Raw genomic sequence first — 113,748 nt, 5'->3', positions numbered from 1 at the left:
CAACCGGTCGGCTTCGTCGACCACTTGTTGTTCGCCGACCGCGCGCAGCGGCGGCTCAGGTGAATCACCCTCGGCCAGCGCCGCATTCTTCACCGCGGCCAGGGTGTGCGCCGTGTGCACGAGCGGCACCGCCCATCGATCCCGCGCCAGCCAGCCCACCTGACCCGACAGCCAGTAATGCGAGTGCACGATGTCGTAGTACCCGGGCTCGTGCGTGGCCTCGGCCCGCAGGACGCCCGCAGTGAATGCGCACAGCTGCGTGGGCAGGTCGTACTTGTCCAGACCCTCGAACGGACCGGCCACGACATTGCGGACGAGCACCCCCGGTGCGACGTGCACGACGGGCGCATCCGCCGACGAGGTGGCCCTGGTGAAGATCTCCACCTCGACGCCACGACGAGCCATCTGCAGCGCACTCTGCAGGACGTAGACGTTCATCCCGCCCGCATCGCCGGTGCCGGGCTGCGCCAGCGGCGACGTGTGAACCGATAGCACGGCCACTCGTCGCGGAACCGAAAGACCTGTCAGATCCGTGGCTTGACGCACACAGACATGTCTACACCGCTGCTGAAGGGGACCTCTCTGCGCGGTCGTCTCCCCGGCGCCGCACTCGCGTGGAGCGATCGCCTACTAGTAGCCCCGGTAGTCAGCGGGGTCGACCTCGACTCCGGCTAGATACCCGACGATCCCCACCACCCAGAACGCAAGGAACGCGATTAGCACGGCCAGCAGTAGATATCGCTGGACTCGTTGGCCCCCGGTGATCTCGTGCTGGGTCCAGTCCGCGGCACCATCCTCGTCGATCGACAACGTCCACACGCCGGGCCGCTTGAATGTCTTATAGAACCACCAGGGGATATAGAGGCCGCAGGTCAAGACTGAGAACAAGATTTGCAGCATGATGTACGCGGGGTGGGTGAGGGGAGTGTCGTAAGTTACCTCTGCCCACGTCCGGCCACGTTTGGTGACCACGGGACCGCTGTTTCTGATCGAGATATTTCCCGAGACGTGATCGACGGTGCCGTACAAACCACCCGGCAGCGATGCGATCTCGCTGGCAAGGATATGACTGCGCTCGGCTTCGCTGAGGCTCATAACCGACCGTGCCTTTCGCCGGCGGTTGGACCCTTGTGCCAACCTCGCGGCCCATGATGGCACCGCTGCTAGACGGTCGCGTCAACTTCGCAAAATGTCTAGTCGGCTTAGCTGAAGGTTCAGTCCAATCGTCCTCTTTTGGGTTGCAGTGGCTACCCGGAGTTCGCCAGAAATTGGCCGGACGACCGCCCGTTACGCACTCACTTCGGGTCGGCGGTTCAATGCCCGTTTCATCGCGCCGATGGGGTCCGCGTAGAGCCCGACGAGGGACACCACGCCGGCGCCGGCCTCCTGCACGCGGTTGCCGAACGCCGTCACCCTGATCTGGCGCGGCGCCATCACCGACCGCTGGGTGTACGCCGATTCGACCAGCTCCATGCCCTCCGGATACTCGGTAAAGGCTTGGCCGCCCACGACGAGGTCGTCGGGGTTGAGCATGTCGCGCAGCAGGGCGACGGCCTGGCCCAGCACCCGGGCCCGCTCGGCGAGGAGGGCCTGCGCCGGCTCGCTGCCCTGCCGGGCCGCCCGAAGCACCGCCGGCATCGTCGACGCCGGTCCGTCGCCGCTGATGATGCGCGCCTTGCGGGCGGCGATCAGTACGGCCTCGTCACTCACAGTGGACTCCAGCTGACCGGTGCCGCCCAGCAGCTCGGAGTCGGCGGGCAGCGCGGCGATGGTGCCGGGCCCGCTGGTGGGTGAATGCACGCGGCCACCGATGGACAGTGCGTAGCCGACCGTCTCGCGGGCGTAGACGTAGAGGCTGGTCGACGCGGACGCCGGAGCTGCGCCGGCGATCTCGGACACCGGCAGTCGCCGGCCGCCGAGCAGGAGTTCGGCACCGGCCATCGCATCGACGTGAGAGGCGACCGACACCGGCAGGCCGAGCGCCTCGGCGAGCACGGGGCCAACGGGTGCGTCCGACCAGCCCAGTCGCGGATGGTCGAGGTAGCCGGTGGTGCTGTCGACGACCCCACCGGCGGCCACGCCCACCCACAGGGCGCGACGACGATGCCAGCGGCTCAGGTAGCGGCGGGCGCTCGCGGCCAGCGACGCCAGCGCGGCGGTCTGCGGTCCGCGCGGTGTCGGCGTCTCGACGACGTCGAGCGTTCGGCCGAACAGATCGGCGGCCACGATGCTGGTTGTTCGGGCCCCGAGGTGGATGCCCAACGTCAGGTAGGGCTCGTGATTGACCTCGACGGGGACTCGCGGCCTGCCGATGGCGCCGGAGACGGCCAAGTCGGCACGCTCCCGCAGCACACCCGCGTCGAGCAGCGCCGTGACCTGACGGTTGACCGTGGCGATGCTGAGCTGGGTGACCTGCGCGATGACGTCACGCGCGATCGGGCCGCGCAGGCGGGCGGCGCTGAAGACGGAGCCCGCGGCGGCCTCGGCCACTCGCAACGACGGAGCTACGACGTGGTGGCGGGCGAGCAGCGCGCGCTTCGCGTGAGCTGGGGCGGCGGGCTTACGGAGAGTGGAGGTTGCAGAGCGCACGGGAGTGTCCTTTTGTGAAGTCGGCTGGGGGGTCGATGCCACACCCGGCGACTGTCATCAGGACAGCAGAATCAGGAGCGGCGACGTGCGCAACAACAACAGTGCCGCGTGATGCGGGCAGCCTGGCTCCTGGACATGCGAGTGAACTTAGCACGCCAACTAAAGTCGGGCACATGACGACACCAGAGACCGAAAGGCGGGTCGCAGTGGTCACCGGCGCCAGCGCCGGCATCGGCGCCGCAACCGCGAAAACCCTTGCAGCCCTTGGCTTTCACGTGGTTTGCGCTGCGCGCCGCGGGGAGCTGGTCGAGGCCCTGGCGGACGAGATCGGGGGTACCGCCATTGTGACCGACGTCACTGACCCCGAGAGCGTAAACGCCCTGGCAGACAGCCTGGAGAGGGTCGACGTACTGGTGAACAACGCCGGCGGCGCGCGCGGCCTCGAACCTGTCGTCGAGGCGGACATCGAGCAGTGGCGGTGGATGTGGGAGGCCAATGTGCTCGGCACGCTGCTGGTCACCCGTGCATTACTGCCGAAGCTGATCGACTCGGGTGACGGGCTGATCATCACGGTCACCTCGATCGCGGCCGTGGAGATCTACGACAACGGCGGCGGCTACACGTCGGCCAAGCACGCCCAAGGTGTGCTGCATCGCACGTTGCGCAGCGAGCTGTTCGGAAAACCGGTGCGGCTCACCGAAGTTGCGCCGGGCATGGTGAAGACGGACTTCTCACTACGCCGATTCGAGGGTGACGAGGAGCGGGCCGCCAAGGTCTACGAAGGCGTCACACCGCTGGTCGCCGAGGACATCGCCGAGGTGATTGGGTTCGTCGCGAGCCGTCCGTCGCACGTCGACCTGGATCTCATCGTGGTTCGCCCACGCGACCAGGTCAGCGGTGCGATCGGATCACGCTTCAACCGCAAGTAACTCGTCAAGACTGGACGCCTAGCCGCCGGGGCGGCCCGCGCCCGCGGGCTCCGGCGCACCCGACGGCGTGGCAGGCGCGGTGCTGGGGATCCCCGCCGGTGAGGCCTCGTCACTCAGCGCCGACATCGACTTCCACTCGTCCCAGGGAATCGCCCAGTCCCAGATGTCGCCGTCGGCGTAGGACAGCTGAATCCGTGTCCCGGTGACCTCGACCGGGTCGCCGTAGATCGCACTGTTGAAGTACTGCTGGGCATCGGATTCGGACAGATTGATACAGCCGTTGGTGACGTTGGAATTGCCCTGCGAACCGAGACTGGCCGGGTTGGCGTGGATGAACTCGCCATTGTTGGAGATCCGGACAGCGAACCGCTCGCGGATGTTGGCGTAGCCGGCCGCGGGGTTGGTCATGTAGAAGTCTTCGTACTTCTCGGTGACGACGTGGACACCGCTGCGCGTCACGTTGCGGTCCAGATCGCCTTCGCCGTAGCTGCACGGGAAGTCCATGATCACCGCACCGCCCGCGTCCAGCACCTGGATGCGGTGCGACGAGGCCTCGGCCTTGACCACCTGGCGGCGGCCGATCTCGAATGTCAGCGTCGAATCCGCCGCACCGAACGCGCCGTCGCCGAAGGGAACGCCGTAGAGCCTCGCGTCGACGTGCACCTTCGTGCCGGCCGGGTAGTAGTCGCGGGTACGCCAATGCATGCGCGATCCCCCGACCTCGTCGGGCAGCCATGCCCAGCTGCCCTCGACCGCCGGTTCGGTGGTGACCTTGACCGCCTTCTCGACGGATGCCTTGTCGCTGATCGACGCGTCGAACTGGATGATGATGGGCGCCGCGACGCCGACGACCTGACCGTCGGCGAGCTGGAAGACGCCGCTGACCTGAGTGCTGGGGTTGACGGTGGTGAAGTTGCCCGCGACCGGAACCGCGTTGCCGTCGCGGCCGACGACCGAGCCTTTCCACGTGTACTCGACGCCGTAGCCGAGCGGCTCGGTGACGTTGAATGCGGTGCGATCGCGGTTCAGCGCGCCCGCGACGACCTTGCCGTCGGGATTGGTCAGCGAGACGCGCTGGAACCACCCGTCGTTGACCTCGACGCCGATGGGCGCGGTCGGCGCCACATCGGCGGTGGTGTCGGCCGGTTCGAATTTCAGCGACGGCGCGGGTGGCGCGATGGCCTCACCCGCGGAGGGTGCAGACCGATTGGAACAGGCGGCCAAGGCCCCGGGCGCGATGACGCCGACCGCAAACGCGGTCAAGGCGCGCCGACGACTTATCGACGACAGTGGATCGGCTGGGCTCACGTGGACCCAGGGTACCTAGAGGGCGACGCCAATCAGAATTGGTTCGGGGGTGAGTTCGATCCCAAATGCTGTTTTCACACCGTCTCGTACCGCCCTGGCCAGCGCAATCACATCGGACGTCGACGCTTTTCCCCGATTGGTCACAGCCAACGCGTGCTTGGTCGACAGCCGCGCTGGAGCGTCGTCGCCGGGGTAACCCTTGGCGAAACCCGCACGCTCCACGAGCCAGCCTGCGGCCAACTTGACGCCGCCCGGCGCCGGGTAGTTGGGCACGGTTCCCTCGATGCTGTCCCGCAGCCGCTCGAACACCTCATGGTCGACGACTGGGTTGGTGAAGAAGGAGCCGACGCTCCAGGTGTCGTGGTCGGCCTCGTCGAGCACCATGCCCTTGCCGGCCCGCAGCGCCAGCACCGCTTCCCGCACCCGGGCCGCGTCAACCCGTGAATCCGGTTCTGCGCCAAGAGTATTGGCCAGCTCACCGTAGCGCATTGGTGCGCTGAGCCCGTCGGGGTTCAAGGCAAACTCAACCTCGAGCACGATCGCCGCCGACGAGTGCTTGAGGACGCTCGTGCGGTAGCCGAACTGCAGCGTTGACGGTGCGACCCAGGAGTCCTCTCCCGTGCGGCGGTCCAGCAGTCGCACGCGGCTGATCGTGTCGGCCACCTCGGCGCCGTAGGCACCGACGTTCTGTACCGGCGTCGCACCGGCGGAACCCGGGATACCGGACAGGCATTCCAGTCCGCCCAGTCCGTGCGCAAGTGACGTCACGACAACGTCGTCCCAAGCCGCCCCGGCCTCCGCCCGCACAACGTTTCCCTCGACCGTGATCTCGGTGTTGGCGAGCAGAACGACGGTGAGGTCAGTCAGGTCATCGGCCAGCACGACGTTGGATCCGCCCGCGAGGATCAGGGCGTCGCTGTCAGGGCCTAGTGCGCGCATCACGTCGACAACCTTGCCGGTGGTGTCGCAGGTGATCAGTCGTTGCGCAACGGGTCCGACGCGCAGCGTGGTCAGCGGCGCCAACGGCACCGCCTCGGAGACGGACGCGCCGCCGATGAGCGAGGGGACCACGGGCGGTAACGGTAGCGTGGCCAGCTATGCCGCGCTCATTCGACATGGCTACCGAATACGAGGGCACAGTCGAACAGGTCCACCGCGCATTCCGCGACGAACGGTACTGGCTGGCCCGCTTGACGGAGTCCGGCGCCGACGTCTACTCGCTGGATTCGATCGATTGCACCGACGGCGGTATCGACATCATCACGACGCAGACATTGCGGGCCAGTCGGTTGCCGGCTGTAGTCACCCAGTTCCACCGCGGTGACCTGAGTTTCGTACGCGAAGAAACGTGGACACCGGTCGCCGATGGAAAGACCACCGCATCGGTCAAGGGGTCGATCACCGGTGCGCCCGCAACGCTGCGCGGCACCGCGGTCCTCGCCCCTTCGATATCCGGGTCGGGTTCACGGCTGGACTTCAATGCCACCGTCGAAGTGAACATCCCGCTCGTCGGCGGCAAGGTCGAGAACTTCATCGGCAGCCAACTCGTCGACCTGTTGATCCAGGAGCAGCGCTTCACCACGGAGTGGATCGCCGAGAACACCTAGTCCGTCAAGCAGGTTCGGTCTCGGATTCCGTAGATCCCGTGATCGCTTTTGAACTCGAGTTGTTCGCGCGGCACCGCGAGACGTAAGTCCGGCATACGACGCGCCAGTGAAAAAAGCGCGATCTGAAGTTCGGCGCGAGCGAGCTTCAGCCCTATGCGATGTTCGGTGAACCTCGGATCCCAGTTTCCCGCAGGGATATTCATCAAGAGAATGTCACCGGCCTGTACCTGCTGACCACCAATCGTCATGTCCTCGAGGACCACGCGGTCGACGAGACTTTGCACGACACTGAGATAGCGCACCGTTTCGTCGACAAGCTTGGCAATGACCACCTGGCCCTCGGTGTGGCTCAGGCGTTCAAACGCCTCGGGATGGTCCAGCAGCGTACCGGCTAATGACAGTCAGCTGCCACTTACCGGAAACGCGGCGAAGAATCTGTCCCTCGCCCGTCCAGCGGCGTGGTGCGAGGCGCAACGCCACCACCGGCCTAAAATTGAATTTATGGCTGCCCCCATTGGACAGCTCACCCGAGGCACCACCGGTTACAACCGGCTACGACGCAGCGACCGCTGGCTGGTGCATTCGCGACGGGTGCGTGCCGCACTGCTGTCCGCCACCGACCCATTGGTGGTCGACCTCGGCTATGGCGCGCTGCCGGTGACGACCCTGGAACTGGCCGAACGGCTCCGGATGGTGCGCAACGACGTTCGGGTCATCGGCCTCGAAATCCATCCGGAACGGGTCGCGTCGGCGCGAGCCGCAGTAGGCGACACCGTCGAATTCGCCCTCGGCGGCTTCGAGCTGGCCGGCCGGCGCCCGGTCCTGGTGCGCGCGTTCAACGTGCTGCGCCAGTACCCCGTCGACGCGGTGGCCGAAGCGTGGTCGACCATGCAACACCAGCTGGCACCCGGCGGCCTGATCGTCGACGGCACCTGCGATGAGCTGGGTCGCCTGTGCTGTTGGGTGCTGCTCGACGCCGACGGTCCGCTGAGCCTCACACTGGCCTGCGATCCGTTCGCGATCGAGCGCCCGTCCGACCTCGCCGTGCGACTACCCAAGGTGCTGATCCACCACAACGTCGACGGCCAGCCGATCCACTCCCTGCTGGCGGCGGCTGATCGCGCGTGGGCCAGCGTCGCGGGGCACGGCGTCTTCGGCCCGCGGGTCCGCTGGCGGGCGATGTTGGATCTTTTGCGCGACAGTGGTTTTCAGGTCGATCCGCCGCGACGACGGATGCGCGACGGCGTTCTCACGGTGCCGTGGGAGACCGTGGCGCCGCACTGACCAGCTCTGGCTCGGGATGAGCTGTGCGACTACCTATTCAGTGGTTCTAAATACCAAGTGCGCCAAATTATTTCGGTGAGCGCCTCGGCAATCGCGTCGTCGGCCTCGGGTGGTGAGTTGCGAACCAACTGGTGACATGTGCGCTCGATCATCCACGTCAGAGCGCGCGACGTCGCCAAGCTGTGCGCGGGCCCGGCCGCTCCCGCTGCAATGGCCCGGTCCAACGCAGCTTCAGCCTGCCCGGCGACGCCGTGCACGATCGCCGTATGAGCTTCGGCGACAACAGGGTCATAGCTCGCAAGTTCGACGAAGGCAGCGAGCACGGCCTGATGCTCTCTATACACAGCGACGATCTGCCGGACCGATCGGCGCGCGCTTTCCGGGTCGCGCTTGTCCGATGCGTCGAACCACAGCGCCGCGGCCTTGCCGAGTTCGGCCGTGACTCGTCGGCTCAGCTCCAACAACAGCTGTCGCTTGTCCTCGAAGTAGATGTAGAACGTAGCTCGGGAAATGCCCGCCTCCGCGGCTAAACGGTCGACGCTCAGCTCGGTGAATGACAGGCCGTCAGACATCAGTCCTTCGGTCGCCTCGAGCAGCCGTTGCGCCAGTTCGCCGCGCCGCTGTTGGCGATTCGATTTCGACTTACGGGTGACGCCCACCGATTCACGGTAACGCATCCATAGACACTTCAGTTAGACACTATGTCTTGACTGTGTGTCCGCCGAGCTCTACCGTTCAGCCATGACGCCGGCGATTTCAGTGCCGCTGTGGGCAGCCCGCCGCATGCTCAGCGCACGCGACCGGATGTTGAACGTCGTCGAGGCCACCCTGCCGGGCGAGGTGGCGCTACTCGTCGACGTGGTTTTCGGAATGCAGAAAACCATGATCGCGGGTGTTCTTGTGTCATCGGGGATCGCCGATGTGCTTGGCACGGGTGCGCGAACACCGGGCGACCTCGCGCGCGACCTGGGATTGAATCCCGACATGACATGCAGATTCGTCGATGCCGCCGTCGCGTCGCGGCTGTTACGCCTTGACCGCCGTGGCCGCGCATGCCTGACGAGAACGGGCGGGCCGCTACGCCGCGACCACCCGAAGTCGGTGGCGTCGTGGGTCACCTATTACGCACACCCCGACACCGCAGCGGCGCACGCACACCTCGATGCGCAGCTCCGCGAGGGCGGCGAAAACTCTGGATACAGAAGAGCTTTCGGCAAGTCGATGTGGAATTATTTCGGCGACCATCCAGAGGTGGGCGCCACATTCGCCGACGCGATGCGACAGATGACCGAGATCGACCTTGCCGGTCTCGTGCGCGCCTACCCCTGGCCCCGAGGCGGGGTCATCTGCGATGTGGCAGGCGGTATCGGGCACATGCTTGCGGCCATCCTCGAGCATCGGCCGGACGCTCGCGGCATTCTTCTCGACTCCCCCGACGTCATCGAACAGGCGGAGGGATATCTCCGCGAGCGGGGGTTAGCCGACCGGATCGAACGGCGAACCGGCGACCTGTTCGGCGAACTGGACGCACATGCAGACGTCTACACGATGAAGTGGATCCTGCACGACTGGGGTGACGACACGTGCCGCGACATCCTCAAGCGGGTGCGCGCCACCATGCCCTCAGGCTCGAGACTGGTCACAATCGACTGGCACCACGAGCGCGGCCGGCCGAATCTTTCGACACCGGTGTGCGACATCCTGATGGTCGTCTGTTGCGAAGGCGGTCGGGAACGATCACCACAGCAGGTGCAGGACTTGATGCGCGACGCTGGGCTGACACCTGGGCGCGTTCGCCACCACGGACTGACGATGCTGGTCGAGGGCATCGCGCCCTGACACTGCGCTCTAGGCTGGTCTCCATGCGTGTGGCCCTGGCACAGATTCGCAGCGGCACCGACCCTGCGGCCAACCTCGACCTGGTCGATGAATACACGCGACGGGCGGCCGACGCCGGCGCCAGGCTGGTGCTGTTTCCCGAAGCGACCATGTGCCGGCTCGGAGTCCCGTTGGCGACGATCGCCGAACCGCTGGACGGACCGTGGGCAACGGAAGTGCGACAGATCGCCGAACGCGCAGGCATCGTCGTCGTCGCGGGCATGTTCGTCCCCGCCGAACCGCGGGAGGGTCGTGCGCGGGTGACCAACACCCTGATCGCGACGGGGCCTGGAGTTGACGCGCACTACGACAAGATCCACCTCTACGACGCGTTCGGGTTCACCGAGTCGAACACCGTGGCGCCGGGCCGCGAGCCGGTCGTCATCACCGTCGACGGCGTCACCGTCGGCCTCACCCTCTGCTACGACGTCCGATTTCCCGAGCTGTACGTCGAATTGGCCCGCCGCGGGGCGCAACTCATCACCGTCCACGCGTCATGGGGCACCGGCCCCGGCAAGCTCGATCAGTGGACGCTGCTGGCGCGGGCCCGCGCAATCGACACCACCGGCTTCATCGCCGCGGTTGACCAGGCCTATCCGGGCGACGAAATCGCGGCGCTGGGACCCACCGGGGTGGGCGGCAGCGTCGTCGCATCGCCGGTTGGCGAAGTCGTCGCATCCGCGGGTGACGATCCGGCACTGATCGTCACCGATATCGACCTCGACGCCGCCCGGAAGGTGCGCGAAACCATCGCGGTCCTCCACAACCGCACAGATCACCTGTGAGGTAGGGCAGAATCGCGGAGATGACAGACCCTTGGGACCGCAGGAACCAGCCGCAACCACCGCAGTACCCGCAGGGCCAGCCGCAGTACCCGCAGGGCCAGCCGCAGTACGGGCAACCTCCTCCGCAGGGGCCGTCGGGCTCCGCGGCGCCACCTCCCCCGCCCGGGCCGACACAGCCGTCCGCTGGGGCATCGCCGCCGGTGGAGCCTTCGCCGCCGAAGAAGTCGAAGAGGTCCCTTCGGGACCCGCTGTCGATCGTTCTCGTGCTGGTGATCGTGGTGGCGGTGCTCGCCGCCGCGCTCATAGGCATCGAGTTGTACGCGCGCAACGAGGGCGAGACCAGGGTCGCCAAGGCCGTCGAGTGTTTGGTCGAAGACAAGGCCGAGGTGTCCTTCGCGTTCATGCCGCCGTTCCTGATCCAGCACATCAACCGGCACTACAGCAGCCTCCATGTCGAGACTGCGGGTAATCAGATCGGCGACCTGTCGGGCATGAAGGCTGACGTCACCATCAACGACGTGAAGCTGAACGACAACGCCGGCACCGGCGGCAAGGGCACGATCGGATCGCTCGTCGCGGACATCGACTGGACATCGGCCGGAATGTCGGAGTCCATCCAGAACGCGATCCCGCTCGTCGGCTCGTTGATCTCCGGCGTGACGACCAACCCGTCCCAGGGCACGGTCGAGTTGGAGGCAGCGCTCGGCAGCATCGTGACCAAACCGGAGATCAAGAACGGCGCCCTCACACTGCAGGTGACGGAGTTGACCGGGCTGGGCTTCACGTTGCCCCGTGAGACGATCCAGCCGGCACTCGACTCCCTCACCACCCAGCTCGAGCAGGAGTTGCCGATGAACATCAAGGCCGACTCGGTGAAGGTCACCGATTCCGGCGTCCAGACTCGGTTCTCGACCAGGAACGCAATGATCCCGGATAGCGACCAGAATTCCTGCTTCTCGAATATCTGACGGTCACTCCGCCGGTTCGGCCCACCGAAAGCTGTTGACGTACTTGCCCATATCCATGGCGAGTTGCAGATTGGCGCCTGACGGGTGGCCCGGACCATCGTCGCGAGTGAACTCGCGGAATGGTCCGATCGCGCCCGCCACCAACGCATAGTCGTTTCTGACCGCGACCAATACGACCAGCCGAAGGCGGGAAAAAGCGCCGCGAGCATCCTGCGGATACTCGTTCATGACCACTCCGTAACCGAGCTCGTATCCGACCATGGCGTTGGGGATCTCGTAGTCGATCTTCGCGAACGGATACTTTCCCTGGATCAGAGATTCCGTGATCTCTTTCGGTGTGCGACCTTCGGCAGGTAGTCCGAACAGCGACATGGTCCCGGTATCCCCACCAACGTATTCCAGGTCCACGCCATCGGGGTTCAAGGTCGCCTTGTAGGCCGTTCCCGGCCCCGGGTACTGCACTGAGAACGCGCCGTCCGGTGAGACGAAACGCGGGTTGGATTCGATGGGCTCCGCGATAGGTGGACGCCCACAATCCGGTGGACACACATACTCGGGAGGTTCGGGTGTGACCACCACCGCCGCCGCGACTCCCGCCGCGGCGACGACGGTCGTCAAGGCGGCCACTGCCAAAAGGATTCGGGTATTGGATGTTCGGCGTACCTCCACCGTCTCATCCGCCGCGGTGCGTCGGATGGTGCGCAAGGTGTGCGACGACGCATGAGCAGCGACGCCGCAGTTCGGGCAGAACGGCATATCGGGTACGACGGTTTCGCACTGCGGACAGAGCACCCGTACACCCTCGTCGACCGGTGCCTGCCGCTCGTTGAGCAGCGCGGCCTGTATACCGAACCGCACCGCGATCAGCGCGACCAACGTGATGACGACATGGATGCCAAGATGGACATACGGAGAGATCGTGGTGAGGACCTCCACCACTCCGGTCACACCGAAAAGGCCAAGTGCGACAAGAACACTGGCCGCGATCAGCACGCGGCGACCTGACCATAGCGTCACACCGACCAAGCCGCCCAACGCCGCTGAGGTCACCGGTATCGCGATGCCCCTGATACCCCCTTCGACGAGTAGGACGCTGACCGGCAGGGTCCAGTCGGCAGTCACCCCAGTTTCGAGCTGGGGCGCCAGCAGCGTGAACGTGACAGCGGCGGTGAAGCTGATCGCCGCAAGCGCTCCGAACACGAACCCGTCCAACAACTCTCGGGCACCGGTTGGGACCAGCCATATCATCGCCGCCGGAATCAGCATGACGGCGGCCGCACCGATCGGGATTGCCATCACCGCGAGGGAATCCACCACCGGCTGCGCCCCGGAGTAGTCCGGACCGAGCGAAACGACATACGAGGCGGCTACGACCGCGCCCGTCACAAGCGCGGAGCCGACACCCAGCGTGGCCCCGAAAACGGCCGTGAGCACCAGCGAGAATCTCGGCACGTCACGGTCGATCTGTGCCTCACGCAGGTAGATCAGGAACAGTATCGGAAGGCCCAGCGCACACACGGTGATCAGCGGCGCCTGCCAGCGCATCAACGCACACACCACCATCGTGACGACCAGCAGCACGAGTCCGACCCGGAACGGCAGCAGCGCTCGCCGCGGCAGGTGGGGGAACAGTGACGTCGCTACGGACGGCACCAGGGTGTGCTCGCTCGGTGCCGCCGCGTATGCCCGGATCCGGCGACGTCCGAGCCTGCCGGTCTGCGCCGCACCGCAGAGTCCGCAGAACGTCGACTCGGGCACTTCGTTCTCGCACGCCTGACACACCATGGTGGACGCGCCGCTCGGACCGCTCATCGAGGCGACGCCCTCTCCTGCAGTTCGAGGATGTTCTGCGCAAGGTTGTAGACGTTCGGGGTGCCGAGGCCGGTCACGAGGTCGTAGCCGGGATGGGCGATGTCAACGGCGTTGCCGCCGCGGACGATGTCACGAAATCCAGGCAGATTCGCACCTGCGGCCACGCGGTACAGCACCGCGTTGGCATTCCCGACGGGACGACCTCCGTTGGCGTTGAGGTACTCGTTGATCAGCGCCGTCATCGCGGCCCACATCGGCGCTGCCTGCGACGTGCCGCCGCCAAGCACCTCCGTCTGCTTGTAGATGACCCTGACCCCGGTGAAGGGATCTGATACGGCGGCGACATCGGGCGACAGGCGGCGACGCTTGGTATCCCGTTCGGCCCTCAGCTGGCTCTGCCACGGCGGACGGTCGAACAAGATCGACACCCCGCCGCTGGTCCCTTGCGTCAGCGGCGAATCCACCCACGCGTACTCCCCCACCCACTGCCCGCGGGGGCTCGTCGAGAGGGTGGTGCCGCCGACCGAGGTGACGTTCGGTATCGACGAAACCGCGTCCAGGCCAATGTCATCCGGGCCGGGCGGAGCCGACCAATTCTCACCGCCCTTGCACTCCAGGCCCGCAGTGTCTCCGCTCGCGTCGAACACCGAGGTACCACGCCGCTGCGCGGCGGTCACCGCGGCCACCACCGGCGCCAGGTCGGCGGCGGTGAAAAGCTTGTCGCAACCCCAGCCGATCGACAGGCTCCACACCGCCCCAGGGAACTGGCGGTCGGCATCTTCGAACATCTTCGCGATCTTCTCGAAGGCTCCGTCGCCCTGCACCGTGGGACGGGCATTGACGACCACGAGACGCGCGAGCGGCGCAATCGCGTGTGCCACTTGAAGATCCATCGCGGTTTCGCCGCTCTGCTCCTCCGGCTTCCCGCCCACGATGACCGGGGTGAAGCGCGGCAGGCCGGAGGTGTCGGCAAAAAGGTCCAGATCCGCCTGATCCGCGCTGTCGAAGGCGAAGAACACGATTGTCTGCCCCTCGCCGGTGAAGCCCTGATCGGCGAGGGGGGTGCCGTTGTACGCCTGCAACAATCCCTCAGGAGTCAAGCCGCCCCATCGCACGTCCAGGGGTAAGAATCCAGGGCTCGCCATGCGGTGCGGTGTATAGCTGTTGATTCGGCCGATTCCGGACACGACGTCACGCAGCACCGACGGTATCGACGGCTGCTGTGGGGATGCGTAAAAGACCTGGCCTTTCAGGCCGCGGTAGTCGTGCACGGGTACGTCGAAAGCCCGCGCCAGATCGGCGGCGGCGCCCTCGACGATCGCCCACCCATCACCGGCGCGTGCACGCACCCACAGCCCGGCATCGGTTGCCCATTTGGTCAGCGGCTGCGTGCGCGACGGGTCCGTGAGCGTGACCGTCAGTTGCGCGTCGCCCGTACGCGACGGGCCCAGATCTTGAGAACTCGCCAGCAGGGAGGCGTACGGACCCGTGATCCTGCCGGGGGTTTGCCGCGCGCAAGCGGCGCTGATGCCTGAGACAGTCAGCGCCGCTGCCGCGACGAGTGCTACGAGCCGGCGCCGCCTATCAGCGATGGCGGCCAGGTGTCGCCTCCGGAGCCGGCGGCGCAATCACGCTCGGCGAGAACGGGTTCGGTCCGCCCGGCTCGAGGCGGGGCGCCTTCTCCGTCGGCTCAACCGGTGCGGCGGACGACGGTGTCGTCGTCGTGGTGGTCGTGGTCGAGGTTTCGGGCGCCTTTTCCTCTTCCTTGGCGCATGATGCGGTGAAGAAGCCCATGGCGGCGATAGCCCCGATGCCCGCAACTGTGGAAACTCGACGAAGCAAACGATTGTGGGTGGTCATTTAAATCATCCTATCGATAGTCACCTGGGGAATAGGTGAGGTTGATCTAGATCTTCGCACACTTTTGGCACACTCGTGAACCACTCTCAGCAAATACTAAATGTTTGCGTCAATAACCCGATTCGCCCCTTCCAATCCGTCGAGCACTGACCTAGTCCCAGACAATCCCAGCCGGGTCGCGCCGGCGTCGAGCATCGATACCGCATCGGCCGTTGTGCGGATGCCGCCACTGGCCTTGACCTCGACACCAGGGCCGACAGCCGCGCGCATCAGCTCCACCGCGCGAACCGATGCACCCCCTGCCGGATGGAACCCGGTAGAGGTCTTCACAAAGTCCGCTCCCGCATCCGCGGCGACCCGGCACGCTGATACGAGTGCGTCCTCCCCCACGATGCTGAGCAACGCAGCCGACTCCACGATCACCTTCAGGACCACGCCCTCGACGGCCGCCCGCACCGCGGCAACCTCCGCCGCCACGGCGGTGAATTCACCGGACACCGCCGCGCCGACGTCGATCACCATGTCGATCTCGGCGGCCCCCGCCGACACCGCAAGCCGCGCCTCCTCGGCCTTGATGGCCGAAAAATGTTTACCTGAAGGGAATCCCACGACCGCGGCGATGGGTTTGGTATCCGTTCCCGCTCGCTTCGCGACGGCGACCATGGACGGTGACACGCAGATCGCGTACACCCCGAGCTCGGTGCCTTCCTCGACGAGACGCGCGACGTCGCGTTCAGTGGCTTCAGGTTTGAGCAGAGTGTGATCGATGAGCGCAGCCACGTCATCGCGGCAATAGGTGCGCACTAAAACGGTTCCTCGGTGCCGCCAGGATTGCAGTTCGTCGCGATCAACGTGTTGTCGTCGACCTCGGGCCGCCACGGCTCCAAATTCCAACTGGCCTTTCCGGGGCGGCCGAGTTCGGCCAGTTGCCAGTGGCAGATGAACTGTTCGTACATTCCCGGCATCGCTGCGTCTGGCGAGAGTGCCAGCACTTCTTGCCACGCGGCGGCCTCGGTCTCGACGGTGGCGACGAGCGATGCCTGCCGGCCGGCGGTCGTCGGGTACACCCGCAGGCTCGACAGGTCACCGAACTTCGCCCATTCGACGTGGTCGACGTAGGGCGGTGCGGGTGCTGGACTAGCGGCGGCGGCGGGCGCCAAGGTGAGGGGTAACAGGACCGTCGCGGCCGCGACAAAACGCCGGTTAACGGGACTTCCCCTGGATTTCCAGGATCTTCGGCCGGACGTCGACGAGGTAGATGCCGGTCGCAACCGCGGCGATGGCAATCGCGAAAACGGAAACTCCGGTGAGACTGGTGAGCAGGGCGAACGCACCTGCACCGCCGATGATCAAAAGCCAGACCGGCTTCGTGAGCTTGCCCGCGGCGGTATACGCGTCGGGCCGCTGCATGGCGGCGTGGACGAAGGCATAGAGAGTGACGGCCAGTACTACGACGGCCAAAAGTAAGAGGACGTAACCCGCCAAGTTTTGGAGCTGCACGCTCCAAGCGTATGCGGGCTACGTCCCCTGGTCGACTCATAGTCGCCCAGCCGGGCGACTCGGAGCCGAAATGCTACTTCTGGGTGACCTTCTTGGCCGGAGCCTTCTTGGCCGGAGCCTTCTTGGCGGGGGCCTTCTTGGCGGGGGCCTTGGCCGGCACCTTCTTGGCGGCGCTCTTGGCGGGCGCCGCGGCCTTCTGAGCCTTCTTCGGCAGCTCGACACCGACCAGCTTGGCGGCACGCTCGCCCACCGCGCGGGTCTGGGTCGCGACGTTGCCCAGCGCTTCCTGGGTCAGCTCGACGGCCTGGTCCGAGTAGCGCTCGACGCGACCGGCGGCCTCTTCGAGGGCCGGCTGGCTACGCAGCCGCTCGAGGGCGGCCTCGCCGCGCTCGATCAGCTTGTTGTACGAGGTCTGAGCGGCCTCGGCGTAGGTCTCGGCGAACTTGCGCAGCTCGTCGGAGTTCAGCTTCTCGCGCAGGTCGCCGAACTGCGTCGGCAGTTCTTCCTGCAGCTTGGTCACGCGGGCGCGGGTCTCTTCGACGCGGGTCTCGGCGTCGGTACGCGCATCCTCGGCGCGCTCGCGCAGAGCCGCGACGATCTCGTTGACGCGCTCGAGGGCCAGATCGGCAGCACCTACTGCGGCGAGCAGCGGGGCCTTCAGGTCGTCAGCGGTCGGCTGGTTCTTGTTCTTGGCCGGGGTCTTCTTAGCCATGTCGGTGTTTCCTTTCATCCCAGTTTCTGGAGATTTGGTGTTCAGAACTTCAAACGGACGGTTCGGTTGGACTAAATCGAGTGCACGTTTCTATTCAGTCGTCTGCTCCTCGTCGGTCTGGACGCCTGCCGCTTCGATCTGCAGGCTCTCGTTCTTCTGGCCCTCGTTCTGCTGAACGAACGACGTGTAGATCTCGAGCAGCACCTGCTTCTGCCGCTCCGTGATAGCCGAGTCGGTGATGATGACGTCGCGGACTTCGTTGTTCTCGCTGGGTTCCAGAATTCCGGCCCTGATGTAGAGAACTTCCGCGGATACCCGCAGCGCCTTGGCGATCTGGTTGAGCACGTCGGCGGAGGGTTTCCGCAATCCCCGCTCGATCTGACTGAGGTAGGGATTGCTGACGCCGGCCTTCTCGGCCAACTGCCGCACCGATACCTGGGCTGCCTCGCGCTGCGTGCGAATGAAAGTGCCGATGTCCTGTGCAGCATTGGACATCACAGCGGCGATGTTTTCATCCTGCGGCACGCGTGACCCCCTTCGTACTTGGGTAACCGAATAGCGACAAGCCCTACCGTACGACGGGGTGCTAACTTTTGCAAGCACTCGTTAGCGCAGGTCAGAAGAGTAGCTGAGCTATCGAATAGATGATCAGACCCGCCAGCGAACCCACCACGGTGCCATTGATACGAATGAATTGCAGGTCACGCCCGACGTGCAGTTCGATGCGGCGACTGGCCTCGTCGCCATCCCATCGCTCGATCGTCTCGGTGATGATCGCTGTGATCTCCGCCCCATATTGGGCGACCAGGTGCTGAGCTGCCCGAATGATCCAGTTGTCGACCTTGTCGCGCAGATCGGCGTCATCGCACAGCGACTCCCCGACGTGTATCGCGGAGTCCGCGATGCGGGTCCGCAGGGCAGAGGACGGGTCGTCGACAGACTCGAGGAAGATCCGCTTGGCGGCGGTCCAGGCGGTCTCCGCGGCACGCGCGATCTCATCGCGCGCCATCAGCTGTTCCTTGACGTTCTCGGCGCGCTGAATTGTGGCCTCGTCGTGCTGCAGGTCGTCGGCGAACTCGAACAGGAAGCGAGTGGCCGACCGCCGCAGTTCGTGGTCGGGGTTGCGTCGCACCTTGTCGGTGAAGTCCATGAGCTCACGGTGGATGCGATCGCCGACAAGGTGGTCGACCCAGCGCGGCGACCACGTCGGTGAATCACGTTCGATGACGCGCTCGATGATCTCGCCGGCGTTGAGCGACCACTGGAAGGCCCGGTCGGCCAGCAGCTGAATGAGGGCTTCCTGCCGACCCTCGGCGAGCAGAGTGGCCAGCACGCGGCCGATCGGCGGGCCCCATTGCGGTTCGGCGATGCGCTTGACGATCATCCGGTCCAGTACGTGCTGGACATCCTCGTCACGCAACATCTCGACCAGAACTCTTAGCGCCGTTGCCATTTCGCCAGCGACCCGTTCGGCGTGCGCCTGGTCGGAAAGCCACTTGCCCAACCGGCCCGCGACCTCTGCATCACGCAGCTTGGTCTCGACGACCTCCGGTGACATGAAGTTCTCGCGGACGAAGGTGCCCAAGCCCTCGCCGAGTTGATCCTTCTTACGCTTGATGATCGCGGTGTGCGGGATCGGGATACCCAGCGGATGTTTGAACAGCGCGGTGACAGCGAACCAGTCAGCCAGTGCGCCGACCATGCCGGCTTCAGCGGCGGCGCGGACGTACCCGACCCACGGTGCCGCCCCCTGGGACTGGGCCCAGGTGCAGACGAGGAAGATCACCGTCGCACCGAGCAGGAACGACAGCGCGACGATCTTCATCCGTCGCAGGCCGCGTCTGCGCTCCGCGTCGGCGGCGCTGTCGGCACCCGCCAGGGACTCGGCAAAACTACGGCGCGGGGCGCCAGGCGCCTCCGTCATGGCGCGTGCGCCGACGTTCGGTCTGTGTGCCACACCTACATCATCCGCTACCGACAGAGTGCGGGTCTTGGCCGTTGCCGCTGGAATTCAAGATCGGCCGTATTATTGAGGGCAACTAGGGAACGGAATACGGCGATCGTGGCACAACAAACCTCGTCCGTCGCGCTCAAGACTGATGGACGCAAGAGGCGCTGGCACCAGCATAAGGTGGAGCGGCGCAATGAGCTGGTCGACGGCACCCTGGAGGCGATCCGGCGCCGCGGGAGCAACGTCAGCATGGACGAGATCGCGGCAGAGATCGGCGTGTCCAAGACGGTGCTCTACCGCTACTTCGTCGACAAGAACGATCTGACTACCGCGGTCATGATGCGGTTCGCGCAGACGACCTTGATCCCGAACATGGCCGCGGCGCTGTCGTCCAATCTTGACGGCTACGAGCTGACCCGCGAGATCATCCGGGTCTACGTGGAGACGGTGGCCTCCGAACCGGAGCCGTACATGTTCGTCATGGCGAACAACTCGGCGTCCAAGAGCAAGGCCGTCGCGGATTCCGAGCAGATCATCGCCCGCATGCTCGGCGTTATGCTGCGTCGCCGCATGGCCGAGGCCGGCATGGAGACGGGCGGCGCGGCCGCGTGGGCGTTCCACACCGTCGGCGGCGTGCAGTTGGCCACGCACTCGTGGATGTCGAACCCTCGCATGAGCTCAGACGAGCTGATCGACTATCTGACCATGCTGTCGTGGAGCGCGCTGTGCGGCATCGTCGAGGTGGGCGGATCGCTGGAGAAGTTCCGGCAAGGTCCGCATCCTTCGCCGGTTTTGCCCCGGCGACTGATTGACTGAGCGGATGGCCGAGTCAGACCTCCCGTCCCTGTGGACCCACGAGCCGCATATCCATCTCGAGTTCCGTCATGGCGACAAGGTCGCCGATATCGACACCGGTGCGACACCGGGCTTCCAGGGGAAGAAGGCCGACGCCCCGGCGCTGCAGGCCGAGCGCAATGAACGATTCGCCGAGCTGCAGGAGATGCTCTACGCCAACAGCCGCTCCGGTGACACTCGTTCGATCCTGCTCGTGCTGCAGGGCATGGATACCGCGGGTAAGGGCGGGATCGTCAAACATGTTGTGGGAGCTGGTAATCCGCAGGGCATCCGGTACACGAGCTTCGGAAAGCCGACCCCCGAAGAGCTGGCGCACCACTATCTGTGGCGCATCCGCAACGCCCTGCCGACGGCAGGCCATATCGGGGTGTTCGACCGCAGCCACTACGAGGACGTGTTGATCGTGCGGGTGCACAATCTCGTCGCGCCCGACGTGTGGGGTGCGCGCTACGACGAGATCAATGCCTTCGAGAAGGCGCTCGTCGACGGCGGTATGACGCTCATCAAGGTGGCGATGTTCGTCTCGCTCGAGGAGCAGAAGGCGCGACTGGCCGAGCGCCTGGAGCGTCCCGACAAGTACTGGAAGTACAACCCGGCAGACGTCGACGAACGGTTGAAGTGGCCGCTGTACCAAGAGGCGTATCAGGCGCTGCTGGACAAGACGTCGACCGATTACGCTCCGTGGCATGTGATTCCGTGCGACCGCAAGTGGTACAGCAGGCTGGCGGTCATCGAGCTGCTGATCGAGGCTCTGGAGTCGATGAACTTGTCTTGGCCCGCAGCCGATTTCGATGTCGAAGCGGAAAAGAAGCGCCTAGCCCAGGCCTGACGGCGATCAGTACGTGTAGAAGCCCTGCCCTGACTTCTTACCCAGCTGACCCGCTTCGACCATTCGCAGCAGCAGTGGCGGCGGTGCGTAATTCGCGTCCTTGTACTCGTCGTACATCGAGTCGGCGATGAGCTTCATCGTGTCCAGCCCGATCAGGTCCGACAGCCGCAGCGGCCCCATCGGATGCGACAGCCCGGCGACCACGGCCGTGTCGATGTCCTCAACTGTCGCGACCCCCGCCTCCGCCATCCTGATGGCGGCCAACAGGTACGGCACCAACAGCGCGTTGACGATGAAGCCTGACCGATCGCCGCAGCGCACCACCTTCTTGCCCAGCACCTCGCTCGCGAACTGCTCGGTGCGCGCCGCGGCCTCGGGTGAGGTGACCAGCGTGCTGACGAGTTCGACCAGCGGCAGCACCGGCACCGGGTTGAAGAAGTGCAGACCCAGTACTCGGCTCGGGTTCTGCGTTGCCGCAGCAATTTTCATGATCGGGATGCTGGACGTGTTCGACGCCAGCACCGCATCAGGGTCAGTGATGACTTTGTCGAGCTCGGCGAAGATCTTGCCCTTGACCGTCTCATCCTCGACCACCGCCTCGATGACCAGCTGACGGTCAGCCAGGTCGGCCAGGTCAGTGGTGAACTTCAGCCGGGCTAGCGCGGCGTCGCGATCCTCTTCACTGAGCTTCCCTTTGGCCGCCGCACGCTCCAGCGACTGGGTGAGCCGCTGGTGGCCCGCCGTCACCAAGTCGTCGGTGGGCTCGTAGACGACCACATCCGCTCCGGCCTTGGCCGACACCTCGGCAATACCCGAACCCATCTGCCCGGCGCCGATCACGCCGACCCGTTCGATGCTCAAATCTTTTCTCCTCGTACATGCGTCAGGCCCCGCCCAAGGGTTCTGGGCGGGGCCTGCGCTGTCAAGCCATCGGCCTTTTGAGCCTAGGCCTGGCTCAGTGGAACTGACCCTCTTCGGTCGAGCCCGAGAGCGCGGTGGTCGACGACGTCGGGTCGACGGTGGTCGCGATCCGGTCGAAGTAACCGGCACCGACCTCGCGCTGGTGCTTCGTCGCGGTGTAACCGCGCTCCTCGGCGTCGAACTCGCGCTCCTGCAGCTCGACGTAGGCGCTCATCTGGTTGCGGGCGTAGCCGTAGGCCAGATCGAACATCGAGTAGTTCAGCGCGTGGAAGCCGGCCAGCGTGATGAACTGGAACTTGAAGCCCATCGCGCCAAGCTCCTTCTGGAACTTCGCGATGGTCGCGTCGTCGAGGTGCTTCTTCCAGTTGAACGACGGCGAGCAGTTGTACGCCAGCATCTGGTCGGGGAACTCGCTTTTGACGCCCTCGGCGAACTTCGCGGCCAGCTCGAGGTCCGGGGTGCCGGTCTCCATCCAGATCAGATCGGAGAACGGTGCGTAGGCCTTGGCGCGGGCGATACACGGCTCGAGACCGTTCTTCACCCGGTAGAAGCCTTCTTTGGTCCGCTCGCCGGTGATGAACGGCTGGTCACGCTCGTCGACATCGGAAGTGATGAGCGTGGCGGCCTCGGCATCGGTACGGGCGATGACGACCGTCGGCACGTCGGCGACGTCAGCAGCCAGGCGGGCCGAGGTCAGGGTGCGGATGTGCTGCTGGGTGGGGATCAGCACCTTGCCACCGAGGTGGCCACACTTCTTCTCCGACGCCAGCTGGTCTTCCCAGTGCGATCCCGCCACGCCTGCGGCGATCATCGCCTTCTGCAGCTCGTAGACGTTCAACGCACCGCCGAAGCCGGCCTCACCGTCGGCGACGATCGGCGCGAGCCAGTTCTCGACGGAGGTGTCGCCCTCGACCTTGGCGATCTCGTCGGCGCGCAGCAGCGCGTTGTTGATGCGACGGATCACCTGCGGCACCGAGTTGGCCGGGTAGAGGCTCTGGTCCGGGTAAGTGTGGCCGGACAGGTTCGCGTCACCGGCGACCTGCCAACCCGACAGGTAGATGGCCTTCAGGCCGGCACGCACCTGCTGGACCGCCATGTTGCCGGTCAACGCGCCGAGCGAGTTGACGAACTCCATGTCGTGCAGCTGGTTCCACAGCACCTCGGCGCCGCGGCGGGCCAGCGTGGCCTCCTCGACGACCGAGCCCTGCAGGGCGACGACGTCGGCCGGGGTGTAGGTGCGGGTGATGCCCTTCCACCGCGGGTTGGTGTCCCAGTCCTGCTGGATCTGTTCGGGTGACTTCGGCGTGCCGACGGTCGACATGACTGCTCCTTCAAATCGCTTTGCATAGCCGGCGGGTGCTCGGCTTGCTAATGCTCAACAAACTTGGCTGTTCCGCTAGTACGAGGATGCATCACGCCATACGTGCAGGTCCACTCGTTCTGATTGCCAATTTTCGCCAAGCAAGCGCCTCACGTTGCAAAGGTTGCAAAGGTGCGATTCCCTGAACCGGTTCAGAAGCTACTGGCCAGTAACCGATTTCCGCACGTCAGTACGGTCGTACTGTTTGGGAAAGGACGTCAGAGCGCGAAGATGCATGCGACGGCTTTGGTCTCGTCGCCGACGGCATATGTGAGCGTTGTAACAGTGCGATCGGCCAACTCGGGACCGAACTTGTCCGTCGTACCGGGCCGATGAACGTGGGTGAGGATCTCGAGCTTCTCACCGAGGCCGACCGGGGCGTCGTGCTCGATGGTCACGCGCAGGGGTGCGTTCAGCAGCTCGGGCACCTTGAAGAGGTAGTCCTCGACCACGGACCAGTACACCGAGTTGTTCATGTGATCGAAGATGTCGATATCGCTGACGCGGACCGGGTAGTCGCGGATCTCGTCCGCGTCCTCGCGGCTGCCGGCCTTCAGGTAGGCCTTCCACCGCAGGCGGTCGATATCGGTCGTGCGCTGCAGGCCTTCGAGGAAGTCGTCGGAGATGCGGGCCGGGCCCTGCGTCTCGGAGTTGATGTTGATCCAGAACGCCTCGGACTCCATCAGCCCGCCCTTGCGGCCGTCGACGCGGACTCGCATCTCACACCACCGGTTGGATGTGCCCGAGCACCAGCGGCGCAGCCGCAGCATGTCCTTGAACTCGATCGGCCTGATCAGGTCGACCATCGTGCGCCGGACGATCCACAGCGGATGGGTCTCCTCGTAGCCCATCTCGCGCAGCTGGTCCGAGCCGATGTCCTGGATGTGCCTGGTGGCGGCGTCGAACTTGAGCCGACCCGCCCGATCGACGTCAGCGACGCGCAGCGGCCACTCGATATTGAAGACGTCGGGGTGCGGATCGGGCACAGGCATCATCACCTTCGCCAGACCGGTGCTGCTGCCTCCCATGAGGCTCGATCCTGCCATAGCCCCGGAACTGCCAACAATGCGAAGATCTTCTTCACAATGTTGTTATTTCAGCCGGTAGCCTGGTCATCGTGGCAAAAACGTTCGTCGGCTCGCGCGTTCGACAGCTCCGCGGCGAACGGGGCTACAGCCAGGCGGCGCTGGCCCAGAAGCTGGAAATCTCGCCGAGTTACCTGAATCAGATCGAGCACGACGTACGCCCGCTGACGGTGTCGGTGCTGCTGCGCATCACCGAGTTGTTCGGCGTGGACGCGACGTTCTTCGCCTCCGAGGACGACACCCGGCTCGTCGCCGAGTTGCGCGAGGTGACCCTGGATCGCGACGTGGCGGTCGACGTCGACCTCGCCGAGATCTCCGACATGGTCAGCTCGCATCCGGCACTCGCGCACGCCATGGTCAACCTGCACCGTCGCTACCGCTTGACCACCGCGCAGTTGGCTGCCGTGACCGAGGACAGGCACTCCGACAGCAGCGGTAGCGGCGCGATCACGATGCCGCACGAGGAGGTCCGCGACTACTTCTATCAGCGGCAGAACTACCTGCACGAGCTCGACACCGCCGCGGAAGACCTCACGATCCGCATGCGCATGCACCGCGCGGAGCTCGCACGCGAGCTGGCCGACCGGCTGACCCGGGTGCACGGTGTACACATCAAGCAACGAATCGACCTGGGCGGCACGGTGTTACACCGTTACGACCCCGACTCAAAGACCTTGGAGATCAGCGGTCACCTGTCCTCGGGGCAGACGGTTTTCAAGATGGCCGCGGAGCTGGCGTACCTCGAGTTCGGCGGCCTGATCGACAAGCTCGTGAACGAGGGAAACTTCACCAGCGAGGAGTCCACCGTGCTCGCGCGGCTGGGCCTCGCCAACTACTTCGCGGCCGCAACGGTGCTGCCGTACCGGCAGTTTCACGAAGTCGCCGAGAAGTTCCGCTACGACGTCGAGCGTCTCTCGGCCTTCTACGCCGTGTCCTTCGAGACGATCGCACACCGGCTGTCGACTCTGCAGCGGCCGTCGATGCGGGGGGTGCCGCTGTCATTCGTTCGCGTTGACCGCGCGGGAAACATGTCAAAGCGGCAGTCCGCCACAGGCTTTCACTTCTCGTCCAGCGGCGGGACCTGTCCGCTGTGGAATGTTTACGAGACGTTCGCGAACCCTGGCAAGATCGGCGTGCAAATCGCACAGATGCCCGACGGGCGCAACTACATGTGGGTGGCCCGCACGGTCGAGCGCCGCGCCCACCGATACGGCCAGCCCGGCAAGACGTTCGCGATCGGCCTCGGATGCGAACTCCGGCACGCCCACCGCCTCGTGTACTCGGAAGGCTTGGATCTGTCGGGCGACAACTCGACGCCGATCGGCGCAGGGTGTCGCGTCTGCGAGCGTGACAACTGCCCGCAGCGGGCCTTCCCCGCACTCGGTCGCGCGCTGGACATCGATGAGCACCGCAGCACGGTGTCGCCCTACCTGGTCAAGCAGTCGTAGTTAGACTCGCTACGGTGAGCGCAATCGAACCCGCGCGCATTGCGCCCGGCGGATTCAAGGAACTCGGGCCGGTCAATTGGGCCATCGCAAAGATCGGTGCCAGGGGTATCCGGGCGCCGCGGTTCAGTCTCGTCAATGTGCTTGGCCAACATCGGCTTCTGTTCCTTGCGTGGATCCCGTACAGCCTCATGTTGCTGGGCGCGCTGAGCAAGCTTCCATTGAAGGACGCCGAGACCGTCATCCTGCGGGTCGGCCATCTTCGCAACTGCGAGTACGAACTGCAGCAGCACCGGCGATTGGCCCGTAGTCGCGGTATCGGTCCGGACCTCCAGGCCAAGATCTTCGAGGGTCCCGACGCCGACGGGCTGACCGATCGTCAGCGCGCGCTGATCACCGCAACCGACGAGTTCGTCGTCACCCGCGGCGTATCCGCGGAGACGTGGGCCGTGCTGGCCAGACACCTCACCAAGCCACAGCTCATCGAGTTCTGCATGCTGGCTGCTCAGTACGACGGGTTGGCGGCGACCATCACGACGCTGAACGTGCCGTTGGACTTTCCGGACTAGAGGTACGTCACCCCGAGAACGACGAGCGAGAACAGCACCGGTGACACCGGCAGTGCGATGAGGAACGCCGCCCTTACGTCGGACTTTCGCTTGTAGGCACGCCACCCGAGCGCGCCGACGATGCCGCCGACCACGAACGAGACCGCCGCCACCACCAGCACCCAGGAGCTGACCGTCGCGGTGGATGTCGCGGCCGAGATCCCGGCCAGCCACAGGATGTGACCGAGCACCAATCCGCCGACACCGGCGACCCAGATCGCGGCTCTCAAAAGTTGATCATGTGGCCGGCCAAGCCGTGGAAGCACTCCTGCAGGGCTTCCGACAGCGTCGGGTGGGTGTGCACGTTGCGGGCCAATTCGTTGACCGTCAGGTCCCACTTCTGCGCCAGAGTCAGCTCTGGTAGCAGTTCGGAGACGTCATGCCCGATCAGGTGCCCGCCGAGCAATTCGCCGTATTTCGCGTCGGCGATCAGCTTCACGAAACCACTCGGATCACCCAGCCCGTGTGCCTTCGCGTTCGCGGTGAGCGGGAACTTGGCGACCTTGACGTCGTAGCCCTCCTCGCGAGCCTGTTCCTCGGTCAGGCCAAAGCTGGCAACCTGCGGCTGACAGAACGTCGCGCGCGGCATCATCCGGTAGTCACCGAGCGCCAAAGTCTCTGCGCCTGCGATGGTTTCGGCCGCGACCACGCCCTGCGCCTCGGCGACGTGGGCCAGCTGCAGCAACCCGGTGACGTCGCCGATCGCGTAAATGTGCGGCACGTTGGTGCGCATGTAGTCGTCGATGCCGATCGCCTTGCGGTCGGTGAGCTGCACCCCGGCCGCGTCCAGGCCGTATCCCTCGACGTTGGGCGCAAAGCCGATGGCCTGCAACACCTTATCGGCCTTCAGCTCCTCTGACTTGCCGTCCTTGCTCACGGTGACATAAACGGAACCGTCGGCCCCCTCATCCCTGATGGACTCGACCTTGGTGCCCGTGAGGACCTTCACGCCCAACTTCTTGAACTGCTTCTCGATCTCCTTGGACACTTCGGCGTCCTCGTTGGGCAGCGCCCGCGGCAGGAACTCGACAATCGTGACGTCGACGCCGAAGTTGCGCAGGACGTAGCCGAATTCCATACCGATCGCACCCGCACCGGCGATGATGATCGACCCGGGCAGTTCACGCGAGAGAATCTGCTTCTCGTAGGTGACTACGTTCTCCGACAGCGATGTGCCGGGCACCAGTCGGGTGCTGCTGCCGGTCGCGATGATGCAGTTGTCGAACGTGACAGTCTCGGTGCCGCCTTCATTGAGGTCGACCTCGAGTGTGTTGGCGTCCTTGAACTTCCCGTAACCGTGGATTTCGGTGATCTTGTTCTTCTTCATCAGGAAGTGCACACCGGCGACGCGACCGTCCGCGACCTTACGGCTGCGGTCGAACGCCACCCCGTAGTCCATGGTCGCTTCACCGTTGATGCCGAAGAGCTTGGCTTCCTTGGTGATGATGTGGGAGAGCTCCGCATTGCGCAGCAGCGACTTGGAGGGGATACAGCCGACGTTCAGGCACACCCCGCCCCAGTATTTGGGCTCGACGACTGCGGTATTCAGTCCGAGTTGGGCGGCGCGAATAGCCGCGACGTATCCGCCAGGGCCGGCTCCGAGAACGACGACGTCAAAGTGGGTCACGCCCTCAACCTTAGTAAGGAATCAACCCCACGAAACAGCGAGTGGCCCATTCGCAGAAGTAAAGGCCGTGCAGCACCGCGGCACCAGCCGTCGCAGCCAGTGGTGCGGACGTGAATGCGATCGCCACAGCGGAGGCGATCGGCCTGTTGGGCACCATCGCGACGAGCAAGCCAACGACGGTGCACAGGATCAGGAAAACCAGCACCACGAACTCCGGCGCCGTCTTGTCGATCGAGTGGTACCACCAGTAATAGAGTCCCCAGCCCGCGGCAGCCGCCACGGTCCATACACACGCCACGACAAGCACGAAGTGCCACCGCTTGAGGTACTGGAAGTTGCCGGGCACCACGACCGGAGGGGCCGGTATCGGTAACGGCTCCGACAGCGCCGCGTCGACAGCCTCGAGCTCACCCGTATCCCAGGTCGGTGTGAACTCCTGGGTGTCGTCCATCAGCAGGTCGCGGTCCACGTCAGGCACCGTTCGCCGTCTGGATCGCCACCAACGCACCGAACCATCCCGGAGAGAGGGCGATCACGAAGGCGCCGACTGCCGTGAGCCAGCGTCTGCGCGACAACAGAATGGTCAACATGCCGATCGCACTGGGCACACCGACGACGAGAGCGATCACCACGTCAGGCCGAATCTTAGCCGTCACCAGCAGGCTCAACCCGATCCCGACGAGCAGCCCGACCGCCGTGCCGATCAGCAGAGCGCTGGTCAGCAACCGCGGACGCGGCAGCGGAATCACCCTTTCGACGATACTGCGCCACCCGTCGTTGACCGATTAGCCGCGCCCGGGGATCGAGCACGCATCGGTCGTGTTCAGGCTGGCTTCCGCGACGACGTGGGTCCCGGCGGCCGGCGGGCGTTTACCCAGCGCGAAGTCGGTACCGGTCACGGGTGCCAATTCGTTCAGCAAGCGGTTCTCGTCGTTGCTGAACGCACGGCCGCGGGACAGGAACCGCATCCCTTCCGGCGCTTCGACGCTGAACCCGCCGCCCCTGCCAGGGACGACGTCGATGACCAATTGTGTGTGCTTCCACGCCTCGAACTGCGGCCCCGAGATCCACACCGGCACGCCGTCGCCGACGTCGAACACTGCAAGCAGGATGTCGCGGTCGCCGACGAGGAACTCCCCGTCGGGGTAACACATCGGCGAGGACCCGTCGCAGCATCCACCCGACTGGTGGAACATCAGCGCACCGTGCCGCTGCTGCAATTTCTCCAAGAGGTCAGCCGCTGCCCGGGTGATGAGCGCCCTGTGGACTGTCAGAATCCTCGCCTCCTCGCGCAAGCGCTCGTTAGAAGAACCCCTGCGCCTTGTTCGAGTAGGAAACCAACAGGTTCTTCGTCTGCTGGTAATGGTCGAGCATCATCTTGTGCGTCTCGCGGCCGATGCCGGACTGCTTGTAACCGCCGAACGCCGCGTGCGCCGGGTACGCGTGATAGCAGTTGGTCCACACCCGGCCCGCCTTGATGTCACGTCCGGCGCGGTAGGCGACATTGCCGTCGCGCGACCACACACCCGCACCCAGTCCGTAAAGGGTGTCATTGGCGATACCGATCGCGTCGTCGTAGTCCTTGAACGACGTGACCGCGACGACGGGACCGAAGATCTCCTCCTGGAAGATGCGCATCTTGTTGTTGCCCTCGAAGATCGTCGGCTGCACGTAGTAGCCCCCGTTGAGGTCGCCGCCGAGCTGAGCGCGCTCGCCGCCGGTGACTACCCGGGCACCTTCGTCCTTGCCAACTTCGATGTAGGACAACACTTTTTCCAGTTGATCGTTGGATGCCTGCGAACCGATCATCGTCTCGGTGTCCAGCGGGTCACCCTGGCGTACGGCCTTGGTACGGATCGCCGCGAGCTCGAGGAACTCGTCGTAGATGTCGGCCTGGATCAGGCTGCGCGACGGGCAGGTGCACACCTCGCCCTGGTTCAGCGCGAACATCGTGAAGCCCTCGAGCGCCTTGTCCTGGAAGTCGTCGGCCCCAACTTTCGGGCTGGCCATCACATCGCTGAAGAAGATGTTGGGACTCTTGCCGCCGAGCTCCAGCGTCACCGGAATCAGGTTCTGCGAGGCGTACTGCATGATCAGCCGGCCGGTCGTGGTTTCGCCGGTGAACGCAATCTTCGCGATGCGATTCGACGACGCGAGCGGCTTGCCCGCCTCGAATCCGAATCCGTTGACGACGTTGAGCACACCGGCGGGCAGCAGGTCACCGATCAACGACATCAGGTACAGAATCGACGCGGGCGTCTGCTCGGCGGGTTTGAGGACGACGGCGTTGCCCGCCGCGAGTGCGGGCGCGAGCTTCCACGTCGCCATCAGGATCGGGAAGTTCCACGGGATGATCTGTCCGACGACGCCGAGCGGCTCGTGGAAGTGGTACGCGACGGTGTCGTCGTCGATCTGGCTCAGCGAGCCCTCCTGCGCGCGGATCGCACCCGCGAAGTACCGGAAGTGGTCGATGGCCAGCGGGATGTCCGCGGCCAGCGTTTCGCGGATCGGCTTGCCGTTGTCCCACGCCTCGGCCAGCGCGATCGAGTCCAGGTTCGCCTCGATGCGATCGGCGATCTTATTGAGGATGTTTGCCCGCTCCCCCGCCGCCGTCTTGCCCCACGCACCGGCCGCACCGTGCGCGGCGTCCAGCGCCTTTTCGATGTCGGTTTCGTTCGAGCGCGGGATCTCGCAGAACGGCTGGCCGGTCACGGGCGTGGGGTTTTCGAAGTACTCGCCCGAGGCGGGCGGCACCCATTCCCCGCCGATGAAGTTGCCGTACCGCGACTCGTAGGACATCAGGGCGTCGGTGGAACCAGGACGGGCATAGACAGTCATCGACGACTCCCTCTCTGACGGCGCGGATTACCGGGTGTAATGGGGCTCACACTACGCCGGGCAGCCAGAATGGTGTTGTGGCGCAAGACTCCTATCTCTGGCTCGAGGACATCACCGGCGACGACGCACTGGACTGGGTGCGCACGCACAACGAGCCGACCATCGCCGAGTTCGGCGGGCCCCGCTTCGAGCAAATGCGCACCGAGGCGCTCGAGGTCCTCGACACCGAGGCGCGGATACCGTACGTCCGGCGTCGCGGCGACTACCTCTACAACTTCTGGCGCGATGCGGCCAATAAGCGCGGGCTGTGGCGGCGCACCACGCTCGGCAGCTACCGCACCTCTGAACCCGACTGGGACGTGATCCTCGACCTCGACGCGCTCGCGGACACCGAGGACGAGAATTGGGTGTGGGCCGGCGCAGACGTCCTCGAACCCGACCACTCCCTTGCCCTGATCGAGCTGTCCCGTGGTGGCGCCGACGCCACCGTGGTACGCGAATTCGACATGGAAACAAGGAAATTCGTCACCGGTGGCTTCGAGCTACCGGAGGCGAAGTCGAGCATGACCTGGCAGGACCGCGACACGGTTTTGGTGGGCACCGAATTCGGGCCCGGTTCGATGACCGACTCCGGTTACCCGCGGATCGAGAAGCGCTGGCTACGCGGCCAGCCACTCGACGACGCCAAGACGCTGTTCGAGGGTGAGTCCTCGGACGTCAGCGTGGGCGGCGCCTACGATCCGACACCCGGCTTCGAGCGACTGCTCATCACAAGGTCTTTCGACTTCTTCAACCGCGACCGCTACGAGCTTCGCGGTGACGACCTGGTCCGCATCGAGGTTCCCACCGACGCCGGTATGTCGGTGCACCGCGAATGGCTGCTGATCCGGCCGCGGACGGAATGGACGGTCGGTGATCACACCTACCGGCCAGGTTCACTGCTGGCTGTAAACTACGACGAATTCCTCTCCGGCACCTACGAACTGGCCGTCGTTTTCGAACCCGACGAACATTCCAGCCTGGACAATTACGCGTGGACGCGCGACCATCTGGTACTCACCACGCTGTTCGACGTGTCCAGCCACGTCGAACTCGTGACCCCCGGGACGTGGGAGCGCTCGCCGATCCCCGGCATCCCGCCGAACACCAACACCGTGCTCGTGGACATCGACGAGTACGGCGACGAGATGTTCTTGGATTCAAGTGGTTTCGACACACCTTCGCAGCTGCTGTGGGGGCGGGCCGGGACGGAGGTGACGACGGTCAAGAGCGCTCCCGCGTTCTTCGATGCGTCCGATATCGAGGTGACCCAGCATTTCGTGGCATCGGCCGATGGCACGAAGATCCCGTATTTCGTTGTAGGGCATCGTAATTCGGATGGCAAGGGCAGCTCGACCGGTCCGGCTCCGACACTGCTCGGCGGATACGGCGGATTCGAGGTCGCCAACACACCGGGCTACGGCGGTGTGCTCGGCCGGCTGTGGCTGTCCCGCGGCGGCACCTACGTGCTGGCGAACATCCGCGGCGGCGGCGAGTACGGTCCGACATGGCACACCCAGGCGATGCGCGAGAACCGGCACCTGGTGTACGAGGATTTCGCGGCGGTGGCAAAAGATCTCGTCGACCGCGGCATCACGACTGTCGACCAGCTGGGCGCCCAAGGCGGAAGCAACGGCGGCCTCCTGATGGGTGTCATGCTGACGCAGTATCCCGAACTGTTCGGCGCCCTGGTGTGCAGTGTGCCGCTGCTGGACATGCGCCGTTTCCATCTGCTGCTCGCCGGCGCCTCGTGGATGGCCGAATACGGCGATCCGGACGATCCGGACGACTGGGCATTCATCTCCAAATACTCGCCGTACCAGAACATTTCCGCGGACCGACGCTACCCGCCGGTGCTGATCACCACGTCGACCCGCGACGACCGGGTTCACCCCGGACACGCCCGAAAGATGGCCGCGGCGCTGGAAGAGCAAGGGCATTCGGTGAATTACTACGAGAACATCGAGGGCGGACACGCCGGTGCGGCGGACAATGCCCAGACGGCGTTCAAATCCGCATTGGTCTACGAGTACCTGTGGTCGAAGCTCACTTGACCAGTTGATCGCCCAGGAACCGGTCCGGTCCTGTGACGCCGGGCAGCATGAAAAAGAAGCCACCGCCCACCGGCAAGATGTACTCCTCCAACGGCTCACCTTTGAGGCGGCGCTGCACGGTGAGGAAGCCCTTCTCCAGGCTGCGCTGATAGGCGACGAACGCCAGACCCTGATCAAGCCTGCCTGCGCCGTCGAAACCACGTGAGTAGTTGAATCCGCGTCGCAGGATGAGGTTTTCGTCCGTCTCGGGTGTGCGTGGGTTCGCCAGTCGGATATGCGCGTCGAGGGGAATCCGTTTGCCCTCGGAGTCCGAGGGATAGTCGGGATCGGTGAACTCACCCGTCAGGCCCAACGGCGCGCCGCTGACCTTGGAACGCCCGATGAGCTGCTCCTGTTCGACGAGTCGGGTGCGGTCCCAGAACTCGACAAGATTCCGGATGATGCGGACCGCCTGATACGAACCACCGACCGCCCACTCGGGTTCGCCGTCCTCCGCGCTCACCCACACGTGACGATCCATCAGCGCTTCGTCGTCGACGTCGAGGTTCGCCGTACCGTCTTTGAAGCCCAACAGGTTTCGAGGAGTCGCCGCTTCCGACGCCTGCCCCGCGCCGATGCCGCGGGCGTAACCGTCGATCATCCATCGAAGCACGAGATCGCTTCGCGTTCGCCTCATCACCTGGCGCAGCGCGAACTGAACCGTGTCGTTGTGACCGGCCTCGAAGATGATCGAGATGTCACCGTGCGAGAGTTTAGGGTCCAGCTTGTCGTTGGCCAGGAACGGCATCGTGACCAGGTCCTTGGGCTTGCGATCAGCAAGTCCGAACCGGTCGTCGAACAAAGAGGCCCCGACACCGACCACGATCGACAGGTTGTCGGCCGGCGGCTTCTCTCCGAGGAGGCCGGAGTCGACGGGCGGATAGGCCGCATCGCGCGTTTCCGGCGGCTTGCCGGCCATCAGCCCGCGGATCTCTTCCGTGAGCTCTTTGAGCGCCGTCGTCAAGACATCTCGGTCGTTCGATTGGACGTTGAACGACGCCACCAGTCCCTGTTCGGGTATCGGCAGCGCGGTGATACCCGTCTGGTGCGGCCCCTCGAAGGGGACAAAGATCTCGGGCCGATTGGGTGCGGGCGCCGGCTGCTGGCCGGAGTTGGTCAGCGCGTACGTGGCGCCGGCACCGACGGCGGCACCCGCGCCCGCGCTCAGGGCACCCGTGACGAAACCTCGACGCGAGATGCCCTGACGCGGCAGCTGCTCGGTCACGACAGCTTCAGGACCCCCGCGATCTGGGACACGTTCTCCGACAGTCCGGCGAGCTGTGCCTTGAGCTTGTCGACAGTCGCCGGGTCCACTGTCACACCGGTGCACCGTGGTGAGGGGTACGGATCGTTCTCGGTGCAGTAGAGCACCCAGCCGTCGCCTTGGCGTAGCGGCGCCATTGTGGCGTTGATGTCGGCGAAGCCGGTGGTGATCTTGGCCAGCAGATCTGGATCGGCCTTCTCCAGGGCCGGCTTGAGCGTGTCGACCGCGGCCTGGCTGCCTTGCAGGTTGGCGTCGAAGTCCCACAGGTCGGTCTTCGAGTAGCGGTCCTCCTCGCCGGTGATCTTGCCCTCGGAGACCTCTTCGATCAGTTCGGCCGCACCGGTTGCGACGTCGACAGGCTTGACCTCGACCGAGGGGAACTGCTCCTTCAACGTGGCGATGTCCTGGTCGAGCTGGTCAGCGAACGGGGCGCCGCCCTCGGTGGTGTTCTTCTCGAACAGCAGATACTCGAGGCGGTGCCAACCGGTGAACTCCGGGTCGTCGACATTCTCGAAGTCGTCGACGCGCGAGTCGACCTTGCCGTCGATCTCCTCAACCAGGCCGGCGAGCGGCTCGATGCGCTCCCAGGGCACGCGAGACGGTTCATACGCGGCCTGCGCGGCCGCCAGGTCGTTGGCGCGGACGGCGTCGGTCAGCACCTTGACTTTGACGACCAAATCGTCGATCTGGCCGGTGGCGTACTTCTTGTACTCCACAGCGGCCTGCTCGGCCAGTGGATCGGGAGCCGCAGCGGCTGCACTCGACGTGGTCGTCGTCGCGCTGGCGCTCGACGAGGTCTCCTCGGAACTTCCCTTGTCGCTGGCGCACCCCGCGAGGATGAGGCTCACGGCTGCAACCGGCACCGACAACGCGATAAAGCGATTCATTTGCACCCTCTAAGTTAGGAGAGGCAAAACATAGCATTCCCGCAGGCTGCAGGGTAGGCACACCTAAATCATTTCCGCTGCTGTGAGGTTGCTGCGAGCGCCTTTTCGCAGGGTCGCGACGGCAGGGATACAACGGCAGGGTCCTGCCACACTTGCGCTATGCCGACGACGCCGACATTCGAAACCCTGCTCTACAAGACCGAACCGCCCGTCGCGACCATCACCCTGAACCGGCCTGAACATCTCAACACCATCGTTCCGCCGATGCCCGACGAGATCGAGAAGGCCATCGGCTTGGCCGAACGCGATCCGCAGATCAAGGTGATCGTGCTGCGCGGCGCCGGGCGCGCGTTCTCCGGTGGCTACGACTTCGGCGGCGGCTTTCAGCACTGGGGCGAGGCGATGAACACCGACGGCCGCTGGGACCCGGGCAAGGACTTTGCCGCGATGACCACCCAGGTGACCAGTCCCCACCAGAAGTTCCTGTCGATCTGGCGCGCGTCGAAACCCGTCATCGCCCAGGTGCACGGCTGGTGCGTCGGCGGCGGCAGCGACTACGCCCTGTGCGCCGACATCGTCATCGCCAGCGACGACGCGGTCATCGGCACTCCCTACGCCCGCATGTGGGGCGCGTACCTCACCGGTATGTGGATCTACCGGATGAGCCTGGCAAAAGTGAAGTGGCACTCGCTCACTGGCGAACCGCTGACCGGAAAAGAAGCCGCCGCAGTCGAACTCATCAATGAGTCGGTGCCTTTCGAGAATCTTGAGGCCCGGGTCAAAGAGATCGCTCAGAAGTTGGCCAACATCCCACTGTCTCAACTGCAGGCCCAGAAGCTCATCGTGAACCAGGCCTACGAGAACATGGGACTGGCCTCCACCCAAACTCTCGGTGGCATCCTCGACGGGCTGATGCGCAACACTCCAGATGCCCTCTCGTTCATCGAAACTGCTGGATCACAGGGTGTTCGGGCTGCCATCGAGAACCGCGACGGACCGTGGGGCGACTACAGCCAGGCGCCGCCGCACCGCAGGCCCGACCCGTCGCACATCATCGAGCCTTGAGTAAATCCAGCAGCGCATCCAGATCGGCGACACAGCGCAGCGTGTCGTTGAGATGCGTGCACGTGCTGGTACCCACGAACTCACCACGGATGCGGTCACGCATGTCCGGCAACGTCATTCCGCGAATCCGTTCGGCGCTTCCGATGGCGCCCGGGCACTCCTGCCACGGCAGCACCCGCACATCCGCCGACACCGAGGTGATCGTTCGTGTCGACGTATCCACCGTCCCGACGACGGTGTACTCGTGCACGATCGTCTCGGCGCCTTCGCCGTCGACATGCGAATCCCGGAAGTGCGCATCGAATTTCGCGTAATCCCCCTCCGCGGGAACAAGATCGAGCCGCCGGAACCGTCGCATGCCGTGTGCACGCAGGTCGTCCACCGGGTGCAGTTCACCCAGCGGCGGCGCCAGTGGGCCGTGCACCGAGGGGATGATGTCGTGCCGCCGGGCGTAACCGATGAGCGAAGCATCCGGTGCGAAGCCCGCGCAGATGCCGGCCATGCGGTCGGCGGTGCCTGCGGGCAACTTCTCCTCGACACCGAGAACGATCGCCGCGTGCTGCACCGAATAGCCGGACACCAGCGCCGCACCAACCCAATCGTCAAGCAGAAGGTGCAGCCTGGTGGCGTGCTGCGCCTCCCCGGGCAGGAGCTTGCTCACCGCCGAGCGGAACCCGGGGCCGACCCTGCTGCCGAGCAGCCGTGCCAGCCGCCCGTCGTGCGGGGTGGACTCGATCGCATCGATCACACGCTGCGCGAGGTGCGCCCGGATCCGCGTCTCACCCAGGACCTCGATGGCATCCTGCCCTGCCACGACGTCGCGCGCACTCAGGGCGACGTCGGAATCGCCTGACCCGGCCGGATGCGTGTCGATGGTGCTGGTGCGGCGAAGCGCACCGGTGACCAGCAGCGCAGGTGTGTGGACGGGCTGCTGCGGGCCCTTGATGTCCGACACGAATGGCATGGGCAGAACGGTACCCCCGAGGGCGACGACGCCTAGTCCCGCCGGCGCAGACCGCCCAATAGCGACACCGCGACCCCAAACACCACGAGCACACCACCTGCGGCCAAGGTGAGGTTCAGCCAGTGGTGCGCACTCAATTCAGCCTGGCCGACCATGACGTCGGCGATCTGCCGGATGTCGCCTGCCGTCTGGTTCAGCGCGTCGTCGATGAAACGACGTGACGTCTCCAACGCCGCCCAGCCCCCGGCGCCCACCAGTAGAGCCGAAATACCGAGTGCAACAAGCGCTTTGCCACGCGATCGGGCCGCCGCCAGCGTGAGCACTGCCGATATACCCGCCAGGATCGTCGTCCCCACGCTCACCCACGGACCCCACGTCGACAACAGCCGCAGCTGGCCCGGCCGCAACGCCGATGATTCGGGCACCGTGATCGGCACCGTCAGCGTCTGCGGAACATCCAGGTCGAGATCGCCGAGCGTCTCCTTGATCGACGGGTCGTTGAGCATCGGTGCGATGTCGACGAGCCAGCGGTTGCCCGAGTCGCCCTCGGACCGAATCGAGTCGGTGAACATCCAGCGATGCGCGATTCGGTTGGCCTGCGCGAACTGGCCCGGAAATCCATCATTGCCGGTGTAGGCCGTGACGACGTTATGGACGAGCTCGGTGTTGAGCGTCCCGTACCCGTTGGTGGCGGCGAAGCTGCGGATCTGCGCCGTCAGCTCCGAGGCCATCGCGCGCTGCAGCTTCGGATCATGCGCCGCGGCCGCAGCAAGCGCCGCGTACCCATCCTCGCTGACCACATTCCGCTGCGCCCACATCGTCGGGACCGCTACGGCGAGCAGGACCGTCGTGACGAGCCACAGCAACATGGTCGTGACGAAACGCACGCGTCCTCCTTTAGCCGGACGCGCCGCAATCAGTCAGCCAGGGCACGTCCCACGATGAGGGGGTCCGGCCTACCGACCACCTCATGGTCCTTGTTGTCGTAATCGAACTTACTCAACACGTGGCGCATGGCATTCACGCGAGCGCGCTTCTTGTCGTTGCTCTTGACGACGGTCCAGGGCGCGGTCTCGGTGTCCGTCCACGCGAACATGTCCTCCTTGGCCGCTGTGTAGTCGTCCCACTTGTCCAGCGACGCAAGGTCGGTCGGCGACAACTTCCACTGCCGGACGGGGTCGACCTGACGGATCGTGAAGCGGGTCCGCTGCTCGGAGGAGGACACGGAGAACCACAGTTTCGTCAGGCTGATGCCGTCGTTGACCAACATCTGCTCGAACAGCGGCGCCTGGCGGATGAACTCGGCGTGCTGCTTGGGCGAGCAGAAGCCCATGACGCGTTCGACGCCGGCCCGGTTGTACCAAGACCGGTCGAACATGACGATCTCCCCCGCGTTCGGCAGGTGTGCGACGTAGCGCTGGAAGTACCACTGGGTGCGTTCCTTCTCCGTCGGCTTCTCCAGTGCGACCACGCGCGCTCCGCGCGGGTTGAGGTGCTCCATGAACCGCTTGATGGTGCCACCCTTGCCCGCTGCGTCGCGGCCCTCGAAGACGAGCACGTGCCGAAGCCCGTTGGCTTGGCTCCACTTCTGCAGCTTAAGAAGTTCGATCTGCAGTAGCCGCTTCTGTTCCTCGTACTCCTCGCGCGTCATACGCTCGTCGTACGGGTAGTTCTCCCGCCACGTGTCGACCGCCAGACCGTCGGCGTTGAGCAGAACGGGATCGTCATCGTCGTCGTCATGGACGCGGTATCCGTGTGAATCCAGAGTCACCGGCAGAAAGTAGCGGCTTACCCGTAAGTCAGCGTGACGACAGAGTGAACAGAAGGTGGCGCGCCGATGCGCTACTTGGCGGTGCGCTTGGGCCGGATCAGCGCGAACTTCGTCATCATCGTGTTCATCCGCTTCAGTGCCCGCAGCGAGTTGTTGTAGTAGTTGCCGCCCGCACCGACATTCGTGCGGGGTGCGACGACGACCTCCTGTCGGCAGAACTTGCGCACGCCGTCGGCACCGCCGAAGCGAGCGCCGATGCCCGATGTCTTCCAGCCGCCCATCGGCGCGGTGGTGCACATCAGGTTCGAGATCACGTCGTTGATGTTGACCGCGCCGCAGTCCAGTTCCACTGCAACGTCTTTCGCACGTTCGATGTCCTTCGAGAACACCGACGCGCTGAGGCCGTACGGGCTGTCATTCGCCAGACGCACTGCCTCAGCGACGGAGGCGACCTTCATGATGGGCAGCGTCGGCCCGAATGTCTCCTCCATCATGGCGTCCATCGAATGGTCGACGTCGACAAGAACCGTCGGCTCGTAGAAGCTGCCCGGCCCGGTCGCGCGCTTGCCGCCCGTGAGTGCCTTGGCCCCTTTGGCGACGGCGTCGGAGACGTGGCGTTCCGTCACGGCGACCTGGCTGTCGTCGATCAGCGCGCCGAAGGCGTGCCCCTCGCCCGCACCCATCTTGAGATCCTTGACGTCCCGGACCACGGCCTCGACAAACTGGTCGTAGACCGATTCGAGTACGTACACCCGCTCGACCGACACACACGTTTGGCCCGCGTTGAAGAACGCACCCCAGACGGCGGCGTGAGCGGCCAGCTCGACGTCGGCGTCCTCGAGAACGATCATCGGGTCCTTGCCGCCGAGTTCGAGGCTGACCGGCGTGAGCCGGCGCGCGGCGCGCTCGGCCACTTTCGCACCAGTGGCGGACGACCCGGTGAACTGGACGTAGTCGGCGTTGTCGACGACGGCCTCGACAGCCTCCCGTGCCCCCTGGACGATCGCCATCACCTCGGGGGCACCCGAGTCCGCCCAGCCGCGCAGCAGCAGTTCGGCGGTCAGCGGCGTGCGTTCCGAGGGCTTCAGCAGCACAGCGCAGCCTGCCGCAAGGGCGGCGATGCCATCCATCAACAGGTTGGCCACCGGATAGTTCCAGGGCGCGATGATGGCGACGACCGGCCGCGGCCGGTAATGCACCGTCACCTTCTTGATGCTCAGGAACGGCAGCGATGCCGGCCGGGTCTCCGGCGCCAGCGCTTTCTCCATCGTCTTGATGTAGTACGAGGCGATCATGATGAGGAGCGGCACCTCTTGGGCGGCGTCGGTCGCCGACTTGCCGGTCTCCTTGATCAGCAGCTGCTCGATCTCGTCGCGGTGCTCACCCATCCACACGGCGAAGCGGGCCAGCACCTTGGCGCGGCCTTTGGGTCCGCGGGCCTCCCATTCGCGTTGCGCCCGGCGCAGGCCAGCCGCGATGCGCGGCACGTCGGCGGGGTCCGTCCACCGCACTGTCCCGGCGACAGCGCCGGTCGCGGGATTGAGGACAGGGCTCGCTTGCGATTCCGGGGGCAGATCAACATCTGGCGTCGCGGTCATAGACCCATGTTAACCACCGCGTGTGACGTAGATCGCACCGGGGTTGACACGTGTCAAGTCGCGGCTGGCGATCAGCGCCGCAAGACACACAACAGCGGTGCCGAGCAGCACGCCACCGGCGGTGTCGGTGAAGTAGTGGAACGTCGAGCCCACACCGACCATGGCAAGCGATACGTAGATGACCGCGAAGACCACAGCCCACAGGGCGCCGCCCGCCACCAGGACGACGAGACCCAGCACGATCGTCGTCACCGTGATGTGCCCGCTCGGATACGCGAGGCCGTCGCCTATCGTTCGCCCGAACAGCGGCTTGATGAACTGCACGAGCAGATACGCCGCAGGCGGAAACACGACCGCGGCCAACGCCAGTCGCCAGCATCGTCGATACAGCGCCACGCCCACCACCGTGACTTCGAGAATCGCGAGCGCCAGCGGCTTCGCGAGGTACGACAGGCCGTCTAGCTGGTTGTGGTCGGCCGCCTGGAACCAGTCATCGAGCGGGGTGGAACCCTTACCGACAGCCAATCCGAGCAGGATCATGCCCGCTACGCCGACGGGCGGCCACCACCGAGTCGGACTCACACGATGCCGCGCACGTAGGCCGCCTGACCCAGGTGCTGCGCGCTGTCGTCGATGATGCTCACCAGCCGCACGCCGGCGGTCACCGGCGGATCCCAGTGGTCGTCGATGACGCGCTCCAGCTCCTCGGGCGTCACTGAGGCGACGTACTCGAGCGTGGCTTTGTGGACGCCGTGGTAGTAACCGGCCAGCAGATCCGCCGATGCGCGCACCTTGGCGACCTCGTCGGGGCCGTCGCCGTAACCCATGGCACCGCGCGGCAGGTCGAGCCCAAATCGGTCGACCCAGCCGTCGCGGAACCAGACCTGTTCGGTCCCTGCGAGATCCGCCAGCTGGATGTCGTGCTGACGGGCGCTGTGCCAGATGAGCCACGAGATGCTGTTGGCATTCGCGGTCGGCCGGAAGAACGCAGCCTCGTCGGTCAGGCCGTCGGTCAGCGCCTCGACGTGCTCGATCAACCGGGAGAAGGCATCGCGCAGCAGTGCGCGTACCACGTCCGCCTCAGGGCTAGCCATACCCCGACCGTACCCAGTTCAGCCCTGCGGCTGCGCCCCGTGGAAGACCGCCTCGATGTTGTTGCCGTCGGGGTCACGCACGAAGGCGCCGAAGTAACCCGGGTGATACTCCGGCCACAGCCGCGGCGCATGCAAAGCCTCGACGCCCGCCTCCAGCGCGGCGTCGTAGAACGCCTGAACCGCATCGGCGTCGGCAGCTTGGAACGCGAAGTGCACCTCGCGGTTGGGCCCCGCCGCCTCACCTGCGGACATGTCGGCGATCCAGAAATCCGGCTTGCCCTCGGTGCCGTACCCGATAGCCACCTGATAGTCCATTTGGCGGGTGTATCCGAGCACTCCGAGGACCTTGTCGTAGAAGGCCTTGGATTCTTCCCAGTTCGCACAGTTGATTCCGAAGTGGTCAATCACGGGCTCATCCTGGCATCCCGGGCCGACACAGTCGTACATTCAGCTCATGGAGCACGACACCGTCGTCCGGAGGACGACATTCGACTTGGTCATTCGCAACGGCACGATCGTCGACGGTCTGGGCGGCGAACCGTTCGTCGGCGACGTCGCGATCACCAACGGTCTCATCGCGGCTGTCGGCACCGTCGACGGCTCCGGCACGAAGGAGATCGACGCGACGGGTCTGCTAATCACCCCCGGCTTCGTCGATCTGCACACGCACTACGACGGGCAGGCCATCTGGAGCGACCGCATGATTCCGTCCTCGGCGCACGGGGTGACGACGGCCGTCATGGGCAACTGCGGCGTGGGCTTCGCTCCGTGCCGGGCCGAGGACCACGACGTGCTTGTCGACGTGATGGCCGGTGTCGAGGACATCCCCGGCGTCGTGATGGTCGACGGGTTGCCGTGGACCTGGGAGACCTTTCCCGAGTTCATGGACGCGCTCGACTCGCGCCGACGGGACATTGACGTGGCCGCTTTCCTGCCGCACTCCCCGTTGCGGGTGTACGTGATGGGGCAGCGCGGTGTCGACCGCGAACCCGCAACCGACGAAGACCTCTCCCTGATGCGCAAGCTCGCCGCCGAAGCGGTGCGCGCCGGCGCGCTCGGGTTCGCGTCGTCGCGCCTGACCCTGCACAAGACCATCAAGGGGCAACCGATTCCGAGCTACAACGTGGACTACGCGGAGATCGAGGCGATCGCGCGCGGCGTGGACGACGCCGGCGGTGGTCTCCTCCAGTTCGTGCCCGACCTGATGGCGGGTGACTACGAGGCGTCCCTGGGCGCGGTGTTCGATGTCGCGGGCGAGGTCGGGCTCCCCGTGACGTTCACACTGGCGATCGGCAACGCCGGCCCACCGATCCACCTCGATGCACTGACCATGGTGGAGAAGGCCAACGCCAACGGCGGCGATGTCACCGGCCAGATCTTCCCTCGTCCGATCGGACTGGTCCTCGGCCTCGACCTGTCGGGCAACCCGTTTGTGATGTACCCGTCGTATCAGGAGATCGCCGGGCTGCCACTGGCAGAACGGGTTGCCGAGATGCGTAAACCCGAAGTGCGCGAACGCATTCTGAACGACAACCCGAGCAGCGACGGGCACCCGCTGATGTTCGCCGCGCAGGCGTGGGACTACATGTACCCGCTCGGTGATCCGCCGAACTACGAACCGGCGCCGTCAGATTCGATCGGCGCGCGGGCCCGGGCACGCGATGTCAATCCATTGGAGGAGGCCTACGACCGTCTCCTCGATGACGACGGACACGCCATGCTGCTGGTCACCCTCGCCAACTTCCGCGACAACTCACTGGACACCGTCGCCGAACTGATCCAGCGCGACGATGTGGTCCTCGGCCTCGGCGATGGCGGCGCCCACTACGGAATGATCTGCGACGCAAGCTTTCCCACGTATCTGCTGACGCACTGGGTTCGCGACCGTGAGTCCGGGCGACTGCCGCTCACGCGGGTGATCAAAGAGCTCACGTCCGTACCCGCCGGAATCGGCGGCCTGAATGACCGCGGTCGTCTCGCCGTGGGCTATAAGGCAGACGTCAACATCATCGACGCCGACGCGATGCGTCTGCACCGGCCTACCGTCAAGTCCGACCTGCCCGCGGGCGGACGGCGCCTCGACCAGACGGCCGACGGCTACGTAATGACGATGGTGTCCGGCGAGATCATCGCCGAACATGGCGAACCCACCGAAGCCCGTCCCGGCAAGCTGATTCGCGGTCGCCAACCCGCGCCCGCCACCGCGTGACCAGAGTCGCGCCTGTCGCTCCGCCGTGGAGCGACGAGGATGCTGCGGGCATCAACAGCTGGGGTCATCCTGACCGCACCTATGAACCGCTGCTGTTGGTGCGCTGCCTGCAGCGCCACCCGAATCTCGCGTCACGGTTACGCAAGCTCGGAGAATCCCTCTACGTCGACGCGCTTTTGCCGCCGCGGGTACGCACGATCGCTATTCTGCGGATCTGCGCGTTGGTGCGCTGCGAGTATGAGTGGGGCGGGCAAGCCGCGTTCTGGGGTCCGATCGCAGGCGTCAGCGATGACGAATGCGACGCGCTGGTCACCGGCGTCGATCCTGGGTGGACCGACTCCGAACGGGTGCTGATCGGCGCGGTCGACGAACTGGAGCGGGTCGGATCGTGGTGCGACGAGACGTGGAATCTCTTGGGCGACAACTTCAGTGACGAGCAGCGACTGGAGTTGCTCATCGCCGTCGGCTGGTACCGCACGATCTGCACACTGTGCAACGGGATGGCGTTGCCGGCCGAGGGCTGGATGCGACGGTGGCCGTCAGCCGACTGAGCCGCGGTCGCGGCGCAGTGCCGGGTGCTGGCTCGCGAGCAGCTTGAGCCGCACCGGTGACGGAATCAGTTGCATGAGAACGGTACTCAGCTTGTTCTGCACGCCGGCGATCACGGTTCCGCGATCATGCTCGAGCGCATCGACCCCCGCCTTGGCGACGGCGCGCGATGGCATCCACAGGAACTTCGGAAACGCGGCGGCGAATTTCTTCTCGTCCATGCCTGCCGCCCCGAGGAATTCGGTGCGCACCGGACCTGGATGCAGCGCGGCCACGGTGACGCCGGTTCCGGCCAGTTCGCCACGCAGCCCTTCGGTGTAGCTCCTCACGAACGCTTTCGTCCCGGCATACCCCGACTGCCCGGGGAACGGGTGGTAGCCCGCGGTGGAGCCGACATTGAGGATCGCGCCGCGGCCGCGCGGAACCATCTGTTGGACGGCGCGCGTGGTCAAGTCGATGACGGCTTCGACGTTGACCCGCACCTGCGCGATTTCCTGGGCGACGGTCGACTGTTCGACCGCGCCGAGGGTGCCGATGCCGGCGTTGTTCACGAGGATGTCAACGGTCAGACCGCGGTCGGCGATCTCGTCGAACAGTCTCGCGCGCGCATCGGGGTTTGCGACGTCGCAGCCGATCACCTCGACGCGGACCGGGCCCGACAGTTCGGCGGCCAGGTCCCGCAACCGGTCTTCGCGGCGGGCGACGAGCGTGACGCCGTGTCCGCGGGCCGCGAGCTCGCGGGCGATGTCGGCGCCGATGCCCGACGATGCTCCGGTGACGACGGCGGTGGTGGCCGGTGACGGCGATGGAAGTGCCATAGCTCGAACCTAGCTCAGCGGGTGACGACCACTTTGCCGGTCATCCGTCCGGTCTCGACGTCGCGGTGCGCCTCGCGGATTGCGGCGACCGTGAATCCCTCGATGGTCTTGGTGACGGTGGTGCGCAGCGTGCCGTCGTCGACGAGAGCCGCAGTGGTGGCCAGCAGCCGCTGCTGCTCGATCATGTCGGGCGTCTCGAACATCGACCGCGTGAACATCAGCTCCCAATGCCACGCAATGCTTTTCTGTTTCAGCTCGAGAAGGTCCAAGCCCGGCGGTTCGTCGATCGCGGTGATGTGACCGAACGGCTTGACGATCGCGGCGTAGTCGGAGATGTTGCCTCGCGAATGGGGCGAGAACAGGTAGTCGACTCCGCCGGGTGCGACGGCCAGCGCCTCGTCGCGCAGATGGTGGTGGTTGATGACGGCGTCGGCGCCCATGCTTTCGGCCCATCGGCGTGATTCGTCGCGGCTGGCCGTCGCGATCACGCGGACTCCGGTCAGCGCCTTCGCCAACTGGATCATGATCGAGCCGACACCGCCCGCGGCCGCAAGCACCAGCAGGTCGCCCGTCGATTCCGTCGTCAGGCCGAAACGGTCGAACAGCGTCTCCCACGCCGTGATCGTTGTCAGCGGTAGCGCAGCCGCGTCGGCGAACGACAGCGACGCGGGTTTACGCGAGACGATGCGCTCGTCGACCGCTTGGAACTCAGCGTTGCTACCCGGCCGGTTGAGGTCGCCGGCGTACCAGACCTCGTCGCCGACCGACAGCGTTTCCACTTGCGGCCCAACAGCTTCCACGACCCCTGCGGCGTCATACCCGAGAATCGCGGGTTCCGACGACGGCTGCAGACCAGCGCGAACCTTGACGTCGGCCGGGTTCACCGACACCGCAAGGACACGGACCAGCACATCGCGCGGACGGAGCTCGGGAACGTCGATCGTGACGTCCTGCAGGGAGGCATCGTCGTCGATGGACTCCGCGGCAAATGCTCCGATGGCTGTCATCACCGACTTTGATGTCATGTTTTCGCTCAACGCTCCTATGCGCTGGAAATCTTCCCCACGGCTCGTATCCTCGGCTTATGAGCGTCAAGGTGGATCTCGACAAACTCGCCGACGCGTTGGCGGAGTTCTCGTTCGGCTACTTGATCACCGTCGGCGACGACTACCGCGCGCACACCGTGGCAGTCGAACCGGTACTCAAAGGCGGCGTCTTCGACGTCGGCCGGATGGGTTCGGGCACCCGCCGCAACGCGGGAGAGCATCCCGACGTGACCGTCGTCTGGCCGCCGACGGACCCCGGCGGCTACACGCTGATCGTCGACGGCCGCGCCGAGGTGACTGATGATCGACTCACCGTCAGCCCCACGAAGGCGATTCTGCACCGCCGAGCCACGTCCGACTCCGTGGCGACCAGCCCGGACGGTCTGCACGACTGCCTGCCTTTGAAGAAGTAGCGCCCAGTGTCGGGTTTTGTCACGCTTTGGCTCCGAGAACGTGCAACCACCCGACACTCGACCAAAAGAAAAAGCCCCGACTCGACAAGCGAGCCGGGGCTTTTCGTTGAGCAGACTTAGAAGTCCATACCGCCCATGCCACCGGTCGGGTCGCCCGCGGGTGCGGCCGCCTTCTCCGGCTTGTCGGCGACGACGGCCTCAGTGGTCAGGAACAGCGCCGCGATGGACGCCGCGTTCTGCAGCGCCGAACGCGTCACCTTGACCGGGTCGGCCACGCCAGCCTTGAGCAGGTCCTCGTACTCACCGGTCGCGGCATTCAAGCCGGTACCGGCGGGCGAGTTGGTGACCTTCTCGGCGACAACGCCGGGCTCGAGCCCACCGTTGAAGGCGATCTGCTTCAGCGGAGCCGACAGCGCCACGCGAACGATGTTCGCGCCAGTGGCCTCGTCACCGGTGAGCTTCAGCTCCTCCAGCGCCGGAGCCGACTGCAGCAGAGCCACGCCACCACCGGCGACGATGCCCTCCTCGACGGCAGCCTTCGCGTTGCGAACGGCGTCCTCGATGCGGTGCTTGCGCTCCTTGAGCTCCACCTCGGTGGCAGCGCCGGCCTTGATCACCGCAACACCGCCGGCCAGCTTGGCCAGGCGCTCCTGCAGCTTCTCGCGGTCGTAGTCGGAGTCGCTGTTCTCGATCTCGGCGCGGATCTGGGCCACCCGGCCCGCGATCGCGTCGGAATCGCCGGCACCCTCGATGACCGTGGTCTCGTCCTTGGTCACGACGACCTTGCGGGCCTGACCAAGCAGCGCGACGTCAGCGGTCTCGAGCGAGAGGCCGACCTCTTCGCTGATGACCTGGCCACCGGTCAGGATCGCGATGTCCTGCAGCATGGCCTTGCGACGGTCACCGAAGCCCGGAGCCTTGACGGCGACGGACTTGAAGGTGCCGCGGATCTTGTTGACGACCAGGGTGGAAAGGGCCTCACCCTCGACATCCTCGGCGATAATCAGCAGCGGCTTGCCCGACTGGATGACCTTCTCCAGCAGCGGCAGCAGATCCTTGACGGTCGACACCTTGGACGACACGAGCAGGATGTACGGATCCTCGAGGACCGCTTCCTGACGCTCGGCGTCGGTGACGAAGTAGCCCGAGATGTAGCCCTTGTCGAAGCGCATACCCTCGGTGAGCTCCAGCTGCAGGCCGAAGGTGTTGGACTCCTCGACGGTGATGACACCCTCGTTGCCGACCTTGTCCATGGCCTCGGCGATCAGCTCGCCGATCTGGGTGTCGCCCGCGGAGATCGCGGCGGTCGCAGCGATCTGCTCCTTGGTCTCGACCTCCTTGGCCGACTTCAGCAGCGTCTCGGTGACCTTCTCGACGGCCTTCTCGATGCCGCGCTTCAGGCCGAGCGGGTTGGCGCCGGCGGCCACGTTGCGCAGACCCTCGCGAACGAGCGCCTGAGCCAGGACGGTGGCGGTGGTGGTGCCGTCGCCCGCGACGTCATCGGTCTTCTTGGCGACCTCTTTGACCAGCTCAGCGCCGATCTTCTCGTACGGGTCCTCCAGCTCGATCTCCTTGGCGATGGAAACACCATCGTTGGTGATCGTGGGGGCGCCCCACTTCTTCTCCAGTACGACGTTGCGACCCTTGGGGCCCAACGTCACCTTTACGGCGTCGGCGAGGCTGTTCAGGCCCCGCTCAAGGCCACGACGGGCCTCTTCGTCATACGCAATTGTCTTGGCCATTGCGAAGTGATTCCTCCGGATTGGGGATGCACGTCTTCTGGTCGGGCGCAGTGCCCGCGACGGACGGCTGGGGATGTGCTCCGCGTATGCGGCCCCGGCCTCACCGTCCCGACCTAGCACTCACCGGTCGCGAGTGCCAACTGCATTTTTAGCACTCAACCATGGCGAGTGCAAGGTCGTTCACCGGGGGCGAAGCCCGTCCAGGACCACGTCGGTAAGCCGCTTCGCCGCGTCGTCGTTGTAGCTCTGCATGGCCTGCAGTCCCACCAAGATCGCTTTGACGTCCGGCACCGAGACGTCACCGCGCACGACACCTGCCTGCTTGGCGGCACGCAGCAGGTCACCGAGCATCGCGAAGAACTCGCCCTCCGCCTCGGGCATCGCCTTCTCGACGTCGATTCCGACTCCCGCCAGCGCCTCGCTGAGCCCTCGATCAGTCGCGCCCCACGTCAACGTCATCGACCGGAGAAACTCGAACAACGCATCCGCGGGGTCGCCGGCGGTCAGCAATCGGCGACCCTCGCCGATGATGCCGCGAATCCTGTCCTCCACGACCGCCCGGAACAAATCCTCCTTCGTCGGGAAGTGGCGGTAGACGGTGCCTGCGCCGACGCCGGCCCGACGGGCGATCTCGTCGATCGGAACCGACAGTCCGTCGGCGGCGAAGGTGTCGTAGGCAACCTCGAGCACGCGAGCGCGGTTGCGGGCCGCGTCCGCGCGTAGCGGTCGCTCGGTCTCGGTCAATTTCTCCTCTAGCGGAATGGATGAAACGGGGCGTGCGTTCCGTATAGTTGTCATCAAACGGGGCGTAGGCTCCGTTTAACACTCTACCGAGGAGACCTCATGTCCAGATGGACAACCGCGCAGATTCCCGATCAGACCGGGCGCACCGCGGTGATCACCGGCGCCAACACCGGACTGGGATACGAAACCGCGACAGCACTCGCCGCCAAGGGTGCGCACGTCGTTCTCGCCGTACGCAACCTCGACAAGGGCAAGGACGCGGCACGCCGCATCGAACAAGCCAGTCCCGGCGCTCGCATCGATCTACAGGAACTCGACCTGACGTCACTGGCCTCGATCCGCGATGCCGCCGAACAGCTGAAGGCCAACCACGAATCCATCGACCTGCTGATCAACAATGCGGGCGTGATGTTCACTCCGAAGACGACCACCAAGGACGGTTTCGAATTACAGTTCGGCACAAATCATCTGGGCCACTTCGCCTTCACCGGCCTGCTTCTCGACCGAGTGCTCGCAGCGCCGGGCTCACGTGTGGTGACAGTCAGCAGCACTGGTCATCGCCTGATCGACGCGATCCGCTTCGACGATCTGCAATGGGAACGCGGGTACAACCGTTTCCGTGCATATGGGCAATCGAAACTCGCCAACCTGCTTTTCACCTACGAATTGCAGCGGCGGCTGCAAGGCACCAACACGATCGCCGCAGCGGCACATCCCGGCGGATCGAACACAGAGCTGATGCGCAATCTGCCTCGGGCCGTCCAGGCGTTGACTCCACTGGTGCGGCCGTTGTTCCAGGGTGCCGACATGGGTGCGCTGCCGACACTGCGGGCGGCTGCCGATCCGGACGTGCTCGGCGGGCAATATTTCGGTCCCGACGGATTCGCCGAACAGCGGGGGTATGCCACGCTCGTATCATCCAACCGCGCCTCACACGACGCCGACGCACAGCGCCAGCTCTGGGCCGTCTCCGAAGAACTGGCGAAGGTTGTGTATCCGCTATGACCAACTGGACTACCGCCGCGATCCCCGACCAGACCGGTCGCACCGCAGTGATCACCGGCGCCAACACCGGCCTGGGATACGAGACCGCGGCCGCACTCGCGGCCAAAGGTGCGCGCGTCGTGCTCGCCGTGCGCAACACCGACAAGGGCAAGGAGGCCGTGCGCCGCATCGAGGCGGCCAGCCCCAGCGCTCAGGTGGACCTCCAGGCACTCGACCTGACGTCGCTGACATCCGTCCGGGCCGCCGCCGAACAGCTGAAGGCCAACCACGAATCCATCGACCTGCTGATCAACAATGCGGGCGTGATGGTGACCCCGAAGACGGTCACCGAGGACGGGTTCGAATTACAGTTCGGCACAAACCATTTGGGCCACTTTGCGTTGACCGGGCTGCTCCTGGACCGTCTGCTGGTGGCACCCGGCTCACGGGTCGTCACCGTCAGCAGTACCGGGCACCGCTTCGGCGGCGGTATCCACTTCGACGACCTGCAGTGGCAACGCTCGTACAGCCGGATGGGCGCCTACGGCCAGTCCAAGCTCGCCAACCTGATGTTCACCTACGAACTTCAGCGACGCCTCAAGGGCACCGAGACGATCGCCGCCGCCGCGCATCCGGGCGCGTCGCAGAGTGAACTCGGCCGCAACGCGTCACTGCCGATTCAGATCATGTTCCTGCCCTTCGTCGGCCTCCAGCAGAGCACCGCCATGGGTGCGCTGCCGACGCTGCGCGCGGCGACCGACCCCTCGGTGCTGGGCGGTCAGTATTACGGGCCGGGCGGGATCGGCGAGCTCCGTGGCTACCCGAAGGTGGTGTCGTCGACTGACGCATCGCACGACGTCGCCGCGCAGCAGCGACTGTGGACGGTGTCCGAAGAGCTGACCGGAGTCGCCTATCCCGTCTAGCCGAGTGTGGCACGCTGACAAGCGATGTCACTCTGGGATCCGCGCAACGTGCCACCGTATCCGCCAGCCCGCTACACCAAGGACAAACCGGAGGTCAGTGCCCGGTTGAGAGTGGCGCCCGAAAATGGCGGGGCGCCGCCGGACTACGACTCGTTCGGCCTCGTGAAGTACCACTATCTCGCCAACCAGCAGTCCACTGACGGCGACTACGGCCTGTACCGCGTCGACATCGCGCCCAACGGCGGAGGGCCGGGCCCGCACTTTCACCGCGCGATGTCCGAAGCGTTCTTCGTTCTCTCCGGGACCGTCAGGCTCTACGATGGCACCGACTGGATCGACGGGAATCCGAACGACTTCCTGTATGTACCCCCCGGCGGCATCCACGGCTTCCGCAACGAGGCCGATTCACCCGCCTCGATCCTGATGCTGTTTGCTCCCGGCGCACCGCGGGAAGCGTACTTCGAGGGCTTCGCCCAACTGGCCGACCTGACCGACGAGGAACGCGCCGAGTGGTTCATCGAGAACGACAACTTTATCGTCGAATGACACGCAATAGCCGACACGCCGAAACGTGCGTCGGCGTAATCCGTTGCGCTAGGCTCATTCCGATCGGCGTCCCGATCAGTAAAGGAGCTTTGGGTGCGGGCTTATGCAGCGCCCGACACCCAGGCTTTGCGGGGCTGGCAGCGTCGGGCATTGGTGCGGTATCTCGCTGCTGCGCCGCGCGACTTCCTGGCGGTCGCGACTCCGGGAGCGGGGAAGACGGCGTTTGCCCTGCGGATCGCCGGAGAGCTGCTTTCCGAACGCGTCGTCGACCAGATCACCGTCGTCGTGCCGACCGAACACCTCAAGATCCAGTGGGCTCTGTCAGCCGCCGGTGTGGGCATCGCGCTCGACCCGAAGTTCTCCAATTCGTCGGCGCAGACATCCTCGGAGTATCACGGCGTCGTCGTCACCTACGCGCAGGTTGCCAAGCATCCGTCACGACATCGGGTGCGCACCGAGAACCGCCGCACTCTCGTGGTGTTCGACGAGATCCACCACGGCGGCGACGCGAAAAGCTGGGGCGACGCCATGCTCGAGGCATTTGGTGACGCCACCCGCAGACTGTCCCTGACCGGCACACCGTTCCGCAGCGACGACAGCGCGATCCCGTTCGTCAACTACGAGCGCGGCGCCGATGGCCTGTTGCGGTCACAGGCGGACCACACCTACGGCTACAGCGACGCGTTGGCCGACGGCGTCGTCCGGCCGGTGGTGTTCATGGCCTACTCGAGTGAGTCACGGTGGCGCGACAGCGCCGGCGAAGAACACACCGCGCGGCTCGGCGAGCCGCTGAGCGTCGAGCAGACGGCACGGGCGTGGCGCACCGCCCTGAACCCTGCCGGTGAATGGATGCCCGCCGTGATCGCGGCCGCCGACAAGCGGCTGCAGCAGAAGCGTCAGCACGTGCCCGATGCGGGCGGCATGATCATCGCCTCCGATCAGACCGCGGCGCGTGCGTACGCCGAACTCCTCACCCGGCTGACCGGTGAGGCGCCCACCGTCGTGCTCTCCGACGACAAGGGCTCGTCCGACCGCATCTCCCAGTTTTCGGCGGGCACCAGCCGGTGGCTGGTGGCGGTGCGCATGGTGTCCGAAGGTGTCGACGTGCCGAGGCTGACCGTCGGCGTCTACGCGACGAGCGCGTCCACCCCGCTGTTCTTCGCTCAGGTGATCGGCCGGTTCGTCCGGTCGCGGCGGCCCGGTGAGACGGCCAGCGTGTTCCTTCCCTCGGTACCCAACTTGCTGCTGCTCGCCAGCGAGATGGAGGCGCAACGCAACCACGTGCTCGGTCAGCCGCACCGCGAATCGGACGGCCTCGACGACGATCTGCTCGCCGATGCCGCCAAGCAGAAGGACGAGTCCAGTGACATGGACAACGGCTTCGAGATGCTCGGTGCCGACGCGGAACTGGACCAGGTGATCTTCGACGGGTCCTCCTTCGGCACGGCGACGCCGGCGGGCAGCGACGAAGAGGCCGACTATCTCGGCATCCCAGGCTTGCTGGACACCGACCAGATGCGCGATCTGTTGCGACGCAGGCAAGAAGAGCAACTCACCAAGCGCACCGCTTCGGGTGAGGTCCCCCGGCCGTCCAAGCACGGGCAGTTGCGCGAGCTGCGACGCGAGCTCAACGCGCTGGTGTCGATCGCCCATCACCGCACCGGGAAGCCGCACGGGTGGATTCACAACGAGCTGCGCAGGATCTGTGGCGGCCCGCCAATCGCCGCGGCAACCAGCGATCATCTGCTGGCCCGCATCGAAGCGGTGCGCGGTCTGTAGAACTAACGAGGCGCCAGCTCGAAGCGGAAATCGCTTTCGCCGATGCGCACATGACACCCGTCGGTGAGTGGGGCGCTACCGCGAATTCGCTTGTGGTCCAGCTCGACTCCGTTGGCCGACCGCGCATCGATGAGCACGAAACTGGTCCCGGTGTCGATGATCACGGCGTGGTGGCGGCTGACCCTCGGATCGTTCAGCGCGATGTCGTTGTCGGATCGTCGCCCGATCCTGGTGGCCACACCCTTCACCGGATAGCACTCACCTGACACCGCCCGCAGTTGTGCGCGCTCTTTGCCGGTGTTGATCGCGGTGCGGTTCGCCAGGCTGATGAACGTGCCTGCCAGCGTGGTGTCCGCCGGAGGTTTGGCGTCCATCGGCTCCTGCCGCAGGATCTTCTCGTGCAGTTCCCGGAGCGCCCGGCTCGGGTCGATTCCGAGTTCGTCGGCCAGCACGGTTTTGAGTCGCTGATACGCGTCGAGAGCATCGGACTGCCGCGCCGAAACGTAGTACGCGATCATCAACTGCTCCCAGGCCGGCTCACGGAACGGATGCTCGGCGACAAGCCGTTCCAGCTCCCCGGTGATCAACTTCGCGCGCCCGCATGCGATCTCGGATTCGGCAAGGGCGATGTGCGTGGCGACCTTTTCGTCTGCCATCGCCGTGGCGAAGACCGAGACGAAGTCGAAAGCGCGGAGGTCCTCCAGTACGTCGCCACGCCACTGGGCCAGAGCGTTCGAGTAGTGAGTGCTCGCCTTGTCGAATCGGCCGGCCGTCGCGGCCTGGACGCCCGCATTGCGCTCGCGGGTGAACCGCCCGAGGTCGACGTCCAACTCCTCGATGTTCAGCCGGTACCCCGGCGAGACCTTCTCGAGCATCGCCCGGCCGTCGATACCGACAGACCCGAGTAGACGGCGCAGATTGGACACATAGGCGTGCAGGCTCGCACGCGCTTCCGACGGTGGATCCTCACCCCACACGGCCGTGATCAGAGAATCCGCTGCCACCGGCCGGTTGCGGTTCATCACCAGCGATGCGAACACCGCCCGCTGCTTCGGCGTGCCGATCGGCACCACGGTGCCGTCGACCGACAATTGCAACGGTCCGAGAAGACCAAAGTCTGGGCCTCTCTGCGGCATCGGCTGTCCTACCCATCAGCGAGAAGTGACGTCAGCTAACGATACGGCGCTCAGCCAGCCCGGCCAGGTTCTTCAGCGAGTTGGACAGGTGCTGGACTTCGAACGGCGGGAACTCGATGTCGCGCATCTGCGGCGGCACCCCCGACCAGTCGTAGGTCAGCGTCACCCGCGTCCGGCCGGGTCCCGCCGAGTCAAGGTCATAGCGCCAGATCCACCCGCCGAATGCGAGTTCGGTGCCGCCCATAAGGTATCCGCGCTGTTCCGGGCCCTGACCGGGCTGCCACGCGATGGCCCGCGGCGGATCGATCACCTCGACCCGGTTCGCCATCTCGTAATCCTTTTCGGGGTGGTTGTCGTGGTACATCGCGACCCGGAAGATCTGGCCCACCTCGGTCAGGCGCTGCGGGTCCAACGGCTCCCGAACCCATCCGGTGCCGTCGATCGCCTGGTGTGTCGCCGGGTCGGCCAAGACGTCGAAGACCACCTCAGCGGGCGCATTGACGGTCGTGACGGCATTTATGTGTTCGTCGGTCATGTCTATACAGACCGCCACCGGCGCCGGAACTCACCGTCGACCATCGCTACATCCCCAGCAGCCGCGGTAGGTCAGCGACCGAGTCGATGACGTGGTTCGGCTGCATCGCGAATTCATCGGCCGCCCATCGGTCCAGCGTGTCCTGACGAAACTTGCCGGTGCGCACCAACACTCCGGCCATTCCGACCACCTGCGCCGGCAGCACATCGTTGTTGAGGTCGTCACCAACCATGTACATCTCGTCCGGATCGACACCGAGTCGGCTTGCGGCCGCAAGGAACCCCTCGGGCGCGGGCTTACCGACCGCGGTGGCCTGACGGCCCGAGGTCTGCTCCATACCGATCAGGTACATGCCGGCGTCGATACGCAGACCGTCGGTCGTCGTCCAGGCCGTGCTGCGGTGCATCGCCACCACCGGAACCCCTTGAGCCATCCAGTCGTAGACCCACGACAACGTCAGGTGGCTGTACTCCGGTCCCGCCCCGCCGAGTAGTACCACGTCAGGACGTTCCGGCGCCGCGGGTCCGCTGAAGTCACTGGAGTACTCGATGTCGATGCCGGGCATGTCCTCGGCGATCTGGCCGCTGTTGACGAGAAAACATCGCGCGTCGGGGTAGTTGTGGCGGACGTATTCGGCAGTCAACACAGCGGCCGTGATGACCTCGTCGGCGCGTACAGCCATCCCCGCGTCAGTGAGCAATTCGGCGATCTGCGACCGGGTCCTGGTGGTGGTGTTCGTCAGATAGGAGCAGGCGACCTGATGGTCGGCCAGGGTCCGCAACGTCTCGGCAGCTCCCGCGATCGGTTTCCACGACGTCACCAGGACGCCGTCGATGTCGAACAACACCCCACCGATCGCCATTGCCCGACACTAAACGGCCCACCGCGTGTCGGCGACCCACGGCGTGGCCTCGGCGACGATCGTCCACGCCAGCTCGGCTGGTACGTCGATCAGCTGATAGTGCTTGACGCCTGCCGCGGTCGCAGCGATCAGCGTCGCCACACCGGCCCTGCGCTGCATGAAGGTCTGGCGCACCGTCCATCCGATGATGCCCGGCGCCGCGATGCAGTCGCGCCTGCGCTGCAAGCTCCCCGTCCGCGCAACCAACCAGCCGTCACTCACCAGGTGCCCGAGCGAGCGCGCCCGGTCGAAGGCAAGCAGCGCGCAACAGATGGCCAGAAGCGCGCAGGCTACCCACGCCCAGCCCGGCGCCTGCACGACCAGCAGGACAACCGCGATGGCCGCGGGAAACACCATCGCCCGCGTCCAGCGCCTGCGGGTCGCGGCCGGACCGTGACGGCGCAGAGCTGCGGTGACCGCTTCGGGTCGCGCGATCAGATCGGCCAGGACGGTTTGCGCAGTGGACTTGGGACACGGCGGCAACAGCATCGACGCTTCGCCCGCGCCGCCGACACCCGTCATCACCGCATCCAGCCGCGCGCCGCCAAACAGCCTGACCAGCAACGGTTCCCGCAGCGTTCCGCCGCGCAGCCTGCGCATGTCGAACGTATGCTCTCGAACCCGCAGCAGTCCGTGCTTGAGGTGCAGGACGTCAGCATCACGACGCAATTCGAGATTCGCGTAACTCAGCAGGGACTGCAACACCGACAGCACGACGGACGCGACCAGCACCACCCCCGCAGCGGCGGCGACAGTGGCCGCTACGCCGAACCGGTCAGCGATCGCCGCACCCGACTGCTCGATCCCCGAATCCCGCAGGACCGCACCGGCACCCACCTGATACGCGATACCGACGGCGGCGGCGATCATCGCCAGGCCGGTGAAGCTCAACGGGCTGTAGCCCAGCCAGGACGGCTGCCAACGAGCCAGCACCCGGCCGTGTGCCACCGTCTGGTCCTCGTCGGGCGCCAATGAGTCGGCCAGCAGAACAGCCCGCAGCCGCGGCGCCTCGGCGGCAGGCACCGCGTCGAGCGCGAAGGCACTGTCCCCCGTGGCCTCCTGCCCGGTGCTCACCCGCACCACCGTCAGGCCGAGCAGCCGGTGCAACAACCTGGCGTCCGTCGAGACCGAGCGAATCCTGTTGCGCGGCAACGAGAGAACTTTGCGCTGCACGATCCCCTTCCGCAGCTGCACATCGCTGGGACCAATGCGGTAGCTCGTGGTGAACCAGCGCGCGAGGCCGATGCCCACGGTGATCACCAGGACGGCGACCGCGTACATCGGATTGCCGGTGGCAGAACCCAGTACGACCGTTCCGACGAGCACCGGAATCTGGCGCAGCACCTCGTGTACCGGATGCACCAGCAGCATGCGGGCGCTCAGTCGGCTCCACTCGACACCGGAGCTCTGGAAACTCACGTCGCGTCCTCGCCCCCGATCGCGGCGATGTCGGTGAGCTGCGCGACGACGCGGTCCGCGACGTCGACATCCAGGGCGACGATGCGCACCGCCCCCGCCGACGACGCCGTCGTCACCGTGACGTTGGCGAGGCCGAACAGGCGGTCCAGTGGTCCGCGTTCGGTGTCGACGGTCTGCACCCGCGATATCGGGGCGATACGACGTTCCTGTACAAGCCATCCCGAGCGCGTGTACACCGCGTCGGAACTGACCTCCCAACGGTGGACTCGAAAGCGCCACAACGGAACCACCACGACGAACATGAGGACGCAGACCACCGTGACCGCCGCCGCGAGAGCATGCAACCACCAGCTGCGGTGGTCGATGACGAACCACACCAGCTGGGCGAGTGCCAGCAGGGACCACGGAATCAACGCGCCGAGCGCCCACACGAGTGGCGCCTTGCGGCTCGGCGGATTCGCGGGGTCCCGCACGTTCACCAGGCTCACCAGGTCACGACTTTTCAAGACTCAGACATTGACTCACCCCGAACAGTCGCAGCGTCCGCATCGTCCGAACCGGAATCAGCTCCTCGACATCGGCCGTCGCGACGACGGCGGGCCGTTCGACCGCAATCCGCTCGCCACCGGAAACCACGGTCGCGGTTCCAGCGGCCAGCACGTTACGCAACCAGTCGGTGCGCACCCCGTAGGGAAGCGCGATGAGCAGTCGGGTCGTGGTCTCGATGATGTCGACGGGTGTTTCGTAGGTCTGACCTGATCGACGACCCACGTGTTCGATGACCGACGTCTGCGTTCCCGCGTTCCCCGCGGTGCGCATCACCCGCGGATTGGTCACCGAGCGGTTCATTCGTCGCACTGTGTTCACCACCGGGGTGACCTGCCATCGCATACCTGCCACCAGGAGCCCCAACAACACCACGACCGCACCGATCAGCGTGCCGATGATCATCGCAACCACTCGCATAGAACGAAACTAACCGGCGGCGCAAGGCCGCAGGGCTTCAGTATGTTGATCGCATGAGCGCCAAATGGACCGCGGCAGACATCCCGGATCAATCCGGTCGCGTAGCGATCGTCACCGGTGCGAACAGCGGACTCGGATACGACACCGCAGCCCTCCTCGCCGGCAAGGGTGCCCACGTCGTGATGGCGGTGCGCAACCTCGACAAGGGCAACGAGGCCGTCGAACGCATCAAATTGGCGAACCCCAACGCCCAGGTCACCCTTCAGGAGCTCGACCTATCGTCGCTGGAGAACACACGCAGAGCCGCCGACGCACTGCGTTCGGCGTATCCGCGCGTCGACCTGCTGATCAACAACGCGGGCGTGATGTACGTGCCGAGCCGCGAGGCCACCAAAGACGGCTTCGAAATGCAGTTCGGCACCAACCACCTCGGCCATTTCGCGCTGACCGGCCTGCTACTCGACAACCTGCTCGGCGTCGACGGCTCCCGGGTGGTCACCGTCAGCAGCGTCGGTCATCGAATCATCGCCAAGATCCATTTCGACGACTTGAACTGGGAGCGCAGCTACAACCGCGTCAAGGCCTACGGCCAGTCCAAGCTCGCCAACCTGATGTTCACCTACGACTTGCAGCGGCGCCTCGCGGCTGCGGGCGCCCCGACCGTCGCGCTGGCCGCGCACCCGGGTTTCTCCGACACCGAACTCATGCGGTATCTGCCGGGATTCATTCCGGATTCCCTGTGGAAGGTCGTGACCCAACCCGCCGATAAGGGTGCGTTGCCGACCCTGCGCGCGGCCACCGATCCGAACGCACAGGGCGGCCAGTACTACGGGCCCGACGGCATGGGCGAGGTCAAGGGCAACCCGAAAGTCGTTGCGTCCAGCGCACAGTCACATGACGAAGCCATTCAGCGCCGGTTGTGGACGGTGTCCGAGGAACTGACCGGCGTGACCTTCGGAGTCTGATGCGGTCGGTCGAGGAGCATCAACACGTCGTCGCCGGACTGATCGCCCGCCGGGCGCCGGTCACCGTCGCGATCGCTGACACGCTGGGACTGGTACTGGCCGACGACGTCGTGGCTCCATTGTCGCTGCCCGGCTTCGACAACTCCGCGATGGATGGATATGCCGTTGTCGCCGAGGATATCTCGAGCGCGACCGCGGAGCAGCCCGTGCTGCTGCCCGTCGCCGAGGACATCCCGGCAGGCCGCACCGACCTCCTGACCCTCGAGCCCGGCACTGCGCACCGGATCATGACCGGCGCACCGCTACCACGGGGTGCCACCGCGGTGGTACCAGTCGAGAGGACCAACGCCGCGACCGACACTGTCGAGATCCGTGCGAATGCCAAACCCGGCCAACATATTCGGCGTGCGGGCGAGGACGTCACCGCCGGCAGCACGGTGCTGCGGGCGGGGCAGGTCGTCACTCCTGCGGCGCTCGGGTTGGCCGCCGCGCTTGGACTGGGCGAGCTGACGGTGATCCCGCGGCAGCGGGTGCTGGTGATGTCGACCGGATCGGAACTCGTACCGCCCGGCACGCCGCTGAAGCCCGGCCAGATCTACGAATCCAACGCAGTGATGCTGGCTGCGGCGCTGACCGATGCCGGAGCCGAGGTGGTGGCCTCACCGACCACCGGTGACGACGTCGACGTGTTTCGCGACGCGCTGGCCGACCACCGCTGCGACGCCGATCTGATCATCACCACGGGCGGTGTGAGCGCCGGTGCGTACGAAGTCGTCAAGGATGCTTTGGGCGGTGAGGTCGAATTCGTCAAGGTCGCGATGCAGCCGGGCATGCCACAGGGCTCGGGCGTGGTCGACGGCACACCGATCGTCACGCTGCCGGGCAACCCGGTCAGCGCACTGGTGTCCTTCGAGGTGTTTCTGCGCGCGCCGCTGCGAAGCGCGATGGGCCTGCAGAACGCCGACCGGCCGCGGCGCACCGCTGTGCTGACCGAGGATCTGACCTCACCACGCGGCAAGCGCCAGTTCCGCCGCGGAGTTTTTGATCCGGCCGCAGGCACGGTCACCAGTTACGGACCGCCGGCATCGCATCACCTGCGCTGGCTGGCGTCGGCAAACTGTCTATTGGAGATCGATGAGGAAACCGGCGAACTCGCCGGTGGATCCGCTGTTCACATCTGGGACTTGACTTAGCCCTATTGGCGGGACGTCTCGCCCGTAGAATCGGCCCACGATGGCCAGACGCCCTGATATCCAATCCGGCCCCGCGCGGTTCGCCGCGCTGGTGCGCTCCTCCGTACCCCCGATGCACCCGGCGGGCCTACCGTTCGTCGGTGCGAGCCTCGCTGTGGCGGCGCTCGGCTACCGCAGCCGCTGGCTGCGGCGTGCAGGGCTCGTCTCCGCGGCCGCCAATGCCGCGTTCTTCCGGCATCCCCCTCGAGTGCCACCGACCCGCCCGGGCCTTGTCGTGGCACCCGCGGACGGCCTGATCTGTCTCATCGAGGACGCGGTGCCGCCTGCCGAACTCGGCTTGCCCGCAACGCCATTGCCGCGGGTCAGCATCTTCCTGTCAATCCTCGACACCCACGTCCAACGCGTGCCGATCAGCGGTGAAGTCGTCGCGGTCTCCCACCAACCCGGGAAGTTTCACTCGGCCGAGCTCGAGGCCGCCAGCGAGGACAACGAACGCAACAGCGTGGTCATCAACACCCCGGAGGGCGCGCAGGTGATCGCCGTGCAGATCGCCGGCCTGGTGGCCCGCCGCATCATCTGTGACGCGAAGGTCGGCGACAAACTGACGATCGGCGAGACGTACGGCCTGATCCGATACGGTTCGCGGCTCGACACGTACCTGCCCGAAGGGTCGAACCTGCTGGTGACGGTCGGTCAGCGCGCCCTCGGCGGCGAAACGGTGCTGGCCGAGTTGCCCGCCTCCGGGACGTCTTCGTGATCAAACCCCGCGTCAAGGCACCCGTGGTCAGCCTGCGCATCCTGCCCAGCGCGATGACCGTGACGGCCATCTGCCTCGGGTTGAGTGCGGTGAAATTCGCCCTCGACGGCCGACCGACTGAGGCGATGGCGTTTCTGGCCGTCGCCGCAATCCTGGATGCACTAGACGGCCGGATGGCCCGGATCCTGAAGGCCACGTCACGCATGGGCGAGGAAATCGACTCGCTCGCAGATGCGGTGAATTTCGGTGTCGCACCGGCATTCATCGTCTACGCGACGCTGCTCTCGACGTCCCAGATCGGTTGGATCGTCGTGTTGCTCTACGCGGTGTGCATCGTGTTGCGGCTGGCCCGGTTCAACGCGATGCTCGACGTCGCCAAACCTGCGTACGAGAAGGAGTACTTCGTCGGCATGCCCGCCCCGGCCGGGGCGATCGGCGCGATTGGTCCGCTCGCCGCCAAGATGCAGTTCGGCGACGGCTGGTGGACGTCCGAAATCGCCGTGGTCATCTGGATGATCGGCATCTCGGTTCTCACGGTCAGCACCCTGCCGATGCGCAAGATTCACACCTTCAAGGTCTCACCGAACATGGTCGCCCCGCTGCTGGTGGCGGTCGCGATCCTGGTCGCCGCGTCGATTCTCTACGGCTATCTGGTGATCCTCGCGATCATCCTCGGTTACGTCATCCACATTCCGTTCGCGATCCGAACCCGCCGATTCCTGGCCGCACATCCCGAGGTGTGGGACGACAAACCTCGACAACAACGGGAGGCACGGCGGGCGATTCGTCGTGCGCAGCCGCACCGGAGGTCCGTGATGCGACTCGGATTGCGCAGGCCGGGCTCCTGACGTGACCGGTTTCGATTCGGGGAAGTCGGCGACCGACCGCCCCGCCCTCAAACAGCAGCTCACGCTGACCGCGCGTCTGAACACGTCGGCCCTGGACACGCGCCGCGGCGTTGTTCGACTACATCCGGAAGTCATTGCGGCACTCGGTATTCGGGAGTGGGACGCGGTGTCGCTGACGGGCTCACGCACCACCGCTGCAGTGGCGGGGATCGCGCCGTCGGGTACGCCGACGGGTACCGCACTCCTCGACGACGTCACGCTGTCCAACGCGGGCGTTCGCGAGGACACCACGGTGCTCGTCGCGCCTGCGACCGTGTTCGGCGCACGGTCGGTGACACTGTCCGGCTCGAACCTCGCGACCCAGTCGATCTCGCCTGCGACGCTACGCCAGGCCTTGCTGGGCAAGGTGATGACGGTGGGCGACACCGTATCGCTGCTCCCGCGTGAACTCGGCCCCGACATTCCCACCTCCGCGGCGACCTCCGCGCTCGCGTCGTCGGTCGGCATCACGTGGACCTCCGAGCTGCTGACAGTGACGGGCGTGGATCCCACGGGACCCGTGAGCGTACAACCCAATTCGTTGGTCAGCTGGGGCGACGGAGTGACCCCGTCGCGCACCCCGACATCGGGTCAACCGACCGTCACCGCTCCCACGGAGTCAACGGCCACCACAGTCAGCTTCGACGATCTCAAGGGAGCGCATGCGCAGGCATCCCGGCTGACCGAATGGCTCAAGCTCGCCCTCGACCAACCGCAGCTACTCGAAACATTAGGCGCCACAGCAAATCTCGGCGTACTCGTGTCAGGACCGGCCGGCGTCGGCAAAGCGACCATGGTCCGGACGGTCTGCACCGACCGGCGCCTCGTCGAGCTGGACGGGCCTGAAGTCGGCGCACTGCGCCCAGAGGACCGGCTCACCAGCGTCTCGTCCGCGGTGTCCACTGTTCGCGACGGCGGTGGCGTCCTGCTCATCACCGATGTCGACGCACTGCTCCCCTCACCCGCCGAACCCGTTGCGACACTGATACTCACCGAGTTGCGCAGCGCCGTCGCCACCCGCGGCGTGGCTTTTGTCGCGACCTCAGCCGTGCCCGACAACGTGGACCCTCGGCTACGGGCCCCTGACCTCTGCGATCGCGAGCTGGGCTTGAGCCTGCCCGACGGGTCCATCCGCAAGCAGCTGCTCGAGGTGCTGCTGCGCGACGTCCCCGCTGGCGACCTCGATCTGTCCGAAATTGCCGAACGCACACCAGGTTTCGTCGTCGCCGACCTGTGCGCGCTGGTGCGGGAAGCCGCGCTGCGTGCGGCAGCGCGGGCCAGCACCGACGGTAAACCGCCCGCGTTGACGCAGGACGACCTGACCGGCGCCTTGAGTGTGATCCGCCCACTGTCGCGGTCGGCCACCGAAGAGGTCTCAGTCGGTTCGGTGACGCTCGAGGACGTCGGCGACATGGCCGAAACCAAGCAGGCACTCACCGAGGCGGTGCTGTGGCCGCTGCAGCATCCGGAGACCTTCGAGCGTCTCGGCGTCGAGCCTCCGCGCGGCGTCCTGCTCTACGGCCCGCCCGGCTGCGGCAAGACGTTCGTGGTGCGGGCGCTGGCCAGCTCGGGCCGCCTGTCCGTGCATGCCGTCAAAGGCGCCGAGCTGATGGACAAATGGGTCGGTGCCTCGGAGAAGGCGGTCCGCGATCTGTTCCGACGCGCCCGCGACTCGGCGCCGTCGCTGGTCTTCCTCGACGAACTCGACGCGCTGGCGCCACGGCGGGGCCAGAGCTTCGACTCCGGTGTCACCGACCGGGTGGTGGCGTCACTGCTCACCGAACTCGACGGCATCGAACCGCTGCGCAATGTCGTGGTCCTCGGTGCGACGAACCGGCCCGACCTGATCGACCCGGCGTTGCTGCGACCGGGCAGGCTCGAGAAGCTCGTCTTCGTCGAACCGCCGGACGCCGAGGCTCGGCGCGAGATCCTGCGCACCGCAGGCAAGTCCGTGCCGCTCGCCGACGATGTCGACCTCGATGCACTGGCCGGACAGCTAGAGGGCTACAGCGCCGCCGACTGTGTGGCCCTATTGCGCGAGTCCGCGCTGACCGCGATGCGGCGCTCCATCGACGCCGCCGCCGTCACCGCGGCCGACGTCGCCAAGGCCCGCGAAACCGTGCGGCCGTCGCTCGATCCCGTTCAGGTCGAGTCGCTGCGCGCCTTCTCCGCCGCTCGCTGACGACGGCTACGGTCGCGCCTCGAGCACGAGATTGAACGGAGTCTCGGTCGCCCGCCGAAAGCCGGTGAATCCGCCACCGTCGACCATGATCTCGCGTAACCGAGCTTCACCGGCCTGGGCGCCCAGCGCCGGACCCTTACGCGCCAGGGACACCGGGACGCAGATCTGAGTGGAGGCGCCGTACATCACGCGGCCGACCGGATTGAAGTTATCGTCCATCCGGTCATTGGCGAATGGCTCCACCAGCATCACGGTTCCGTCGCCGCTGATGGCCTCGCGCGCGTGCCGCGCCGCACTGACCGGATCGGCCATGTCGTGCAGACAGTCGAAGAACGCGATCAGGTCGATTTCTCTGTCCGGATAGCCGACGGCATCGGCGACTTCGAATCGCGCGTTCCCAGCGTCGGCCGCCGCGGCCTTCTTCGTGGCAACCGCTATCGATTCGTCGTGATAGTCGTAGCCGATGAATTCTGAGTCGGGGAATGACTTCGCCATCAAGATGGTGCTGGCGCCGTGCCCGCATCCGACATCTGCGACCTTGATCCCGCTCTCGAGCTTCTCGACGACACCGTCGAGAGCCGGAAGCCATGAGTCGATGAGGCTGGCGTTGTAGCCGGCGCGAAAAAACCGCTCCGTCCCCTCGAACAGGCACGGGTGATGATCGCCCCATTCCAGGCCGCGACCGGAGGTGAAATTCGCCAGCGTGTGCTCGAGCGCATGGAACGTGGCCTCCACGATGTTGTACGCACCGGGCATGTCGACCGGACCGTTTGGGTCGGTCAGGCACAGCGCCTGCTCTGGACTCAGCGACCACTTGTCGGAAGCGGGGTCGTACTCCACGTATCCGCCGGCGCCTTGGTTGCCGAGCCATTCTCGGACGTAGCGCTCGTCAGTTCCGGTGCGCTGGGCCAATTCGGTCGAGGTGACTGCACCTTTCGCCAGTTCGCGATAGAGACCAAGGCGATCGCCGACGAGGATCAGCGTCGCACTCATCGCGGCACCGAGATCGCCAACCGCCTTGCCGAGGAATTCGTTCAACTTCGCTTCGTCGACAGCCATGGCCGCCCCTCTCTGATTGAACCGAGACATCAATAGTGAGCGCATTCCCAAGCCCGCGTTGAACATTGACGCGTACCGCGCAGCCCTTCGTGCCCACGCAAATAAATCTTGACAGTGGCTAGTTCAAGGTGCATAGTCGACGCTAGAACTAGTCAGTGTCAAGATTGAAGGGAGTCGCGATGCTAGCGGGTGATCGTGAGCGGAACCGGACCGCGAATCAACTGGGTCAGGCACTTGCGCAGGGCTACTTCGGGCTGGACGACTACGAGCGACGGTTACAGGCCACGTTCGCCGCTCATACCACCGACGAACTGCACGAACTCGTCGCAGATCTACCCATTGACCGGATCCGGCGCAACGACCCCACGCGCGCGCAGGCCCGCCGAAAGGCCGCCTGGCGCGGAGTACAGATCCACCTGGCGGGCTACCTCGCGATGGTTCTCATCGTGCTGACCGTGTGGTTGGTCGTCGGTCTGACCGCGGGCGCGTGGTACTTCTGGCCCATCTGGCCGATCCTCGGCGCGGGCATCGGAGTCATCGGCCACGCGGTGCCGATCCGGTTCGCGATGATGCCGGGAGCGTGCGCCGCGCGTCAGGGTTCGATCAGGCCCGCGCGAATCGCGTAACGCGTCAACGCGACTCGGTCCTGCAGTCCGAGCTTCGCCAACGTGTTGGTGCGGTGGCGGTCGACCGTCTTGGCGCTGATGCTCAGCGTCGTCGCGATCTCGCGCGTCGAAAAGCCCTCGGCGATCAGCTTGAGCACCTCCTCCTCGCGCGGCGTCAGGATGGTGTCGGGCAGAGAATCGCCCTGCCGCGCCCGGTGCAGGTAGTCGCGGATCAGGGCTGTGACCGCGCCCGCGTACAGAAACGGTTCGCCGCGCAGCGTCGCGCGGCACGCCTCTAGCAGGTCGCGGTCCGCCACCGACTTGAGCACGTAGCCCGAGGCGCCCGCCTTCAACGCCTCGAAGAAGTACTGCTCGTTGTCGTACATCGACAGAATCAGGATCCGGACATGCGGATGCCTGCGGTTCATCTCCCTCGCCGCCTGCAGACCCGTCATGCGCGGCATCGCGATATCGAGAATCGCCAGATCGGCCGGAGTCCGGTCGAGCACATCCAAGGCCTCGCTGCCGTCTGCCGCCTCCGCCACCACCGTCAGATCAGGCTCCGCATCGATGATCATCCGTAGACCGCTGCGCACGAGGGCGTGGTCGTCGGCGAGCAGGATCCGCGCGGGAGAGGCGAGCATCAGCGGTTCTGTCCGGGCAGCGGAATCACCAGACGCACCTCGGTGCCCTCATCCTTGACGGACGTGATCGTCAGCGCCGCGTTCACCAGCACGGCCCGCTCGCGCATCCCGTTGATCCCCGCACCTTCGTCGGCTATGCCGCCTCGCCCATCGTCGGCGATCCGCAGCGTGAGTTGATCCGCCGTGGTGTGCATATCGAGCCACACCTTGTTCGCCGCCGCGTGCCTCGCGACGTTCGTCAGGCTTTCCTGAGCGACCCGGTAGCACACCAGCTCCACATCGGCGGGCAGCCGATCAGATTGGGAGGCAATGTGTTTGACCACCGTCAGACCGGTCCCCTGGGAGAAGTCGCTGCACAGCGCGTTGAGCGCGCTGGTGAGTCCCAGATCTTCGAGTGCGTCCGGGCGTAATCGTCGGACGATGCTGCGGACCTCGTCGAGACTGGCCCGCACTGCCTCCTGCGTCCCGGCCAGCTCGCTCTTGATTTCGCTGGGCGCGCGGTCAACGGCGCGTTTGAGCATCAACAACGCGACCGTGAGGGTCTGCCCGATCTCGTCGTGCAGTTCGCGCGCGATGCGCTGACGTTCGTTCTCCTGGGCGGCCAACGCCGTCGCACCCGCCGTCGTCCGCTCAGATTTCAGCAGCGGGGCCAGACTCGACCGCAGCAGTAGCGCGTTCGCGGTCAGCATCACCGCCAGCCCGACGACCAGGACCGGGATCTCGGTCAGCTTGATGCGCGACGACACCGACGCCGGGGACAGGGCCAGGATCAACGTCCCCGCGACGAAGATCAGGCCGTTTATCGCGAAGACACGCCGAAACAGCGCGGCGGCCCCGGTGCGCGCCCGACTCATAGCCCCAGGGTGAACCGTTGCACCGAGGTTTGTCCATACAGGCCACAACTGTCCCGAATGGGGTCCAGACCCAATGGTGCGCCGTTCCTAAGCCGCCCAGACTGACGTCAACATGCACGGTCAGTCGACGAAATGACCGGAGGACGAGGACGATGACGCTTACCGCAGACACCGCCGGCACCCATTGGAACGAACTCATGCAAGCACATGAAATCGCCGTGACCCCACCGACGGTGCGGATGGACGACCCGGTGTCCAAGGCCGTACAGCTGATGGTGGTCAACCGGCTGCCCGGACTCGTCGTGGTCGACGAGTCCGACCGTCCCGTCGCCGTGCTGCCCGGCACCCAGGTCCTGCGGCTGACGATCCCCGAGTCCTACCGCGACGACCCGGCGCTTGTGCGGACCGTCGACGAGATCCACGCCGACCTGTTCTGGCACGGTCCGGGCCGGCTGACCGTGGGCGACTGCCTGCCCACCCCGGTCGCCAAGCCGGTTACGGTGGCACCGGACGCCACCCTTCTCGAGGTCGCCACCGTGATGGCGAACAAGAGGAGTCCGTTGATCGCGGTCGTCGACCGCGGCGGAAAGCTGGTCGGCGCGGTGACGCTCGAGCGGCTGCTCACAAGCCTGGCCGTGGCCGGCCCCAACGACTGATCTTCCGGCCCCGTGCTGGCTCCTCTTCTGGCGCTGGCGATATTCGTCGTCGCCTTCTGGTTTTTGGCGACCGAGCGTGCGAACAAGGTAAAGACCGTCCTGGTCGCCGCGGGTTTGATGACCCTGCTCGGCCTGACTCCCGGCGTCAAGATCTTTTACTCCGAGCACGAGGGCATCGACTGGAACGTCATCTTCCTGCTGCTCGGCATGATGGTCATCGTTGGTGTCATCAAGCAGACGGGGCTGTTCGACTTCCTGGCGATCTGGGCCGCAAAGCGGTCCAAAGGCAGGCCATTTCGACTCATGGTGATGCTGATGGTGATCACCGGCGTGGCTTCGCCGGTGCTCGACAACGTCACGATCATCATGCTCGTTGCACCGGTCACGCTGGTCATCTGCGACCGGCTGGAGATCGCGCCGCAGCCCTTCCTGATCGCCGAGGTGTTGGCCTCCAACATCGGCGGGGCGGCCACCCTCATCGGCGATCCGCCCAACATCATCATCGGCAGCCGGGCGGGCCTGACGTTCAACGACTTCCTGGTGAACATGGCGCCGATCGTGATCGTCATCTTCGTGCTCTTTGTGTTCTTCACGAAGTTTCTGTTCCGAAAGGACCTGCGCTCCAACGAGATGCGCCTCGATAAGGTGATGGCACTGCAGGAGCGACGGGCCATCAAGGACACCCGTCTGCTCGTACGGTCGTTGGTCGTGCTGGCACTCGTCGTCGCCGGCTTCAGCCTGCACTCGGTGCTACACGTCGCACCGTCGATCGTTGCGCTGCTGGGCGCGGGCACAATGCTGTTGGTCACCAACGTCGACGTGGCCGACGTACTCCCCGAAGTCGAATGGCCCACACTGGTGTTCTTCATGGGCCTGTTCGCGATGGTTTCGGGCCTGGTGCACACCGGGGTCATCGGATGGCTCGGCGACGCGGCGGTCAATCTTTTCGGCGACGACTTCTTCCTTGCCGCAACAGGATTGCTGTTCGGCTCCGCCGTGCTCGGTGCGTTTGTCGACAACATTCCCTATACCGCGACGATGACGCCGGTGGTCGAGGACATGGCCGCGCAGGCGCCGGACGCCGAGACCGGCCGGGCGCTGTGGTGGGCCTTCGCACTGGGCGCATGCTTCTCGGGCAACGGCACCGCGATCGCTGCGAGCGCCAACGTCGTCGCCATCGGCATCGCGCAGCGGGCCGGACACGCGATCAGCTTCTGGCGGTTCACCCGCTACGGCATCGTCGTGACGTTGATGTCGACCGCGATCGCGTGGGTCTACGTATGGCTGCGCTATTTCTGATGCGTCCAGTTGTCCAGGGCTGCAATCAGTTCGGCGGCACTCGGCACCCGGTCGTCGGCCCACGCCACGTAGCCGTCGGGCCGCACCAGGACGGCCTCGGGAAGTTCCGGATGCCTGCCGACGACGTGCACGATGTCGGACCGGCCGAGGTCCACCGGCGCAGCCGTGACCAACACGAACTTGCCCGCCCGCAACAGTTCGTAGACGCGTTCGCCGTTGCACTCGACGTCCGGCATCCGGCGACCCACCAACGGGTTGTCACCCCGCTTGTGCGGGTAGGCAATTCCGATGCCGCTGAGGAATTCGCGCATCATTCGCCTGGTCTTCGGGACCCGGGTAAGCGTGCCGATGACGACGGTGCGCGCTATCCGTTGCAGCCGGGAGCTTCCGAGCACCACCTGGTTGAACGCGTCGGTTGTGCGCAACACCATGGCGCCGACCGGATGGCGCTCGGCCTCGTAGCTGTCCAACAACGCCGGCGGTGCCGACCCTTTGACCGCAGCGGCCAGCTTCCAGCCGAGGTTCATCGCGTCCCCGATACCGGTGTTCATGCCCTGCCCGCCGAGCGGGGAATGCACGTGCGCGGCATCACCTGCGATGAACACCCGGCCGGAACGGTAGTGGCGCGCCTGTCGGCGTTCAGACAGGAAACGCGAACTCCACCGCATCTCGCTCATGCCGTAGTCGTCACCCGCGACGCGCATGAACGACTCGCGGATCTCGTCGAGCGTCACGGGTTCCGACAGCGGCGCCTGCTCGCGCAGCCGGTCCCAAGCGATGGCCCGGAACCAGCCGTCGCCGAACGGGATCATCAGCACGACGCCCCGCTCGTTGGTCACGCCGGTCAGGGTGTCGGACGGCGCGCGGGACAACGCGACGTCGGCCAGCAGGATGTGCGTCTCGTACTGCTTGCCCGCGAAGTCGATGCCGACGAGGCGACGAACCGTGCTGTGGGCGCCGTCGCAGCCGACCACATACTTCGCGCGGATGGTCTCGCCACCCGCGCACTCGACCGTCACACCGTCGTCGTCCTGGCTGAGCGCGGCCACCTCGGCGCCCCTGACGATCGGCACCCCGAGTTCGCCCGCACGGGTTTCGAGCACCTGCTCGGTGCCGCTCTGCGGGACGATCAACAGCATCGCGTACCTGCCGGGCAGCTCCCGCAGATCCAGCGTCGACCCGCCGGGCGGAGCGAGCTCGTACACCTGCACGCCGCGCGGAACCAGATCCTCGGCCATCCCCCGCGCGTCGAGCAGTTCCAGGGTTCGGGCGTGCACCGCGAAAGCCCTGGTGATGTTCGGTGCGGAGGCACGTTCCTCGAGCACCCGGACGGCCACCCCGCCGAGCGCGAGTTCGCAGGCCAGCATCAGACCGGTGGGTCCCGCGCCGACCACCACCACATCCACTGTGTCCATGAGGCCGGATGGTAGCCGCATCGGCCCACGTAGACTGGCGTTAAGCCCGAGCCCTTTACCCGGCTGACACCCCGCTATCCGGAGTGCCCTTGCTCGCCATCCTCATCGCCCACGCGGTCGCTACCGCGCTGGCACCCCTGCTCGTTTACCGGTGGGGACGGATGGCCTTCTACCCGTTGGCGCTGGTGCCGCTGGGTTCGCTGATCTGGGTCGTGACCAACTGGCCCACGCCCGGCGGAGCCAAGACCGTCGATGTGCCCTGGGTGCCCGAGCTGTCGATGAACATCGCGCTGCGGTTCGATTCGCTGGCGGCGATCATGAGCGTGCTGGTGCTGGGAATCGGCGCTCTCGTCCTTTTCTATTGCGCCGACTACTTCGAACACCACGACGGGCACACCGAGAAGCGGCTACCGAGTTTCGCGGCCGAGCTGGTCGCCTTCTCCGGCGCGATGTTCGGCCTTGTGACCAGCGACAACATGCTGATGCTCTACGTGTTCTGGGAGCTGACCTCGGTTCTGTCGTTCCTGCTCGTCGGCCACTACGCCGAGCGCGCCACCAGCCGCCGCGCCGCCACCCAGGCGTTGCTGGTGACGACGTTCGGCGGGCTGGCGATGCTCGTCGGCATCATCGTGCTCGGGAACCTTGCGGGCACCTTTCTGCTGTCCGAGCTGATCGCATCGCCCCCGACGGGTGTCGCGGCGTCGGTGGGGATTGTGCTCATTCTCATCGGGGCGCTGTCGAAGTCGGCGATCGTGCCGATGCACTTCTGGCTGCCCGGCGCGATGGCGGCCCCCACACCGGTCAGCGCCTATCTGCACGCCGCGGCCATGGTCAAGGCCGGCGTCTACCTGCTGGCACGCATGACGCCCGGCTTCGCGGATTCTCCGCCGTGGCGGCCCATCGTCATCACACTCGGCATCGTCACGATGCTGCTGGCCGGATGGCGGGCGGTGCGCGAGTACGACCTCAAGTTGATCCTCGCGTTCGGCACGGTCAGCCAACTCGGGCTGATCACCGTGATGGTCGGCTCGGGTGGCAGCGACATGATGCTCGCCGGCCTGGCAATGCTGTGTGCGCACGCGATGTTCAAGGCGTCGCTGTTCATGGTTGTCGGTGTCATCGACCACGCCACCGGCACCCGCGACATCCGCAGGCTGGCGTGGTTGGGAGCTCGCAGCAGGAGCCTGCTCGTCATCGCCGTCGCGGCCACCGCGAGCATGGCGGCCCTGCCACCGTTCCTCGGATTCGTCGCCAAGGAGGCCGACTTCGAAACCGTGCTGCACAGCCCGGTGCTCGGCTCGGCCGCACCGTTCGTCCTGGCGGGCATCGTGCTCGGTTCGGTGTTCACCACCATCTACAGTCTGCGCTTCCTGGTCGGCGCGTTCGGCCGCAAGGGACAGCAGGAGCCAAGCACCCGTGTCGCCGAAATGCACCGTCCCGAAATCACTTTCATGATCCCACCCGCGCTGCTGGCCGCGGCGGGACTGCTGTTCGGGCTGTGGCCGACCGAGCTCGACTCCGTGCTGGACAGCTATGCTGACACGGTGCCCGGCGGCGCGGACTACGACCTCGCGCTGTGGCACGGGCTCGGGATCCCGCTGCTCTTGTCGATGCTTGTCCTCGGGGTCGGCACCGCGGCGTTCTTCGGCCGCTCCCGGTTGCGCCGTATCCGCACCGTGCACGAACCCCTCGGCAACGCCGACAAAATCTACGACTCCGTCGTCCGTGGACTGGACATCCTCTCGATCCAGCTCACCGCCGTCACCCAGCGTGGTTCCATCCCGGCGACGCAGTCGGTGATCCTCTCCACGCTGGTGCTCGTCCCGACCATCGTGCTGGCGCTGGGCGCGCGCGATCGCCCCGACTTCACGCTGTGGGGGTCACCGGTGCAGGTCGTGGTCGGCCTGATCGTGCTGGCGGCCGCGCTCGGCGCGACCCTGATGCGCAACAGGCTGGCGGCCGTGTTGCTGGTCGGGGTGACCGGCTACGGGTGCGGTGCGATCTTTGCGTTCCACGGCGCACCCGATCTGGCGCTGACTCAGTTCCTGGTCGAGACGCTGATGCTGATCATCTTTGTGCTCGTGCTACGCACGCTGCCTGCCGAGGCCGACCGCACCCACATCAACAGGTTCCGGTGGGCTCGCGCGGCGCTGGCAATTGCGGTCGGCGGGACGGTCACCACCCTGGCCGTCTACGCGATGGCCGCCCGCACCGGTACCCCGATCGCCGAATTACTGCCCGATGCAGCGTATTTCCGCGGCCACGGCGCCAACACAGTGAACGTCCTGCTCGTCGACATCCGCGCATGGGACACCATGGGCGAGATCATGGTGCTGCTGGTCGCCGCGACCGGTGTGGCATCAATGGTGTTCCGGCACCAGCGTTTCGGTGCCGCACCGCGAGTTGCCGACGCCGGCCAGCCCGACATCGGACGGTTGCCGATGACGACGCACAGCCCGGCGGCCGGTGACGTCACGTGGCTGCGCGGCAGCGAGCTGCGCGATCCGAGGCACCGGTCGCTGGTGCTCGAGGTCGCGACGCGCATCATCTTCCCGCTCATCATGGTGTTGTCGCTCTACTTCTTCTTCGCGGGGCACAACACCCCCGGCGGCGGTTTTGCGGGCGGACTCACCGCGGGCCTCGCCCTGGTACTGCGCTATCTCGCCGGCGGCCGTTACGAACTCGGCGAAACCCTGCCGCTGGACGCGGGCAAGATCCTGGGCGCCGGGCTCCTGCTGTCCGCGGGCACCGGAGCCGCCTCGTTGCTACTGGGGGCGCCGGTGCTGTCCTCGGCGCTGATCGAGGTCGACGTCCCGGTACTCGGGACCGTCAAGTTCGTCACGGCCCTGTTCTTCGACCTCGGCGTGTACCTGATCGTCGTCGGCCTCGTGCTCGACGTGCTGCGCAGCCTCGGTGCCCGCATCGACGTCGAGATGGGCCGCCAGCGTGGGGTGGTGGACTCGGCGTGACCACCTATCTCGTCCCGCTCATCATGATCGGCGGACTCACCAGCGCGGGGGTCTACCTGCTGCTCGAACGCAACCTGACCCGAATGTTGTTGGGACTGCTGCTGATCGGCAACGCCATCAACCTGCTGATCCTCACCGTCGGTGGTCCGTCGGGCAACCCGCCGATCCGCGGGCGCACCAGCGACGGGCAGACCAACACCGCGGATCCGTTGGCGCAGGGCATGATCCTGACGGCCATCGTGATCAGCCTCGGTATCGCCGCCTTCGTACTGGCGATGACGTACCGGACGTATCGGCTGACCACCGAAGAGGAAGTCGGCGACGATCCCGAGGACGCGAAGGTCTCGGAGATCGCCGCCAAGGACGCGGTGGCCGTCGAGGAGGACCGCCCGGAACCCGACCGGGCCCGCGACACCGACGCGCCCGACGAGCTGGACGCGCTACCCGGACACGAGGGGTCGCGATGACGCTCGCCGCGGTGCTGACACCGCTGCCCGTGCTCATCCCGACACTCGGCGCCGCCGCGTCGCTGTTCGCCGGCCGCAAGCCGCGCCTGCAGCGGCTCATCGCACTGGGCGCACTGTCAGTCGTTGTCGTCGTGTGCGCGGTTCTGCTGTACCTCGCCGATCGCGACGGCACGCTGGCGCTGCAGGTCGGCGGTTGGGGACCGACGGAGCAGGGACTGGGCCCACTCGGGATCACCCTCGTAGTCGACCGGCTGTCGGCGCTGATGCTGCTCGTGTCGTCGATAGTGCTGCTGGCCGTGGTGTTCTACGCCATCGGGCAGGGCATCCGCGACGGCGACGAACGTCAGCCGGTGTCGATCTTCCTGCCCAGTTACCTGGTGCTGTCGGCAGGAGTCTGCACGGCATTCCTGGCCGGCGATCTGTTCAACCTGTTCGTCGGATTCGAGGTGCTGCTGTCGGCGAGCTTCGTGCTCTTGACGATCGGGGGGAGCAAAGACCGTGTCCGCGCCGGCATCTCGTACGTGATGGTGTCGATGGTCTCGTCGTTGGTGTTCCTGTTCGGCATCGCGCTCATCTACGCCACCACCGGAACGCTGAACATGGCCGAGCTGGCCGTGCGGCTGGAGGACGTGTCTTCAGGCACCCGCAGCGCGTTGTTCGCGGTGCTGCTTGTCGGATTCGGCATCAAGGCGGCCGTCTTCCCGCTCTACGGGTGGCTGCCCGACTCCTACCCCACCGCGCCCGCACCGGTCACGGCCGTGTTCGCCGGGCTGCTCACCAAAGTCGGTGTCTACGCAATCATCCGGGCGCATTCGCTGCTGTTCCCCGACGGTGGGCTGGATCCGCTGTTGCTCGTGGCGGCGCTGCTCACCATGATCGTCGGCATCCTCGGCGCGATCGCGCAGAGCGACATCAAGCGGCTGTTGTCGTTCACGTTGGTCAGCCACATCGGCTACATGGTGTTCGGCATCGCGCTGTCGAGCGAGCTCGGCATGGCGGGAGCGATCTACTACGTCGCACACCACATCGTGGTGCAGACAACACTGTTCCTCGTCGTCGGCCTGATCGAGCGCCAGGCCGGTGCGTCGACGCTGCAGCGCCTCGGCGGGCTAGCCGCAGCCAGTCCGATTCTGGCGTTCGTGTTCGTGGTCCCTGCCCTCAATCTCGGTGGCATACCGCCTTTTTCGGGATTCATCGGCAAGGTCGCGCTATTGGAAGCCGGTGCGCAGAACGGGTCGGCTCTGGCCTGGGTTCTCGTCGGCGGCGGGGTGATCACCAGCCTGCTCACGCTGTACGTCATCGTGCGGGTGTGGACGAAGGCCTTCTGGCGCTCCCGCGAAGACGCACCGGAAGGACATCTGGCGGCGGCCGCGCCCGCGGCACTGCTCGACGATTCCGAGGACGTGGAATTCATGAACCGCGACGACGTGGGCAGGATGCCGGTAGGCATGCTGGCGCCGACGGGCGCACTGATGGCCGTGGGACTGTCGATGACGCTGCTCGCCGGACCCTTCTTCGCCTACAGCGAGCGGGCTGCCGACGAGGTCCTCGATCCCGGCCAGTACATCTCGGCGGTGTTGGGCAAATGAGAAACGTCCTGCTCCGCGTCTGGGTGGTGTGCTGGCTGATCCTCGTGTGGATTCTGTTGTGGGGCACGTTCTCCGCGGCCAACATCCTTTCCGGTCTGCTCGTCGCGCTGGTCATCACGCTGCTGCTGCCACTGCCCGCGGTGCCCGTCGAGGGAAAGGTGCACCCGCTTTCCCTGCTGCGGCTGATCGTGTCCGTCATGTACGACTTGGTGCTGTCGTCGTACCAGGTGGCGTGGCTGGCCATCAAGCCCGGCCCGCCGCCGCTGTCGGCGGTGCTGCGCGCCCACCTCGCGGTCAAGTCCGATCTCGTGCTGGCACTGGCCGTCAACATCTTCAACCTGGTCCCCGGTTCGATCGTGCTGGAGATCGATCAGAGTCGGCGCATTCTCTACATGCACGTTATCGACGTCGGCAACAAGCGATCCGTCGAGCGGTTCTATCGGCAGGTCACTAAGGTCGAACGGCAGCTGGTGCGGACATTCGAGCGCGAAAAGGATTGGCGGCCTTCACCGAACAAGGAGAGCGCATGAACTACGTGTGGATCGCCGCGGCGGTGATGCTGACGGCCGCGGCCGGCGTCACGATGATCCGGCTGCTCGCCGGCCCGAGCACCCTCGATCGATTGGTGGCGTTGGACACCCTCGTCGCCGTGACGATGTGCGGCATCGGCACCTGGGCGGCCTTCAGCCTCGACACGACGGTGACCTACGGCATGGCCGCGCTGGCCTTGATCAGCTTCGTCGGCTCGGTCAGCGTCGCGAGGTTCCGTGTTCCGGACGTCGACAAGGGCAAGGCGGGGGGACGGCCATGAACGTGCTCGACATCGTGACCGCGGTACTCATCCTCGGCGGCTCCGCCCTCGCACTGACCGCGGCCATCGGCGTTGTCCGCTTCCCGGACACGTTGACGCGGATGCACGCGGCGTCCAAGCCGCAGGTCCTGGGACTGCTGCTGGTCCTCGTCGGCGCCGCGATCCGGTTGCGGGGCAACGCCGACGTCGGCATGATCATCCTCACCGGGTTGTTCACCGTGATCACCGCACCGGTGGTGGCCAACCGGGTTGGCCAGCTGGCTTACCGGGAACAGAACGTACGCGACGATCTGTTGACCACCGACGAGCTGTACGAGTTCGCCGAACCTGAGGGTGGCAATGGCCAGGACTGACGACGACAGCTGGGACATCACCGAGAGTGTCGGAGCGACCGCGCTCGGCGTGGCGTGGGCGCGCGCGCAGGAAGCATCTTCGGGTTGCCCGCTGTTCATCGACACCTACGCCCAGCGTTTCGTCGATGCCGCGTTGGACCGCGGGTGGCAGCTGCCGCCTTCGCACATGGTCGAGCGGATTCGGGCGATTTCGAACTACGCGGCTTCGCGCACCAAATGGTTCGACAACTTCTTCATGACCGCGTGCGCCAACGGCGTCGTGCAGGCCGTCATCCTCGCCGCGGGACTCGACGCCAGGGCGTGGCGACTGCCGTGGGCGGATGACAGCGTCGTCTACGAGATCGATCAGCCAAAGGTGCTGGCGTTCAAAGCCGAGACGCTGGTCGGCGACCGTCCCGCCGCCCGCTACGTCCCCGTGCCCATCGACCTGCGCCAGGATTGGCCGAAAGCGTTCCGCGACGCAGGTTTCGACGCACACGAGCCGACGGCGTGGATTGCCGAGGGCCTGTTGCCCTACCTGCCCGCCGAAGGTCAGGACCTGCTGTTCGAGCGCATCCACGATCTGAGCGCACCGGGCAGCCGGATCGGTGTCGAATCGTTCGGTGCCGGATTCTTCGATCCCGAATATCTGGCGAGCCGACGCGAACAGCTGCGCCAGATGCGAGAAGCGGCGGGCACCAGCGAAACCGAGGTTCCCGACGTCCAGGATCTGTGGTTCATCGAGGACCGCACCGATGTCGCCGACTGGTTGATGGACCGCGGCTGGCGCGTCTCGTCCGAGGACGCCGGCGCGCTGATGCAGCGCTACGGCCGTCCACCCACTGCAACCACAGAGAACACCACGCCGCGCACCACGTTCGTCGAGGGCGTGCGCGGCTAGCCGAAAGCTACTCGGAGAGCTGGAATTCGACCATCGCGGTCACCGTATCCACGGCTTCGCTCAGCGCGGCAACCCGCGCGGCGACCGTCGGCGCGGCGAGCACGGCGTAGCGGTCGGCCTGCCCCATCGGCAGCCGGGAAGCCAACGCGTACATCCACATTGCGGCATCGCCAGATGCATCGGCCCCCGCGACGATGTCCCGCGCAACCACCTGCGCGCCGCGTGCCTGCGCGATGCGCTCGAACAGCGCGACCATGCGATCTTCGATGTCCCTGATCGCGTTCACATCGATGCTCTCACCGGGTTCATCGGGCCAGTCCTCGACCGCGGCGCGCGGGTACGGATTGTCGGGCTGCCACTCCACCACCCGGATGCGCTCGGCCATGACGCACCGCAGGCGATAGCGGCCATCCCCGAGATCGGCAGACTCTGTGATGTGAGCCATCGCGCCGACGTCACTGCGCTTGTCACCGCCGCCTACCTCGCGGCCGGCGGAGATCAACACCACCCCGAACGCAGGGTCATCGGTCGCGAGGCAGTCCGAAACCAGTGCGGCGTAACGCGGTTCGAAGATTCGCAGCGGCAGCTCCTCACCGGGCAGCATCGCCACCTGCAGCGGAAACATCGGCGTGACGGGCACCGTTAGACGTCCAACTCGGCGACCAGCGAGTCGACCACCGCACGCAGGTCGCCGTCATGCTCTTCGGCAACCCGCCGTTGACGTTGGTAAGACCCACCCGAAGCGCAGATTTCGGAGACCAGCCTGAGTTCGTCGGCACAGTTCAACGAGGCGGCAACAGGCTCGAGCCGGTTCAGCAGATCGTCGAGGTCATCGGTTACCAGACGCTCGTTGCTGTCCTCGTCCAGGATGATCACCGCATCCAAGCCGTAACGGGCTGCGCGCCACTTGTTTTCCTGTACGTGCCACGGTGGCATCGTCGGCAATCGCTCGCCAGCATCCAGGCGATGGTCGAGGTCGACGATCAGACAGTGAGTCAATGCCACCAATGCGCTCAACTCACGGATGTTGGAGACCCCGTCGAAGATCCGCACCTCCACCGTACCGATGTGCGGCGACGGCCTGATATCCCAACGGATTTCGTTCATGTGGTCGATGATGCCGGTCTTCTTCTGATCGTGTACGAAGCCTTCCCATTCCCGCCACGTCTGAAAGTGGAATGGTAGGCCGGCCGTCGGCAACTGCTGGAACATCATCGCGCGGTTGGACGCATAGCCGGTGTCCTCGCCGTCCCAGAATGGCGACGACGCCGACAGCGCCAGCAGGTGCGGATAGTGGTTGAGCAGTGAGGTGTTGATCGCCATCACCTTGTGCGCCGACGAGATGCCTACGTGTACATGGACGCCCCAGATCAGCATCTGACGCCCCCACCACTGCGTGCGCTTGATCAGCTCGGCGTAGCGGGGCGCATCGGTCAGGCTCTCGGGGGTCCATTGTGCGAACGGATGTGTGCCCGCGCAGAACAACTCCATGTTGCGGTCCCGGACGATCTTGCGAGCGGTCCGCAGCGTCGACCGTAGGTCGTCCATCGCCTCGGGAACGGAATCGTTGATGCCGGTGACGATCTCGACGGTGTTGCGCAGCAGTTCCTTGTGCACCCGCGGGTTGTTCTCGCCGAGTTCCTCGATCACCTCGGTGGCGACATTGCTCACGTCGCGGGTCTCGGCGTCGACTAGCGCGAACTCCCACTCCACCCCTAGCGTCGGCCGGGGCGAGGCGACGAAATCTATGTGGCGGTTAGCTTGCGCCGATGACACCGCACGCCACACGCTTTCCGGCATCGCCGGTCGCCAGGGTGGTCTCGTCCGGCGGGGGAGCTCCGTTGACCTGCTGGTAGCGCTCCGGCGGAATGTTCGCGAAATTGTCCGCCTTCTCGTGAATGATGATGGCCGTCTTGGCCTCACCCGTCAGGTCTTCCTCAGTGAACGCGTCGGTGGTCGTCACCAACAACGCCGAGCCGTCCTCGCGAACCTGCAGCGACGACAGGTCACCGCTCATGGGGTGCCCGGTGTGTCCTGCCACCTGGAGATGTCCACCGGCCGAATTGAAGTCGCCGGGCGCACCGCCGGTCGGCGCGACCGAGTTGGCCTCACACTTGCCGACCGAGTGGATGTGCAGTCCGTGGAAGCCCGGTGCCAGTTCACCACCTTCGGTGGTCTGAACCGTGACGGTCGCATAGTTGCCCGAGAACGCGATCTCGGCCGTGGCGACCGTGGTCCCGTCCGGTGATTTCAGTTCGGTCTTCAGCGTCTCGCCGCTGGCCTCACCCCCATGTCCACCGCCGTGGCCGCCGCCGTGCTCACCGGGCTGTGCCGACGGTGCGGGCGAGCCAGTCCACACCGACGGTGTGGTGCCCGGTGTCGTTGCGGGTTGTTCGGGGGCGCTGCAAGCGCTGAGCACGAGAGCGGGAACTGCGAAGCCAGCTGCGAGCGCGACGGTCTTGAGCATGTGCTAGAGCCTAGCCGGTCACCACCACGAGCACTCCCGGCGGCTGCTCTGCGAGTTCGGGTAGACGAGGTTCGACCGGGGCGTCCAACAACTTGCCGACTTCCTCGGCGGCTTCCCGCTCTCCGGGTGCGTCGGTGAAGTACACGGTGTTGGCCGTCACGTCGGGCAGCTCGAGGTTCCCCGTCTCGGCGACGGTCCAGCCGCCCTCGCGCAGCCGGTTGGCGGTGCCCTCCGCGGCGCCCTGCACCGTCGAGATGTTGAACACCCGCACCTCGGGCTTGGCCGGTTCAGGGGACTCGGTCGGGCTCGCGCTGGTGGTGGTCGTCTGGGTGCTGGTCGCGATGGACGACTGATCGCCGTCGTCGTCGCCGCCACCCATCGCCTGGAATCCCACCAGCAGAAATACGACGCCGAGGAACAGCAGCACCATCACCATGGCGCGCAGGGGTAGGCCAGAGGAGTTCTGCTGATTCATTGCGTTCACTGTATCCAGCCGAACAAGCCGGTCGGAGAAAGACCTGCCGAGCTCAGGTGACGTCGAAGCCGAGCCGGCGTGCCGCACGCGCCTTCTGCCGACTTGCCCGCAACCGGCGCAGCCGCTTGACCAGCATGGGATCCGCTGCGAGCGCCTCCGGACGGTCGACCAGGGCGTTGAGCACCTGGTAGTAGCGAGTGGCCGACATCGAGAACAGTTCCTTGATCGCGTCTTCCTTGGAACCCGCGTATTTCCACCACTGACGTTCGAACGCCAGGATGTCGTGCTCGCGCCGGGTCAGCCCATCGGCCAGGGCAGGGTCGTTCCCGGATTGCTCAGTCCGCGCGATTGCGCCGTCCATCTGGCTCCTGGGCCCTTCCAACACTCGAAATGACATCGCTGTGGTTCGGCGCTCATTCAACCACGGGTTTGCAAGCAGAGGCGTCCGACATGCCCGCGAGTCGGGCGATAAGGATTGCCGACTTAAGCTGTTGCGCGTGGCTGTTGTACCGATACGCATCGTAGGAGATCCCGTCCTGCACACCGCGACCGAGCCCATACCTGTCGGTGACGACGGTTCGCTGCCGGCCGATCTCGCGGACTTGATCGCCGATCTCTACGACACGATGGCGGCGGCCAACGGTGTCGGGCTCGCCGCGAATCAGATCGGGATAGCCAAGCGTGTGTTCGTCTACGACTGCGCAGACGAACGCGGCAGGGTCACCCGACGCAAGGGTGTCGTCGTGAACCCGGTGCTCGAGACGTCCGAAGTTCCCGAGACGATGCCCAACCCGGACAACGATGACGAGGGCTGCCTGTCGGTGCCCGGGGAATCGTTTCCGACCGGCCGGGCGGACTGGGCGCGGGTGACGGGCCTGGACGCCGACGGCACACCGATCACGCTGGAAGGCACCGGCCTGTTCGCGCGGATGCTGCAGCACGAGACGGGCCACCTGGACGGCTTCCTGTATCTGGATCGGCTGGTCGGCAGGCATGCGCGCAGCGCGAAGCGCTCGGTGAAGTCGCACGGCTGGGGCGTGCCGGGGCTGTCGTGGATGCCCGGCGAGGATCCCGACCCCTTCGGTCACTGATGCAGATTCCGCCGGTGGGCACGCGGGTGATGATTCGACACCGCCTGCCCGCCGGGTCGGTGCCACCGTTGACGGACGTGATCGGTCACCTGGTGCAGACGGAGCCGACGCTGCACGTGCGCACGAAGCGCGGGGATGTGGTGGCCGTTGCGGTCGACGAGGTGGTCGTGATCAAGGCGCTGGCCGCTGCACCGGTGCGTACCGCCGACATCCGAAACCTCGAGCACGCGGCGGCACTGGCCTGGCCCGGCGCGGAGCAGCAGTGGGTGGGCGGATGGTTCTGCCGCTTCGGGCACGGGATCACACGTCGCGCTAATTCAGCTGTTCCACTTGATTTTTCGGGTTCCTCCGAAATGGGCGCGGTCGCCGACTGGTACGCGGCACGGTCGGTGGCGCCATTGGTGAGCGCGCCGGACCGGTTGATCCGCGTTCCGGCGGATACACCGACCGAAGCCGAGAACCTCGTCATGGCATGCGATATCGAACCGGGCGAACCTGGAGACGCGGTAGCGCTGGCACCACGACCGGACGAAGAGTGGATGCGCATCTATGAGCGCAACGTGCCGATCGACGTGTTGACCACGGTGGTCGACGGCTCGGTGATCTTCGCGACGGTCGCGGGTGCGGCAGTGGCGCGGGCAGCGGTCACATCGGCGCGCGACGGCACCCGCTGGCTGGGCCTGTCCGCGTTGAAGGTCGCCGAGGATCAGCGCCGACGCGGCCATGCACGATCACTGTGCACCGCGCTGATGGGCTGGGGTGCGGATCAGGGCGCCACCCGCGCTTACACGCAGGTGCTCGCCGACAATGCCTCCGCGACAGCGCTTTTCGAGTCGATGGGGTTCACCCTCCACCACCGGTCGCGCTATGTGCGCATCGAACCCGTTCAGAAGGGCGGCGGTTTGTAGATCGCCGCCAGCCAGGCTTGGTGTTGTCGTTCTTCTTCGGCGATTAGTTCGGTGCGTTCGCGTCGTTCCGCGTTGATTCTGACTTGGCGGTCCTGCGCGCGGGTCTGCTTGCGCCGCGGCATCATCGCGAGGCGATCCGCGCCGAGATCTGCTGCTTGCAAGGGCAGGTCGAGCTCACCGGTGGGCGTGGCCATCGTAGGGAACATCGCCGCGCCGTGGGCTTCGGTGGTGAATATGTACCCAGTCGGCGAGGTCAACACGATCGTGCCGTCGGGCAACTGCTGATCGCTCCACCCACAGAACGTCTTGACCAGATGGTGGATTCGGCAGTAGTGCTTGGTGTTCGACGGATGGGTCGGCCCATGCGGCCAGGGCACCGTGTGGTCGACATCGCACTTGGATACGGGCTTGTCGCACCCGGGCCAGCGACACGTCAGATCGCGCCACTGCAGGAACTCCCTGGTCTTCGCCGTCGGCCGATACCCCGGATCCGGCGTCACACCCGCCGGCATCGTCAACGGCTTGAGCTTTGCGGTCTTGGCCACCTCGCGCACCGATTCGGCAGGCAGGATCCCGAACCCGCGCAGATACCCAGGGTTGTCACTGGACCCGTCGAGCGTGCCCTGCTCGGCGAGGACATGGATGACAGCAGTGGCCGCTGCGCTGTTTCCCTCGGCTTGTGCCGCCGCTGCGGTGCAATCTTCCCGCCCACACTCACACGCCAGGGTGGCTTCCATTCGGGCCAACGCTCCCGCGGCATCGGCACGACGCTGGCTGCGGGCACGCGGATCGTGCTCACACACCGTGGCCGCCAACGCATCCAACCGCGCATCAAGGGCGGCGGCGTCGGCGGCACGCACGTGACCGGAAGCAAAGGCCATCCCCGGGCCGGCCTCGTCGACGTCGAAGTACCGGTTGTCATCGACTTTCGGCGGCACTCGCACGGCGGCGGGATCGAACTTGGCCACCCACTGGTCCACTCGATCCTGCAACTTCGGCCTCGATAGCCTCATCCACTTTTCGCAATGGCGGGCGATCGCCTCATCCAACTGCGGCATCAGCGCGTCATCGACATTGTCGGTGCGGTGGATGATCGTCGATACCATCCGAAAATCGATGGTGCCGCGCAGAAACACCTTGGCCACCGAGGGCAGTCGATGGGCCAGCGCACACGCGAACTGCACCTGCCCGACCGCCCGGGCATGACTGATGTTCTGTACCGCCGACACATCCGCGGCCGTGGCAGCGCAGTAATCGACCAGACACCACTCCATATCGGCCAACGCACCCTGATGCCGGGTATACAACTCCGCTACCGCCAACAACCGTTGCGCGATACATGTCGACTCGTAGCGCGTCGCCTCACCCATCACCTCGATGAGATCCCGGTCTCGATCGCACTCGAACATGTGTTCGATCATGCCATCGGGGTCCGACAACTAGGCTCGGCATCATGCGGTTGGCCACGTGGAACGTCAACTCCATCCGCGCTCGCGTCGATCGGGTGGCCGACTGGCTCGAGCGGGCCGACGTCGACGTGCTCGCTATGCAGGAGACCAAGTGCTCCGACGAGCAGTTCCCCACCATGCCGTTCCTGGCCGCCGGCTACGACGTGGTGCACTGCGGATTCAACCAGTGGAACGGCGTCGCCATCGCGTCCCGAGTCGGTATCGACGATGTCCAGGTCGGCTTCGCCGGTCAGCCGACGTGGAGCAGCAAGCCAGATGTCGAAGCCGCGGCCGAGGCTCGTGCCCTGGGGGCGACGTGCAACGGGGTCCGAGTGTGGAGCTTGTATGTCCCCAACGGGCGCACCCCGGACGATCCCCACTACGTATACAAGCTGCAATGGCTTGCCGCGCTGCGTGATACGGCACAGCAATGGCTCACCGAAGACCCGACGGCTCAGATCGCCATGGTGGGCGACTGGAACATCGCGCCTACCGACGAGGACGTGTGGAGTCCGGAGTTCTACGCCAACAGCACCCATGTCACGCCCGCGGAACGCCGCGCCTTCAACGCGATCGTCGATGCTCAATTCACCGATGTGGTAAGGCCTTTCACCCCCGGCCCCGCCGTCTACACCTACTGGGACTACACCCAGCTGCGGTTCCCGAAGAACCGCGGAATGCGCATCGACTTCATTCTCGGCTCACCGGCCCTCGCGCAACGCGTCACTCACGCCGAGATCGTCCGCGAGGAACGCAAGGGTAAGGCGCCCAGCGACCACGCACCGGTGCTCATCGAGCTGACCTAGTCGGTCACGCCCTGTTGTCAGCCCCAGGCGCATCGGCGTACCGGCCCGGATTGAACAGCGAGGCAACCGCACCGATCACCATCATCGCCGCCGCAGCGATGAACACCACCGTGAGCCCAGAGTGGAACGGCTCGGTGATCAACTGCGGAAAGAAGGTCTGACCGGTGAGCACCTCGGCATTGACACCCGGTGCATCGAGCGCGCCCGACGGGCCGAGCAGCTCGGCGATCGGGTTGTAGCCGAGAAACGCCGCGAATAGGCTGCCCACAGGTGGCAGGTTGGCGACCTGATGAGCGACGTCTGGTGAAACCCCCTGTGCCTGAAGGCCGTTGTTCATCGCCGTCGGCAGCGTGTTGGCGAGCCCAACGATCATCAGCGAAAAGAAGATTCCGATCGACAGCGAGTTTCCCGCATTGAAGAACGTCGAGCGCACACCGGATGCGGCGCCGCGCTGATTGGCGGGAACGCTCGACATGATGGCCGCGGTGTTGGGCGCTGTGAAGATGCCGCCGCCCAAGCCGTTACCGAACACCAGCAGCGCAAAGATCCAGTAGTCGAAGTTGACCGGGATCAACAGCAGGGCAACGAAAGTAACGGCCATCAGAAGCATTCCACCGACGGTCAACGGGCGTGCCCCGAAGCGGTCGGACAGCCAGCCCGCAGCGGGCGCGCCGACCAGGAATCCGAATGTGGCGGGCAGCAGATAGATGCCAGCCCAAAGGGGCGTGGATTCGAAACTGTAGCCGTGCAACGGAAGCCAAATGCCCTGCAACCAGATGATCAGCATGAACTGCAGGCCGCCGCGTCCGACAGACGACATCAGTCCTGCGAGGTTGCCCATGCCGAATGACGCCGACTTGAAAAGGCGGATGTCGACCATAGGCGCGTCAACCCGAAGCTCGATGAAGCAGAAGGCGACGAGCAGTAACACACCGATACCGATTGAGCCCAGCACCCACGGACTGGTCCAACCGGTGGTCGAATCACCATAGGGCTGAATGCCGTAAGTGATACCGACCAGCAGTACGGTCAGGCCCAGTCCGAATGACACGAGGCCAGCCCAGTCAAGTCGGCCCGGGGTGCGAGACCCCAACTCTCGCAGCGAGCGATAGCTCCAGATCGTGCCCGCAATGCCGATCGGTACGCCGACCCAGAAGACCGCCTGCCAATGCCACTCGGACAGAAAGCCACCGATCAGCAGGCCCAGGAATGACCCCGCGACCGCGGCGACCATGTTCACTCCTAGTGCCATGCCGCGCTGCTTGGCGGGGAACGCGTCGGTGAGGATCGCCGACGACGACGCCATCAACATCGCGCCGCCGACGCCCTGGATGACACGCCAGGCGATCAGCCACACCGCGCCGCCACCGAGATGGAAGGGGTCGAAGGACAGCGCGACCGCGGCCACCGTGAAAACGACGAACCCGAGGTTGTAAATGCGGACCCGGCCGAACATGTCGCCCAGACGACCGAACGGCACCACCAGCACTGCGGTCACCACCAGGTAGCCCATGATCATCCAGAGCAGATAGCTGACATTGTGGGACTCGAGTGGATTGAGCCCGATACCGCGGAAGATCGCCGGCAGCGAGATCAACACGATGGAGGCGTTGATGGCGGCCAGCAGGATGCCCAGCGTGGTGTTCGACAGGACGACCCATTTGTAGAACGGGTGGGCGTGATCCATTCGAACCCGCCGGGCTGCGGTGTTGTCCAGCGCGGCGTTGGTCGTCTCTATCTCAGTCGTCATCTATTCGCTTACACGTCATAGCCGGCACAAAACACATATATTAGCTATACAAAGTAGCTCGAGGCAATTCCTATTCCCGCGCACCGCCGAACTGAGCTAGCGTGGCAAGCGTCCACACACGGGAGCGCACACCCAGTGCGCTGAGAGGACGGGTAGGCCCGTCGACCGTACGAACCTGACCGGGTAATGCCGGCGTAGGGAGATGATGAAAAGTGCTGCATTCTGATGTCACCACGGGCCCCATCGCTGGCAGCTCCAAGGTCTACCGTGACTTCGACGGGATGCGAGTGCCGTTTCGCCGGGTGAACCTGACCAACGGCGAGCACTTCGACCTGTACGACACCTCGGGCCCGTACACCGACGCCGATGCCGTGCTCGACCTGCAGCAGGGACTCGCGGCCCGCCCCGGCGTGGTGCGGGACCGCGGCACCCAGCTTCAACGCGCCCGCACCGGAGAGATCACCGCCGAGATGGCGTTCATCGCCGCCCGCGAGAGTGTGGCACCCGAATTGGTTCGCGACGAGGTGGCTCGCGGCCGGGCCGTCATACCGGCCAACCACAACCACCCCGAGGCCGAACCGATGATCATCGGCAAGGCCTTCGCGGTGAAAGTCAATGCGAACATTGGCAATTCGGCCGTCAGCAGCTCGATCGCCGACGAAGTCGACAAGATGGTGTGGGCCACTCGGTGGGGCGCCGACACGATCATGGACCTGTCCACCGGCCGCGATATCCACCTGACCCGCGAGTGGATTCTGCGCAACTCGCCGGTGCCCGTCGGCACCGTCCCCATCTACCAGGCGCTGGAGAAGGTCAACGGCGATCCGGTGGCGCTGACGTGGGAGTGCTACCGCGACACCGTAATCGAACAATGCGAGCAGGGTGTGGACTACATGACCGTCCATGCCGGGGTGCTATTGCGCTACGTGCCACTTACCGCCAACCGCGTGACGGGGATCGTGAGCCGGGGCGGCTCCATCATGGCCGCGTGGTGTCTTGCACACCATCAGGAGTCGTTCCTGTACACCCACTTCGACGAGCTGTGCGAGATCCTGCAGCGCTACGACGTCACGTTCTCGCTCGGCGACGGTCTACGTCCGGGTTCGATCGCCGACGCCAACGACGCCGCGCAGTTCGCCGAGCTGCGCACTCTCGGTGAGCTGACGACGATCGCGAAATCACATGGCGTGCAAGTGATGATCGAGGGTCCGGGGCACGTCCCGATGCACAAGATCGTCGAGAACGTGCGGCTGGAGGAAGAGCTGTGCGACGAGGCTCCCTTCTACACGTTGGGCCCGCTGACCACCGACATCGCACCGGCCTACGACCACATCACCTCGGCGATCGGAGCGGCGATGATCGCCCAGGCCGGCACAGCGATGCTGTGTTACGTCACGCCGAAGGAACACCTGGGCCTACCTGATCGCAAAGACGTGAAGGACGGTGTGATCGCCTACAAGATCGCGGCGCATGCCGCCGATTTGGCCAAGGGGCACCCCCGCGCGCAGGAACGGGACGACGCCCTGTCGCGTGCCCGATTCGAGTTCCGATGGCACGACCAGTTCGCGCTCTCGCTGGATCCCGACACCGCGCGCGAGTTCCATGACGAGACTCTTCCCGCCGAACCGGCCAAGACCGCACACTTCTGCTCGATGTGCGGTCCGAAGTTCTGCTCGATGCGCATCACGCAGGACATCCGGGACGCCATGGCCGAAAAGTCCAAGGAGTTCACCGAACACGGCAACCAGGTCTATCTTCCACTCGCATGACCTACCTCGCGCTGACACCACCGGGCCAAACCCCACTTCGGGTCATGACGATCGCCGGATCCGACTCCGGTGGCGGCGCGGGCATCCAGGCCGACATGCGGACGTTCGCCATGCTCGGCGTGCACGGCCTGGTTGCCGTGACCGCAGTGACGGTGCAGAACTCGATGGGGGTCAAGGGGTTTCACGAGATCCCGCAGCACGTCATTGCCGGCCAGATCGAAGCCGTGGCGTCCGACATCGGCGTCCAAGCCGCCAAGACCGGCATGCTGGCCTCCTCCGCGATCATCGACACCGTCGCCGACACCTGGCGCACGCAGGGTCTGGCCGGGACCGTGCCGTTAGTCGTCGACCCGGTGTGCGCCTCGATGCACGGTGATCCGCTGCTGCATCCCAGCGCGCTGGATTCTCTCCGAGGTGAGCTGTTCCCGCTGGCCACGGTGGTGACGCCGAACCTCGACGAGGTGCGCCTGCTCGTGGACGTCGACGTCGTCGACGAGGCGTCCCAACGCACGGCGGCACATGCGCTGCACGCGCTAGGACCGCAATGGGTGCTGGTGAAGGGCGGCCACCTGAGGGCGTCGTCGCAGAGTCCCGATCTGCTGTTCGACGGGACAGACTTCTTCGAGTTCGACACCGCCCGCATCGACACCGGACACGACCACGGGGCCGGCGACACGCTGGCCGCCGCGATCGCGAGCGCACTGGCGCACGGCTACACCGTGCCCGATGCGGTCGCGTTCGGAAAGCGTTGGGTGACCGAATGTCTGCGCGCCGCCTATCCGCTGGGACACGGCCACGGCCCGGTGTCCGCACTCTTCAGGCTCAACGGATGAACGTCGACCAGATCGCGGGTATCGCCCACGAGCCAACAGGCAAGGCCAAGGGCGCCATCGTGCTGACGCACGGCGCCGGTGGCAGCCGGGAATCCCCATTGCTGCAGAAGATCTGCGACGAATGGGCCGCACATGGCTGGCTTGCTATCAGGTACAACCTGCCCTATCGGCGGCGACGCCCCAAGGGCCCGCCGTCGAATTCCGCCGCGTCCGACCAGGCCGGCATCGTCGAGGCCATCGAGCTGGCCCGCACCCTCACCAAAGGGCCGGTCCTCGCAGGCGGTCACTCGTACGGTGGCCGGATGACGTCGATGGTCGTCGCCGATGACGTGGTGAAAGTCGATGCGCTGACACTGTTCTCATACCCGCTGCACCCGCCGGGCAAGCCAGAGCGGGCCCGCACCGAACACCTACCCCGGATTGCGGTGCCCACAGTGCTCACCCACGGCACCGCCGACCCGTTCGGGTCGATCGATGAGCTGCGCGCCGCGGCGGCGCTCATCCCCACCGCCACCGAGGTCGTCGAGATCACCGGCGCCCGACATGATCTCGGCTCGAAGTCCCTGAATGTCCCAGCGCTGGCGGTCGACGCCGCGCTCCGATTGCTGGGTGCGTCCTAGGGCGCTGGACGCTAATGTCACAGGGTGACCACGCCGCCGGGCAATCCCCCGCCATATGGCCAGCCGCCGTATCCGTACGGTGAGCAACCTCCGTACGGACAGCCCCCCGGCGCGTATCCACCGCCGCCGCCGTATCCGAGCGCGTACCCGCCACCGCCTCCGCAGCCGTACTCACAGCAGCCCCCTGGCTATTTCCCGCCGCCGCAGAAGTCGAACTCCAAGAAAATCGTCTTCATCGTCCTCGGCGTCGTCGCGGCTCTGCTCGTGCTCGTCGTCGGCGGCAGCGTCGCGCTGTATCTGGCCTTTGGGCAGGGCACCGTCACCGCGACCGATGTCGAGATGGGCGACTGCCTTTCCGAGATCCCCGGCGACACCCGGGTGCTGACGGTGAAGACGATCGATTGCGCCGAACCGCATGCAGGCGAGGTGTTCGCGGTGTTGCAGATGCCCGGGAGCGACTTCCCCGGCCAGGCCGCCATCGACACGTACGCCGACAAGTGCAGCCCGGAATTGGCGTCGTACTCACCGTCGGCGATGACCGACGACAGCGTCCAGCTGTACGTGCTGTACCCGACCGCCGAAACCTGGGAGCAGGGCGACAGGGCGGTGACGTGCATCGCGACGCTCGATCCGCCACGGTCAGGCTCGATCAAAGGCTGAGGCGATCACGGAAGTTCCTGGTACCTGAGGTACCGTTTTACGCATGACTTCGGAGCAATTCGACGCCGTCATCGTGGGCGCCGGTTTCGGGGGGATCGGCGCTGCCATCCAGCTCAAGCGGCTGGGCATCGAGAACTTCGTCATCCTCGACCGCGAGGAAGACTTGGGCGGCACCTGGTACGTCAACCACTACCCCGGCCTGGCCGTCGACGTTCCGACGACCACCTACTCGTACTTTTTCGAGCCGAACCCCAACTGGTCGCGGCTGTTCTCCACGGGCGCGGAGATCAAGCAGTACGCCGACGACGTCGCCGACAAGTACGACGTTCGATCACACATGCGGTTCAGCACCACCGTCGAGGGCGCCCGCTGGGACGAGGAGGCCAAACTCTGGCGCGTGGCGCTGGCCGGCGGCGAGACGCTGACCACCCGCTACCTGATCACAGCCACCGGCTTCCTGTCACAGCCCCACACTCCCGACATCCCGGGCATCACCGGGTTCGAGGGCAAGGTCATCCACACGACGGCCTGGGACGACGACTACGACCTTGCGGGTAAGCGGATCGCGATCATCGGCACCGGCGCGACCGCGGTGCAGCTCATCCCGGAGCTCGCGCGCAAGGCCGCGGACCTGACCGTATACCAGCGCACCGCGATCTGGGTGGTGCCCAAGCTCGACTTCGCGATTCCCGAACGCGCAAAGCGACTGTTCAAGCGGGTCCCGTTGGCGCAGCGAGCCATTCGCGCGATCACCGACAACATCTACGAATTCTTCAACTACGTCGTTCTGCATCATCGACTGCTCCTCGGCAGGCGGCTGACACTCGGCGCATCCGACATCGCGAAGCTGCACCGATACCTGTCGGTACGCGACCCCGAGCTGCGCGAGAAGCTCACCCCGGACTACGAATTCGGGTGCAAGCGCCCCACGTTCTCGAACAACTACTATCGCCTCTTCACCAAACCCCATGTGCACCTGCAGGCCAGCGGCATCGAACGGGTGGAGGCCGATGCGATCGTCGCCAACGACGGCACCAGGACGACCATCGACACCCTGGTGCTCGCCACGGGTTTCGACCTCTGGGAGGCGAACTTCCCCGCCATCGAGATTGTCGGCAGAGATGGCCGCAACCTCGGGAAGTGGTGGCGCGACACCAGGTTCCAGGCATATCAGGGTGTCACAGTCCCGTACTTCCCCAATTACCTGAGCCTGGCCAGCCCCTACGCGTTTCTCGGGTTGAACTTCTTCAACGCGATGGAATACCAGATGCGGCATATGGATCGACTGTTCGGTGAGATCAAGCGGCGCGGTGCGACCACGTTCGAGATCACCGAGGACGCCAACTCCCGTTACCTCGACCGGATGACGGAGTTGATCCCCAATACGGTTTTCGCCGACGGCAATTGCGCGTCGTCGCGGTCCTACTACTTCAACCCGAGCGGGGAGCCCACTCTGCTGCGGCCGATGTCGACGCGTACCGCCATCAAGGAAGCCTCCGAATTTCCGTTGAGCGACTACCAGATTTCGTGACCAGAGAGGAACCAGTAGCAGTGCCGAAAGAGAATTCGCGTGGTGCGACCATCGCGGGGCTGGCCCTCGCGGGTACCGGCCTGGCGCACTTTGCCCGTCCTGCGCTCTTCGAATCGATCACCGCGCCGGCATTTCCGCGCAACACCCGTCAGAACATCTACATCAACGGCGGCATCGAGACGGCGCTGGGCCTCGGCCTGGCCGCACCGAAGACCCGCAAGCTGGCCGTCGTCGGCGTGCTCGGATACGTCGCCTACTTGGCGGGCAACGTCGCACGTAATCGGTAGCGGCCCAACAACGTCAGATCCAGCAGCCGCTCCATGGTCGCGAAGCTGTGCATCGACTGCTCGTAACGCATCAGGCGGCCGAGGTCGATCACCAGTGACATCGCGGCGTGCACGGCGAACCGCGCCTGCCCCGGAGTCCATTCGGGCCGCACAGCCACGACCAATTCGACCCATGCCTCCACCGTGGAGCGCTGCATGTTGCGCAGGATCTTCTGGTCGGCCGCCGACATGTTGAGTCGCTCGCTGTAATACACGTAGTCCAACTCCGGCTGATCGAAAGACCGTGCCACGTAGGCGTCGATGACCGCCGTCAGCGCGTCCTCCGCGTCGTCGATCGTGGCCGTGATGGTCGACGTGTCCGCCGACAGCCGGTCAGCCGCCCTGCGGAACGCCGCCGCAAGGATGTCGCTCTTGCCGGAGAAGTACCGATAGATGCCGGAAGCTGGCATCCCGACCGCCGCGGCAATGTCTTCCATGCCGGTGTCGCGATACCCCTTGAGGTTGAACAGCTGCATCGATTCATCAAGCAGTGCTTCGTATCTCGATGATTCTGCCCCCGTCGAAACGTCGGTCTCGATAACGCCAGGATCGTCGCGCGGATCGGGCAGTTCGGCGGCGAGCACCGCGTCGGCGAGCTCGGCCAGCAGCGCCCGCACCTGAATGGCAGGCAGCTTGGCCCGGTGGTCGACGATGCTGCCAAGCACCGAAAGGACCGCCGTCGACAGCGTCCACCGTTGACGCGCCGTCAGCTCGGGGCGAATCACGCACAGCGGCCGTTGGATTCGGTGGTGAACGGTGCGCATCTGCGCTATCAGGGTGGCCTGGTCGTCACCGCGCAAGTAGCGGCCTTCCCATCGATAGAGCCCACCTGATTCGCGATTGGCCATGGCGGTGTCGATGAGCGAGGCGACCAGCCGGTGCAGGACGAGTTGGGGATCCTCCGTCGCAGCATCCTCGGCGAACTCCGTGCAATCCACCAGCTGCTGGCCGAGGCTGAGCACCGCATCACGGAAGAGTTCGTACTTGCCGGTGTAGTGCCGGTACAGGGCGGCGGCCGAGATGCCCACGCGGGACGCGATGGCCTCCATGCTCACACCGTGGAAGCCCAGGTTGCTGAACGCTTCTGCCGAAGCGCGCGCGATCTGAGCTTTGCGGTCTTTGGGCCGGCGCCGAATGGTTTCGCCGCTCACTGGCCGGTCGCGAGCCATGGCTGACACGATAACCGACGTTACCCACACAGCGCGTCCAGCCAGGGCAAAAACCCTGCCGAAGCAGTGGCAACAGGGAGAACAGCCATTAACATAGATGGAGTGTGCGATACATGAACGGGGGACCCATGCATCACTATCACCGTCGCGCGTTCTACACCGGCGTCGGCTGCGTCGTCCTGATCGTCGCGGGCCTGTTGGCGCTCAATTTTCCTGTTTTTCTCGACGCCTTCGATCAATACGGATTCCAGATCAAATGCGGGACGGGATTCGCCACTGATCTGAGCCAGGCGGCGGCCGCGGCCGGTCAGCACACCTATGTCGACCAATGCGAGACAGCCCTGCTCGCGCGCCGCCTGTGGACCATCCCGCCAGTGGCGACCGGGGCCATAGGGCTCGTCCTCGTGGTTGCGGTGACCACGCTTCTCTGGGGCCGGGAATCGGCGTTCGGGAAAGACCCCGTCGCGTGAATTAGCATCAGCGAAGTGAACGCGCCCGGCGGCCAGGAACTGCACCGCCGGCTCGGCACCTTCGACGCGGTGATCATCGGCCTTGGCTCAATGATCGGCGCGGGCATCTTCGTCGCACTGGCTCCGGCCGCAGCGGCCGGTGGTTCGGGTCTGCTCATCGGTCTCGGTATCGCCGCAGTCGTCGCATATTGCAATGCCACCTCCTCGGCGCAACTGGCGGCCCGGTACCCGCAGTCCGGCGGTACCTACGTCTACGGCAGGGAGCGCCTCGGTGATTTCTGGGGCTACACGGCGGGGTGGAGCTTCGTCGTCGGAAAGACCGCGTCCTGCGCGGCGATGGCGCTCACCGTCGGCTACTACGTATGGCCGTCCTGGGCGCACGCCGTCGCGGTCGCGGCGGTCGTGGCACTGACGGCATTGAATTACACCGGCATTCAGAAGTCGGCGCTGCTGACCCGCGCCATTGTCGCCGTGGTGCTCGCGGTACTCGCCGCAGTGGTGGTCGTCATCCTCGGCTTCGGCGATGCGGACCTGTCGCGGATCGCCGTCGGTTCCGACGTTTCCGTCGCGGGCGTGTTGCAGGCCGCCGGGTTGCTGTTCTTCGCGTTCGCCGGATACGCGCGCATCGCCACCCTCGGCGAAGAGGTACGCGATCCGGCCCGCACGATCCCCCGCGCCATCCCGATCGCGCTCACGATCGCTCTGGTGGTCTACGGCGTCGTAGCCGTCGCGGTGCTGGCCGAACTGGGCAGCGAAACCTTGGGCAACGCGACCGCTCCGCTCGCCGACGCAGTCGCGGCGGCGGGCTTTCCCGGGATGGAGCCCGTGGTCCGCATCGGGGCCGCCGTCGCCGCGCTCGGTTCGCTGCTCGCACTTGTCCTCGGGGTTTCGCGCACGACGCTGGCGATGGCGCGCGACCGCCACCTGCCGCACGTACTGGCCGCGGTGCACCCGCGGTTCGGCAGCCCCTACCGTGCCGAGGTCGCCGTCGGCATCGTGGTGGCGGTCGCGGCGGCGCTCGTGGACGTGCGCGACGCGATCGGCTTCTCGTCCTTCGCCGTGCTGTTGTATTACGCGATCGCGAATGCGTCGGCGTGGACACTCGGGGCGCGCGTCATCCCGGGTGTTGGCCTTGGGGGCTGTCTGCTGCTCGCCTTCACACTGCCCATCAATTCGGTCATCGTGGGCTCTGGTGTGGTTGTGGTAGGCGCGGTTGCCTACGGTCTTAGAGCATGGCGTTCCTGACATGGACTCCGTTGTTGAAGTGGACGCGCGTCGACGCCCGTGCCGACGACGACTTCGTCGTCGCACCTGACGAACGGCTCGACTGGTTCCGCACCATCGGCATCGGCGCACAACACGTCGTGGCCATGTTCGGAGCGACCTTCCTGGTGCCGGTGCTCACCGGATTCCCGCCGGCGACCACTTTGCTGTTCTCGGGCATCGGCACGGTGCTGTTCCTGCTGATCACCGGCAACCGGCTGCCGAGCTATCTCGGTTCGAGCTTCTCGGTGATCGCTCCGGTCACCGCGGCCGTCGCGTCCAATGGCACGGGCAGCGCGCTGGGTGGCATCGTGGCGGTCGGTGTCACCCTGATCGTCATCGGCTCGGTCGTACACCTGGTCGGCACACACTGGATCGACGTGACGTTGCCGCCGGTTGTCACCGGCGCGATCGTCGCCCTCATCGGTTTCAACCTCGCGCCCGCCGCGAAATCGAACTTCGAGAAGGGCCCGCTCGTCGGCATCGTCACGCTGGTACTGCTGGTGGCCACGCTGGCGTTCTTCCGCGGCATCATCGGCCGGCTTGCAATCTTCATCGCGGTGGTCGCGGGGTACCTGCTCGCGCTGCTCCTCGGCGAGGTCGACACCTCGGGTATCAAGGCTGCCCCCTGGGTCGGCTTGCCCGAGTTCCAGACTCCGACATTCACGTTGGCTGTGTTGCCGATGTTCCTGCCCGCCGTGATAGCCCTGGTCGCCGAGAACATCGGGCACGTCAAGTCGGTCGGCCAGATGACTGGCACCGACGTCGATCCGGTGACTGGCCGCGCGCTGGCCGCCGACGGGGTGGCCACGACACTGGCGGGTCTCGGCGGCGGATCCGCGACGACCACGTACGCCGAGAACATCGGCGTCATGGCCGCCACCCGGGTCTATTCGACGGCGGCGTACTGGATTGCCGCGGCGGTCGCCATCCTGCTGTCGCTGTGCCCGAAGGTGGGCGCCGCCATCTCCGCCATCCCCGCGGGAGTTCTCGGCGGGGCGACGGTGGTCCTGTACGGACTGGTCGGCATTCTCGGTGTGCGGATCTGGCTGACGAATCACGTCGATTTCTCCAAGCCGCTCAACCAGATGACCGCAGCCATCCCGCTGATCATCGGTATCGCCGACTTCACTTGGCATGCAGGCAATTTGACGTTCACCGGCATCGCGCTGGGATCGATCGCCGCCCTGGTCGTGTATCACGGCATGCGGCTGTTGGGGTTCAGGCGGACTAGCGAGCGCTCCGATGCCGCTGATCGAACGCCGGAACTCCATTGACACCCTCGACCGATTGCGCATAGGTGCCGACCGCGAAGGCCGCCGCCGATCCCATCACCGACAGCGCATCCCGGTCGATGTTGTCGATCGTGTCGCGCGGTGTGCGGTAGTTGGGGTCATACGGAGCACCGGCCCGGCCGCCCCAAAGTCGTGCTTGCACTTCGGTTTTCCGCTGCGATGCCCCCGCAGTCAGGCCGCCGACGGGGACGCCTGCGGTCAGGAATGCGTTGTAGTCGGTGTATCGGGTCAGCGGCATGTCGGCGGGCCGGGCACCCGCGCTGTTGAGATAGGACGCCAGCGTCCGTTCGATACCGGCCGAACCCTCGGGGACGGTGTCCAGCGGAATCTCAGGGTTCGGCTGGCCCGACTGATCCCCGTCGTAAGTGAAATAGCCGGCGTTGGGTGAGCCGATCATGTCCAGGTCGAGATACAGCGCGATCTCGTCGAGTTGTCCACCCTCGAGCCCGCGGATGTACTTCGTCGCGCCCTGCAGCGCGTTCTCCTCCGAACCCCACAGGGCGAACCGCACGGCGTTGCGGATCTGCGGTGCCGACCCGAGCGCCCCTGCGGTCTCCAGCACTGCGGCGACTCCGGAGCCGTCGTCGTTGATGCCGGGACTGCGGGCGGAGCTGTCGAGGTGTGCGCCGACCATCACCACATTGCGGGTATCACCAGACTTTGTTTGTGCCAGCACATTTCGTGCCTTCTTCATGACCGGCTTGTTGTCCAGAACCAGTTTCACCGGTGCGGTAGTCCGGCGCAGCGCCGCGTTGGCGTCGTTGCCGATGACCCCGACGGGCACGGTGAGCTGCTGGTAGTAACCCGGCGTGAAGAGGCCGGGTGGGCTGCCTGCGCCCGGCGCGGGTGCGCTGACGACGAGCACGCCGACCGCGCCCCTGTCGACAGCCGCGTTCTGTTTGGCGACGACCGAGCATCCGGTGTCGTCGACGACGGCGATCGCCCCTCTCATCGACACCGTGCCGTAGTCGGCGGACCGGCAGCCTGCGGATGTCTTCTGCGGTCGCAGTGTCACCCCATTCAGCCCACCCCGTGACGTGGTGATCAGCAGTGAGGCCTGCTGCACGCCGTAGTTGCGGCCACCGATCGTGAGCTGCGGATTTCCGCCCTCCGAGCGGTCGAGCAGCTCGAACTCAGGGGTCTGGACATCAAAGCCCTTGTCCTGCAGAAATTTTGCGACATAGTCCACGCTGGCGTCGTAGCCGGGTGTGCCGTTGGACCTGCTGCCGTCGTTCGCGTCGGCGATCGTCTGCAGCTCCTGCAGATGGGTATACATACCGTCGGCGCTGATCTTGCCCGCCAGTTCGGCAGCCAGATCCGGCGATGGCGCCGCGGAGTCAGACGAGCACGACGTCAGCACCGAGCCCACCGAGATCGCCGCGACGACTGCCGCCCACCACCTCATCTTCGGAATCATCATGACTCGAGCACGTGGCGCGTGCGGTCGTCGCGGACCGGTATGCCGTTGCGTCCACTTTGATCCTGCGCGTACAGCGCAACGGCGTATGCCGCACCGCGACCGTTGATTTCGAATGCCGTCCGGTCGATGTTGTCGATGTTGTCTCCGGGCTTGTGGTAGTTCGGGTCGAAAGGTTGGCCGGCTTCCTCCCCGCCCCACCGCTCGGCTTGTTCGGGCGTCATCTTCTCCTCGGCGCCGGTGAACAGACCGCCCGCGGCCACCCCGGCCAGCGTGAAACTGCTGAAATCCGAACGACCTTCGAACTGGATGTCTTCGGGGTTCTTACCGGCCGCCTTGAGATAGGCCACGAGCGTGCGCTCGATGCCCGCCGACCCCTCCGGTATGCGTGGCGCCTGCTGCTGCGGATCCGGCGGGGCGGACTGATCGCCGTCGATGGTGAAGTAGCCCGGATTGGGCGAGGCGATCATGTCGAAGTTCAGATAGAGCGCGAGGTCCATGAGTGCCTCGTGATCGAGCGACGCCACATAGTCGTTCGACCCGAGGAGCCCGAATTCCTCGGCACCCCAGAACCCGAACCGCACCGCGTTTTTCACGTCGGGCGATGGGCCGAGCTGCAGCGCCGTCTCCAGCACCGCCGCCACGCCGGAGCCGTTGTCGTTGATCCCCGGCCCCTCCTCGACGCTGTCGAGGTGCGCACCGGTCATCACGACATCGGACGTGGCCCCCGTCTTCGTCTGGGCGATCACGTTGCGGGTGCGCTCGACGCGTACGCCCGCGTTCAGCTTGATGGTGGTCGGGCCCGGGTCCGCACGCAACTGCTCGCCGGTGGCCTTCGTGACGCCGATGACCGGAATCTTCACAGCGGTATCGGGGCCGAGCGTGCCGCCCACCCCGTCGCCGTCGACGTTGTTGGCCACGATCAGTGCGACCGCACCGCGCTCGGCGGCCGCGGCCTGTTTGTCACCGAACTGGCACTCCCCGCGATCGACGAGCACGATTGCACCCTTGACCGGCAGGCCGTCGTAGTCGGACGCCGTACATCCCGGTGAATCCTCGGCGCGGGCCGCCACCAGCTCACCGGCAACCCCGTCGCCCTTGGTGCCGATGGTGAACTCCAGCGGAACAGCCTCGACCTTCGCGCCCGACACGGTGAGCGCTGGTTCGTCGGAATACGGCAGACGCACTTCGAATTCGGGGGTTTGCACGTCGAAGCCCTTGTCGCGCAGGGCGTTCGCCACATAGTCGACGCTCGCGTCGTAGCCGGGGGTGCCGAGCGCCCGGTTCCCTCCGTGCTCGTCGGCGATCTCCTGCAATTTGGTCACGTGCGCCATCATCGCGTCGCCCGTGACCGCCTCCGAGATTTTCTGCGCGAAGGCCGTCGCCGCCGTGGTCGGGCCTGCCGGGGTGGCCGGCGGCTCGGACGGCTGAGGGCGCATTTCGCGTCCGCACCCGGCCAGCACAAGGATGGCGGCCATCGCCAGCGCGGCCATTCTCGACACCGTCATTTTCGACAACACTGTGCGCCCCATCGGCACCACGTTAGCCCGAGTCGGCGGCACCGGGCCCGGACATCTGCGCGACGACCAGATCCGCGACCGCCCGCATGCCCGCGGCGTTGGGGTGCAGGGGCGCGGGACGACAGGGCAGCGGCAGCCCGAATCCGGTCGTCCACGGGTCGGCGGACCACGCGTGGTGGGCCACGCTGTGCTCGGCTGCCCGCACGAGCTCGCAGCCGGTGTCGGCGGCGGCTTGGGCGGTTGCCCGCGCCAACTCATCGGCCACGTGCCGTCCCCTGGCGGCGTCGGCGTCGGACAGTGGCGGGGCGGCGGTCCCGGGCGGCGGCAGCAGCGTCAGGTAGTCGACGAACAACACCCGCGCCTGCGGTGAGCGTTGTCGCAGGCTTCGGCCGACGGTTCGCAGCGACTCGGCGACCTCGTCCAGAGCCCCCTCGCGCTTGCCGAACAGCGGGAGGGCACGCACGAACCTGGGCAACCCGGCCGCGAATAGCAGTGGCACGTAGCCGACGTCGTTGCCGCCGATGGTGACGGTGATCAGGTCTTCGGTCCCATCCAGTGCCTCGATCTGCGGCGCGGCGCCCGGCTGCGTCTGAGCGAGCACGTGTGCGGTCTTCGCGCCGGAGTAAGTCACATCGACGAGATCAAATCCGAGACGGTCGGCGACCAGATGCGGGTAGTTGCGCGCCGAACGGCCCGCGAAGAACGGGGCACCGTTGGCCCGTGGCCGGATTCCCGGTCCGGCGGCCATCGAACTGCCCAGCGCCACATACCTTCTCATAAAGACGGGCTGGATGTTTGCGCCCAGAACCGCTTCGGGATCCGGCCGGCCTGACGGGCCAGATATCCGGCGGTGACGGCGGAGGCCATCGCCGCGGCCATGGTGGGCGGATCGGCGGCTCGGGTGACGGCCGTCGCGAGAAGGACTGCGTCGCAGCCGAGCTCCATCGCCATCGCGGCGTCGCTCGCGGTGCCGATACCGGCGTCGAGCACAACCGGCACCGACGCGTGTTCGACGATCATCTCGATGTTGTGCGGGTTGGCGATGCCCAGTCCCGTCCCGATCGGCGAGCCCAGCGGCATGACGGCGGCGCAGCCGGTGTCCTCCAGCCGGCGCGCGAGCACGGGATCGTCGTTGGTGTAGGGCAGCACGACAAATCCGTCGTCAACCAACTGCTCTGCGGCCCTGATCAATTCGACGGCGTCCGGCAGCAGGGTTCGCTCGTCGGCGATGACCTCGAGTTTGACCCAGTCGGTCTGCAGCGCTTCGCGGGCGAGCTGGGCGGTCAGCACCGCCTCGGCGGCGCCCCGGCAGCCCGCGGTGTTCGGCAACGGCGTGATGCCGAGCCGGTTCAGCAGATCGAGCACACCGGTGCCGCCCTCGCTGTCGACGCGACGCATCGCCACCGTGGTCAGTTCCGTACCCGACGCCACCAGAGCCTCTTCGAGGACCGTGAGGTTGGCCGCGCCACCCGTACCGAGGATGAGACGGGATCCGAACGCGCGACCGGCGATCGTCAGCTTCGTGTCAACCACCCTGCACCGCCGTCACCACCTCGACCCGCGCGCCATCGGCGAGCGTCGTCTCCCATTCCGACCGGGGCAGCACCGACCAGTCAACCGCCACCGCGATGCCCTTTTCACCGAAGCCGAGCCGTTCCACCAACGCGGCGACGGTCGTGCCATCGTCGACTTCGACGGCTTCGTCGTTTACCGAGATTTTCATCGGCTCCTCCCGTTCAGCTCCCCCAGTATCGCCTCGGCCGTCCACGGCGCCAGCAGAAATCCATTGCGCCCATGCCCGCCGGCAACCAGTGTGCGGTCGTCGAGCCGGCCGACGACGGGAAGTCCGTCGGGCGTCATCGGGCGCAGCCCGGCTGCGCATTCGGCGAATTCGTACTCCCCGAGGGCGGGCATCACCGCGCATGCGTCGTCGAGCAGTTCGCGCACACCTGTGACGGCGGGGGCGATGTCCCGACCGTGCTCGTACTGCGTGGCGCCGACGACCACGCCGTCGTGCCGCGGCACCAGGTACACCTGGCGGCCGTGCACGCGGGCGCGGATCACGCGCTGCGGCACCGGCATACAACCTCTGCGCCAGCGCAGCCGAAGCACTTCGCCCTTCACAGGGCGGATCGGCAGACCCGGCCACAGTGAAGGCGCGTCGATACCGTTGGCGATCACCACGGTGTCCGCCCTGGCCTCCGCCAACTCACCGAGGGCGGGAGCCCACTGCACCCCGAGCCGGTCGCAATGCGCGGCCAGGGCATCGACCACGGCCCGATTATCCACGGCCAGTTCGGTTTCCGCGCGAAACCCGTGACGGATGCCCTGCGCGAGCAGCGGTTCGATGTCGCGGGCGGCGGTGGTGAGCTCCACCGGATGCCCCTGAGCGGCCAACCACTCGCCGACGGTCTTCAGATCCGCGGCGTCGGCCCTGTCGACGGCGACGACGAGCGATTCGCGCGCGGTGACGACGCTGTCGGGAAGGCCGTCGAGGAAGTCGCTGTGCCACATCTTCAGTGACGCCAGCCCGAGTCGCAGCAGCCGCTCTTCACCGGGCCAGCCCTCGCTGTGCGGGGCGAGCATGCCACCTGCCACCCATGACGAACCCGGTTCGTGGCTGCGGTGCACACGCACGGTCCAACCGTCGAGCGCCGCTCGTCGTGCGATCGCCAACCCGATCACGCCGCCACCGATGACGGCCACTGATCTCGTCGCCAATTCCCCTCCCTTCGCCGGCATGACCCGGATCAGGTGTGACGGTAAGGGCAGGCGTGCCCACTCTCAGTCCCCGCTCTCGGGACTCCCGTGTCAGGGTTCTCAGCGTACTAGGACGGGGTCAGCACCCCCGCTTCCTGGGCAGACGCCGAACGCCCGCCGCGCATGGCGGTTCGCAGGAGCATCCTGGGGCGCACCAGGTTCGCGGGGGGATCCATCAGTCCGACGACGCGAAGGAATTGCGCGGCAACGTCGAGATCGTATTCGCCGGCGGCCTGTAGTCGGTCGGCGTAGGAGTTTGTCAGCCGCACGGCAAGCGACCGGGGACCCTCGATCTCCGGCAGTTTGAGGTCGGCTCCCGTCGCGAACTGCCAGGCCACTCCGACGGGTTTGGCTGCAGCCCGGAAATACCGACGCGGAAGGTCAACGGGCCCTTCCTGCAAACACTGGCCGAGCGCCTCGGCCTGCAGCATCGCCACCGTCATGCCCTGTCCGTAGATCGGGTTGAAGCTGCACATCGCGTCCCCCAGCACAACCAGACCGTCGGGGAACCGACGCATCTTGTCGAACCGGCGCCACCGGCTCTCCGGGTAGCCGAACCGACACGGTTCGCCCAGTGCCTCTCCGGCCCTGACCGCGTCGATCACATGCCGGGGCGCCAGGCCGGCGGCGAAATCGATCATCTCGTCAGACACATCCGGTGGTGTGCACCCGGCCATGCCGAAGACAGTCAACATCCATGTGTCGTTCTCGTAGCCCAGAAGTGCCATCCCGAACGGCCTGCCGGGAACGGGACCGACAAGCACGATCTTCTCCCGCAGGGCGCCCGGGGGCAGTTGAAACAGCTGACTCGAATACGTCACCCGGACCTTGACGCTGCACTCGGGTGGCCGGCCATATCCCAGCGCATTCAGCAGAGCCGGTGTCCGTGCGGCGCGTCCGGTCGCATCCACCACCAAGTCGGCGTTCAGCACATGCTCCCGATCCGAATTGTGGGCTTTCACCCGCGCACCGGTGACACGGTCTCCGCCCGCGTCCGACAGCAGCGCGGCGACGTCGTAACCGTCGAGCAGATTCACGCTTTCGAAAGCCCGGAGGCGCTGCCGGACAAGGGTTTCCAGCAGCGGACGACTCGGAATGAACACCGCTGGAACATTGGCCAAACCGCCGCTACGCGGTATGAGGTGGCCCGCGAAAGACAGATACGTCTCGGACAAATCGCGGTAGTCGAGTACCGGGACGCCAGCGGCGAGGAGGTCGTCGGCGAATCCGGGGAAGAAGTCGGCGAGCGCCGCCAGCCCTCTACCCAGAATCGCGTGACCGTGCCTGCCCTGCGGGACGCCCCGCCGATTGGCCGAACTGTGCGGAAGCACGTCCCGTTCGACCACGGTCACCGTTTCGAAATGCTCTGCCAGCACACGCGCGGCCGACAGCCCGCCCATGCTCGCACCCAGTACCACCGCGTGTTCGCCGATCTTGGTCATACCTCGACCTTCGCGAGGCCGCCTCGGCGGCCATAGCGTAGTCGGCTACCTCAGTCCCGGACCCGGTCGCTAGCGTCGCGGTGTGCACACACCCGCCGAACGCCTCGCCACCGCCTCGCTGTACCTGTGCACCGACGCCCGGCGTGAGCGCGGCGACCTCGCCGAATTCGCCGACGCGGCGCTGACGGGCGGGGTCGACATCATCCAATTGCGGGACAAGGGCTCGCCGGGTGAGCGAAAGTTCGGGCCGCTTGAGGCACGCCAGGAACTCGAAGCGCTGGCCATCCTCGCCGACGCCGCGCGCCGCCACCGCGCGCTGCTGGCGGTCAACGATCGGGCCGACATCGCGCTGGCCGCGGGGGCCGATGTGCTGCATCTGGGCCAGGACGATCTGCCACTTCCGGTGGCCCGCCGCGTCATCGGTGCCGGCCCGCTGATCGGCCGGTCCACCCACGACGACGCACAGGTGGCCGCGGCGACGTCGGAGGACGTCGACTACTTCTGTGTCGGGCCGTGCTGGCCGACGCCGACGAAGCCCGGACGTGCGGCACCGGGCCTCGACCTCGTGCGGACTGCCGCGCGGTCGGGGACGCAGAAGCCTTGGTTCGCGATCGGTGGGATCGACGCGGCGCGGCTGTCGGAGGTCATTGCGGCAGGAGCACGCCGGGTTGTAGTGGTGCGCGCGATCACCGAGGCCGACGATCCGGCCGCGGCGGCACGACTGTTGAAAGGCGAGCTCAGAGCTGCTTGTTGAGCAGCGGGATCGAAGCCGACTCAGTGCGCAACAGCGCCCAGCTGGCGGCGAAACCGGGGTGCAGCGGCAGGTCGGCGACCTCGTCCTCGGCGACCCACCGTAATTCCGCGCTCTCCCGATTGGGTGTGGTCGCCAGCTGTTCGGGGGCATCGGCGATGACGGTCGTGTAGCTCCAGTGGGCGCCGTCGTCACCGAACACCTCTTTGGTGATGACCGTCGTTCGCACCGTGAGCTGTTCTCCGGACAATCCGGCTTCCTCGTGCGCCTCCCGGATGGCCGCCTGTTCGACGGTTTCGTGACTGTCCCGGGCACCGCCGGGTAAACCCCACGTTCCGCCCTGATGACTCCACGCAGCCCGGTGCTGCAACAGATATGCCGCCGAACCGTCGTGATGCGGCGCCCGCAACAACAGACCCGCCGCACCATGCCTACCCCAGAACCACGAGCCGGTATCGGACACCACCCAGCCGTCGCCATCGCCACGCACCCGTCAAGAATACGGACGCGCGTCTTCGATGAAGCTCTTAGGATTTTTTTATAGAGTGGGAATGGTCGGAAAACGATAGCCGGAAAGCAGGTCCGCGCACACGTGACTGTGGAGTTGGCGCATCCGTCGACCGAACCACTTGCGTCGCGGTCGCCCACAACACCAGCGCACCCGCGCTGGTGGTTCCTCTGGACCACCCCTGGCCGCATTCTGAGCATCGGCGTTGTGCTGTCCGCATTGGTGATCGCGAGCGCCTTTGCCACGTCGACGACCATCAACGATCGTCAAGCAGCGTTGACCACCGTTCTCAACCACACCGAACCGCTGGCCTTCGCCGCGGGGCAGCTGTACACCACGCTGTCGGTGGCCGACGCCGCAGCGGCCACGGCGTTCATCGCCGGCGCCGAACCGCGCGACGTCCGGCAGCGCTACGAGCAGGCGATCACCGACGCATCCGTCGCGGTCACCAGGGCATCGAGTGGGCTCACCGACGAGCCGATGGTGCAGTTGCTCGGCCGGGTCAATGCCGAATTGTCGGTGTACACCGGCCTGGTCGAGACGGCCCGCACCAACAACCGGGCCGGAAATCCGGTGGGCTCTTCCTATCTATCCGAGGCGTCCGCGTTGATGCAGACCCGGATCCTGCCCGACGCGCAGCGCCTCTACGAGGAAACCTCGGCGCGGGTGGATACGGAAACGTCGGCGTCGACACGCATTCCGGGTCCGGTGATCCTCGTCGTGCTCGCGACGCTGTTGTTCGGTGTCTTCGCCAACCGCTGGCTGGCCCGCCGGACCCGGCGGCGCATCAACATCGGATTCATCGCGGGCGGCCTGGCGGTGCTGATCATGCTGGTGTGGGTCGGCACCGCGCTGATCATCTCGACCGCCGACAGCCGCAGCGCGAAAGACACTGCCGCCGAATCCCTCAAGACGGTGACGACTCTCGCGATCACCGCCCAGCAGGCCCGCGCCGACGAAACCCTGTCCCTGATTCGCCGCGGCGACGAGGACGTGCGTAAGCAGTCGTACTACCAGCGCATCGACGTGATGCAGCAGCAGCTGTCGGATTACCTCGCCCGCGACGACGTCATAGACAAGACCGATCTGGCCGACGCCGAAGCGCTGCTCAAGCGGTGGCGCGCCGCCGACGACCGGATCAACGCCTACATCGCGGTCGGCAACTATCAGGCCGCCACCCAGGTAGCGCTGGGAACCGGTGAGGACGACTCCACCCCGGCGTTCAACAAGCTCGACGACGCGCTCGGGAAGGGCATCGCGGAAAGCCGCAATCAGCTACGCAGCGACATCGTCAACGCCCACCGCGTACTGTCCGGCGCCACCGTCGGAGCAGCGGTGCTGTCCGTCGTCGCGGCGTTGGCGGTGGCACTGGGTTTGTGGCCGAGGTTGAGTGAGTACCGGTAATGATCAAGAAACTCGCTGCCGTACTCGCCACATCGGTGGTGCTGGCAGGCTGCGCGCAGGCGTCGTCGGTGATTCAGACGCCCGGGGTCACTATTGCTCCACCGACACCAGCAGGCATGGACGAGGTGCCGCCCGAGCCGGTCCGTATCCCCGATGAATCCCAAGACGAGTGTGACCGCACCGCGAGCCTGCGGCCGTTCAACAACCGATCCGATGCCGAGGCCGCAGTCGAGAACATCCGGGGGCGCGGGCGGCTGATCGTCGGGCTCGACATCGGCAGCAACCTGTTCTCCTTCCGAGACCCGATCACTGGTGCGATCACCGGGTTTGACGTCGACATCGCCGGCGAGATCGCCCGCGACATCTTCGGCACCCCGTCACAGGTCGAGTACCGCATCCTGTCGTCGGCCGACCGGATCGCCGGATTGCAGAACAATCAGGTGGACGTCGTCGTGAAGACCATGACCATCACCTGTGAACGCAAGAAACTCGTCAACTTCTCCACGGTGTACTTCAACGCCAACCAGCGGATCCTGGCGGCGCGTGATTCGACGATCTCGGAGCCGTCTGACCTATCCGGTAAGCGGGTGTGCGTCGCGAAGGGCACGACGTCGATGCAGCGGATCCAGGAGATCACGCCGCCACCGATCATCGTCGGTGTCGTTGCGTGGGCTGACTGCCTGGTGGCGTTGCAGCAGCGCCAGGCCGACGCGGTCAGCACCGACGACTCCATACTGGCCGGGTTGGTGGCCCAGGATCCCTACCTCCACATCGTCGGGCCCAGCCTCAACGAGGAGCCCTACGGTATCGGGATCAACCTGGAAAACACCGGGCTGGTGCGCTTTGTCAACGGCACGCTGGAGCGCATTCGCCGCGACGGCACGTGGAACACGTTGTACCGCAAGTGGTTGACGGTGCTGGGCCCTGCTCCGGCACCACCGGTAGCGAGGTATTCGGGCTGATGGCAGAGGTGCAGTCCGAGGAATTCGACGAGGCCAACCCGGGCACTCAACCGGCTAGCCTCGACGACCTGGAATTCGACAGCGCCGCGACGATGCGACCGATGGCCACCCAGGCGGTCTACCGTCCACATTTCGACGACGACTCCGAGGGAATGTCCGTCGGCACCGGCGATACCGAACCGCAGGAGCACACAACGGCGACGCGCGCGTTGTCGCCGACGCGCCGCCTCGGCGGTGGCCTCGTCGAGATCCCCCGGGTACGCGCGAAGGACCCGCTCGAAGCGCTGATGACCAACCCGGTGGTCGCCGAGAAGAAGCGGTTCTGCTGGAACTGCGGCCGTCCCGTGGGCCGATCGTCGAACGACGGCGAAGCGTTGTCAGAGGGCTGGTGCCCACACTGCGGCAGCGCGTATTCCTTTCTGCCGCAACTGAGTCCGGGCGACATGATCAACGACCAGTACGAAATCAAAGGCTGCATCGCCCATGGCGGTCTCGGCTGGGTGTATCTGGCCTTCGATCACAACGTCAACGAACGCCCGGTCGTCCTCAAGGGTCTCGTGCATTCCGGTGACGCCGAGGCGCAGAAGATCGCGATGCTGGAGCGCCAGTTCCTCGCCGAGGTGACCCACCCCGGAATCGTGAAGATCTACAACTTCGTCGAGCACGACGACAAGCACGGCAACCCGGTCGGCTACATCGTGATGGAGTACGTCGGCGGCACGTCGCTCAAGCAGGCCAAGGGCGAGAAGGTGCCGGTTGCCCAGGCCATCGGCTACATGCTGGAAATCCTTCCCGCCCTTGGATATCTGCACTCGATCGGGTTGACCTACAACGACCTCAAACCCGAGAACATCATGATCACCGAGGAGCAGCTCAAGCTGATCGACCTCGGCGCGGTGTCGACCATCAACTCGTTCGGATACCTTTACGGCACCCCGGGTTACCAGGCCCCGGAGATCGTGCGTACCGGGCCGACCGTCGCCACCGATATCTACACCGTGGGCCGCACCCTGGCCGCGCTGACGCTGAACATGCGTACCCGCAAGGGCCGCTACACCGACGGCCTGCCCGAAGACGATCCGGTGCTCGCAGAGTACGACTCGTTCGCCAGGCTGCTGCGCCGCGCAATCGACCCGGATCCGCGACGCCGATTCGCCAGCGCCGAGGAGATGACAAGCCAGTTGCTCGGTGTACTGCGCGAGGTGGTGGCTTCCGACACCGGTGTACCGCGCCCCGGTCTGTCGACGGTGTTCTCCCCTTCGCGTTCGACGTTCGGGGTGGACCTGCTGGTCGCCCACACCGACGTCTACCTCGACGGACAGGTGCATTCCGAACGTCTCACCGCGCAGGACATCGTCAAGGCGCTGCAGGTCCCACTGGTCGATCCGGCGGACGTCGGTGCGACGGTGTTGTCGGCGACGCTGCTCTCTCAGCCCGTACAGACACTGGACTCGTTGCGCGCCGCCCGCCACGGTGCGCTGGATTCAGAAGGCATCGATCTGTCGGAGTCGGTGGAAATGCCGCTGATGGAAGTGCGCGCGCTACTCGACCTCGGCGACGTCGCCAAGGCGACGCGCAAGCTCGATGATCTCGCCGAGCGGGTCGGCTGGCGTTGGCGGCTGGTGTGGTTCCGCGCCGTATCGGCGATGCTCACGTCCGACTACGACTCGGCCACAAAGTATTTCACCGAGGTGCTCGACACTTTGCCCGGCGAGCTGGCGCCCAAACTCGCGCTGGCTGCTACCGCTGAACTGGCAGGCGCGCAGATCGACGAGGCACCGCAACGCAAGTTCTACGACACCGTGTGGTCGACCGACAACGGCGTCATCTCGGCCGGATTCGGATTGGCGCGTTCGCAGTCGGCGGCAGGCGACCGCGACGGCGCCGTCCGCACACTGGACCAGGTACCCGTGATGTCGCGGCACTTCACGACAGCGCGGCTGACGAGTGCGGTGACGCTGCTGTCCGGCCGGTCGACGAGTGAGATCACCGAGCAGCACATCCGCGATGCGGCGCGACGGGTCGAGGCCCTGCCCGACACCGAGCCCCGGGTGCTGCAGATCCGTGCGCTGGTCCTTGGCACCGCGATGGACTGGCTGGCGGACAACACCGCGAGCACCAATCACATTCTCGGCTTTCCCTTCACCGAGCACGGGCTGCAACTCGGTGTCGAATCCTCGCTACGCAGCCTCGCTCGGGTAGCACCGACCCAGGGACACCGGTACGCGCTGGTCGACCTGGCGAACAGCGTGCGGCCGACGTCGACGTTCTGAGCCACAGCTACGAAATCCGTAGCTCGTGGCCGGGGCCGAAAGCGGATCGAGCAAAAATTCCCTCATCAACCTGCCATAGTCATCGAACGAAATTCGTAGTAGCGTTCAGCTCAGGTTGAGATTTGCAGCCCACCAGACTGGTGACGTCATAGGTGCGCTTTAAGAAAAAGGGCTCGAACCCCTGACGGCATCCGCAGCGAAATGTGTTCGCCTGAGGAGGCCCACAGTGACTATCAGTACATCCCGGGTATTCAGACCCGACCCCGAATCCATCGGCAAGCGCGAGGAGCACCATCGCGGGGTGTTCACCGCGCATCGCGACACGCCGTCGACCGTCACCGTCGTTGTCGAGGGCGAGATCGACGCGTCGAACAGCCGGGAACTCGCCGGCTACGTTCAGCGCCACATCGCGGGTGCGACCCTTGTCGTCCTCGACCTCCGACTCGTCGACTTCCTGGGCACCGCCGGCTTCGCCGCGCTGCACAACATCAACGTGATCTGTTGCGGAAGCGAAGCCACGTGGGTGCTGCAGGCCGGCAGGCAGGTGCGCCGCCTTCTGCAGATCTGTGATCCAGATGGTGCGCTGCCACTTGAGCAGGCGCCGCTGCTCAGCCTGGCTCAGTAATAACCGAGACGCACGCCCTGGCGATCGCCAGCTCCTCGTCAGTGGGAACGACCAGCACGGTCGTCGGTGAGTTCTCCGCGGAGATGCGGCGTGCCGCCTTGCCCGGCTCGGCGTTGAGTTGCTCGTCGAGCTCAATGCCCAGCGCCGACATACCGCTCAGCGCGTCACGGCGGACAGCGGCGTCGTTCTCGCCGACCCCCGCCGTGAAGGTGATGACATCGGCCGAGCCGAGCACGGCGAGGTAGGCGCCGATGTACTTGCGCAGCCGGTGGATGTAGACGTCGTACGCCAATTGCGCTGCGGTATCCCCTGATTCGATGCGCTGGTGCACCACCCGGAAGTCGATCTCACCACCGAGGCCGAGCATTCCGGCGCGACGGTTGAGCATTGACTCGATGTCGTCGACGCTCATCTTGGCGGTGCGTGACAGGTAAGTGATGATCCCGGGATCGATATCGCCGGAGCGGGTGCCCATCACCAGGCCCTCCATCGGCGTCAGACCCATCGACGTGTCCACCGGCCTGCCGCCGACAATCGCCGACGCCGACGCTCCGTTGCCCAGGTGCAACACGATCTGGCGCAGCGAATCCAGAGGAGCACCGAGGAATTCGGCTGCCTGTTCGCTGACGTATTGGTGGGAGGTGCCGTGGAACCCGTACCGCCGAACGTTCCATTCAGTGGCGATGTCGCGGTCGATGGCATAGGTGGCCGCAGCGGGTGGCAGGTCGTGAAAGAAGGCGGTGTCGAAGACGGCGACATGGGGAAGATCGGGTAACGCCCTGCGCGCCACCTCGATGCCCAGCAGCGCAGGCGGATTGTGCAGCGGCGCAAGCGGCGACAACTCTTCGATCTTGGCGATCAGTGCGTCGTCGACGAGTGTGGGCTGATAGATGTCCGGACCGCCGTGCACCACTCGATGACCGACGGCAACCAGTCCCGCCATGTCATCGGCCAACTCGTCGAACACCGCCTGCAGCGCCGCGGCGTGGTCTGGCACTTCACCTTCGCCGATCCGCTCGATGATGCCGTCGGCGATCATGGCGCCCGAATCCGCTTCCACAACCGCATATTTCAGCGACGACGAACCCGAGTTCACGACCAGAACGCGACTCACAGCGTCTGCGCCTGAATCGCCGTGATAGCGACTGTGTTGACGATGTCCTCCACCAGGGCACCCCGCGACAGGTCGTTGACCGGTTTCTTGAGGCCCTGCAGCACCGGGCCGATGGCGATCGCACCGGCGCTTCGCTGGACAGCCTTGTAGGTGTTGTTGCCGGTGTTGAGGTCGGGGAAGATCAGCACGGTCGCGCGTCCGGCGACCTTCGAGTCGGGCATCTTCGTCTTCGCCACCGACGGCTCGACCGCCGCGTCGTACTGAATGGGTCCGTCGACCAGCAGGTCCGGTTCCCGCTCACGCACGAGTTCCGTTGCAGCCCTGACCTTGTCGACGTCAGCACCGGTGCCGCTGGTGCCCGTCGAGTACGACAGCATGGCCACCCGCGGGTCGATACCGAACCTGGCCGCGGTGCGTGCCGACGAGATCGCGATGTCGGCGAGTTGTTCCGATGTCGGATCCGGCACGATCGCGCAGTCACCGTAGGCGAGCACGCGGTCGGCAAGGCACATCAGAAAAATGCTCGATACCGTGGAGACGTCGGGCAGCGTCTTGATGATCTCGAACGACGGCCGAACGGTGTGAGCGGTGGTGTGGCGAGCGCCGGACACCATGCCGTCGACCATGTCATTGTGCACGAGCATGGTGCCGAAGTAGGAGACGTCGTGGATGATCTCGCGAGCCTGCTCGACGGTGACGCCCTTGTGCTTGCGTAGCTGGGCGTACTGTTCGGCGAATGTGTCGCACAGCTCGCTGGTCTTCGGGTTGAGTACCGCCGCCGCGGACAGATCGAGACCGAGTTCGGCTGCCCGCGCGCGGATCTGGGCTTCCTCGCCGAGGATCGTCAGGTCGGCGACGCCGCGCTGCAGCAGCCGGCCCGCCGCGGTGAGGATGCGATCGTCCTCACCCTCGGGCAGCACGATGCGCTTGCGATCCGAGCGTGCCCAGTCCAGCAGCTGGTAGGTGAACATCTGCGGCGTGACGACAGACGGGATGTCGATGGTCAACTGCGCCAGCAGGTCCGCGATATCGACGTGCGCGTCCATCAGCGCCAGTGCGGTGTCGATCTTGCGCACCGAGGTGGCGGTGACCCGGCCGCGCGCTGACGCCACCCGGCTGGCAGTCTCGAAGGTCCCGTACCGGGTCGCGATGATCGGCAGCCGCAAGCCCAAGCCCGAGACCAGCGACGAGATCGACGGGTGCAGATCAAGACCGCCGTTGAGGATCAAGCAGGACAACGACGGAAAGCCTTCGGCCGCATGCGCGCTCACGACCGCCAGGACGACATCGGATCGGTCGCCTGCCGTGATGACGGCGACGCTTTCCTTCAACCGCTCCAGCACGTGCTCGGCGGTCATGCCCGCCACCAGCACATCCAATGCCTCGCGCGAGAGCAGCGCGGGATCGCCGGCGATCACGGTGCCCTCGACGGCGGCCTGCAACTCGGCGACCGACGGGGCGACCAGCAGCGGCTCCTCGGGCACGACGTAACACTTCGGGCCGAACGGCTCCAGCGCTGCGGCCAGATCGGCCATCCCGTCGGGATCGCAGCGGTTGGCCACCACTGCTGCCGTGTGCGCGTGCTGGGTACTGATCTCGGCCAGGCACACGTCGACGATCACGGCGACCTGTTCTGAGCTGCGGTCCTTCGCCTTCACCGCAAGGACGACGGGCGCCCCGAGGTTTGCCGCGATGCGGGCGTTGGTGGACAACTCGCTCGGCGCCGCGACGTCGGTGTAGTCACTGCCGACAATCAGCACGGCATCGCACTGGTCGGCCACCCGGTGATACCGATCGACGATGTCGCCGAGGGCAGCGTCGGGGTCCTCGTGCAGCTGTTGGTAGCCGACGCCCACACAATCCTCGTAGGGCAGGCCCGCGGTCGCTTGCGACAGCAACAACTCGAGGATGTAGTCGCGATCTTCGCCGAGGCGGGTGATGGGGCGGAAAACGCCAACTTTTGCGACGTTGGTCGCGAGCCGATGAAGGATGCCCAGGGCGATTGTCGACTTACCCGTGTCGCCCTCTGGTGAAGCGATGTAGATCGCCGAAGTTGGCTCAGCGGGCACGTGGACAAGCCTAGGGCAACGACGAGGCGGCGCGCGCGGCGCGCACCGCAGTGCGCGCGCTGAACCATCATTGACGTGCCCGTCATCAAGATCGCGCTACGTGGAGTGCCCGCCTCGAGCGTTTGCCAAATATTGACGTCGATGTGATTTGTTTCATATGTACCACCCAGTTACGGAATTTGCTGATACCTTGCACAAAGG

Annotated in this window: 117 protein-coding genes and 2 riboswitches (1 of these 119 only partly in view); of the genes, 51 read left to right on the top strand and 66 right to left on the bottom strand. The window is 65.8% G+C overall.

The features are described from left to right. From mshA to ACIA48_RS05265, 3 genes are all read right to left on the bottom strand, one after another. Nucleotides 1-546 carry the start of a D-inositol-3-phosphate glycosyltransferase gene (mshA, locus tag ACIA48_RS05275; protein WP_396728290.1) on the bottom strand. Its footprint begins 783 nt before the window's first position, so only the first 546 of its 1,329 coding nucleotides appear in the window; it begins with the start codon at nt 544-546; its stop codon lies beyond the left edge, outside the window. An 84-nt stretch (nt 547-630) separates the two neighbouring features. Continuing rightward, on the bottom strand, nt 631-1,095 hold the full coding sequence (locus ACIA48_RS05270) for a hypothetical protein (protein ID WP_396728288.1): 465 nt from the start codon (nt 1,093-1,095) through the stop codon (nt 631-633). Nucleotides 1,096-1,287: 192 nt separating this feature from the next. Further along, nucleotides 1,288-2,589, bottom strand: coding sequence for an ROK family protein (locus ACIA48_RS05265; protein ID WP_396728286.1), 1,302 nt, complete (start codon nt 2,587-2,589; stop codon nt 1,288-1,290). 173 nt (nt 2,590-2,762) lie between these two features. Here ACIA48_RS05265 and ACIA48_RS05260 point away from each other — a divergent pair, with 173 nt between their 5' ends. Continuing rightward, nucleotides 2,763-3,518 carry an SDR family oxidoreductase gene (locus tag ACIA48_RS05260; protein ID WP_396728284.1) on the top strand — a complete coding sequence of 252 codons (756 nt, stop codon included), beginning with the start codon at nt 2,763-2,765 and terminating at the stop codon, nt 3,516-3,518. Between the two features lie 18 nt (nt 3,519-3,536). On the opposite strand, the gene ACIA48_RS05255 is transcribed toward ACIA48_RS05260, so the two are convergent. Then, nucleotides 3,537-4,826, bottom strand: coding sequence for an Ig-like domain-containing protein (locus ACIA48_RS05255; RefSeq protein WP_396728282.1), 1,290 nt, complete (start codon nt 4,824-4,826; stop codon nt 3,537-3,539). Between the two features lie 15 nt (nt 4,827-4,841). Next, nucleotides 4,842-5,897, bottom strand: a complete 1,056-nt coding sequence (locus tag ACIA48_RS05250; protein ID WP_396728280.1) for a UDP-N-acetylmuramate dehydrogenase — start codon at nt 5,895-5,897, stop codon at nt 4,842-4,844. A gap of 26 nt (nt 5,898-5,923) precedes the next feature. Here ACIA48_RS05250 and ACIA48_RS05245 point away from each other — a divergent pair, with 26 nt between their 5' ends. Further along, complete coding sequence (locus ACIA48_RS05245; RefSeq protein WP_396728278.1) at nt 5,924-6,433, top strand: DUF2505 domain-containing protein; 510 nt, start codon at nt 5,924-5,926, stop codon at nt 6,431-6,433. On the opposite strand, the gene ACIA48_RS05240 is transcribed toward ACIA48_RS05245, so the two are convergent. After that, entirely contained in the window at nt 6,430-6,765 is a 336-nt protein-coding gene (locus tag ACIA48_RS05240) for a cytochrome P450 (RefSeq protein ID WP_396728276.1), read from the bottom strand. The two genes, ACIA48_RS05245 and ACIA48_RS05240, sit on opposite strands and share 4 nt — an antisense overlap. A 169-nt stretch (nt 6,766-6,934) precedes the next feature. Here ACIA48_RS05240 and ACIA48_RS05235 point away from each other — a divergent pair, with 169 nt between their 5' ends. Beyond that, nucleotides 6,935-7,717 carry a class I SAM-dependent methyltransferase gene (locus tag ACIA48_RS05235; RefSeq protein WP_396728274.1) on the top strand — a complete coding sequence of 261 codons (783 nt, stop codon included), beginning with the start codon at nt 6,935-6,937 and terminating at the stop codon, nt 7,715-7,717. 29 nt (nt 7,718-7,746) lie between these two features. Here the strand turns inward: ACIA48_RS05235 and ACIA48_RS05230 are convergent, their stop codons facing one another. Further along, nucleotides 7,747-8,376: a TetR/AcrR family transcriptional regulator gene (locus ACIA48_RS05230; RefSeq protein WP_396728272.1), complete on the bottom strand. Its 630-nt coding sequence runs from the start codon at nt 8,374-8,376 to the stop codon at nt 7,747-7,749. Between the two features lie 82 nt (nt 8,377-8,458). On the opposite strand from ACIA48_RS05230, the gene ACIA48_RS05225 reads away from it, so the two are divergent. The 3 genes from ACIA48_RS05225 to ACIA48_RS05215 are packed head-to-tail and all read left to right on the top strand — an operon-like array spanning nt 8,459 to nt 11,348. After that, nucleotides 8,459-9,556, top strand: coding sequence for a methyltransferase (locus ACIA48_RS05225; protein ID WP_396728270.1), 1,098 nt, complete (start codon nt 8,459-8,461; stop codon nt 9,554-9,556). A gap of 23 nt (nt 9,557-9,579) precedes the next feature. Then, nucleotides 9,580-10,380, top strand: a complete 801-nt coding sequence (locus ACIA48_RS05220; RefSeq protein WP_396728268.1) for a carbon-nitrogen hydrolase family protein — start codon at nt 9,580-9,582, stop codon at nt 10,378-10,380. 20 nt (nt 10,381-10,400) lie between these two features. Further along, nucleotides 10,401-11,348 (top strand): DUF2993 domain-containing protein, encoded by a 948-nt coding sequence (locus ACIA48_RS05215; protein WP_396728266.1) that lies wholly within the window; start codon nt 10,401-10,403, stop codon nt 11,346-11,348. A 3-nt stretch (nt 11,349-11,351) separates the two neighbouring features. Here the strand turns inward: ACIA48_RS05215 and ACIA48_RS05210 are convergent, their stop codons facing one another. From ACIA48_RS05210 to ACIA48_RS05170, 9 genes are all read right to left on the bottom strand, one after another. Then, nucleotides 11,352-13,160 (bottom strand): zinc ribbon domain-containing protein, encoded by a 1,809-nt coding sequence (locus ACIA48_RS05210; protein ID WP_396728264.1) that lies wholly within the window; start codon nt 13,158-13,160, stop codon nt 11,352-11,354. After that, nucleotides 13,157-14,788 (bottom strand): protease pro-enzyme activation domain-containing protein, encoded by a 1,632-nt coding sequence (locus tag ACIA48_RS05205; protein ID WP_396728262.1) that lies wholly within the window; start codon nt 14,786-14,788, stop codon nt 13,157-13,159. Before ACIA48_RS05205 ends, ACIA48_RS05210 begins: the two co-directional genes overlap by 4 nt. After that, nucleotides 14,745-15,020 (bottom strand): hypothetical protein, encoded by a 276-nt coding sequence (locus ACIA48_RS05200; protein WP_396728260.1) that lies wholly within the window; start codon nt 15,018-15,020, stop codon nt 14,745-14,747. Before ACIA48_RS05200 ends, ACIA48_RS05205 begins: the two co-directional genes overlap by 44 nt. Nucleotides 15,021-15,116: 96 nt before the next feature. Beyond that, a complete protein-coding gene (deoC, locus tag ACIA48_RS05195; RefSeq protein ID WP_396728258.1) occupies nt 15,117-15,800 on the bottom strand; it encodes a deoxyribose-phosphate aldolase in 684 nt (227 codons plus the stop codon). A 23-nt stretch (nt 15,801-15,823) separates the two neighbouring features. Then, complete coding sequence (locus ACIA48_RS05190) at nt 15,824-16,180, bottom strand: DUF2599 domain-containing protein (RefSeq protein WP_396728256.1); 357 nt, start codon at nt 16,178-16,180, stop codon at nt 15,824-15,826. Between the two features lie 43 nt (nt 16,181-16,223). Next, nucleotides 16,224-16,520 carry a DUF2516 family protein gene (locus tag ACIA48_RS05185; RefSeq protein ID WP_396728254.1) on the bottom strand — a complete coding sequence of 99 codons (297 nt, stop codon included), beginning with the start codon at nt 16,518-16,520 and terminating at the stop codon, nt 16,224-16,226. Nucleotides 16,521-16,593: 73 nt separating this feature from the next. After that, nucleotides 16,594-17,232 (bottom strand): heparin-binding hemagglutinin, encoded by a 639-nt coding sequence (locus ACIA48_RS05180; protein WP_396728252.1) that lies wholly within the window; start codon nt 17,230-17,232, stop codon nt 16,594-16,596. Between the two features lie 90 nt (nt 17,233-17,322). Further along, nucleotides 17,323-17,727 (bottom strand): helix-turn-helix domain-containing protein, encoded by a 405-nt coding sequence (locus ACIA48_RS05175; RefSeq protein ID WP_396728526.1) that lies wholly within the window; start codon nt 17,725-17,727, stop codon nt 17,323-17,325. A gap of 121 nt (nt 17,728-17,848) precedes the next feature. Next, nucleotides 17,849-19,156, bottom strand: coding sequence for a DUF445 domain-containing protein (locus tag ACIA48_RS05170; protein WP_396728524.1), 1,308 nt, complete (start codon nt 19,154-19,156; stop codon nt 17,849-17,851). 138 nt (nt 19,157-19,294) lie between these two features. On the opposite strand from ACIA48_RS05170, the gene ACIA48_RS05165 reads away from it, so the two are divergent. Together ACIA48_RS05165 and ACIA48_RS05160 are read left to right on the top strand one after the other, a co-directional pair. Further along, complete coding sequence (locus tag ACIA48_RS05165) at nt 19,295-19,999, top strand: TetR/AcrR family transcriptional regulator (protein WP_396728250.1); 705 nt, start codon at nt 19,295-19,297, stop codon at nt 19,997-19,999. Between the two features lie 4 nt (nt 20,000-20,003). Further along, nucleotides 20,004-20,867 carry a polyphosphate kinase 2 family protein gene (locus ACIA48_RS05160; RefSeq protein ID WP_396728248.1) on the top strand — a complete coding sequence of 288 codons (864 nt, stop codon included), beginning with the start codon at nt 20,004-20,006 and terminating at the stop codon, nt 20,865-20,867. Nucleotides 20,868-20,873: 6 nt separating this feature from the next. Here the strand turns inward: ACIA48_RS05160 and ACIA48_RS05155 are convergent, their stop codons facing one another. The 3 genes from ACIA48_RS05155 to ACIA48_RS05145 form a co-directional block, all read right to left on the bottom strand. Next, entirely contained in the window at nt 20,874-21,728 is an 855-nt protein-coding gene (locus ACIA48_RS05155) for a 3-hydroxybutyryl-CoA dehydrogenase (protein WP_396728246.1), read from the bottom strand. A 94-nt stretch (nt 21,729-21,822) separates the two neighbouring features. Then, nucleotides 21,823-23,109, bottom strand: a complete 1,287-nt coding sequence (gene aceA / locus ACIA48_RS05150; protein WP_396728244.1) for an isocitrate lyase — start codon at nt 23,107-23,109, stop codon at nt 21,823-21,825. Nucleotides 23,110-23,366: 257 nt separating this feature from the next. Continuing rightward, nucleotides 23,367-24,176: an acyl-ACP thioesterase domain-containing protein gene (locus ACIA48_RS05145; RefSeq protein ID WP_396728242.1), complete on the bottom strand. Its 810-nt coding sequence runs from the start codon at nt 24,174-24,176 to the stop codon at nt 23,367-23,369. An 89-nt stretch (nt 24,177-24,265) separates the two neighbouring features. On the opposite strand from ACIA48_RS05145, the gene ramB reads away from it, so the two are divergent. After that, nucleotides 24,266-25,681: an acetate metabolism transcriptional regulator RamB gene (gene ramB, locus ACIA48_RS05140; protein WP_396728240.1), complete on the top strand. Its 1,416-nt coding sequence runs from the start codon at nt 24,266-24,268 to the stop codon at nt 25,679-25,681. Between the two features lie 14 nt (nt 25,682-25,695). Next, complete coding sequence (locus ACIA48_RS05135) at nt 25,696-26,247, top strand: carboxymuconolactone decarboxylase family protein (protein ID WP_396728238.1); 552 nt, start codon at nt 25,696-25,698, stop codon at nt 26,245-26,247. On the opposite strand, the gene ACIA48_RS05130 is transcribed toward ACIA48_RS05135, so the two are convergent. From ACIA48_RS05130 to adh, 6 genes are read right to left on the bottom strand one after another with little or no spacing between them, the layout of a single operon-like run. Then, nucleotides 26,244-26,516 carry a hypothetical protein gene (locus ACIA48_RS05130; protein ID WP_396728236.1) on the bottom strand — a complete coding sequence of 91 codons (273 nt, stop codon included), beginning with the start codon at nt 26,514-26,516 and terminating at the stop codon, nt 26,244-26,246. The genes ACIA48_RS05135 and ACIA48_RS05130 overlap by 4 nt on opposite strands. Beyond that, nucleotides 26,513-27,913 (bottom strand): dihydrolipoyl dehydrogenase, encoded by a 1,401-nt coding sequence (lpdA, locus tag ACIA48_RS05125; protein ID WP_396728234.1) that lies wholly within the window; start codon nt 27,911-27,913, stop codon nt 26,513-26,515. The genes ACIA48_RS05130 and lpdA overlap by 4 nt, the downstream gene beginning before the upstream one ends. Nucleotides 27,914-27,923: 10 nt before the next feature. After that, a complete protein-coding gene (locus ACIA48_RS05120) occupies nt 27,924-28,382 on the bottom strand; it encodes a hypothetical protein (RefSeq protein ID WP_396728232.1) in 459 nt (152 codons plus the stop codon). 1 nt (nt 28,383) lies between these two features. Continuing rightward, entirely contained in the window at nt 28,384-28,662 is a 279-nt protein-coding gene (locus ACIA48_RS05115; RefSeq protein WP_396728230.1) for a putative holin, read from the bottom strand. Nucleotides 28,663-28,698: 36 nt separating this feature from the next. Continuing rightward, nucleotides 28,699-29,190: a DUF779 domain-containing protein gene (locus ACIA48_RS05110; protein ID WP_396728522.1), complete on the bottom strand. Its 492-nt coding sequence runs from the start codon at nt 29,188-29,190 to the stop codon at nt 28,699-28,701. 25 nt (nt 29,191-29,215) lie between these two features. Then, nucleotides 29,216-30,751: an aldehyde dehydrogenase gene (gene adh / locus ACIA48_RS05105; RefSeq protein ID WP_396728228.1), complete on the bottom strand. Its 1,536-nt coding sequence runs from the start codon at nt 30,749-30,751 to the stop codon at nt 29,216-29,218. Nucleotides 30,752-30,828: 77 nt separating this feature from the next. On the opposite strand from adh, the gene ACIA48_RS05100 reads away from it, so the two are divergent. Further along, nucleotides 30,829-32,844, top strand: a complete 2,016-nt coding sequence (locus ACIA48_RS05100) for a prolyl oligopeptidase family protein (RefSeq protein WP_396728226.1) — start codon at nt 30,829-30,831, stop codon at nt 32,842-32,844. On the opposite strand, the gene ACIA48_RS05095 is transcribed toward ACIA48_RS05100, so the two are convergent. Together ACIA48_RS05095 and ACIA48_RS05090 are read right to left on the bottom strand one after the other, a co-directional pair. Next, a complete protein-coding gene (locus ACIA48_RS05095) occupies nt 32,837-34,108 on the bottom strand; it encodes a Dyp-type peroxidase (protein WP_396728224.1) in 1,272 nt (423 codons plus the stop codon). The genes ACIA48_RS05100 and ACIA48_RS05095 overlap by 8 nt on opposite strands. Continuing rightward, nucleotides 34,105-35,034 carry an EfeM/EfeO family lipoprotein gene (locus tag ACIA48_RS05090; protein ID WP_396728222.1) on the bottom strand — a complete coding sequence of 310 codons (930 nt, stop codon included), beginning with the start codon at nt 35,032-35,034 and terminating at the stop codon, nt 34,105-34,107. The genes ACIA48_RS05095 and ACIA48_RS05090 overlap by 4 nt, the downstream gene beginning before the upstream one ends. Before the next feature lie 159 nt (nt 35,035-35,193). On the opposite strand from ACIA48_RS05090, the gene ACIA48_RS05085 reads away from it, so the two are divergent. Then, nucleotides 35,194-36,099: a crotonase/enoyl-CoA hydratase family protein gene (locus ACIA48_RS05085; protein WP_396728220.1), complete on the top strand. Its 906-nt coding sequence runs from the start codon at nt 35,194-35,196 to the stop codon at nt 36,097-36,099. Here the strand turns inward: ACIA48_RS05085 and ACIA48_RS05080 are convergent. The 7 genes from ACIA48_RS05080 to ACIA48_RS05050 form a co-directional block, all read right to left on the bottom strand. After that, nucleotides 36,086-37,063 (bottom strand): DUF2889 domain-containing protein, encoded by a 978-nt coding sequence (locus tag ACIA48_RS05080; protein ID WP_396728218.1) that lies wholly within the window; start codon nt 37,061-37,063, stop codon nt 36,086-36,088. The two genes, ACIA48_RS05085 and ACIA48_RS05080, sit on opposite strands and share 14 nt — an antisense overlap. Nucleotides 37,064-37,095: 32 nt before the next feature. Continuing rightward, nucleotides 37,096-37,950 carry a hypothetical protein gene (locus tag ACIA48_RS05075; RefSeq protein ID WP_396728217.1) on the bottom strand — a complete coding sequence of 285 codons (855 nt, stop codon included), beginning with the start codon at nt 37,948-37,950 and terminating at the stop codon, nt 37,096-37,098. Nucleotides 37,951-37,979: 29 nt separating this feature from the next. Then, nucleotides 37,980-38,834, bottom strand: a complete 855-nt coding sequence (ppk2, locus tag ACIA48_RS05070) for a polyphosphate kinase 2 (RefSeq protein ID WP_396728215.1) — start codon at nt 38,832-38,834, stop codon at nt 37,980-37,982. A 71-nt stretch (nt 38,835-38,905) separates the two neighbouring features. Continuing rightward, nucleotides 38,906-40,432 carry an aldehyde dehydrogenase family protein gene (locus ACIA48_RS05065; RefSeq protein WP_396728213.1) on the bottom strand — a complete coding sequence of 509 codons (1,527 nt, stop codon included), beginning with the start codon at nt 40,430-40,432 and terminating at the stop codon, nt 38,906-38,908. Nucleotides 40,433-40,441: 9 nt separating this feature from the next. Continuing rightward, entirely contained in the window at nt 40,442-41,014 is a 573-nt protein-coding gene (locus ACIA48_RS05060; protein WP_396728211.1) for a phosphatase PAP2 family protein, read from the bottom strand. After that, nucleotides 41,011-41,526 (bottom strand): mycothiol transferase, encoded by a 516-nt coding sequence (locus ACIA48_RS05055; protein ID WP_396728209.1) that lies wholly within the window; start codon nt 41,524-41,526, stop codon nt 41,011-41,013. Before ACIA48_RS05055 ends, ACIA48_RS05060 begins: the two co-directional genes overlap by 4 nt. Nucleotides 41,527-41,544: 18 nt before the next feature. Beyond that, on the bottom strand, nt 41,545-41,934 hold the full coding sequence (locus tag ACIA48_RS05050; protein WP_396728207.1) for a VOC family protein: 390 nt from the start codon (nt 41,932-41,934) through the stop codon (nt 41,545-41,547). A 46-nt stretch (nt 41,935-41,980) separates the two neighbouring features. On the opposite strand from ACIA48_RS05050, the gene ACIA48_RS05045 reads away from it, so the two are divergent. Next, entirely contained in the window at nt 41,981-43,735 is a 1,755-nt protein-coding gene (locus ACIA48_RS05045; RefSeq protein WP_396728205.1) for an amidohydrolase family protein, read from the top strand. Further along, nucleotides 43,732-44,286: a carboxymuconolactone decarboxylase family protein gene (locus ACIA48_RS05040; protein WP_396728203.1), complete on the top strand. Its 555-nt coding sequence runs from the start codon at nt 43,732-43,734 to the stop codon at nt 44,284-44,286. The genes ACIA48_RS05045 and ACIA48_RS05040 overlap by 4 nt, the downstream gene beginning before the upstream one ends. Here ACIA48_RS05040 and ACIA48_RS05035 read toward each other — a convergent pair. Together ACIA48_RS05035 and ACIA48_RS05030 are read right to left on the bottom strand one after the other, a co-directional pair. Further along, nucleotides 44,275-45,102 (bottom strand): SDR family NAD(P)-dependent oxidoreductase, encoded by an 828-nt coding sequence (locus tag ACIA48_RS05035; RefSeq protein WP_396728201.1) that lies wholly within the window; start codon nt 45,100-45,102, stop codon nt 44,275-44,277. The two genes, ACIA48_RS05040 and ACIA48_RS05035, sit on opposite strands and share 12 nt — an antisense overlap. A 14-nt stretch (nt 45,103-45,116) precedes the next feature. Next, nucleotides 45,117-46,127, bottom strand: a complete 1,011-nt coding sequence (locus ACIA48_RS05030; protein ID WP_396728199.1) for a zinc-binding alcohol dehydrogenase family protein — start codon at nt 46,125-46,127, stop codon at nt 45,117-45,119. A 59-nt stretch (nt 46,128-46,186) separates the two neighbouring features. Here ACIA48_RS05030 and ACIA48_RS05025 point away from each other — a divergent pair, with 59 nt between their 5' ends. Then, complete coding sequence (locus tag ACIA48_RS05025; protein WP_396728197.1) at nt 46,187-46,561, top strand: pyridoxamine 5'-phosphate oxidase family protein; 375 nt, start codon at nt 46,187-46,189, stop codon at nt 46,559-46,561. 116 nt (nt 46,562-46,677) lie between these two features. Here ACIA48_RS05025 and groL read toward each other — a convergent pair whose 3' ends face one another. Next, nucleotides 46,678-48,303 (bottom strand): chaperonin GroEL, encoded by a 1,626-nt coding sequence (gene groL, locus ACIA48_RS05020; RefSeq protein WP_396728195.1) that lies wholly within the window; start codon nt 48,301-48,303, stop codon nt 46,678-46,680. Nucleotides 48,304-48,483: 180 nt separating this feature from the next. Next, nucleotides 48,484-49,047, bottom strand: a complete 564-nt coding sequence (locus ACIA48_RS05015) for a TetR/AcrR family transcriptional regulator (RefSeq protein WP_396728193.1) — start codon at nt 49,045-49,047, stop codon at nt 48,484-48,486. Nucleotides 49,048-49,146: 99 nt separating this feature from the next. Here ACIA48_RS05015 and ACIA48_RS05010 point away from each other — a divergent pair, with 99 nt between their 5' ends. The 4 genes from ACIA48_RS05010 (at nt 49,147) to ACIA48_RS04995 (ending at nt 53,279) form a co-directional block, all read left to right on the top strand. Further along, nucleotides 49,147-50,052 carry an SDR family NAD(P)-dependent oxidoreductase gene (locus tag ACIA48_RS05010; protein WP_396728191.1) on the top strand — a complete coding sequence of 302 codons (906 nt, stop codon included), beginning with the start codon at nt 49,147-49,149 and terminating at the stop codon, nt 50,050-50,052. After that, a complete protein-coding gene (locus ACIA48_RS05005) occupies nt 50,049-50,954 on the top strand; it encodes an SDR family NAD(P)-dependent oxidoreductase (RefSeq protein ID WP_396728190.1) in 906 nt (301 codons plus the stop codon). Before ACIA48_RS05010 ends, ACIA48_RS05005 begins: the two co-directional genes overlap by 4 nt. Nucleotides 50,955-50,978: 24 nt before the next feature. After that, a complete protein-coding gene (locus ACIA48_RS05000) occupies nt 50,979-51,500 on the top strand; it encodes a cupin domain-containing protein (RefSeq protein ID WP_396728188.1) in 522 nt (173 codons plus the stop codon). A 93-nt stretch (nt 51,501-51,593) separates the two neighbouring features. Further along, a complete protein-coding gene (locus ACIA48_RS04995) occupies nt 51,594-53,279 on the top strand; it encodes a DEAD/DEAH box helicase (protein ID WP_396728186.1) in 1,686 nt (561 codons plus the stop codon). 2 nt (nt 53,280-53,281) lie between these two features. Here the strand turns inward: ACIA48_RS04995 and ACIA48_RS04990 are convergent, their stop codons facing one another. The 6 genes from ACIA48_RS04990 to ACIA48_RS04965 are packed head-to-tail and all read right to left on the bottom strand — an operon-like array spanning nt 53,282 to nt 58,236. Further along, nucleotides 53,282-54,415 carry a BTAD domain-containing putative transcriptional regulator gene (locus ACIA48_RS04990; RefSeq protein WP_396728184.1) on the bottom strand — a complete coding sequence of 378 codons (1,134 nt, stop codon included), beginning with the start codon at nt 54,413-54,415 and terminating at the stop codon, nt 53,282-53,284. Nucleotides 54,416-54,446: 31 nt separating this feature from the next. Then, nucleotides 54,447-54,950: an SRPBCC family protein gene (locus ACIA48_RS04985; RefSeq protein ID WP_396728182.1), complete on the bottom strand. Its 504-nt coding sequence runs from the start codon at nt 54,948-54,950 to the stop codon at nt 54,447-54,449. Nucleotides 54,951-54,996: 46 nt separating this feature from the next. Then, nucleotides 54,997-55,812 carry an HAD-IIA family hydrolase gene (locus ACIA48_RS04980; RefSeq protein WP_396728180.1) on the bottom strand — a complete coding sequence of 272 codons (816 nt, stop codon included), beginning with the start codon at nt 55,810-55,812 and terminating at the stop codon, nt 54,997-54,999. A gap of 9 nt (nt 55,813-55,821) precedes the next feature. After that, nucleotides 55,822-57,222, bottom strand: a complete 1,401-nt coding sequence (locus tag ACIA48_RS04975) for a PH domain-containing protein (protein ID WP_396728520.1) — start codon at nt 57,220-57,222, stop codon at nt 55,822-55,824. Nucleotides 57,223-57,266: 44 nt separating this feature from the next. Beyond that, nucleotides 57,267-57,749 carry a PH domain-containing protein gene (locus tag ACIA48_RS04970; protein ID WP_396728518.1) on the bottom strand — a complete coding sequence of 161 codons (483 nt, stop codon included), beginning with the start codon at nt 57,747-57,749 and terminating at the stop codon, nt 57,267-57,269. A 13-nt stretch (nt 57,750-57,762) separates the two neighbouring features. Next, complete coding sequence (locus ACIA48_RS04965; RefSeq protein WP_396728178.1) at nt 57,763-58,236, bottom strand: nitroreductase family deazaflavin-dependent oxidoreductase; 474 nt, start codon at nt 58,234-58,236, stop codon at nt 57,763-57,765. Nucleotides 58,237-58,289: 53 nt separating this feature from the next. Here ACIA48_RS04965 and ACIA48_RS04960 point away from each other — a divergent pair, with 53 nt between their 5' ends. Genes ACIA48_RS04960 through ACIA48_RS04940 form a run of 5 tightly spaced genes read left to right on the top strand, consistent with a single transcriptional unit; the run spans nt 58,290 to nt 64,220 of the window. Continuing rightward, nucleotides 58,290-59,201, top strand: coding sequence for an SDR family NAD(P)-dependent oxidoreductase (locus ACIA48_RS04960; protein ID WP_396728176.1), 912 nt, complete (start codon nt 58,290-58,292; stop codon nt 59,199-59,201). Next, on the top strand, nt 59,201-60,394 hold the full coding sequence (gene glp, locus ACIA48_RS04955; RefSeq protein WP_396728174.1) for a gephyrin-like molybdotransferase Glp: 1,194 nt from the start codon (nt 59,201-59,203) through the stop codon (nt 60,392-60,394). The genes ACIA48_RS04960 and glp overlap by 1 nt, the downstream gene beginning before the upstream one ends. A 40-nt stretch (nt 60,395-60,434) precedes the next feature. Next, nucleotides 60,435-61,151, top strand: a complete 717-nt coding sequence (locus ACIA48_RS04950; protein WP_396728172.1) for a phosphatidylserine decarboxylase — start codon at nt 60,435-60,437, stop codon at nt 61,149-61,151. Next, nucleotides 61,148-61,999: a CDP-diacylglycerol--serine O-phosphatidyltransferase gene (gene pssA / locus ACIA48_RS04945; RefSeq protein WP_396728170.1), complete on the top strand. Its 852-nt coding sequence runs from the start codon at nt 61,148-61,150 to the stop codon at nt 61,997-61,999. Before ACIA48_RS04950 ends, pssA begins: the two co-directional genes overlap by 4 nt. Before the next feature lies 1 nt (nt 62,000). Further along, the gene (locus tag ACIA48_RS04940; RefSeq protein ID WP_396728168.1) at nt 62,001-64,220 is read left to right on the top strand and encodes an AAA family ATPase; all 2,220 of its coding nucleotides are present in this window, start codon (nt 62,001-62,003) and stop codon (nt 64,218-64,220) included. A 6-nt stretch (nt 64,221-64,226) separates the two neighbouring features. Here the strand turns inward: ACIA48_RS04940 and ACIA48_RS04935 are convergent, their stop codons facing one another. Then, on the bottom strand, nt 64,227-65,279 hold the full coding sequence (locus ACIA48_RS04935) for a class I SAM-dependent methyltransferase (RefSeq protein ID WP_396728166.1): 1,053 nt from the start codon (nt 65,277-65,279) through the stop codon (nt 64,227-64,229). Between the two features lie 179 nt (nt 65,280-65,458). On the opposite strand from ACIA48_RS04935, the gene ACIA48_RS04930 reads away from it, so the two are divergent. Next, nucleotides 65,459-65,905 (top strand): DUF1707 domain-containing protein, encoded by a 447-nt coding sequence (locus ACIA48_RS04930; RefSeq protein WP_396728164.1) that lies wholly within the window; start codon nt 65,459-65,461, stop codon nt 65,903-65,905. Here the strand turns inward: ACIA48_RS04930 and ACIA48_RS04925 are convergent. Together ACIA48_RS04925 and ACIA48_RS04920 are read right to left on the bottom strand one after the other, a co-directional pair. Further along, a complete protein-coding gene (locus ACIA48_RS04925; protein ID WP_396728162.1) occupies nt 65,872-66,528 on the bottom strand; it encodes a response regulator in 657 nt (218 codons plus the stop codon). The two genes, ACIA48_RS04930 and ACIA48_RS04925, sit on opposite strands and share 34 nt — an antisense overlap. Next, the gene (locus ACIA48_RS04920) at nt 66,528-67,382 is read right to left on the bottom strand and encodes a sensor histidine kinase (protein ID WP_396728160.1); all 855 of its coding nucleotides are present in this window, start codon (nt 67,380-67,382) and stop codon (nt 66,528-66,530) included. The genes ACIA48_RS04925 and ACIA48_RS04920 overlap by 1 nt, the downstream gene beginning before the upstream one ends. A 152-nt stretch (nt 67,383-67,534) precedes the next feature. Here ACIA48_RS04920 and ACIA48_RS04915 point away from each other — a divergent pair, with 152 nt between their 5' ends. Both ACIA48_RS04915 and ACIA48_RS04910 read left to right on the top strand, forming a co-directional pair. Then, a complete protein-coding gene (locus ACIA48_RS04915; protein ID WP_396728158.1) occupies nt 67,535-68,038 on the top strand; it encodes a CBS domain-containing protein in 504 nt (167 codons plus the stop codon). 12 nt (nt 68,039-68,050) lie between these two features. After that, on the top strand, nt 68,051-69,337 hold the full coding sequence (locus ACIA48_RS04910; protein WP_396728156.1) for an SLC13 family permease: 1,287 nt from the start codon (nt 68,051-68,053) through the stop codon (nt 69,335-69,337). Here the strand turns inward: ACIA48_RS04910 and ACIA48_RS04905 are convergent. Next, nucleotides 69,328-70,752: an FAD-dependent monooxygenase gene (locus ACIA48_RS04905; RefSeq protein ID WP_396728154.1), complete on the bottom strand. Its 1,425-nt coding sequence runs from the start codon at nt 70,750-70,752 to the stop codon at nt 69,328-69,330. The two genes, ACIA48_RS04910 and ACIA48_RS04905, sit on opposite strands and share 10 nt — an antisense overlap. Nucleotides 70,753-70,841: 89 nt before the next feature. Between ACIA48_RS04905 and ACIA48_RS04900 the strand changes: the two genes are divergently transcribed. Genes ACIA48_RS04900 through ACIA48_RS04870 form a run of 7 tightly spaced genes read left to right on the top strand, consistent with a single transcriptional unit; the run spans nt 70,842 to nt 77,821 of the window. Further along, nucleotides 70,842-73,721, top strand: a complete 2,880-nt coding sequence (locus ACIA48_RS04900; protein ID WP_396728516.1) for a Na+/H+ antiporter subunit A — start codon at nt 70,842-70,844, stop codon at nt 73,719-73,721. Then, complete coding sequence (locus tag ACIA48_RS04895) at nt 73,718-74,188, top strand: Na(+)/H(+) antiporter subunit C (protein WP_396728152.1); 471 nt, start codon at nt 73,718-73,720, stop codon at nt 74,186-74,188. Before ACIA48_RS04900 ends, ACIA48_RS04895 begins: the two co-directional genes overlap by 4 nt. Then, entirely contained in the window at nt 74,185-75,777 is a 1,593-nt protein-coding gene (locus ACIA48_RS04890; RefSeq protein ID WP_396728150.1) for a Na+/H+ antiporter subunit D, read from the top strand. Before ACIA48_RS04895 ends, ACIA48_RS04890 begins: the two co-directional genes overlap by 4 nt. Then, a complete protein-coding gene (locus ACIA48_RS04885; RefSeq protein WP_396728148.1) occupies nt 75,774-76,307 on the top strand; it encodes a Na+/H+ antiporter subunit E in 534 nt (177 codons plus the stop codon). Before ACIA48_RS04890 ends, ACIA48_RS04885 begins: the two co-directional genes overlap by 4 nt. After that, on the top strand, nt 76,304-76,588 hold the full coding sequence (locus ACIA48_RS04880) for a monovalent cation/H+ antiporter complex subunit F (protein WP_396728146.1): 285 nt from the start codon (nt 76,304-76,306) through the stop codon (nt 76,586-76,588). Before ACIA48_RS04885 ends, ACIA48_RS04880 begins: the two co-directional genes overlap by 4 nt. Beyond that, a complete protein-coding gene (gene mnhG, locus ACIA48_RS04875; protein ID WP_396728144.1) occupies nt 76,585-76,941 on the top strand; it encodes a monovalent cation/H(+) antiporter subunit G in 357 nt (118 codons plus the stop codon). Before ACIA48_RS04880 ends, mnhG begins: the two co-directional genes overlap by 4 nt. Beyond that, on the top strand, nt 76,928-77,821 hold the full coding sequence (locus ACIA48_RS04870; protein ID WP_396728142.1) for an SAM-dependent methyltransferase: 894 nt from the start codon (nt 76,928-76,930) through the stop codon (nt 77,819-77,821). The genes mnhG and ACIA48_RS04870 overlap by 14 nt, the downstream gene beginning before the upstream one ends. Before the next feature lie 7 nt (nt 77,822-77,828). On the opposite strand, the gene ACIA48_RS04865 is transcribed toward ACIA48_RS04870, so the two are convergent. From ACIA48_RS04865 to ACIA48_RS04845, 5 genes are read right to left on the bottom strand one after another with little or no spacing between them, the layout of a single operon-like run. Continuing rightward, nucleotides 77,829-78,461 carry an LON peptidase substrate-binding domain-containing protein gene (locus ACIA48_RS04865; protein ID WP_396728140.1) on the bottom strand — a complete coding sequence of 211 codons (633 nt, stop codon included), beginning with the start codon at nt 78,459-78,461 and terminating at the stop codon, nt 77,829-77,831. Between the two features lie 2 nt (nt 78,462-78,463). Further along, on the bottom strand, nt 78,464-79,621 hold the full coding sequence (locus ACIA48_RS04860) for a glutamate--cysteine ligase (RefSeq protein WP_396728138.1): 1,158 nt from the start codon (nt 79,619-79,621) through the stop codon (nt 78,464-78,466). Continuing rightward, nucleotides 79,578-80,288 (bottom strand): superoxide dismutase[Cu-Zn], encoded by a 711-nt coding sequence (gene sodC, locus ACIA48_RS04855; protein ID WP_396728136.1) that lies wholly within the window; start codon nt 80,286-80,288, stop codon nt 79,578-79,580. The genes ACIA48_RS04860 and sodC overlap by 44 nt, the downstream gene beginning before the upstream one ends. A gap of 10 nt (nt 80,289-80,298) precedes the next feature. Continuing rightward, the gene (locus ACIA48_RS04850) at nt 80,299-80,763 is read right to left on the bottom strand and encodes a LytR C-terminal domain-containing protein (protein WP_396728134.1); all 465 of its coding nucleotides are present in this window, start codon (nt 80,761-80,763) and stop codon (nt 80,299-80,301) included. Nucleotides 80,764-80,815: 52 nt separating this feature from the next. Then, nucleotides 80,816-81,124 carry a DUF3263 domain-containing protein gene (locus ACIA48_RS04845; protein WP_083124120.1) on the bottom strand — a complete coding sequence of 103 codons (309 nt, stop codon included), beginning with the start codon at nt 81,122-81,124 and terminating at the stop codon, nt 80,816-80,818. Nucleotides 81,125-81,260: 136 nt separating this feature from the next. On the opposite strand from ACIA48_RS04845, the gene ACIA48_RS04840 reads away from it, so the two are divergent. Both ACIA48_RS04840 and ACIA48_RS04835 read left to right on the top strand, forming a co-directional pair. Beyond that, entirely contained in the window at nt 81,261-81,854 is a 594-nt protein-coding gene (locus tag ACIA48_RS04840; protein ID WP_396728131.1) for a peptide deformylase, read from the top strand. Beyond that, a complete protein-coding gene (locus ACIA48_RS04835; RefSeq protein WP_396728129.1) occupies nt 81,854-82,762 on the top strand; it encodes a GNAT family N-acetyltransferase in 909 nt (302 codons plus the stop codon). The genes ACIA48_RS04840 and ACIA48_RS04835 overlap by 1 nt, the downstream gene beginning before the upstream one ends. Here ACIA48_RS04835 and ACIA48_RS04830 read toward each other — a convergent pair. After that, nucleotides 82,741-84,171 carry an HNH endonuclease signature motif containing protein gene (locus ACIA48_RS04830; RefSeq protein ID WP_396728127.1) on the bottom strand — a complete coding sequence of 477 codons (1,431 nt, stop codon included), beginning with the start codon at nt 84,169-84,171 and terminating at the stop codon, nt 82,741-82,743. The two genes, ACIA48_RS04835 and ACIA48_RS04830, sit on opposite strands and share 22 nt — an antisense overlap. 44 nt (nt 84,172-84,215) lie before the next feature. On the opposite strand from ACIA48_RS04830, the gene ACIA48_RS04825 reads away from it, so the two are divergent. Continuing rightward, a complete protein-coding gene (locus tag ACIA48_RS04825; RefSeq protein ID WP_396728125.1) occupies nt 84,216-85,016 on the top strand; it encodes an exodeoxyribonuclease III in 801 nt (266 codons plus the stop codon). A 4-nt stretch (nt 85,017-85,020) separates the two neighbouring features. On the opposite strand, the gene ACIA48_RS04820 is transcribed toward ACIA48_RS04825, so the two are convergent. Continuing rightward, the gene (locus ACIA48_RS04820; RefSeq protein WP_396728123.1) at nt 85,021-86,766 is read right to left on the bottom strand and encodes an MFS transporter; all 1,746 of its coding nucleotides are present in this window, start codon (nt 86,764-86,766) and stop codon (nt 85,021-85,023) included. Between the two features lie 108 nt (nt 86,767-86,874). Then, nucleotides 86,875-86,984: riboswitch (TPP riboswitch) on the top strand. Between ACIA48_RS04820 and thiC the strand changes: the two genes are divergently transcribed. From thiC to ACIA48_RS04790, 6 genes are all read left to right on the top strand, one after another. Continuing rightward, nucleotides 86,979-88,535, top strand: a complete 1,557-nt coding sequence (thiC, locus tag ACIA48_RS04815; protein ID WP_396728121.1) for a phosphomethylpyrimidine synthase ThiC — start codon at nt 86,979-86,981, stop codon at nt 88,533-88,535. It overlaps the preceding riboswitch by 6 nt. Continuing rightward, nucleotides 88,532-89,368, top strand: a complete 837-nt coding sequence (thiD, locus tag ACIA48_RS04810) for a bifunctional hydroxymethylpyrimidine kinase/phosphomethylpyrimidine kinase (RefSeq protein ID WP_396728119.1) — start codon at nt 88,532-88,534, stop codon at nt 89,366-89,368. The genes thiC and thiD overlap by 4 nt, the downstream gene beginning before the upstream one ends. Then, entirely contained in the window at nt 89,365-89,988 is a 624-nt protein-coding gene (locus ACIA48_RS04805) for an alpha/beta family hydrolase (protein WP_396728117.1), read from the top strand. Before thiD ends, ACIA48_RS04805 begins: the two co-directional genes overlap by 4 nt. 24 nt (nt 89,989-90,012) lie before the next feature. Next, complete coding sequence (locus ACIA48_RS04800; protein WP_396728115.1) at nt 90,013-90,648, top strand: septum formation family protein; 636 nt, start codon at nt 90,013-90,015, stop codon at nt 90,646-90,648. 43 nt (nt 90,649-90,691) lie between these two features. Continuing rightward, nucleotides 90,692-92,179 carry a flavin-containing monooxygenase gene (locus ACIA48_RS04795; RefSeq protein ID WP_396728113.1) on the top strand — a complete coding sequence of 496 codons (1,488 nt, stop codon included), beginning with the start codon at nt 90,692-90,694 and terminating at the stop codon, nt 92,177-92,179. A gap of 20 nt (nt 92,180-92,199) precedes the next feature. Further along, a complete protein-coding gene (locus tag ACIA48_RS04790; RefSeq protein ID WP_396728111.1) occupies nt 92,200-92,466 on the top strand; it encodes a hypothetical protein in 267 nt (88 codons plus the stop codon). On the opposite strand, the gene ACIA48_RS04785 is transcribed toward ACIA48_RS04790, so the two are convergent. Next, a complete protein-coding gene (locus ACIA48_RS04785) occupies nt 92,433-93,674 on the bottom strand; it encodes a TetR/AcrR family transcriptional regulator (protein WP_396728109.1) in 1,242 nt (413 codons plus the stop codon). The two genes, ACIA48_RS04790 and ACIA48_RS04785, sit on opposite strands and share 34 nt — an antisense overlap. Nucleotides 93,675-93,787: 113 nt before the next feature. Between ACIA48_RS04785 and ACIA48_RS04780 the strand changes: the two genes are divergently transcribed. Genes ACIA48_RS04780 through ACIA48_RS04770 form a run of 3 tightly spaced genes read left to right on the top strand, consistent with a single transcriptional unit; the run spans nt 93,788 to nt 96,684 of the window. Further along, nucleotides 93,788-94,144 carry a hypothetical protein gene (locus ACIA48_RS04780; protein WP_396728107.1) on the top strand — a complete coding sequence of 119 codons (357 nt, stop codon included), beginning with the start codon at nt 93,788-93,790 and terminating at the stop codon, nt 94,142-94,144. Nucleotides 94,145-94,159: 15 nt separating this feature from the next. Then, a complete protein-coding gene (locus ACIA48_RS04775) occupies nt 94,160-95,389 on the top strand; it encodes an APC family permease (RefSeq protein WP_396728105.1) in 1,230 nt (409 codons plus the stop codon). Next, the gene (locus ACIA48_RS04770) at nt 95,377-96,684 is read left to right on the top strand and encodes a uracil-xanthine permease family protein (protein ID WP_396728103.1); all 1,308 of its coding nucleotides are present in this window, start codon (nt 95,377-95,379) and stop codon (nt 96,682-96,684) included. Before ACIA48_RS04775 ends, ACIA48_RS04770 begins: the two co-directional genes overlap by 13 nt. Here ACIA48_RS04770 and ACIA48_RS04765 read toward each other — a convergent pair. From ACIA48_RS04765 to ACIA48_RS04735, 7 genes are all read right to left on the bottom strand, one after another. Next, on the bottom strand, nt 96,638-98,122 hold the full coding sequence (locus ACIA48_RS04765) for a M28 family peptidase (RefSeq protein WP_396728101.1): 1,485 nt from the start codon (nt 98,120-98,122) through the stop codon (nt 96,638-96,640). The genes ACIA48_RS04770 and ACIA48_RS04765 overlap by 47 nt on opposite strands. Continuing rightward, a complete protein-coding gene (locus ACIA48_RS04760; protein WP_396728099.1) occupies nt 98,119-99,627 on the bottom strand; it encodes a M28 family metallopeptidase in 1,509 nt (502 codons plus the stop codon). Before ACIA48_RS04760 ends, ACIA48_RS04765 begins: the two co-directional genes overlap by 4 nt. A gap of 34 nt (nt 99,628-99,661) precedes the next feature. Then, nucleotides 99,662-100,417, bottom strand: coding sequence for an SGNH/GDSL hydrolase family protein (locus ACIA48_RS04755; RefSeq protein ID WP_396728097.1), 756 nt, complete (start codon nt 100,415-100,417; stop codon nt 99,662-99,664). Next, nucleotides 100,414-101,172, bottom strand: a complete 759-nt coding sequence (locus tag ACIA48_RS04750) for a thiazole synthase (RefSeq protein ID WP_396728095.1) — start codon at nt 101,170-101,172, stop codon at nt 100,414-100,416. The genes ACIA48_RS04755 and ACIA48_RS04750 overlap by 4 nt, the downstream gene beginning before the upstream one ends. Continuing rightward, a complete protein-coding gene (thiS, locus tag ACIA48_RS04745; RefSeq protein ID WP_396728094.1) occupies nt 101,165-101,362 on the bottom strand; it encodes a sulfur carrier protein ThiS in 198 nt (65 codons plus the stop codon). Before thiS ends, ACIA48_RS04750 begins: the two co-directional genes overlap by 8 nt. After that, the gene (gene thiO, locus ACIA48_RS04740; protein WP_396728092.1) at nt 101,359-102,381 is read right to left on the bottom strand and encodes a glycine oxidase ThiO; all 1,023 of its coding nucleotides are present in this window, start codon (nt 102,379-102,381) and stop codon (nt 101,359-101,361) included. Before thiO ends, thiS begins: the two co-directional genes overlap by 4 nt. Next, nucleotides 102,350-102,459: riboswitch (TPP riboswitch) on the bottom strand. It overlaps the preceding gene by 32 nt. Before the next feature lie 8 nt (nt 102,460-102,467). Then, nucleotides 102,468-103,841: an FAD-dependent oxidoreductase gene (locus ACIA48_RS04735; RefSeq protein WP_396728090.1), complete on the bottom strand. Its 1,374-nt coding sequence runs from the start codon at nt 103,839-103,841 to the stop codon at nt 102,468-102,470. Between the two features lie 82 nt (nt 103,842-103,923). On the opposite strand from ACIA48_RS04735, the gene thiE reads away from it, so the two are divergent. Then, nucleotides 103,924-104,595 carry a thiamine phosphate synthase gene (thiE, locus tag ACIA48_RS04730; RefSeq protein ID WP_396728088.1) on the top strand — a complete coding sequence of 224 codons (672 nt, stop codon included), beginning with the start codon at nt 103,924-103,926 and terminating at the stop codon, nt 104,593-104,595. Here the strand turns inward: thiE and ACIA48_RS04725 are convergent. Next, on the bottom strand, nt 104,579-105,082 hold the full coding sequence (locus ACIA48_RS04725; RefSeq protein ID WP_396728086.1) for an NUDIX hydrolase: 504 nt from the start codon (nt 105,080-105,082) through the stop codon (nt 104,579-104,581). The two genes, thiE and ACIA48_RS04725, sit on opposite strands and share 17 nt — an antisense overlap. 102 nt (nt 105,083-105,184) lie before the next feature. Between ACIA48_RS04725 and glnX the strand changes: the two genes are divergently transcribed. The 4 genes from glnX (at nt 105,185) to ACIA48_RS04705 (ending at nt 110,364) form a co-directional block, all read left to right on the top strand. Beyond that, on the top strand, nt 105,185-106,504 hold the full coding sequence (glnX, locus tag ACIA48_RS04720; protein ID WP_396728084.1) for a protein kinase G-activating protein GlnX: 1,320 nt from the start codon (nt 105,185-105,187) through the stop codon (nt 106,502-106,504). Then, on the top strand, nt 106,504-107,466 hold the full coding sequence (locus ACIA48_RS04715; RefSeq protein ID WP_396728082.1) for a glutamate ABC transporter substrate-binding protein: 963 nt from the start codon (nt 106,504-106,506) through the stop codon (nt 107,464-107,466). The genes glnX and ACIA48_RS04715 overlap by 1 nt, the downstream gene beginning before the upstream one ends. After that, on the top strand, nt 107,466-109,739 hold the full coding sequence (locus ACIA48_RS04710; protein ID WP_396728080.1) for a serine/threonine-protein kinase PknG: 2,274 nt from the start codon (nt 107,466-107,468) through the stop codon (nt 109,737-109,739). The genes ACIA48_RS04715 and ACIA48_RS04710 overlap by 1 nt, the downstream gene beginning before the upstream one ends. Before the next feature lie 226 nt (nt 109,740-109,965). Continuing rightward, nucleotides 109,966-110,364 carry an STAS domain-containing protein gene (locus ACIA48_RS04705; protein WP_396728078.1) on the top strand — a complete coding sequence of 133 codons (399 nt, stop codon included), beginning with the start codon at nt 109,966-109,968 and terminating at the stop codon, nt 110,362-110,364. Here the strand turns inward: ACIA48_RS04705 and ACIA48_RS04700 are convergent. Then, entirely contained in the window at nt 110,348-111,478 is a 1,131-nt protein-coding gene (locus ACIA48_RS04700; RefSeq protein ID WP_396728076.1) for an acetate kinase, read from the bottom strand. The two genes, ACIA48_RS04705 and ACIA48_RS04700, sit on opposite strands and share 17 nt — an antisense overlap. Further along, nucleotides 111,475-113,547 (bottom strand): phosphate acetyltransferase, encoded by a 2,073-nt coding sequence (gene pta, locus ACIA48_RS04695; RefSeq protein ID WP_396728074.1) that lies wholly within the window; start codon nt 113,545-113,547, stop codon nt 111,475-111,477. The genes ACIA48_RS04700 and pta overlap by 4 nt, the downstream gene beginning before the upstream one ends. Nucleotides 113,548-113,748: the final 201 nt, after the last annotated feature.

Source organism: Mycobacterium sp. NPDC051804, from assembly GCF_044452905.1.
GTDB lineage: Bacteria > Actinomycetota > Actinomycetes > Mycobacteriales > Mycobacteriaceae > Mycobacterium.
The sequence above is the reverse complement of the archived record's forward strand: the minus strand, read 5'-3'. Positions and strand labels throughout refer to the sequence as shown.

Coding starts and splice junctions, on each gene's coding strand:
- ACIA48_RS05270 (WP_396728288.1), bottom strand. CDS start 1,095: ATGAGCCTCAGCGAAGCCGAGCGCAGTCATATCCTTGCCAGCGAGATC.
- ACIA48_RS05260 (WP_396728284.1), top strand. CDS start 2,763: ATGACGACACCAGAGACCGAAAGGCGGGTCGCAGTGGTCACCGGCGCC.
- ACIA48_RS05245 (WP_396728278.1), top strand. CDS start 5,924: ATGCCGCGCTCATTCGACATGGCTACCGAATACGAGGGCACAGTCGAA.
- ACIA48_RS05235 (WP_396728274.1), top strand. CDS start 6,935: ATGGCTGCCCCCATTGGACAGCTCACCCGAGGCACCACCGGTTACAAC.
- ACIA48_RS05225 (WP_396728270.1), top strand. CDS start 8,459: ATGACGCCGGCGATTTCAGTGCCGCTGTGGGCAGCCCGCCGCATGCTC.
- ACIA48_RS05220 (WP_396728268.1), top strand. CDS start 9,580: ATGCGTGTGGCCCTGGCACAGATTCGCAGCGGCACCGACCCTGCGGCC.
- ACIA48_RS05215 (WP_396728266.1), top strand. CDS start 10,401: ATGACAGACCCTTGGGACCGCAGGAACCAGCCGCAACCACCGCAGTAC.
- ACIA48_RS05210 (WP_396728264.1), bottom strand. CDS start 13,160: ATGAGCGGTCCGAGCGGCGCGTCCACCATGGTGTGTCAGGCGTGCGAG.
- ACIA48_RS05200 (WP_396728260.1), bottom strand. CDS start 15,020: ATGACCACCCACAATCGTTTGCTTCGTCGAGTTTCCACAGTTGCGGGC.
- ACIA48_RS05180 (WP_396728252.1), bottom strand. CDS start 17,232: ATGGCTAAGAAGACCCCGGCCAAGAACAAGAACCAGCCGACCGCTGAC.
- ACIA48_RS05175 (WP_396728526.1), bottom strand. CDS start 17,727: ATGTCCAATGCTGCACAGGACATCGGCACTTTCATTCGCACGCAGCGC.
- ACIA48_RS05170 (WP_396728524.1), bottom strand. CDS start 19,156: ATGACGGAGGCGCCTGGCGCCCCGCGCCGTAGTTTTGCCGAGTCCCTG.
- ACIA48_RS05160 (WP_396728248.1), top strand. CDS start 20,004: ATGGCCGAGTCAGACCTCCCGTCCCTGTGGACCCACGAGCCGCATATC.
- aceA (WP_396728244.1), bottom strand. CDS start 23,109: ATGTCGACCGTCGGCACGCCGAAGTCACCCGAACAGATCCAGCAGGAC.
- ACIA48_RS05145 (WP_396728242.1), bottom strand. CDS start 24,176: ATGGGAGGCAGCAGCACCGGTCTGGCGAAGGTGATGATGCCTGTGCCC.
- adh (WP_396728228.1), bottom strand. CDS start 30,751: ATGACTGTCTATGCCCGTCCTGGTTCCACCGACGCCCTGATGTCCTAC.
- ACIA48_RS05090 (WP_396728222.1), bottom strand. CDS start 35,034: ATGAATCGCTTTATCGCGTTGTCGGTGCCGGTTGCAGCCGTGAGCCTC.
- ACIA48_RS05085 (WP_396728220.1), top strand. CDS start 35,194: ATGCCGACGACGCCGACATTCGAAACCCTGCTCTACAAGACCGAACCG.
- ACIA48_RS05080 (WP_396728218.1), bottom strand. CDS start 37,063: ATGCCATTCGTGTCGGACATCAAGGGCCCGCAGCAGCCCGTCCACACA.
- ACIA48_RS05065 (WP_396728213.1), bottom strand. CDS start 40,432: ATGACCGCGACGCCAGATGTTGATCTGCCCCCGGAATCGCAAGCGAGC.
- ACIA48_RS05055 (WP_396728209.1), bottom strand. CDS start 41,526: ATGGCTAGCCCTGAGGCGGACGTGGTACGCGCACTGCTGCGCGATGCC.
- ACIA48_RS05045 (WP_396728205.1), top strand. CDS start 41,981: ATGGAGCACGACACCGTCGTCCGGAGGACGACATTCGACTTGGTCATT.
- ACIA48_RS05035 (WP_396728201.1), bottom strand. CDS start 45,102: ATGGCACTTCCATCGCCGTCACCGGCCACCACCGCCGTCGTCACCGGA.
- ACIA48_RS05030 (WP_396728199.1), bottom strand. CDS start 46,127: ATGACATCAAAGTCGGTGATGACAGCCATCGGAGCATTTGCCGCGGAG.
- ACIA48_RS05025 (WP_396728197.1), top strand. CDS start 46,187: ATGAGCGTCAAGGTGGATCTCGACAAACTCGCCGACGCGTTGGCGGAG.
- groL (WP_396728195.1), bottom strand. CDS start 48,303: ATGGCCAAGACAATTGCGTATGACGAAGAGGCCCGTCGTGGCCTTGAG.
- ACIA48_RS05010 (WP_396728191.1), top strand. CDS start 49,147: ATGTCCAGATGGACAACCGCGCAGATTCCCGATCAGACCGGGCGCACC.
- ACIA48_RS05005 (WP_396728190.1), top strand. CDS start 50,049: ATGACCAACTGGACTACCGCCGCGATCCCCGACCAGACCGGTCGCACC.
- ACIA48_RS05000 (WP_396728188.1), top strand. CDS start 50,979: ATGTCACTCTGGGATCCGCGCAACGTGCCACCGTATCCGCCAGCCCGC.
- ACIA48_RS04990 (WP_396728184.1), bottom strand. CDS start 54,415: ATGCCGCAGAGAGGCCCAGACTTTGGTCTTCTCGGACCGTTGCAATTG.
- ACIA48_RS04985 (WP_396728182.1), bottom strand. CDS start 54,950: ATGACCGACGAACACATAAATGCCGTCACGACCGTCAATGCGCCCGCT.
- ACIA48_RS04980 (WP_396728180.1), bottom strand. CDS start 55,812: ATGGCGATCGGTGGGGTGTTGTTCGACATCGACGGCGTCCTGGTGACG.
- ACIA48_RS04975 (WP_396728520.1), bottom strand. CDS start 57,222: ATGCTGCTGGTGCATCCGGTACACGAGGTGCTGCGCCAGATTCCGGTG.
- ACIA48_RS04965 (WP_396728178.1), bottom strand. CDS start 58,236: ATGCGAGTGGTTGCGATGATCATCGGCACGCTGATCGGTGCGGTCGTG.
- ACIA48_RS04960 (WP_396728176.1), top strand. CDS start 58,290: ATGAGCGCCAAATGGACCGCGGCAGACATCCCGGATCAATCCGGTCGC.
- glp (WP_396728174.1), top strand. CDS start 59,201: ATGCGGTCGGTCGAGGAGCATCAACACGTCGTCGCCGGACTGATCGCC.
- ACIA48_RS04950 (WP_396728172.1), top strand. CDS start 60,435: ATGGCCAGACGCCCTGATATCCAATCCGGCCCCGCGCGGTTCGCCGCG.
- ACIA48_RS04935 (WP_396728166.1), bottom strand. CDS start 65,279: ATGGCTGTCGACGAAGCGAAGTTGAACGAATTCCTCGGCAAGGCGGTT.
- ACIA48_RS04930 (WP_396728164.1), top strand. CDS start 65,459: ATGCTAGCGGGTGATCGTGAGCGGAACCGGACCGCGAATCAACTGGGT.
- ACIA48_RS04925 (WP_396728162.1), bottom strand. CDS start 66,528: ATGCTCGCCTCTCCCGCGCGGATCCTGCTCGCCGACGACCACGCCCTC.
- ACIA48_RS04920 (WP_396728160.1), bottom strand. CDS start 67,382: ATGAGTCGGGCGCGCACCGGGGCCGCCGCGCTGTTTCGGCGTGTCTTC.
- ACIA48_RS04915 (WP_396728158.1), top strand. CDS start 67,535: ATGACGCTTACCGCAGACACCGCCGGCACCCATTGGAACGAACTCATG.
- ACIA48_RS04905 (WP_396728154.1), bottom strand. CDS start 70,752: ATGGACACAGTGGATGTGGTGGTGGTCGGCGCGGGACCCACCGGTCTG.
- ACIA48_RS04890 (WP_396728150.1), top strand. CDS start 74,185: ATGACGCTCGCCGCGGTGCTGACACCGCTGCCCGTGCTCATCCCGACA.
- ACIA48_RS04885 (WP_396728148.1), top strand. CDS start 75,774: ATGAGAAACGTCCTGCTCCGCGTCTGGGTGGTGTGCTGGCTGATCCTC.
- ACIA48_RS04880 (WP_396728146.1), top strand. CDS start 76,304: ATGAACTACGTGTGGATCGCCGCGGCGGTGATGCTGACGGCCGCGGCC.
- mnhG (WP_396728144.1), top strand. CDS start 76,585: ATGAACGTGCTCGACATCGTGACCGCGGTACTCATCCTCGGCGGCTCC.
- ACIA48_RS04870 (WP_396728142.1), top strand. CDS start 76,928: ATGGCCAGGACTGACGACGACAGCTGGGACATCACCGAGAGTGTCGGA.
- ACIA48_RS04860 (WP_396728138.1), bottom strand. CDS start 79,621: ATGCCGGAAAGCGTGTGGCGTGCGGTGTCATCGGCGCAAGCTAACCGC.
- sodC (WP_396728136.1), bottom strand. CDS start 80,288: ATGCTCAAGACCGTCGCGCTCGCAGCTGGCTTCGCAGTTCCCGCTCTC.
- ACIA48_RS04850 (WP_396728134.1), bottom strand. CDS start 80,763: ATGAATCAGCAGAACTCCTCTGGCCTACCCCTGCGCGCCATGGTGATG.
- ACIA48_RS04845 (WP_083124120.1), bottom strand. CDS start 81,124: ATGGACGGCGCAATCGCGCGGACTGAGCAATCCGGGAACGACCCTGCC.
- ACIA48_RS04835 (WP_396728129.1), top strand. CDS start 81,854: ATGCAGATTCCGCCGGTGGGCACGCGGGTGATGATTCGACACCGCCTG.
- ACIA48_RS04830 (WP_396728127.1), bottom strand. CDS start 84,171: ATGTTCGAGTGCGATCGAGACCGGGATCTCATCGAGGTGATGGGTGAG.
- ACIA48_RS04825 (WP_396728125.1), top strand. CDS start 84,216: ATGCGGTTGGCCACGTGGAACGTCAACTCCATCCGCGCTCGCGTCGAT.
- ACIA48_RS04820 (WP_396728123.1), bottom strand. CDS start 86,766: ATGACGACTGAGATAGAGACGACCAACGCCGCGCTGGACAACACCGCA.
- thiD (WP_396728119.1), top strand. CDS start 88,532: ATGACCTACCTCGCGCTGACACCACCGGGCCAAACCCCACTTCGGGTC.
- ACIA48_RS04805 (WP_396728117.1), top strand. CDS start 89,365: ATGAACGTCGACCAGATCGCGGGTATCGCCCACGAGCCAACAGGCAAG.
- ACIA48_RS04795 (WP_396728113.1), top strand. CDS start 90,692: ATGACTTCGGAGCAATTCGACGCCGTCATCGTGGGCGCCGGTTTCGGG.
- ACIA48_RS04785 (WP_396728109.1), bottom strand. CDS start 93,674: ATGGCTCGCGACCGGCCAGTGAGCGGCGAAACCATTCGGCGCCGGCCC.
- ACIA48_RS04780 (WP_396728107.1), top strand. CDS start 93,788: ATGAACGGGGGACCCATGCATCACTATCACCGTCGCGCGTTCTACACC.
- ACIA48_RS04770 (WP_396728103.1), top strand. CDS start 95,377: ATGGCGTTCCTGACATGGACTCCGTTGTTGAAGTGGACGCGCGTCGAC.
- ACIA48_RS04765 (WP_396728101.1), bottom strand. CDS start 98,122: ATGATGATTCCGAAGATGAGGTGGTGGGCGGCAGTCGTCGCGGCGATC.
- ACIA48_RS04760 (WP_396728099.1), bottom strand. CDS start 99,627: ATGACGGTGTCGAGAATGGCCGCGCTGGCGATGGCCGCCATCCTTGTG.
- ACIA48_RS04755 (WP_396728097.1), bottom strand. CDS start 100,417: ATGAGAAGGTATGTGGCGCTGGGCAGTTCGATGGCCGCCGGACCGGGA.
- thiS (WP_396728094.1), bottom strand. CDS start 101,362: ATGAAAATCTCGGTAAACGACGAAGCCGTCGAAGTCGACGATGGCACG.
- thiO (WP_396728092.1), bottom strand. CDS start 102,381: ATGCCGGCGAAGGGAGGGGAATTGGCGACGAGATCAGTGGCCGTCATC.
- ACIA48_RS04735 (WP_396728090.1), bottom strand. CDS start 103,841: ATGACCAAGATCGGCGAACACGCGGTGGTACTGGGTGCGAGCATGGGC.
- ACIA48_RS04715 (WP_396728082.1), top strand. CDS start 106,504: ATGATCAAGAAACTCGCTGCCGTACTCGCCACATCGGTGGTGCTGGCA.
- ACIA48_RS04710 (WP_396728080.1), top strand. CDS start 107,466: ATGGCAGAGGTGCAGTCCGAGGAATTCGACGAGGCCAACCCGGGCACT.